The sequence below is a fragment of the Advenella mandrilli genome (assembly GCF_016595155.1).
In the GTDB taxonomy this organism is placed as follows: Bacteria; Pseudomonadota; Gammaproteobacteria; order Burkholderiales; family Burkholderiaceae_B; genus Advenella; species Advenella mandrilli.
Window position 1 is genome coordinate 1 of the sequence record NZ_JAENGP010000008.1, and the last position, 115343, is coordinate 115343.

Here is a 115343-nt window from a genome sequence, read left to right on the forward strand (position 1 = left end):
TGACGACCATAGCAAGGTGGACCCACTCCTTCCCTTCCCGAACAGGACAGTGAAACGCCTTCGCGCCGATGATAGTGGATGGACATCCGTGAAAGTAGGTCATCGTCAGGCTCTTTATTCAAAAAAACCCCTTCAGATATCTCTGAAGGGGTTTTTTATTGCCTGTCGCTTTTGGCGCTGTATCCATCAAGGCCATGCAACCATGATTGCCCACGTAATGGGTGGAATATCAAAAAAAGTAAAAAATAGCATGATCTTTTTTCGTATGCTTATCTATTGTTGTAAACTTCTTTGAATTTAAAGTTAATGGGAGATTATTATGGAAAGCATAGAGCTAGTATTTACCATACTCATTGCTATTCTTTTCAGTGGTTTAATTGGAAGGTTTTTGCCATGGGGACTCCCATTACCTCTGATACAAATTGCCTTGGGTTTTGTTATTTCAGGTGTTTTTGACGAAGGTATTCTATTAAATCCTGAAGTTTTCTTTTTGCTTTTAATTCCGCCCCTTTTGTTTCTTGATGGCTGGAGGATACCGAAGGATGAGTTAAGACGTGATAAGGCTGGTATTTTTCAACTTGCTTTTGGTTTGGTTATTATTACGGTATTCGGCTTGGGTTATATCATCCACTGGATGATTCCTTCGATGCCTTTAGCCGTTTCATTTGCGCTTGCGGCGATTGTTTCTCCTACCGATCCCGTTGCCGTTCAAGGTATTACCAGACGCTTACCTGTACCCAGGCGTTTAATGTCCATCCTTGAAGGTGAAGCTCTCTTTAATGATGCCAGTGGTTTAGTAGCTTTTCGAATGGCGGTTTTAGCTGCCATGACAGGCGTGTTTTCCCTTACGCAGGCGGTGACTTCATTTGTTTGGGTTGCTGTTGCCGGCATTACAGCCGGTGTTGCGACCACCTGGTTACTTTCATTGATACACCAACGCATCAATCGTTATTTGGGAGAGGAGCAGGGTTCAGAAATTCTTTTAAGTTTGTTAACGCCTTTTGCTGCCTATGTAGTTGCCGAAGCCATTGGCGGTTCGGGAATCCTGTCAGCGGTAGCTGCAGGCTTAATGATGAGCTCCCTTGAGTTATCTGGTCGTATTTCCCCTATGACGCGCATGCGGCGTACCGCCATGTGGGATCTTTTGCAGTTCACCTTGAATGGTTTTATGTTTATTTTATTGGGAGAGCAGCTTCCAACCATTTTCAATGAGGCGATTGATCTGGTTAACCAAACTGGACACCATAACCCATGGTGGTTGCTGATTTACGCTGCAGTGATTTCCCTGGCCTTAACGGCTTTCCGCTTTATTTGGGTAACTATTTGCGTATACATACCACGTCTTATTTCACGTAATGGACGCCAATCAGGCATCCCAGCGTGGCGTTATATTTTTATTTTGTCTTTTGCCGGTGTTCGTGGTGCCGTCACATTGGCAGGCGTAATGACCCTTCCGTTTCTTTTACCCGATCAATCCGAATTCCCTGGTCGTGATATAGCCATTTTCCTGGCTGCCGCTGTGATTATTATTTCCCTTATTGCAGCCAGTATTGTTTTACCTCTATTACTGAAAGGCGTTGCACCCAGCCAGGAATTTCATATTAGCTATACCAATCAACGGAAAATGGCCATCCAGACTGCCTATGAACAAGCAGCCGATCATTTAAAATCGCTCATTGATGAGCTTGATAAAAATGATCATTTGGATAAGCAGTTTTATGATGAAGTTAAAACCAGACTGCTTGCTGAGTTCGTAAATGGTTTTCGGCTTGAAGATGAAGAGAAAAATCTTGAATATGATAAATACCTGGCGGAACGTGCTTTACGTTTGGCATTGATTGATCAGGCCCGTAGCAGTATTTTTCAATTAGCCAGAAAAAAGATAATTTCTGATGAGTTAGCCAGAGAGTTGGTTGAAAGGCTTGATTTTGATCACATCCGTTTTACTTGATGAGTTGATGGATGAAAGGGGTGATTAACACCTGATAAAACAGGACAAAGAAATAAGGTTTTAATAAATAATTAACCGCAGCATGTGAATCAGGCTTTAATATTATCTGGTTTACATGCTGCGTTTTTTTCCTAATCCTGCCTGTTTGTTAACGGATGGATAAATGACGGTATTTTAATACAGTGTCTGGTTAGTGACATAACAAAAATGAAGACGCTTGAAAAAATATCAAAGCTCGCGTGAGCCAAGTGCATCTTTTATTTTTTGGTCAGTCTTGTATTGGCTGAGGGCATATACCGCCCAGATAGTGGCGGGTATCCAGCCAAGAATGGTAATTTGCAGGATTAGGCAGATAATGCCGGCAATAGGGCGACCGATGGTGAAAAAGGTCAACCAGGGCAAGAGTAAAGCAATAATTAAACGCATTTATTTCCTTCGGATAATCCTTGCCAGGCAAGTTGTTAGTACTGGGCATTCAACCTGAAAATCAGGAAGAATGTAATAATAACTAAGGGTGGAAATAAACGCAAACCTGTCTTGCTTCAAATCATTTCGTGGTGTTTCATGGTTAAAGCAGCTTATAGATTGTTTCATTGTTGGGTACTTTTGAAAATTAGAAAACTTCAGCTTGACGTAGGTTCTTGATATAGCTAAATTTGAAATTATTTCAAATTAAAACTCAATGTGGAGCAGTCATGAAATATCGGAATCTTGGCAAAAGTGGTTTAAAAGTATCCCCACTGGTATTGGGAACCATGATGTTTGGTGGACAAACCAGAGAAGCGGAATCACATCGGATTATTGCCGATGCCAAAGACCGGGGTATCAATTTCATTGATACGGCCGATGTTTATAATGATGGGGAATCTGAAGCCGTGGTTGGGCGGGCTATTGCCAGTAACCGCGATGACTGGGTTTTGGCTACCAAACTGGGAAATGCGTTTGGCGAAGGCATTAACCAGCGCGGCATTTCACGCAAATGGATTTTCCAGGCAGTTGAGGCCAGCCTGAAACGCTTGGGAACCGATTATCTAGATATTTTGTATTTGCACCGGGAAATACCCGATGCGCCATTGGATGAAGCCATCCGGGCCATTGCTGATCTGATCAGGCAAGGGAAAATTCGTTATTTTGGGGTGTCCAATTTCAGGGGATGGCGTATTGCCGAAACCGTCAGACTGGCCGATCAGGCAGGTATTGATCGGCCAGTGGCCAGTCAGCCTTTGTACAATCTAGTCTCCCGTGTAGCCGAAATTGAGCAGTTGCCTGCGGCTGCCCATTACGGTATTGGTGTTGTGTCATACAGTCCCTTGGCCCGTGGTGTTTTAACGGGTAAATATGACCCGGACATCGCTCCGCCGCCCGATTCCCGTGCAGGCCGCAATGATCGTCGTATCATGCAAACGGAATGGCGACGGGAATCATTGCTGGTTGCGCAGCGTATCAGGCAGCATGCTGAATCAAAAGGCATTTCAGCCGCTGATTTTTCCCTGGCATGGGTACTGAACAATCAACTGGTCAGTTCCGTTATTGTGGGGCCCCGTACGTTTGAGCAGTGGCAGGCGTATCAATGTGCTCTTGATTATCAACTGACCACCGACGATGAGGCGTTGGTCGATGAGTTGGTGGTAACGGGGCATTGCTCTACACCCGGGTATAATGATCCTGGTCACCCAGTTATAGGCAGGGTGCCTTATTCTGCTTGCCTGAAATAATCAATGACGTTTCCAATGACTTTTACTTATGAAAAACCCTTTGCCTTCGTGGATGTTGAAACAACGGGGGGAGTGATCGGGCAAGACCGGCTGACTGAAATTGCCATTATCCGTTTTGATGGCAATAAGGTCTCCACTTACCAGACCCTGATCAATCCGACCTGTCACATTTCCAGTTTTATTCAAAACCTGACAGGTATTAGTAACGGTATGGTGGCAAAAGCACCGCTTTTTTCTGACGTGGCTGGGCAAATTTGTGAGTTGCTTGAAGGTCATGTTTTTGTTGCACACAATGTGCGGTTTGATTACAGTTTCATCAAAAGTGAATTTAAGCGAGTCGGTATTGATTTCAAAACGCCCAAATTGTGCACGGTTAAGCTGTCCCGCAGGCTATATCCTGCTTATGAACGGCATGGGCTAGATTACCTGGTTCAGCGACACCAGCTTCAAATCACGCAGCGGCACAGGGCGTATGGCGATGCCCATGTATTATTACAATTCTGGCAATTGGTTAACCAACAGTTTGATGGTGCTTATTTGCAACAAGCTGTTCAAGAACTGATGACTATTCCTCATCTGCCTGAGCATATTGATCCGGAAGAAATTGAATCCATCCCTAATCGGCTTGGTGTTTACTTGCTTTATGGCGATAATGACAGGCTTCTTTTTGTTGGCAAAGGTAATAAGCTTCGCCAGCGAGTGCTGTCTTTTTTTGCCAAAGACCGGGCCTTGCCGGCTGGAAAGTCATTTTCTGATCGTGTGATGCGGGTGGACTATATTGAATGTGCCGGAGAGCTGGATGCTTTGCTGACTGAAGAAAGATTGATTGAGCAATATAAACCAGAGAAAAACAAATCACCAAGGCGCAGAAGAACAGGTGAACTTGAGCAATGGCCGTTCAGGGACTATGCCGTTTTACCTGAAAATAATCTGAAACATGTGTTTTGGCATTGGCAGTATCTGGGTACGGCCCATGACACAGAAGAGCTTGCTCAAACACTATCGCGGGAAAAACATGACTTTTCCCATGAAATATATAAGATTCTGGTGCGGAATATGTCCCGTTTGGTAGCGCTGTGAACAATCGGGATTCATATAAAATAATTGCCCATTTGCCCGGATGAAGGTCACAGGTCAATGGGCATGAGTGATTAAAACGCAGACTTTGGTGCTGATGAAATCTGGCTTGAGTGATCAGTATTGATAGAGCCCACGTGTTTTTGCCTGTAATCGGCTGATGCCTAGCAATGACTCAGTCCAGGGGATAGAGACTTCCAGCTGGTGAGCTATTTCGGCCACCGATGTTACCAAGGCATCCAGTTCAAGGGGTTTCCCCGCTTCAGCATCTTGCAACATGGAAGTCTTGAACGATCCAAGCTTATAGGTAACCTGGTGCCTTTGTTCAGGATAAGCTTCTATTGGCAAGCCAATTCTCGCTCCTACTGTGGCCGCTTCCTGCATGATCCGGGACATGAAATCGCGTACATAACGGTCTTCCAGGATGTGATCGCTTTTTGCACCCGTGATGGCCGAAACAGGATTCATGGTCATGTTTCCCCATAGCTTGAACCATATATCTTTTTGGATGCATGACGTGTTTTCCACTTCAAATCCGGCCTTTTCCAGTATTGCGCAAAGCTGCTTCAGTCTTGGGGTTTGTGTGCCGTTGGGCTCTCCGATGATCAAGTGGTTGCCTGCGATATGTTTAACCGATCCTGAGGCGGGCGTGGTGGCGGAAAGGTGTGTGACACAACCGATGACCTGATTGGCCGGGATGTGTTTGGAAATGGTTTCCTGTGGGTCAACCGAGTCCAGTTTCAGATGGCCGCTTTCATGTTCAAGCCCATGAAAGAACCACCACGGAATCCCGTTCATGGCAGACAGAATGGTGGTGTCAGGTCCTATTAGTGGTGCAATATTTGTGGCGATGTCCTGTAATCCGGTGGTTTTTACTGCGATAATGACGATGTCCTGTACACCCAGTTCTGCAGGAGACTGGCTTGCCTTAATCGGGTAGCTTTGCACCGTCTCGCTGCCCGCTGGATAGAACTGAAGTCCGTTTTTTTGTAATGATTCAAGTGTTGCGCCACGTGCTACAGCACTGACGTCATAACCGGCCTGTACTAGCCGTGCCGCCATTAAACCACCTATTGCACCGATTCCATAAATACAGATTTTCATAGATAAATTCCTTTAAGGTCGTTAGTTTTTATAGTTGGTGTCAATGGTATCGACTTGGCGTCTTAACGCTTCAAAAACATCGCGACCAGCACCATAGCGAGGATCAAATTGCAGGGCGTCAATACTGGATTGGATTTGTATTTCTTCAGGGATGGGGGTAGTTGGGCCAAGTGCCGCGCCAGCCACCTGGATTTCGCAGGCACGCTGTAAGGTCCACAGGTAGGCAAAGGCCTCGGGAATGGTGCTTCCCCATGACAGCAAGCCGTGATTTTTCAGGATCACGGCCTGCCGGTTGCCGATGGAACGCTGTACCCTTGGTTGCTCATCGGCATGGATGGTTATGCCTTCAAAATCATGGTAGGCAACGCGATTATGCAATTGGGCAGCATAAAAATTATCTCGCGACAATCCCGCAGCCGAGCAGGCAACGGCGCAGCCAGCTGTGGTGTGGGTATGCATGACACAGTGGGCGTTTTCAATACCGCTGTGAATGGCAGCGTGCAGGATGAAACCGGCTGGATTGGCTTTCCATTTGGAGGCGCCGATAACATTGCCATCAAGATCTATCTTGACCAGATTGCTTGCGGTCACTTCGGTGTAGTGCAGGCCAAACGGGTTGATCAGGAAATGCTTTTCCGGGCCTGGAATGCGAACGGTAATATGATTGTAGATCAGTTCTGTCCAGCCCAGCATCGCAAAAATCCGGTAGCAGGCAGCCAACTCGGCCCGCAGGGCCTGTTCGGTTTCAGTGATGTTTTCTTCAAGTGTAATGGAATCAGCCAGTGTATTCATTGTCGTCTCTTTTATCTGTGTTGTGGTGGTCAATGACATGGTTTTAGTTGCATCATATTGCCATTGCAGTGAAATGGTTGTTTAACTTTGCAATTAATGCCATTGTGCTTTCCCGTTCGGCCGGTTTGACACAGGACAGGATTTTAGCTTCCAATTGTGCCGGTGCAAGCGGAAAATGGGCATGACCCAATGCAAAACGGATCGGGCCACTTTCAAGGCGGGTGTTATCCTTGAGAGTAATGGTAACGTCATCGTGAAGGGCAAAGCTGGGTTCAAGCGGGCAGGCTTCATTATTGATTGAAACCTTAACTTTTTCTATCAATGTCCGGATGGCTGGGTTGGTAATGTCATCTTCAGTCATTTTTTGCAGGCTTACTTCACCATAAACCAGCGCCGAGGCACAGGCAAAAGGCATGCTGAATTTCGCCTGAAGAGGCGTGCCTGGGTGCTGGTATTTAAGCACTCTGGCATTGGTTTCACTGACGGTTGCCGTAATGGTTTGTATGTGTTCAATGGGAATATTATGCTGTTGCCTTAATTGCAATACACCGTCAATCACACGGTGTGAAGCATAGCAGACTGGATATTTTTTGATACTTGGTTTAACCGTGTTGATGCTTAATGCCTGCTGCTTTTCGAAAGGTCGTTCGCGATCCGGCGCATGCCGGTCTGAAAAAGCAGTCAGGAAACCGGTTGATCCTTCCAGAGCATCGGCTGAAGCCGTTACACCCATGGCGGCCATTTCAACAGCCCCGTAAGCATATTCGATCGCCCAACCCGCATGCAGGGGTTTGCACATCGAACCAAAATTGGCGACCAATCCAGAGGCGCGGCTGGCAGCTATGCCCAGTGCATGGGTGGTTTTTTCACTATCAATTTGACGCGCCGCGCAAAGAGCGGCGGTGGCACCCATCGTACCCAGCACTGCGGTGGGATGCCATCCTTTTTCATGCAAAGGGTCGGGTATCCGGTTAAGCAAATCCGCCCAAATCTCATAACCTTTCAAGTAGGCACTGACCAGTGCCTGCCCGGCTAAACCGTTGCGATCTGACTCGGCAAGCAGAACGGGAACCAGCACAACACTGGGGTGTCCGGCCAGGGCAACATCATCAAAATCCAATGCATGGCCTGAAACAGCGTTAAGCATGGCGGCAACCATCGCCGTATGTTTTTGCCCCGAAAAGAATACATCTGCTTCTTGCATATTCAAGTAACGCCTGTTTGCCCAGGTTGCAAACAGGCGGGTTACTTCCTCATCACGACCGGAAAGAATGCAGCCGGCCGTGTCAAGAAAGGCCAGTTGCACAGTTTGGCAAACCTCGGGGGTGATTTGCCCTGAAATATCACTGGTGATGAAGTCGGCCATTTGCCGTGACAGTGTTTTCATTAGGTCTCCTAGAATGAACGTGGCATGCCAAGAACGTGCTGTCCGATGAAGGAAAGAATCAGGTTGGAAGAAATGGGAGCAATTTGCATGACCCGGCATTCACGCCATTTACGCTCCACATCATATTCAGCGGCATAGCCAAATCCACCATGCGTTTGCATGCAGGCTTCGGCAGCATGCCAGGCCGCTTCGGACGCCAGCAGTTTGGCTATGTTGGCGGCCTCGCCACAATCCAGGCCGGCCGCAAAAATGGCCGTCGCTTTACGTACCATCATATCGGCTGCTTCCGTTTCGGCATAGGCACGGGCGATAGGGAATTGAATGCCCTGATTTTGACCAATCGGACGACCGAATACTACACGCTCATTACCATAGACGGCAGCTGTCTTGGTAAACCATTTCGCATCGCCAATCGCTTCCGATGCACACAGAATGCGTTCTGCATTCATGCCGTCAAGAATATAACGGAATCCCTTGCCTTCTTCACCAACCAGACTGGAGGCAGGAACCACCAGGTTTTCAATAAACACTTCGGTTGTATTATGGTTGATCATGGCGCGAATAGGCTGGATTTCCACCCCATTGCCACGGGCTTCACGCAAATCTACCAGGAACACAGAAATACCATCAGTTTTTTTCTTGACCTGGTCGGCAGGCGTGGTTCGGGCCAGTAATAGCATAAGGTCGGAATAACGGGCACGTGAGGTCCATACTTTCTGGCCGTTGATAATATAGTTGTCACCATCACGCACGGCCCGGGTCTTGATTTGGGTGGTGTCTGAGCCGGTGGTGGGTTCCGTAATACCAAAGGCCTGCAGGCGCAGTTTGCCACTGGCGATATCGGGCAGGTATTTTCTTTTTTGCTCTTCGCTGCCGTGACGCAAAAGCGTACCCATGATATACATTTGTGCGTGGCAGGCACCTGCATTGCAGCCGGCCGCATGAATTTCTTCCAGAATAACCGATGCTGCACGCAGGGGCAGGCCACTGCCACCATATTCTTCGGGAATCAGAGCGCCCAGATAACCGGCTTCGGTCAGGGCATTAACAAACTCGGAAGGGTAGCCTTGCTGTTCATCCAGGTTTCTCCAGTATGAGCCGGGGAAATTCTCGCAAATGCGGCGAACGCTTTCCCTGATGTCTTCATAGTCGTTACCCAATTCAATGGAAACGGGGAGGGTTTGTGTGCTTAATGTATCCATGGTTTTTTTCCTGATCTCAATAATTAATGTGTAATGATTGTTGGTAGTCCTGCACGTGACAAAGCACCTTGTAATGGCTCGTCAGGAAGCAGGGTGGCCAGCCAGCGCCGGGCCTCAAGCAGTTTTTCAAGGTTAATACCGGTTTGCAGGCCATACTCTTCCAGCAGGAAACAAAGATCTTCGGTAGCGATGTTACCGGTTGCGCCGGGGGCAAACGGGCAACCACCCAAGCCTCCCAAAGAGGCATCAAAGTGTCTGACACCAGCGTCCAGGGCAGCCAGTACGTTAGCCATACCCATGCCGCGCGTGTCATGAAAATGAGCGCCAACCGGCAGCTTGCCGAGTAGTTGACGCAGTTGGGTAAACAGGTTTCTGACTTGTCTGGGGCCCGCAAAACCAACCGTGTCTCCCAGTGCAATATGATCAACGCCGGCCTGTGCCATTTTGTCTGCAATATTCAGAACCGTCTTGCTTTCAATATGGCCCTCATAGGTACAGCCAAAAGAAGTGGCAATGGCACCGGTTATATGTGGCGGTTCCGGCTGTTGCTTGACCATTTCGATTAATCGTGCCACTGCAGCAAGCGCGTTTTCAAGCGTGGTACGGGCATTTTTTTGTGAATGCGTGGCACTGGCTGAAAGGACAAATACAATATTTTTAACTCCGGCCTCCAAGGCGCGCATGGCCCCTTTTTCATTCAGCACCAGTGCTGAAAGCAGCAACCTGGGGTTCAGTTGTCCCTGCTCGACCATTGTCTGTGCATCAAAAAATTGTGGAATCACATGCGCGGGAACAAACGAGGTGATTTCAAAGGCGCGAACACCTGCTTCAGACTCAACCTTGAGCCATTCTATTTTGTCTTGGGTGGTAATGGTATCCAGGCTCTGAATGCCATCACGCAAACCGACTTCCCGAACGAAGACCTGATTGCTATCAGTCATGACAAACTCGCTTCAGTCAAGGGTTGTAGGGTAGGGGGCGAAAGCCGGATGGCAGGCCTTTGTCCGTCAAGGCGAATGGGCAGACCCATGAATTTCATGGCGGAATCGGGGACTTCCTGCATAACACCCAAGGCCTGAGCCTGTTCGCAGCCAAAGGCTTCAGCCGTGTCCTGTACCGGAGCACAAGGCACGTTGGCTTCACGCAATTTGGCAGTCCAATATTCGCGTGTTTGCTGGCTTAATTCATTCTGGATCAATTCATCAAGGATGTTTCGGTGGATGACGCGTTGCGGGTTATTGGCAAAACGTTCATCTTCAGTCCATTCGCTGTGGGCCAGCACTTTGCACAGCCTGGCAAACAGGCCGTTATTGCCTGCGGCAACCACCAGGTGTCCGTCAGCCGTCTGGTAGGCGCGGTAAGGCACAATGGTTGCCGCCCCTGATCCATGTCTGCCTGGAACCTGGCCGCTGGACATATGCTGGGCGCTGGCAACCTGCATCCAGCTTAAGGAGGTTTCGAAAAGGGAAACCTCAACATGAGCACCTTCCTGCATTTTCTCGCGTTGTAACAGGGCAGACAGAATGCCAATGGCGGCCCACATGCCAGTACCACAGTCAATGACTGAATAGCCCGTCCTGACCGGAGGCTGCCCCGGCTCACCGGTCACGCTCATTAAACCACCGTAGGCTTGCATCAGCGGGTCGTAACCAGGCAGGTCAGATAACGGACCACCACTGCCAAAGGCACCCATATCACAGTAAATCAGCTCGGGTTTAGTGGCACGCAGGGTTTTTTCATCAAGGCCCAGGCCTTCCAGGACACCCGGTCTGAAGTTCTGGATAATGACATCCGCCTGCGCGATGAATTGTTTTCTGAGTTGTTCAACCTGTTGTTGATCCCTGAAATTGCAAATTTGGGATTGTTTGTTCCGGTTTAATGTCTGGAACATGGCCGAAGCACCTTCCCAGTCTGGCGGGCCCCAGTGACGGGCATCGTCACCCGCCGGTTTTTCAATCTTAATCACCGTGGCACCCAAATCAGCCAGGATTTGGGCAGCAAATGGGGCAGCAACATTCTGCCCAATTTCAAAAACGGTGTAGCCTTGCAATGGCAATGGTTTAATGGTGTTCATGGTGTTCATTTTCATTCTTACCAGCCCTTGAAGTTGGGTTTGCGCTTTTCATTGAAGGCCAGAATGCCTTCTTTGCGATCCTGGCTGTGAACCATGCGTTGATACGTTTCAAGCTCAAACATCATGCCGGAATTCAGATCCATTTGTAATCCGTAGTGGATTGAGTGCTTTGCCTGCCTGATTGAAAGCGGGGCATTGGCGGCAATTTTTTGTGCGGCTTCAAGCGTTCTTGCAAGGACTTCATCTGGTTCGAAAACACGATTGACAACTCCCCATTCGCAAGCTTCATCGGCACTGAAAGGGCTTGCTGTCAGAATGATTTCCTTGGCACGGCGTTCACCAACGGCTCGTGGCAAGGTTTGCGTACCGGCTCCGCCGGGCATGATGCCCAGGGAAACTTCAGTCAGAGCAAAACGAGCGTTGCGGGATGCATAGGCAAAATCACATTGCAACATCAATTCAAAGCCGCCACCAAAGGCGTGGCCATTGACGGCAGCCAGAATAGGCAGTGGACAGTTGAGAATTGAACGAAAAGTGCGTTCAAAAAGTTCATGTTGTAAAACCCATTGCTCTTCCGTCAGGGTTTTGCGTTCTTTTAAGTCTCCCCCGGCACAGAAGGCCTTGTCACCGGCGCCAGTGATAATGACACAGCGATATTTGCGGTGCTCAAGCTCCAGAGGATGAAATACATCATACAGTTCATGTCCGGTTTGGGTGTTGAATGCATTGGATACTTCCGGACGGTTTAGGGTGACCAGCAGAATCCCGGGAAACGGTTCTTCAACTTTTATGGTTTCGTAGGTTTTGTTCATGATTTATCCTTATTGATCGGGGCTGATACCCAGCATTTTTGCGGCCGATTTCCAGCGGTTGAGATCTTCTTTGACGAATTCATCAAATTTTTCAGGTGTTTCCGAACCAATCGCCTGTAATCCGGATGCATTAAAGCGTTCAATGACGGGTTGGGTTTTAAGCGCGATCTGCATTTTTTCGTGTAAAGATTTGATGACTTCCGGTGGTGTGTTTGCCGGTGCAAAGGCACCCATCCAGCCCTGGGAGGTAAAGTTTTTCAATCCCTCTACATTGGTTTCTGCAATGGAAGGTGTGTCAGGCATCAGGGGGGAGCGCTGCGGGATAGTGACGGCCAGGCCTTTTGCCGCACCGGCTTCAATTTGCCGGATAGCGGAGGCATTGCCATCAAAAAGAATTTGTATCCTGCCACCAATCAAGTCTTGAATAGCCTGGGTACTGCCTTTGTAAGGAATCTCCTTGATGTCAATGTCTGCGGCTTCCTTGAAAAGTTCAGTGGTTAATTGGCTGATCGTACCGGCACCCAATGAGCCGTAGTTCAGTTTTCCCGGATTGGCTTTTGCATAATCAATAAGCTCTTGCATGGTATTGAAAGGGGCATCCTTGTTGGCAAGGACGACCATGGGCCCCTGTGCCAGCAGGCTAATTGGCTCTAGATCTTTCAGAGGATCATAAGACAGTTTTTTGGTGACTGGAATAATACTGATTGGAGACAGTGACGTAATGGTTATGGTGTAACCGTCGGGTTTGCTTCGGGTAAGCTGTTCAACCCCAATCGTGCCGCCGGCACCACCTTTGTTTTCAACAATGAATGTTTGGCCAAATGCCTGTTCAAGCTGCTGGGCCATCGTGCGGCCCACCAGATCGGCAGAATTGCCGGGCGGGAAGGTCACAATCGTGCTGACCGGTTTTTCAGGGTAAGCGGCTATTGCCACACCTGTAAGGGAAATCAATCCTGCAACAGCAAAACAGTTTTTTATCTGTTTGGGAAAATTCATGTGTGTCTCCTCAGTGTTAGTTATTTGGCGCAATGTCTTGTTTTGGGTTGCGTGAATGTATTATTATGCTAAAAGATGAACTAGTAAACAAAAGGAATCCACAATATGGACTATAGCGATAATAAAAAAGAAGTAGGGGGTACACAAAGTATTGGCCGGGCAACCGAAATCCTGCGTGTTATTGCCGCCTCGGATGGGGTGGGGTTTGGATTGGGAGAAATAGCAGAAAGGTCTGGCATTGAAAGACCCACTGCTCATCGAATTTTGCGACGACTGACGGCAGAGTCCATGCTGGTGCAGAACCCATTGACTCGCAATTACCATCTTGGCCCGCTTTTGTATGAACTTGGTCTTGCTGCCAGTTCATCAGTACCAGCCCAGCAACTGTGTAAAGAAGCGCTGCAGGAGCTGTCGGAGATTACCGGTGATAGTGCTTTTTTAACGGTTAGAAGTGGTCATGACGTAGTTTGTTTGGACCGCGCTGAAGGGCATTTTCCTATTCGTGTGTTGAACCTAGGCGTAGGGCAGCGGCGTCCGTTGGGTTGCGGGGCTGGTAGCATCGCTTTGTTAAGCACTCTGACCGATGAGCAAGTGGAAAAAATCCTGTTGAAAAATTCCACTTTGTTAGCCGCGCGCGCAGAGCCGCCTATAAATGAGTTTATGAAGATTGTTGCACAGGCGAGAACGCAGGGGTATGCCATCAAGGATGCGCCCGATCTGCCAGTTCGCTCACTGTCAATGCCGCTCAGGGACGCTTATGGCAATGGAATTTGTGCCTTGAGTGTATCGACATTGACCGTACGCGAGGAACAGAACCACGACAAAATGGTAGGGGCTTTGAAGCGGATGACAGAAACGCTGGCCCTGAAAATCCGCGGTTCAATAATGTTTAAAGACGTTTAGTTGCAAGACGTCTTTATGGGTTATGAAAACTCCCCCTCATTCACTCAATCTGAAAACTGGCATTTTCCTGCCTTCTTTCATGCGTTGGAAGGCTACCGTTACGAGCGATCCAATTTTCAGCTGGTTAATATCCGCATCAATAATATTGCTCATGATGATGGGGCCTTCGTTTAACTGAACATAGGCCAGCGTGTAAGGAGGATTTGCTTTTTCAATATGGCTGAAAGCATACAAAGAGCCCTGTCCGCTTGCGTTTAGCCAAGCCGTATTTGCACTGCCGCACAAGGGGCAAACCATACGCGGATACCAATGTGGTTTGCCGCAATCGTGACAGGTTTTTAGCAAGAGTTCATCTTTTTCCGCCGCTTCCCAAAAGGGTTTGGTTTCCGGGTAAGCATTGGCATATGCATCGGAAAGAAAGTCCAGGGTTTTATTATCCAGATTATCCATATTTATTCTCTTCCTAAAATAAGGGTGGCATGGGCATGACCTTCACCAACCACAAGGCCTGGGCCGGCTGCCAGTGCGATATCACAATTTTTTACCTGTACGGCCGGGTGAGCTTCTTCACGCAGTTGGCGTACCGCTTCAATCACTTTGGTAATACCACCGCGATTGGAGGGGTGGTTGTTGCACAGGCCACCGCCATCCGTATTCCAGGGTAGTTTGCCGGTGCCGGATATTAAATTGCCTTCGGCCACAAACTGGCCTGCCTGGCCTTTTTTGCAGAAACCCAAGTCTTCAAGCTGCATAAGAACCATAATCGTAAAATTGTCGTAAATAGAGGCGTATTTAATATCATTGGGGGTAACGCCTGCCTCGGCAAAGGCTTCAGGGCCGGTTTTGATAGCGCCTGTTTCCGTGGGAGCAATATAGCCGCCATGGCTGGTTTTGATGGTTTGGCTGGCACCCATGACTTTTACTAAAGGTCGCTTAAGTGATTTGGCAATGTCAGGCGTAGTAACAATAAGCGCGCCACCGCCATCGGTAATGACGCAGCAGTCAAGCCGGTGCAAGGGGGGCGCAATAATGGGTGAGTTAATGACATCGTCAATCGTGACTACTTTTTTAAGCAGGGCATTTTCATTATATTGGGCATGATGCGAGGCGGCAACCTTGATGGCGGCCAGCTGTTCGGCGGTGGTGCCATACTCGTGCATATGCCGTTGGGTGATCATGCCATAAATGCCGGTAATGGTGGGTTTATAAGGCAAGTCCCACGGGGTTTCCGGCCGTTCGGGGCCTAGTATCCGGGGGGCAGTACCGGTTGCCACACCAGTGCTTTTGGGTTTGCCCGCCAGCGTAATCAGGGCAACCCGGCATTTTCCGGCAGCAATGGCTTGTGCCGCACGTTCTACATGCGCAATATAAGAGCATCCGCCAATTTCCGTGCCGTCCAGCCAGCTCAGGTTAAGGTTAAGATACTCAGCCATGGAAATCGGGCTGCCGCCAGGAACGTCACCGGCGCAAAAGTAGCCGTCTACATCCTTTAATTCCAGCCCGGCATCCTGCAAGGCACCCAGCGCGCTTTCTGCGTGAAGTTGGGCAACAGATTTATCGGGTGCAAACCGGGTGGGGTGCTCATAAGCGCCAACAATATAGGCCTTATTTTTGATAGTCATTACAAACTCCGAGTGAGTGGATTTTTACATTTTAGGAATCTTGGCTGCGCGAATGACATTGCCCCATTTTTCATATTCATTCTTTACAAAAGTTGCGGTTTCTTCCGGTGTATAAATAACAGGGATGACTGAGGCCGTATCTAATGTTTTACGCAAGTCGGTGTTTTCCTGAGAGGCATTGATCAGCGCGTTCAGTTTTTGTGTGGTGGCAGGTGGTGTGTTTTTAGGCGCAAAGGCTGCCAGCCAGCCAACCACCTCGAATCCGGGTACACCAGATTCCGCTATAGTGGGAACATTGGGTAATTCAGTGTTGCGTTTGGCTGTTGTGACGGCCAGGGCTTTTACCTTGCCCGATTTTGTCTGGCTGACTGCAGCACCAATATTGGTAAACATGAAATCAACGTGGCCACCGATTAAGGCCGACATGGCTTCAGAAGGACCACCGAACGGAATATGCGTGTATTGAATGTCCTTGACCTCAATTTTGAGTAATTCAGCGGCAAGATGCGCAGAACTGCCAATACTGCCCGATGCATAATTAAGTTCGTTTTTGCTGTTTCTGATGTAGTCAAGAAACTCCTCAAAGGTATTAGCCGGGAAATCCTGCTTCACAAGCAGTACATTTCCGTTCAGGCCAAACATGGCAATGGGCTGAAAATCTTCAAGTGGATTATAAGGCGATTTTTCCATCATTTGCGGTGTAATGGCATGGGTAACATTGGTGCCAAGCAATAGGGTGTAGCCATCTGGGCTTGATTTGGCTACATGATTGGCACCAATGGTGGCCCCGGCTCCTGGCCGATTTTCTACAATAACAGGTTGTTTAAGGGAACCGGAGAGTTGTTTGGCAAAAGTGCGGGCGGTCAGGTCAGTAACACCACCTGCTGCAAATGGAACGGTTAAATGGATTGATTTGTTGGGGTATTCAGAGGCCGCATGGGTGGTGGCGCTTAAGGCTCCCATGGAAATGCAACCGGCTACGATTAAAAGTTTTTTTAACATCATCATTGTCTCCTTGTGTTATGCATGTCGAATGACTGTCTGCATTTTTATCGTCTTACAGGCCTAGCTAACCATTCTGTCCTGCTGGTTCCAGAACTTGCTGCGAATGGTTTTTTTATCAATCTTTCCCAGTGACGTTAAGGGAAGCTGTTCTTCAAAGAAGATGGCTTTAGGAGTATTTACCGGTCCTTTTTCCTTCAGTACAAAATCAATCAGTTCTTTTTCACTTGGTGTGATGCCTGGTTTTAAAACAACGATTGCGGTGACTTCTTCCCCCCATTTTTCATGGGGTACGCCAATAACGGCAGACATGGCAATGGCAGGGTGTGTGGCAAGGCAATTTTCAATTTCACTGGGGTAAACATTAAAACCACCTGAAATAATCATATCTTTGGCGCGGTCAACGATGTACAGGTAACCTTGTTCGTCTTGTCGGGCCATGTCGCCGGTATGCAGCCATTGTCCTGCAAAGACTTTTTCATTTTCTTCAGGGCGATTCAGATAACCGTCCATAACCAGCGGTCCGCGAACACAAATTTCACCAATTTCTCCTGCTGGGACCTCATTCAAATCCGCGTCCAGCAATTTGACCGTATTGCCAGGAATTACGCGGCCGCAGGAACGAAGCAAATGGGGGCGGGACGGGTCATGATCTTCCTTGCGTAAGTAGCTGATCATCATAGGGGCTTCGGCCTGGCCATAGAGTTGGCCGAAAACCGGGCCAATTTTCTGCAAGGCTTCAAGCAAGCGTGCAGGTGCCATGGGTGAAGCACCATATAAGATGAACTCAAGGCTGGACAGGTCTGTCTGCGCCAGTTGTGGAGAGTCAAGCAGAGTATAAATTTGGGTGGGCACCATGAAGGTGGCATTGATTTGGTGCTGCGTCACATATTGCATGAAGGTATCTGCCGAGTATTTATCAAGCAGATGCATGGTGCCACCACGTAGGAAAATAGGCAGTACAAATGAACCGGCAGCATGCGAGATGGGCGTAGTCGCTAAAAAACGTATATTTTGTGGCCAATCATAATAGGCGAGCTGGTAATTCACCATGGTGACCGCGGTGCGGTGGGTTTGCAAAATTCCTTTTGAGCGACCGGTTGTGCCGCCTGAATATGAAATTTTTGTAAAGTCTTCAGGCTGTGCATCAATACTTATTGGTTCAGGGCTCATTGATAAGGCTTGTTGCAGTAGGCCAGCATCGATGGAAGAAGGCTCCAGGGTAAGTACTTGTTGAACTATTTTTTGTTGATGCAGGGCTTGTGTGCGTTCTGGAAATTTACCGGCATCAGCAATAAGCATACGTACCTGGGCGTCTTGTAAAACAAAACAATGATCGCTTTCCGAGGCCATGGGGTGCAGGGAAATATAACGTAACCCCATTAATTGAACGGCAATTAATGTTAGTAAAGAATCAATGCTGTTGCTTAGCAGCAAAGCGACAGTATCCTGGCGTTTCATGCCTTTATGCTGAAGAAGTCGGGCAATTTGAAATGATTTTGTGGCAACTTCCCGGTAGGTAAGCTGCTGTTTTGTATCTACCAGGGCAATGCGGTCCGGAAAAGCCTTGAACGCAGAAAGAAAAAGCTCGGGTACGGTGGTGGTGCTGTATAGGGTTTGATCGGTATGTTGCATGAATTGTCTCTATTTGTTATGGTACTAAATCTTTAGTTATGGTACCGTTAAGTGAATCTTATTGATTAATTGGTACCAAGTCAATAGGGAAAGTACCAAAAATATTCGGGCAGTTATAATTGGAATTTTCAGGAGGTATAAACTGTGGCACGGCGGACAGACGAAGAATTCAGGCAGCAATTAACAAAGCTATTAATGACGGAAGGTATTTCCACATTAACGATTGCCGATATTGCCGCCCGGTTAAAGTGTTCACGAAGACGTCTTTATCAGATGGCGACTGCCAAAGAGGAATTATTTATTGATATTTGTCGTGATGTTTTTACTGCGCAGCTTGATCAGGGTTTTGCCAAGGCCAATAAAGAAAGTGAACCCGTCAAGATTATCAAGGCTTATTTGACAGCAACACTGAATACATCAGGTATTAGCAAAGCGTGCCTGGTTGATCTGGAGGCAACAGAGCAGGGCAAGAAATTGTTTGATGATTATCAATTAGCCCGCATCAGAGGATTGGAAGAAATTATTGAGGAAGGGGTCAGGCAAGAGGTATTCACTTCATATAATTCAAGATTGGTGTCCGAGGCTATGCTGGGGGCCGCCCATCGTCTGAGGAATCCTGCTTTTCTTGAGGAAACCGGGATGCGCATTGGTGATGCCTTTGACCATTTTTATAGATTGGTACTTGAGGGGTTGCTGAAAAGAAACGATTGAGCGGAAAAAACATCTATTTTTTGCAAACTTACATTTTATGGAAGCCTCCTTTCCAAATTGACGAACGAGGAGATATACCAATATTTTTAAGCCAGATTTCAAGGTACGCTCTGGTCATTATATTATTATTGGATGGTAGGAGATCGCTTTGAAGTTATTACGTAAATTGACTGCTATTTCTGCATTGATACTAAGTCAAGGTCTGGTCTTGCAGGCTGCAAATGCACAAGCTAATGATTTTCCAAATAAATCGTTGAATTACATCGTTCCGTTCCCGCCTGGAGGACCCTCTGATGTTGCGGGTCGTGTACTGGCTGATGCCCTAGGTAAAAAACTGAACCAGACCATTGTGGTTGAGAATAAATCTGGCGCCTCCGGTACCATTGGAATTAACCAATTGATCAGAAGCAAGCCCGACGGCTACACGGTGGCCAGTCTGGCAGCCCCTAGCCTGACTGCACCATTTATCTTGTCCCAGGCACCTTATGACCTGGAAAAAGATATCAAGTCGGTGGGTACAGCGTATATTACGCCATTGGTAATCGTGGTAAATGCAAAAAAATATCCTGATATTACCAATATGAAATCGTTGGCGCAGGCAGCTAAAAACAATAAAGATGGCATTAACTATACGTCAGCGGCAGTTGGCAGTACGGCAAATCTTGCCATGGAACTGATCAAAAAGGATCTGGGTGTCAAAATGACACATATTCCTTACCGGGGTAGTGCACCAGCGGTAACAGCCGTGCTGGCAGGCGATGTAGCTGTTATGTATTCTGATTTGGTAGCTGTTCTTACCCAGATTAAGGCAGGTAATTTGCGTCCCATTGCGGTCAATACCGACCAGCGTCTGGATGAGTTGCCAGAAGTGCCAACATTGCAAGAACAGGATATCCAGGCAAGTAAAGCCGTCTCCTGGTCTGGCTTGCTGGTTCCCAAAGATACGCCAGACGAGACGGTAAAAATCTTGTCGGATGCTTTGGAAGAAGTGGTTAATGACCCGGAAACACAGACTCGTCTGAAAGCGGTGGGTGCGTATCCTTACTATACTGATTCGCAAACCATGCAGGAAACGATCGCCAGGGATTCCGCCATCTGGTCTGGGGTGATTGAAGAAAATAATTTAAGACAGAATTGATTGGACTGTGGGTCAGTTCATTTTTTTATGGGATATGAAAATATACTGAAAAGTGAGCGCAAGCCTGTTTTTTTGCTCGTTCTGAAGAATTGATCGACTGAAAAAAATTTTGGCAGATGCGTGATTTAATTGTTCAAAAATACAGGCAAAACATTTTCCTTGCCTGTATTTTTTATGGCACTACAATATATAAATATATTAAAATTATTGTGCTTGGGCACCGCTGTTTTCAATGAGTTTTTTGTAACTCAACAGTTCTGATTGCCAGAAAATACTAAATTCCTGTGGATTTGTGGTGCGCAATTCAGCCCCCATATCTATAAGTCGTTGTGCGAATGCGGATTCTTGTAATGATTTGTTCAGGGCGAGATTGACTTTTTGAATGATGTCGTCAGGCGTTTGGGTAGGGGCCGCCAGTCCAAACCAAGTGCTAAGTATCATATTTTGATAGCCAAGTTCCTCTAGAGTAGGCAAGTCTGAAAGTGCCTGGATTCGTGAGTTTGAAGCAATGCCCAATGCTTTGACACGTTTGCTTTTAATGTGTGGAATGGCGCCATTGTCAAACATGAAATCAAGTCGTCCGCCAATGAGGTCGGTCAGAGCTGGGTTATTTCCCTTATAGGGGATATGGTTGGCTTTAAAGTTTGCAATTGAAGCAAAAAGTTCACCGGAAAGATGTCCTGAATTTCCAATGCCACCAGAGCCAAAGGCTAGCGCTCCTGGTTTTTTTTGTGCAGCAGCCACGATATCTTCGGGTGACTTGAACGTAGAGTCGTTAGATACAATAAGAATACTGGGTATGAGTGCAACTAGACCAATAGGGGAAAAATCCTTAATGGGGTCAAAATTGATTTTTTTGTATAGATTAGGGGCTGAGGCATTGCCCGAGCTGCTGGCTAAAAGTAAGGTATAGCCATCAGGCTTGGCTTTGGCAACTTGTTGCGTGCCAATGGTGGCTGAAGCGCCTGCGATATTTTCAACAATAACGGTGGTGTCAAGTTGTTTACCAAGCTGCTCGCCTAAAAGCCGTCCGACTGCATCGGCAGAGCCACCCGCAGGCCATGGAACAATAAGCCTGATCGGGCTAGAGGGATAATTATTGGCCAGTGCTGCAGAGTTAAAGGCAAGTGCTGCAATACAATTGAATATAAAATGATTTTTTTTAAACTTCATGTATGTCTCCTGATAATTATTTATTTGATTGCTTCAGTAATTTTTTGGATCAATGTTTTTTCATGACCTTTAAAAAAGTGATCGGCACCGGGGAAAACGACAATAGGATGCTTGAATGAACCAGCCCAAATTAATACATTGCGTAAGGGCACCTGCAAGTCTGCTTCGCCATGAATAATGAGTGAGTTGGCGGGCACACTGCCGGTATCATAAGCTCTACCAGCGTCAACTGTTCCTGCTGGTAAACTTAGCAATATGGTTGTTTGCGCTGGAGCGCCTTGTTGTTGAAGGGTATGTGCAACCTTGGCAATAACATAAGCCCCAAAAGAAAAGCCAATGAGGATCAGTGCAGTAGCAGGGTTATGTGCCCGTAGGGTTGCAATAATTGCCAGCAGGTCTTGCGTTTCTCCCGTGCCATGATCGTAACGGCCTTCTGTGTTACCAACCCCTCTGAAATAGGGACGCAGACAGGTCCATCCCGATGCTTTAAGCGTTTGTGCCAATGTATGGGGAATTTTGTGCCTGGGGCTGCCGCCAAGCAACGGCTGTGGATGAGCAATTAACACAATACCTTTACTTGGGCTTGATGGATTGTCAAATAGCACTTCAATCCATCCGGCAGGCCCTTCAAATTCAATGCTTTGGGTTTTTGGAGATGCCGTTGAATTCAATGGCAGCCACGTATATGGATTGGTCATATTCATTTTTCAGTAAAAAACTTTATATCTTGGGTGTTATGGATATCTATTCTAAATTATTATTGAAGTTTATTTAAAATAGAATTTTGATATTAAAACAATCATATTCAGATATCACCTCAAGTCGGGAAGGATGATATATAGAAATGGTATCAATTGAATCACAAAATTCTATTGTATTAAAATTTCTATAGCGTGTTAGCATGGTTGCTAATAGATAGATAAGAAAATAAAACGTTGAAAAATCAGAAGTATTTTTCTGCTCAATGAATAAATATCAGGAGACATACATGAAAAAATCAAAATTGGCGATGGGTGCCATTATAGTCGTGGCAGGCATGGCTATTAGCAGTGGGGTTTGGGCTGCGTGGCCAAATGACAAACCCATTGAAATTGTGGTTGGATTTGCACCGGGTGGTGGTACCGATACCATGACCCGTACCTTATCTCGGTTTTTGGAAAAAAAACTGGGTAATGAGGCCCGGATTGTCGTGATTAATAAGCCGGGGGCAGGTGGAGAGCTGGCCGCGACGTATGTTGCCAGATCAAAACCGGATGGATATACGTTGGGCATGGTAAATGTGCCCGGTTTCATATTTATGCCCATGTATAGAGAGACGACTTATCAACCCGAAGATCTGTCATTAATTGCCAGATTGGTTGATGATCCTTCTCTTATTATTGCAAAGAAAGGAAGTTCGGTTCCAGCCGATTTATCCTCAATTATAAAGCGCTTGTCAGAAGCACCTGGCTCACTCTCATTTGGTCATGCCGGAGACGGGACGACTGGACATATTGCTTTATTGCAGCTTGAAAAACTTAAAAAGATTAAATCCACGCCGATACCTTTCAAAGGCGCAGGCGAAGGGAAAATGTCCTTAATGGGGCAGCATATAGATTATGCCATTATCACCCAATCAGAAGCACCGGATCTTGAGTCGCCTACATCGGAGTTTATCGGAATTGCCCTTGCCTCTAAAAAACGGAAACTGAAAAGCACTCCTACTACGCTTGATGAAGGTATCAATATTTTTACGTCTTCGGAAAGAGGGATTGGCGGACCTAAAGGATTGCCTGGGGATATTAATGCAAAGTTGCAAACAGCCATTGCTGAGGTGATGCAAGATCCCGAATATTTGCAAGCAGCTAAAAATGATGTACCTGTATTGTCATTTATGCCAGGCAAAGAGTGGGAGGATCATTTAAGCAAGAGTCGTAAGGAACTGGAACCTTTCATTCCCCTGATAAAGAAAAAATAATATGGATAATAAACGTCTGCTGATAACCAGATTGAATGTCTGGTACGATCCGGCGATGGAGCAGATTTTATCTGCCCAGCCAGGTTTTGAATTACGTACTTGTGTACAGGAAGGGGATGAGGAGCTGACCAGACAAAGCCTGAGGCAATCCCATGCGTATCAAATTCCCTCTGCGCGGGACGAGGTGCATGATGCATGGGTGGTTTCTAAAGCGTTCTTGCAGTATTGTCCGCAGTTGCTATGTGTCTCTGTCAATGGTGCGGGTTATGATACGGTGGATGTCACCGCTTGCACAGAGGCGGGTGTGATGGTACTGAATCAGTCTGGCGCAAACGCGCAATCAGTAGCAGAAGCAACTATTGCGCTAATGCTTGATGTATCCCGTCGAGTATCTGAGTCTGATCGGCTTATAAGGCATAAACGTGGTTTTAGTCGTGAATACTTGATGGGAAAAGAAATAAGTGGTAAAACCGTTGGGCTGATCGGTTTTGGGCATATTGGAAAAAAAGTGTCTGTGTTGGCACAGGCTTTTGGTATGCGAGTGTTGGTTTTTGATCCTTATGTTGATGCCGCAACTATTCATCAAATGAATGGTGAGTCTGTTAACTTTAATGAGTTATTGAAAAGTTCGGATTTTGTTTCTTTGCATTGCCCCAGAAACGCTTCTACTTTAAACATGTTTGATGAGGAGGTAATTTCCAAAATGAAACCGGGTGCTATTTTTATCAGCACTGCACGTGGCGGGATTCATAACGAGATAGCCTTGTTCAATGCGTTGGAGTCGGGTCATTTATCGGGTGCGGGCATAGATGTATGGAATCAGGAGCCACCGCCATTGGATCATCCTTTGTTATCACTTGAAAATGTAGTGGCTACTTTCCATACAGCCGGCGTGACGGTTGAGGCCAGAAGGAATATGGCTACCTGGGCGGCCGAGCAGATTATTGCCGTATTGCAGGGCGAAAAACCAGCGCGCTGTATAAACCCTGAGGTATGGCCAAAATTCAGAAAGCGATACGAAAAAATATTGGGAACAAGGGCCGTGCAGCAAGCTTGAAATTAACTGCTCGTTTAATCGGCTATCCATTTGGCAGCAGACCAATTGCCATTTTCAATACTGGTTTTTATGCATTGGAGCAATTCGTTTACCACACAACGAATCGAACTCGTGGTATTTCTGGCACTGGGCAGGGCTAATACAATGGTTCTGGATAATTCTGCATCGGAAAGTGGTGCGGCTTCCAGGACGCCTTGAGCTATATCATCAACAATGGCAATAGAAGGAAGGATGGTGTAGCCCAGTCCATCCAAGACCAGTTTTTTCTGAACGCCCATGGAGTTGGTTTCTACAATAACATCAAGCTGCAGGTTTTTGAGCTGACTCGCCTGGTTAACCAGATTGCGAATACCGTGTGGCGGACTCGGTAAAATAAGCGGTTTATCCACAATATTTTTGATTTCAATGGCCTGGTCTGCCCGTAATTGGCTGCCAGGAGGCCCAACAAACCATAAACCCTCTTCAACAAGAGGTTGCAGGCGCAAGGCCGGAGAGGTTCTGCTGGCATATAACAGGGCAATATCAATTTCACCGTTTTCCAGCCAATTTTGCATATGCCCGGCATAGCCTGTTGAGATTCTGATTTTGATACCCGGATAATTTTTTCTTAAATTTCTAACTAGCATACTGGATAACAAATCGCTGGTGCTGGGTAACAGACCTATATTAACGATACCACCCAGCGTGCCTGCCGAAGGACGGATTTCAGCCTTTGCTTTTTCAATTTCATTAAGTATGCGCCTGGCATATTCAACAAAAGTTTTTCCTTCATCATTCAAGATCATGCCTTGGCGGCCACGTTCAAAAAGAATGGCGCCCAGATCTTCTTCCAGAAGTCTTATCTGCCGGGAAATGGCCGGTTGCACAATATTCAGTATTTCTGCTGCCTTGGTCATGTTTTCTGTTTCAGCAATGGTGACCAAGGCTTTTAATTGTTTGAGATCCATAGGGTTTCATCTATCTAAAATTTGAATGGTTAGATCAAAAAATTCTATTTTAATTCGACATCAATCAAATGATAAGATAGAAAGCATAAATACACAATGAGGAATAACCATGGATACTTCTGTAGTAGACGTACAGCAAAAATGGCAGGAAGCCATTTTTAATGAATTGAAAAAAGCGAATGTCAGGCAAGTTTCATATGTGCCTGATGCAGGGCATGCATTGGTCATCAGGAAAGCCAGGGAAGACCCTGAAATACACGATATTGCCTTAACGACTGAAGAAGAAGGCGTTGCGGTTAATAGCGGGGCGTGGCTTGGCGGACAAAGATCAGTGCTGCTGATGCAAAGCAGTGGTGTGGGTAATTGCGTCAATATGTTTTCACTATTGCGTAGTTGCAATTTTCCGTTCCTGACACTGGTCACCATGCGGGGCGAATATGCCGAATTTAATCCTTGGCAGGGACCAATGGGTAAAGCAACCCAGCAGGCCTTGGAATTGATGGGTATTACTGTCATGCGGGTATCTGATCCAGATCAGGTGGGGGAAATAGTAAATGCTGGTTTGGCTTCCGCTTTTGACGCAGGCGAGCAGGTTGCCATTTTATTGTCGCAGAATTTAATTGGTCGTAAATCATGGGTGAAAAAATAATGGGTACTGTTCGTTCATCAAATAAAGTGGTGGAGCGCCGCGAATTTGTTGCTAAATTGATTAAAGAAATACCGGATGCATTGATCATCACGAGTTTGGGCTCGCCCAGTTATGATGTCTTTGCAGCCGGTGACCGCACTAAAAACTTTTATCTTTGGGGAGCAATGGGCGGATCAACATCAATGGGCTTGGGGCTGGCATTGGCGCAACCGGATAAGTCGGTAGTGGTGGTTACCGGAGATGGCGAGCAATTAATGGGTATTGGCAGTTTAGCGACCATTGGTGCCAAGCAGCCAGCTAATCTTACTATTGTTGTGCTGGATAACGGTCATTATGGTGAAACTGGCATGCAACGCAGCCACTTAAGCTTGGGTACCGATCTGGTTGCGGTGGCAAAAGGTTTTGGAATTCATGATGCCTATGTGGTTGACGATTTACATCATATAGATAAGGTGGCAGCCAAAGTGAATGCGCGCAACGGCGTTGCATTGGCTCAGGTTTATATTGATACCAATGAGCCGGTTCGTGCGTTACCATCACGTGATGGCGTGCATATTAAAAACAGGTTCCGTGCCGAACTGAATTTACAACCATTTTAAAGAGACAAAAAAGGGGGCAAAATGAAACGTTATGATTTGTTTATTAACGGAGAATACGTAAAACCGTCAACAGGAACCTGGTTTGAAAGCCAGAATCCTTTTACCGGTGAAGCATGGGCAGAAATTCCCCGATGTGATGAACGTGATGTTGAATTGGCGGTTCAGGCTGCCCATCAGGCATTGACGGTAGGGCCTTGGGCTGAGATGAGTGCCAGCCAGCGTGGGTTGCTCATTCATAGGCTTGGTGATTTGATTGCCCAAAATGCAGCACAACTGGCACAAACAGAAGTGAGGGATAACGGCAAGCTGTATACGGAAATGTTAGGGCAATTGAATTACATACCACAATGGTTTTATTACTATGGGGGGATGGCAGACAAGATTCAGGGCGCGACCTTGCCAATGGATAAGAAGGGTTATTTTACTTATACCCGTCATGAACCGATTGGGGTGGTGGCTGCCATTACCCCATGGAATTCTCCGCTTTTATTAACCGCCTGGAAAATTGCGCCGGCTTTGGCAGCGGGTTGTACCATTGTGGTGAAACCATCTGAATTTACTTCGGCCTCTACCCTAGAATTTGCCGCACTTTTTGAGCAGGCCGGGTTTCCTGCCGGGGTTTTTAATGTAGTGACCGGTTTTGGCAAAGAAGTAGGAGGGTCTTTGGTTGAGCACCCGCTGGTTAATAAAGTTAGTTTTACCGGATCAGATGCAACCGGTAAATTAATTAACCAGCAGGCAGCCGGTAATTTAAAGCATGCCTCTATGGAGCTAGGTGGTAAGTCGGCCAATATTATTTTTGAAGATGCTGATATTGAACAAGCAGTTTTTGGTGCTATTTCTGGTATTTTTGCGGCAACCGGGCAAACTTGCATAGCGGGTTCACGGCTGTTGGTGCAAGAAAATGTGTACGATACGGTAGTAGAAAAATTGCTGGAAATTGCCAAAACAGCCAAAATGGGTAACCCCATGGATGAGCAGACCCAGGTAGGTCCGGTAACAACCCCGGCACAATATCAGAAGATTCTGGATTATATTGATATTGCCAACAATGAAGGTGCCAAATTGTTATTGGGTGGTAAACCGGCAACCGGGCAGGAGTGCGGATCGGGGTGGTTTGTTGAGCCAACTATTTTTGGTGAGGTTCACAATGAAATGCGAATTGCCCAGGAAGAGGTGTTTGGTCCAGTATTGTCCATTATCCGCTTCAAGGATGAAGCAGATGCCCTGAGCATTGCCAATGGTGTGCGCTTTGGTTTGGCCTCTGCCGTATGGACGACAGACATCGGCAAGGCCATACGCATGTCCGAGAAACTCCAGGCGGGTACGGTATGGGTAAATACTTATCGGGCAGTTAGCTATTTAGCGCCTTTCGGTGGTTATAAAGACTCAGGTCTGGGAAGAGAAAACGGGCAGGATGCGGTTTTCGAGTTTCTTCAAACGAAAAGTGTCTGGATTAACAGTGGGGCGGTTGCCGGTAATCCTTTCGTCATGCGTTAATTCAATGTTCAAATAAGGGGAAACAGGTGTTTCTTATGTTAAGCAGCTTGTTTTGTCATAAATAACATCTATCATATAACCCTGTTTCCAATATTGAAAAAATAGCATGTCCAATTCACCTGTACCGGACCGTAGCCCATGGGTGGTATTCCTTGTTTTTTTGAAACTGGGCCTGACTTCATTTGGCGGACCCGTGGCGCATTTGGGGTATTTTCGGGAAGAGTTTGTGGTTAAGCAACGCTGGCTGGGTGATCGTACTTATGCTGATCTGGTATCACTATGCCAATTTTTGCCGGGTCCCACCAGTAGCCAGATTGGAATGGCATTGGGTTTGTCCCGGGCCGGGTATGCGGGCGCCTTCGCTGCCTGGGCCGGCTTTACCTTGCCATCGGCCATTGCCCTGATTCTGTTTGCCTTGGGCATAGCCAATTATGGGGATGTCATTGATCATGGTCTGCTGCAAGGGTTGAAGGTGGTTGCGGTTGCCATTGTGGCGCGGGCGGTGTGGGGCATGGCCCGTCATCTTTGTCCTGATGCCTTACGCATAACATTAATGATGATAGCAGCTTGCCTGGTATTGCTGGTCCCCTTGGTGTGGATGCCGGTAACCGTGATTGCAGCCGGTGGGGTAGCGGGAAGGCTGTTATTCACACCCCAAGCGGTTAAGGTGCATGAGGCCTTGCCTGTTATGGCGGTAACAAAAAAGGCCGGTGCGATATGGCTGGGTATTTTTGCAGGCTTGCTGCTGGCTTTGCCGTTACTGGTGAACGTATTTCCCAATCAGGCCATGGCTATGTTTGATGCCTTTTATCGTGCCGGTTCGCTGGTTTTTGGGGGCGGGCATGTGGTTTTGCCTTTGTTGCAGGCAGAAGTGGTGCCTTCTGGTTGGGTTGGCAATGATGCTTTTCTGGCCGGTTATGGGGCCACACAGGCAGTGCCTGGTCCCTTGTTTACCTTCGCGGCATTTTTAGGGGCGGCCATGAATCAGGCACCTAATGGCTGGATCGGAGGGATGTTGAGTCTGGTCGCCATTTTCCTGCCTTCTTTCCTGCTGATTGCGGGTGCTTTGCCATTTTGGGAACAACTGCGTCGTAATGGGGGTATGCAGGCGGCGCTTATGGGTATTAATGCGGCAGTGGTTGGCTTGTTGCTTGCCGCTTTGTATGATCCTATCTGGACCAGTGCCATTCTTGACTCACAAGATTTTTGTTTGGCTTTGCTGGGTTTTGTTGCACTGGTTTTCTGGAAACTACCCCCTTGGCTGGTGGTGGCCGGCAGCGGCTTGATAGGCTGGGTTTTGGGGGTTGTGTTATAGAGGGACTGATAAAAGAGGGCAGAGATTCATAGCCAGCTAGCGGTTTACAGAAATGATTGAGCATAAGAAAGCAGTGCTGGCGTTGTTAACTTACCCAGATAAACCGGTCTCGCAGCAATTCGGTTTCCCCCTGCCACCGATAGGCACATAACTTTCCCTTGGTGACAGATTTTGTATTTCTGGCTGCAATACTGTAGTCAAGACAGGCAATATAGGGGGTAAGCGGTTCAGGTTCTCCGGTCATCCAGTAATGACCTACAAACAGGGGTTTATCTTCCTGATAGCCAGGTACAACGTCATCAGGTACGGGAATATGGGGGATTTGCTCAATGGCACTGGGCGGAACCATAGCAAGGTCACGGTAGGTCAGTCCATTCAGTTCCCACCATTGGGCACGGATTTCATTGCGGAAATTGCCATCCTTGTCATCAAAGCCATAACCCGAAGGCAGTTCTATATTCAGGCCTTTCAGCACTGTTTCCAACGCCTCGAAGGTTTCTGTTCCTTTTGCACTAAGCATTGGCCAGGCCTGCGGTTGAATGCGGTTCTGGCTATCCAGAAAAGGGGCCAGTATTTTCAATGAGGGTTGATGCCAGCAGGCATGAATGACCCTAAAACCCGGAAACTCCAGAAAGAGTGGCAGGGTAGCAAACCAGGTGGTAATTTCGGTATGCAGGCAGGAGCCTTCAACAATCTGTTCCAAAAATGCCTGATGTTGTCGTAAATATCTTTCGGTATGGGGGCGAAGAAACTCGCCTGGTTTGTCGGGGTTGGGCATTGTCCAGGCAACCGCGTTAAATTCATGATTGCCCATAACTGCTAGTGCAGCATTATTCTCTACCATGGCTTTGGCTATCAGGACAGTTTCCACCTGTTCGGGACCCCGGTCGATAAAATCACCCAAAAAAATGACTTTACGTTTGGGGTGTTGCCAAAAGCCGTTTTTTTCGGTGTAGCCCAGCTTTGCAAGCAGTTGCTTTAGGGGTTGGGCATAGCCGTGAATATCACCAATCAGATCGTACATGTTAAGGTTTTTTTAGAAGCATTTTTGTAAGTTTTTGATGGAATCTGATTATATTTTTTATTAGTGGTACGAAAAAGAGTTACCAGAAATGTTATCAATTTTTTATGTGAGCAGCTTGTGTAGTGTGGGTTGACCATATTTATCGGTTTAAAAACAGCATGTTATTTTAATTACGTTACCGGTTTATGACCAGTAACGCATGAGTAATTTCTACGTTAGAGATTTCTTTAAATGTTTATTCATTGAAAACGGATGCACAGATCAGATGTAATGAAAGGTGTGGAATATATATACCGATCAGGCGGCCAGATCAAAAAGTTTTTCATCATCCCTGAACCAACCGGTTATGCTCCAGCGGGGCTTTTGGCAGGGCAAGACTTCGTGTTCAATCAGGTCGCTTCGGAAAATAACCGTCCTGCCGGCAATGGGCAGTATACGATTGATTTCTTGCTTGGGATTTTCCGGATCATACAATACTAATTCTCCACCGTCTGCCTCGGTCCATTCAGGGTTCAGGTAACTCACCAAGGTGATTTTTCTGAATGCGGTATTTTTGTGTTGGTCCAGATGACGGATATAACCGGTGCCAGAAGCATAGCGGGCATAGTGCAATTCCATGTGTTTCAGACCCAGAAAAAAATACCGGTTTAATGCTTGTTGCATCAAACCGGTTAATTGAAACATTTCCTGGCTGGCTGGATATTGGCTTTCTGGTTCAAGCCAAAGGATAGCATCACCACGAATGGATGTTATCCGTGTCAGTTGCTGTTCGCGTCCAATACGGGCATCATGGAACTGGCCTTGTTCCCAGCGCTGCTGTCCCTCTGTAAATAGACGGTGTGTCAGGTCAGTCGGGATAAGCCCGTCGCAAATAGCCCAGCCCTGGGTTTCCAGTGCTGATAAAATATTATTTATTGCATTCATCATGAAGCTTCTATAAAAACAAGATCGACTCGTATCGCAATCTCCCAAGGCGTTGTTGATTAACCGGTATGACCGTTATTTTGTTAGTGTTTTTTTTACTAAAAACAAGAATAAGCATAAATCCGGAAAGTGATTTTATATGGACTTGAACAGGCTGTACAGAAATTTTTTAAACAACAATACGCAGATGTAACGAAGCAAATTTTGGACCCAAAATAAATTTATTTTTGGTTTTAATTCAGATGGGCATGTTTACAGTTATATTGACCAAAAAGGAAGTGATGAAAATGAATGCGAAAAAATGGCTTGCCATATTGTTGCTATGGCCATGTCTAGGTAGTGCTCAAGCAGTATCAGAAAAAACCAAAGAGATGGTTTTTATGGCTTCTTTTGATTATTATTTTTTGCATGAGTTTTGTGCTGCCCTTGACTCAACGCTTTCAGCAAGTAATCTTGAACAAAAAATGCAGGATGACGTCCGGCAAATTTTACAGTTAAACAAACAAAAAGCAGACATTTTTGTGGGCGATTTTATTAGCAGTTATACTGAATTTGTTTCAGATAATGATGAATATGGGCAGGCAATTTCCCATCGGGTTGAGCAGTTCAATGCGATTAATCATACGGCTAAACAGGATAGTTGCCTTTCTATGAAGCAAGACAGAGGCATGCGGTTTCAGGAAGCACTTAAGCAATTAAGATCAGAGTTGTAGCTTGTGGAAATAACTAGTATTTTCACAAGGCCGGTTGTCCTTAGGGGCATAATTTAATCCAGGGGGGCGCTTAAGAATCGTCTCAAAATGCCGGCTGAATAAAATCGGGCAACTTGCTCCAGGAAAGCATTAAAGTCAATGTGTGCAGAGCCATCAGCCTGGTCGGATATAATCCGTGCGATGGCAAAGGGCACTGCATATTCATAACAAATCTGTGCAACCGATGCGCCTTCCATTTCCACGCACAAGGCAGCGGGCAAGTCCTGCTGTAATTGTATGGAATGGTTGGCATCACTCACAAAACAATCTCCGCTAATGATCATGCCGATATGGCATTGGGGCTGGTGAAGATTGAATGCATCCCGGGAAGTGGCATCAATGTCTATCTTCAGGTCTTGATAAATGTAATCTTGTGCGCATTGTTGCAGTTGTGCTGAAAGCTTGGTGTCAGCGTCAAAATGGCTCATGCCTAATAAAGGAATTTCATAGCGGGGGAAAAGAGGGCTGGCGTTAAAATCGTATTGTAGTAATTGAGTTGCCACCACTACATCACCCACCTTGACCTGTTGATTGATGCTGCCGGCAACCCCGGTAAAAAGTATAGAACTTGCCTTGAATTCCCGGATAAGCGTTACGGCTGTCGCTGCTGCGGCAACCTTGCCGATTCGGGACAGCACCACGATACAGGAGCGCCCCATTAGTGTGCCTTCGTGGTAGTCACGTTGGCCAATACGATGAGTTTTTATATTTGGCCCCATAGCCTGTAAAAGACTCGCGATTTCCTGGTGCAGGGCGGCAATAATTCCGAGAACAGACATGTTTTAACGTGGTGGAAATTTGAACAAGCTGATATTGTAATGCAATCCAGTCGGCCTGATTGGTAATCAGGCCGACTGTAAGTCAGGGTTATTCTGTGCCTTTCTCATGTTTGGGAACCCATTTGCCGTTTGCGTCTTGTACAACTTCAATCAGCCCCTCGATAGGGTTGCTAAGGGAACCCTCCCACATGGGTTTTGATGCGACCCAGTGTTGAAGTGAATGGACTTCGCCAGTGTCGGGGTCCATCAACATTAGTCTTTGCTCTTTTTCCTTTTCCATCTTTACCTCCGGTAGTGGTGCAATACGAAAACTGCCTGAGCTGAAATAAATTATTGTTATTAACGTTTATGTTTTACATAAAGCATAACGTATTGTTTATCACAATACAAATATCTGACATATGCTTGTTGTTATAACAGGATAAAAAAATCTCATTAACAAAAAAAGCCTGTTTTTAAACAGGCTTTTTTTGTTTACTTGATGAGCTAAATTATTTTTTCATCATGTCGAAAAACTGGTCATTGTTTTTCGTTGCGCGGATTTTATCCATAATGAATTCCATGGATTCAACTTCATCCATTTCATGAATAAATTTGCGTAGAACCCATACTTTTTGCAGGGTTTCGGGTTTCATGAGCAACTCTTCGCGGCGTGTGCCGGTTTTGTTCAGGTTGATGGCAGGGTACAGGCGTTTTTCGGCCAGGCGACGTTCAAGGTGAACCTCGGAGTTACCGGTACCTTTAAATTCTTCGTAAATCACTTCGTCCATGCGGCTGCCGGTTTCAATTAAGGCAGTACCAATAATGGTTAGTGAACCGCCTTCTTCAAGGTTGCGTGCGGCGCCAAAGAAACGTTTGGGGCGTTGCAGGGCATTGGCATCGACACCGCCGGTTAAAACTTTGCCAGAAGCCGGTACAACCGTATTGTAGGCACGGGCCAGACGGGTAATTGAGTCCAGTAAAATGACGACGTCTTTTTTCAGTTCAACCAGGCGCTTGGCCTTTTCAATGACCATTTCGGCAACCTGTACGTGACGGGTTGCAGGTTCATCGAATGTAGAGGCTACCACTTCTCCGCGAACAGTGCGTTGCATTTCGGTAACTTCTTCAGGGCGTTCATCAACCAGCAGCACAATTAAGACTGCATCTGGATAGTTAGCCGAGATGGAATGCGCAATGTGCTGCATCATGACGGTTTTACCGGATTTGGGGCTGGCTACAATTAAAGCGCGCTGGCCTTTGCCCATGGGGGAAAAAATATCCAGAATACGGCCGGTGTAATTTTCTTCGCTTTTGATGTCACGCTCGAAAAGCATTGGCTTGTTTGGATGCAAGGGCGTGAGGTTTTCGAACATAATGCGGTGTTTCATCAGTTCTGGGGCTACACCGTTTACTTTCTCTACTTTGACTAATGCAAAATAACGCTCTCCGTCTTTGGGAACGCGAACTTCACCTTCGATGGAATCGCCAGTATGCAGGTTGAAGCGGCGAATTTGCGAAGGGGAAATATAAATATCGTCTGTGCTGGCCAGATAGGAAGTTTCTGGGGAACGCAGGAAACCAAAACCATCAGGAAGAACCTCGAGGACACCATCACCGAAAATTTGTTCACCTTGTTTTGCCCGTCGTTTCATGATGGCAAACATGAGTTCTTGTTTGCGAAACCGGTTTGCGTTGTCTATTTCCAGGGTGGCTGCCATTTCAAGCAGCTGCGACACATGCAGTGCCTTGAGTTCATTAAGATGCATTATTTTTAATAAGAATAAATTAGAGAATGAGAAAATTGGCGGGCTACGGATGAGCCCGCGCGACGAATGTAATAAGCTGGGTGGTTTTAGAGGGCGCTATCGATAAAGCTGGTAAGCTGTGCCTTGTTAACGGCACCTACTTTGGTGGCAACGGCTTCACCGTTCTTGAAAACCATTAGGGTAGGAATGCCGCGGATGCCAAATTGCGCCGCAACTTCAGGATGATCCTGAACGTCTACCTTGACGACTTGCAAACGCCCTTCGTATTCTTTGGCAACCTCTTCAAGGACAGGTGCAATGGCTTTACAGGGACCACACCAAGGGGCCCAGTAGTCAACCAGTACGGGTTTGTCAGACTTGAGAACATCAGCGTTAAAGCTGGATTCAGTCGCGTGTTTGATAGTATCGCTCATACGAATTAAATTTTATATTGGTGAAATTGGAGTAGCCAAGTACACTGGAGCCGGAAGACTATCCGCTTGTTTCAGGAACACAATGTGTACTGCCATTAACGTAAGAATAACATTTATATCCAGAGATTGTATGAAAATGCCTGAAAGGCACGACAAAATCACCAATCAGACTTTAAAATGTCTGTTTTTTTGCACAGTATAGAGAATAACGTGGCGATCAAAACAAGTTATGACGAGGCTTCCATCAGGGTTCTGAAAGGGTTGGAGCCCGTTCGTGAGCGGCCTGGCATGTATACGCGGACTGAAAACCCGTTGCATATCATTCAGGAAGTCATTGATAATGCAGCCGATGAGGCGCTGGCCGGTTATGGAAAACATATTCAGGTTATTTTGCATGCCGATCACAGTGTTACAGTTGAGGACGACGGACGAGGCATTCCGATTGGATTGCATCCCGAAGAAAAGGTGCCCGTGGTTGAAATTGTATTTACCCGCCTGCACGCAGGGGGCAAGTTTGATAAAAAGGCCGGTGGCGCTTATGCGTTCTCAGGTGGCTTGCACGGCGTAGGGGTGTCAGTCACTAATGCACTATCCCATCGTCTTGAAGTGCAGGTGTTGCGTGACGGCAAAATAAACGAACTGGTTTTTGCCGATGGTGGCAATGTGCTTACGCCCTTGCATGTAGCGGCTGGTTCGGTCGCGCGTAAAAGAACGGGTACGCGTGTTCGCGTCTGGCCAGACAATAAATACTTTGATTCTCCCACCATTCCTGTGGCAGAGTTGGCGCATTTGCTGCGAAGCAAGGCTGTGCTGATGCCGGGTATCAAGGTTTCATTAACCCTTGAAAAAACAGGTGATTCACGTCAATGGTGTTATGAAGATGGCCTGCAGGGGTACCTGAAAGAAGCCCTGGCGGATGCCGAATTGCTGATTCCCATGTTTGCCGGCAAGGAATATGCCGGGAAAAATCATGAAACCTTTGCCCTGGGGGAAGGGGCCGAGTGGGTGGTTTGCTGGACAACCGAAGGTCCGGTGATTCGCGAGTCCTATGTCAACCTGATTCCCACTTCAGCAGGTGGTACGCATGAGTCTGGTTTGCGTGAAGGTCTTTTCAACGCCTTAAAGAATTTTGCCGATTTGCACAGTTTATTACCCAAGGGTATCAAGCTGTTGCCTGAAGACGTTTTTTCCAGGGCCAGTTTTGTCCTGTCAGCCAAAGTGCTGGACCCTCAATTCCAGGGGCAAATCAAAGAGCGGCTTAATAGCCGTGATGCCGTCAGGCTGGTGGGCGGTTTTTCTAAAAGCGCACTGGAACTGTGGTTGAACAGTAATGTGGAGTATGGCAAGAAACTGGCCGAGCTGGCTATTCGCCAGGCGCAGGCCCGTACCCGTTCAAACCAGAAAATAGAAAAACGCAAAAGCTCGGGGGTGGCGGTCTTGCCAGGCAAGCTGACTGATTGTGAGTCACACGACAATACGCGAACCGAAGTTTTCCTGGTAGAGGGCGACTCTGCTGGCGGTTCCGCCAAGATGGGCAGGGATAAAGGGTTTCAGGCGGTTTTGCCGTTGCGCGGTAAAGTGTTGAACGCCTGGGAAGTTGATCGTGACCGTTTGTTTGCCAATAATGAAATTCATGATATTTCGGTTGCTGTTGGCGTAGATCCCCATGGTCCCAAAGACCATCCCGATTTGTCCGGTTTGCGTTACCGGCGCATTTGCATTCTTTCTGATGCGGACGTAGATGGCTCCCACATTCAGGTTTTATTGCTGACCCTGTTTTACCGGCATTTTCCGCGTTTGGTTGAAAACGGTTTTGTATTTATTGCCAAGCCTCCCTTGTTCAGGGTAGATGTGCCGGCACAGGGCAAGCGCCCCGCAAGAAAAATTTATTGTCTTGACCAGGCGGAACTTGATTCAGTTCAGGACAAGCTGGTAAATGCCGAAGGGGTGAAACCGTCTGCCTTGTCAATCAGCCGCTTTAAAGGCTTGGGTGAAATGAGCCCGGAACAGTTGTGGGAAACTACCATGAACCCGGATACCCGTCGCTTGTTGCCGATCGGTTATGGTGAATTAAGCCCTGAAGACACGAATAAAATGTTTGACATGCTGATGGGTAAAGGCGAGTCGTCACAACGACGTGCCTGGATCGAAGAAAAAGGCAATCTGGCCGAATTGGATGTGTAATGAGTGAATTGGATACGATATTGAATAACGAGCCCGGTGAAGATGAAACCATCACACTGGGGCATTATGCTGAGCAGGCCTATCTTGATTATGCGGTTTCAGTGGTAAAAGGCAGGGCTTTGCCAGATGTGGGCGATGGGCAAAAGCCCGTTCAGCGCCGTATTTTGTATGCCATGAGCGAAATGGGCTTGCGTGCCGGTGCCAAGCCGGTTAAATCGGCTCGTGTGGTGGGTGATGTGTTGGGTAAATACCATCCACATGGTGACCAGGCCGCTTATGATGCCCTGGTGCGTATGGCACAAAATTTTTCCCTGCGCTATCCGCTGGTGGACGGGCAGGGTAATTTTGGCTCGCGCGATGGCGATGGCGCAGCCGCCATGCGCTATACCGAGGCCAGGCTTACGCCTATTGCCGCGTTGCTGCTGGATGAGCTGGATGAAGGCACGGTAGACTTTACGCCCAACTATGATGGCAGCCAGCAGGAGCCGCAAATGTTGCCGGCACGCCTGCCTGTGATGTTGCTCAATGGTGCGTCGGGTATTGCCGTAGGTATGGCGACTGAAATTCCTTCGCATAACTTGCGTGAGGTGGCCCAAGCCTGCGTCACCTTGCTTAAGCAACCTAAAATCAGCAATGAAGAACTCCACGCGATTATTCCCGGACCGGATTTTTCCGGCGGGGCGCAAATTATTTCTTCCCGCGAAGAAATTGCTGCTATTTATGCGGGCGGCAAGGGTTCCCTGAAAGCGCGTGCCCGTTGGGTATTTGAAGAAATGGCGCGTGGACAATGGCAATTGGTGGTTACCGAATTGCCCCCCAATACTTCCGGGCAAAAAGTGCTGGAAGAAATAGAAGAACTGACCAATCCGAAAGTCAAATCAGGCAAAAAATCCCTGACACCCGATCAGCAGAACAATAAAGCCAGTATGCTGGCCATGCTGGATGCGGTGCGCGATGAGTCGGGTAAGGATGCCGCCGTCAGATTGGTGTTTGAACCCAAATCCTCACGCATAAACCGCGATGAGTTTGTTAATTTGCTTTTGGCACATACCAGCATGGAAGGCAGTGTGCCCATTAACCTGGTGTGTATTGGTATTGATGGCCGTCCGCGCCAGCGTGATTTGCGTACCATTCTGGAAGAGTGGCTCGTATTCAGGACACAAACCGTCACGCGGCGCAGCCGCCATCGTCTTGACAAGGTGCTGGACCGGATTCATGTGCTTGAAGGTCGTATGCTGGTTTACCTCAATATCGAAGAAGTCATCCAGACCATTCGTGATTCTGACGAGCCAAGAGCCGCATTAATGAAGCGGTTTAACCTGACCGAGCGCCAGGCGGAAGACATTCTTGAAATGCGTTTGCGGCAACTGGCACGGCTTGAAGGCATCAAAATTGAGCAGGAACTGAAAGACAAGCAGCAGGAACAGCTCAAGTTGCAAGATTTGCTGGATAATCCTGGAACCCTGAAGCGACTGATCATTAAGGAAATTGAAGCGGATGCCAAGAAATATGGTGACGATCGAAGAACGGTGATAGAGGAAGCCGAGCGGGCCATTATTGAAACCAAAGTGGTTGATGAGCCGGTAACGGTGATTGTTTCTGAAAAGGGCTGGTTGCGTTCGCGTCAGGGGCATGGCCATGACATTAATCAATTCAATTTCAAATCGGGTGACAAGCTTTATGCCACCTATGAGTGTCGAAGCACTGACACGCTTATTGGTATTGGTGATAACGGACGTGCGTATTCGGTGGCGGTAGGCAGTTTGCCTTCTGCCCGTGGTGATGGTCAGCCCATTACCGCTATGGTAGACCTTGAAAGCGGCACGCATATTATCCACATAATTGCGGGTATGTCTGATAGCCGTTGGCTGTTGGCTCAGGCAGGTGGTCTGGGTTTTTGTGCCCGAATTTCTGATATGAGCAGCCGGCAAAAAGCGGGTAAGCAATTCATTACCCTTGAAAAAGGCGATATCCTGATGCGGCCGGTACCCCTGTTTGATGAAGCTAAATATCTGGCCATGCTAACCGTGGGGGGGCGTTTCCTGGTTATTGAATTAAAAGAGGTGAAGGCGTTATCCGGGGGCGGACGAGGCACTATTTTGATGTCGCTGGATAAAAACGACAAGCTGGATCAACTAATTCCGATCAGTGAGCAGGGATTGACGATTTCGGGCATTTACCGGAATAAGCAAGTGGATGAAATCCTGGCGCTGGGTGATTTGCAGGAATATATCGGCAAGCGTGCCCGCAAAGGAAAACAGCTTGACGTGCGTATGAAGCAGGCCGTTCTTTTTCCGGTAATTTGACGGGAAGCAATTTAGCCTATGTTGGATCGTGTCATAATTGCAAGAAGTTATGTCACGATTACTTTTATTTAAAAGATTTAAACGAGTTTTGAATTTATTATGAGTTTTACTATTACGGTTCACCCAAGTAACCATCAATTTATTGCCAAAGAAGGGCAAACTATTCTTGATGCGGCGCTTGATGCAGGCATTATTCTTCCCTACAGCTGCAAAAGCGGCTCTTGCGGTTCATGTAAAGGCAAGGTGCTTTCAGGCTCCATACAAGAGTCTTCTGCCGTTTCCCAGGTGGTGGGTGAAGAAGAAAAAGAACAGGGTCTTACCTTGTTCTGTCAGGCAAGCGCAACCAGTAATCTTGAGATCGAAAGTCATGAAATTCGTATGGCCAGCGACATTCAGGTAAGGAAAATGCCTGTGCGTGTGGTGGATATAGAAAAAATGGCCGATGATGTCATGGTCCTGAAATTGCAAATGCCTGCGGCCGAGCCATTTCGTTATTATGCCGGCCAATATGTAGAGTTCATTCTTAAAGATGGTCGCCGCCGCAGTTATTCCATGGCCAGTGCACCTAGCGGTAACGAGCCGGTAGAGCTGCATATTCGTCATATGCCAGGCGGGGTCTTTACCGATCACGTGTTCGGTGCTGGCGAAACTCAAATGAAAGTGCGGGAAATCCTGCGGGCAGAAGGCCCCTTGGGTTCATTTTTCCTGCGTGAAGACTCAGATAAACCCATTGTGTTTGTGGTGAGTGGAACCGGCTTTGCGCCGGTAAAAGCCATGATGGAAGTTATTATTGAAAAAGGCATTACCCGTCCGGTTACCTTATATTGGGGCGGTCGCAGGCCTAAAGACCTGTACATGAAAGACTTGGTCAAACAATGGGAAGCGCAGTTGCCATTTTTTACCTTTGTGCCGGTTATTTCAGATGCCTTGCCTGAAGACAGCTGGGGCGGTCGCACGGGTTTTGTGCACAAGGCAATTATTGAAGATTTTCCCGATTTGTCAGTGCATCAGGTTTATGCCTGCGGCGCACCTGTCATGGTTAGCAGCGCACGCAAGGAATTCGTCGCCAACTGCAGTCTTCCTGAAAACGAGTTTTATGCCGATTCCTTTACTTCCGAAGCGGATACGGCCAAGTTGGAAGCGGCCAAGGCCTGATTTTTCAATTTAATGCCGTCTTGGCTCGTCATGCTGCGTTTTTGTCCGTCCGTAAATTTCGCAGCTTGTCGCGGCCTGTTTCCCATTGCATGATGGCTGGGTTTTGTAATTTGAATCAGGCTAATCATGACAGGAATAATTCGGTTTTTTGCCAGCGTGCTACTGGTAGGCATGCTAATGGGCTGTGCAACGCAGCCAGAGTGGCTGGTCCGCAAACGACTTTACCCCGAATGGGAAGTATCAAACCGTAGCGTTAACCAATACTCTTTTGACTGGTCTTTGCATGGAGACCCGGACATTGCGCCTTTGCAGGTTTTTAGTACGGGTAATGAAATATGGTTGCAGTTTGAGCCCGATGCCAGTATTCCGGCCATTTTTGCCGTTCAGCAGGGGGCTGAAAAACCCTTGCCTTATTATCGCAATGACCCTTATGTTGTTATCAAGGGAAACTGGGCCGAACTATCGCTAAGGGCCGGAAATCGGCTGGTACGGGCGCGTCACTGGCAAGAAAACAACATCAGGTAAACTGGGCTTCAGGTCGGTGGGTAAGGTTTTTAGAGGGCGTCTGTCAGGGGCATTTAACGTAGTAAAGTGTCAAAAATGCACTTATTTGTTAAACACCCCTTATAATTGGCGGTTAAATAAATTTATTCAGCCACTTTTACACGATGAAATCAGCAGAAATAAGACAAAAGTTTCTACAGTTCTTTGAGTCTAAAGGCCACACCATTGTTCCTTCTTCGTCATTGGTGCCCGGAAATGATCCAACCCTGTTGTTTACCAACTCAGGTATGGTTCAATTCAAGGATGTCTTTACCGGTAAAGAAACCCGTCCCTACAAACGGGCAACCTCTTCGCAGCGTTGCCTGCGTGCCGGGGGCAAGCATAATGACCTCGAAAACGTGGGTTATACCGCTCGCCATCACACTTTCTTTGAGATGCTCGGAAACTTCAGCTTTGGTGACTACTTTAAGCACGAAGCCATCAAGAATGCCTGGGAACTGCTTACGCAGACTTACCAGTTGCCTGCTGAAAAGCTTTGGGTCACGGTTTATCAGGAAGATGACGAGGCTTATGATATCTGGAACAAAGAAGTAGGGGTTCCGGCAGAGCGAATTATTCGTATTGGTGACAATAAAGGCGCACGTTATGCGTCCGACAACTTCTGGCAAATGGCCGATACCGGTCCTTGTGGGCCTTGTTCAGAAATTTTCTATGATCACGGTCCCGATGTTTGGGGTGGCCCGCCCGGCTCCCCCGATGAAGATGGGGATCGTTATATTGAAATCTGGAATTTGGTGTTCATGCAGTTCGATCGCGATGCCGCTGGTGTCATGCATCCACTGCCTCATCCCTGTGTAGATACAGGCATGGGCCTAGAGCGGGTTTCCGCCGTCTTGCAACATGCGCATTCCAACTACGAAATTGATCTTTTTCAGCATCTGATCAAGGCGGCAGCACGTGAAACCGGCGTGACTGATCTGGCGCATAATTCCCTTAAAGTTATTGCAGATCACATTCGTGCCTGCAGTTTCATGATTGTGGATGGTGTCATACCCGGTAATGAGGGTCGCGGTTATGTGCTGCGCCGCATTATCCGCCGTGCTTTGCGGCATGGTTATCAGCTGGGGCAGGCTAAGCCATTCTTCCATAAACTGGTGGCTGATCTGGTCAAGGAAATGGGCGAGGCCTATCCAGAGCTGGTCCAGCATCAGGATCGTGTAACCCAGGTGCTTAAACAGGAAGAAGAGCGCTTCCAGGAAACCCTTGAAAAAGGCATGAAAATCCTGGATGCAGAACTGGATTCTACCGCCAAGGGCGGAGCCCTAAGCGGTGAAACAGCGTTTACGCTTTACGATACATTCGGCTTTCCCTTTGACTTGACTGCGGATATTTGCCGTGAGCGTGGCTACGAAGTAGATGAGGCTGGCTACGAAGAGGCCATGAATCGTCAGCGTGAAATGGCAAGGGCAAGTGGCAAGTTTAAAATGGCACAGGGTTTAAGTTATTCTGGCGAGCAAACCCGTTTTGAAGGGTATGAGCGTCTGCAAACCAATGCCAAAGTGTTGGCCGTCTATGTTGATGGTGTGCTGGTCGCGTCTGCTTCCGAGGGACAGGATGCCGTTATCGTTCTGGATAATACCCCGTTCTATGCAGAGTCGGGCGGTCAGGTGGGCGATACCGGTATTCTGGCCGGTTTTGGCAGCAACTTTAATGTTCATGACACCCAGAAAATCCAGTCCAATGTTTTTGGTCACCACGGTACCGTTACGTTGGGAGCCATCAACACAGGCGATACGCTTGATGCGCATGTCGATGTAGAGCGACGCCAGCACACCATTCGGAACCACTCGGCAACTCATATCATGCACAAGGCTTTGCGTCAGGTGCTGGGTGAGCATGTGCAGCAGCGTGGTTCATTGGTTGATCCTGATAAAACCCGGTTTGACTTTGCGCATGACGCAGCGGTCACTGCTGAAGAAATCAGTCAGGTCGAAGACATTGTTAATGCAGAGATTCTTAACAACACTGATGTCACTGCACAATTAATGTCCTATGATGACGCCGTAGCCGGTGGTGCGGTGGCCCTGTTTGGCGAGAAATACGAAGATGAAGTTCGTGTGCTGGATATCGGCTTTTCCCGCGAGTTATGTGGGGGTACTCACGTCCATCGCACTGGCGATATCGGTTTGTTCAAGATCGTATCCGAGGGTGGTGTGGCAGCAGGTATTCGCCGAATTGAAGCCATTACCGGTGGTAATGCGCTGGCTTGGGTGCGTAACCTGAATAAGTCGGTTCAAGAGGCGGCGGCTTCCCTGAAAGCCAATCCTGCCGAGTTGGTGGAAAAAGCCCGGCAGGCACAAGAGCATATCCGTTCGCTTGAAAAAGAGGTTGATCAGCTTAAGGCAAAAGTGGCTTCCGCAGCCAGTGCCGATTTGTCATCCCATGCGGTTGATGTTAATGGTATTAAGGTTTTGTCTGCCGTTATTAAAGGGGCAGACCCGAAATCATTGCGCGGTATGATCGATCAGCTTAAAGATAAGTTGAAGACGGCAGTGGTTGTGCTGGCCGCAGAGGTTGATGGAAAAATCAGTGTGGCGGCCGGCGTAACCGCCGATACCACCAGCAAGATCAAGGCCGGAGAACTGGTTTCTCATGTTTCTACCCAAATTGGTGGAAAGGGTGGTGGCCGCCCCGATATGGCGATGGGTGGTGGCACAGATCTTCAGGCGTTGGATGCGGCTATTGCCGGGGTTCGTGCCTGGGTTGAGGGCAAGGTATAAGTATGTCTGAAAAGCATTCTTATGTGCTGGAGGTGGACACCAGTGGTTTGAAGTGTCCGCTTCCTATCCTTAAAGCTAAAAAAGCACTGGCAACGATAGAAAGTGGCCAGGTCTTGAGGGTCATTACGACAGATAAAAATGCGGTCAAGGATTTTCAGGCTTTTTCGGCTCAAACCAAAAACGAGCTGGTGGCGCAAGATATTCTTGAGTCTGGTGCGGTGCATTACCTTAAGCGAAGGTAGTGCCTGTTGCCTATATGCCAAAAGTAGGTGTTGATACGCTACTTTTGGCAGACTTTAAAAATTAAGATTGCATTCTAGTTGTATATCTTGATATAATTGCTTGTTTAGTTTCATAGTTATTTAATTTTACCAGAAAGGACTACCTATGGTGGTGATTCGTCTAGCCCGTGGTGGCTCAAAAAAGCGCCCATTTTACAATTTAGTTGCTGCTGATTCACGCAATCGTCGTGACGGTCGCTTCATCGAGCGCGTTGGTTTTTACAATCCTGTAGCCAAAGAAGGCACAGAGGGCCTGCGTATCGCTCTTGATCGTGTAAACCACTGGATTGATAATGGTGCACAATTGTCACCTGTTGTTCAGCGTTTGGTTAAAGAGTTTTCTGCCAAAGTAGCTGCCTGATAGTTTTCCTGTCAGACAAAATGATTCGACCGTTTGCGATGGCTAGCGGTCGTTTTGTTTTTTGTGAGCGGGTTCTTGTTTTTGCATAAATGGGTGGTGTAGGTTAATGGTAATTCCAGATGATCTTGTAGAGCTGGGTCGTATTGTATCGGCCTATGGTGTGCGCGGTATGGTTAAAATCCAGCCGCACTCTGCCCAGGAAAGTATCCTGCTTAATGTAAAAGAGTGGTGGCTTGCCCGTCTTTCGCGTGCTGGTGTGCAGCAAGAGCCGCATCGCCTTGCCAAAGTCTCTCGCGCTCGCGAACATACGGGTTCCATTGTGGCCTTTCTTGAAGGCTGTGATGACAGGGATCAGGCTGAGGCCCTTAAAGGCACGTCCATATTTGTGTCGCGCGCCATTTTTCCCACTGCGTCCGATGATGAGTATTATTGGGTCGACTTGATCGGCTGTTCTGTTTATAGCACTGCCAGCGCATCGGGGCCTGTTTTGTTGGGCCTTGTGCAAGAGGTTTCCGATAATGGGGCGCATGCTGTCCTTCATATTGCCAGGCAAGAGCTTGATGAACAGGGTGACGTGGTTTTCCTGAAAGATGATAAAGGTAGGGTGCTGGAAGTCCTGGTGCCGTTTGTTCAGGCGCACGTGCCTTTTGTTGATATCCGTCAAAAACGTATCGAAACAGACTGGCCGGCAGACTTCTGATGCGAATAGATGTTATTACCCTGTTTCCCGAAATCTTTTCCGTAGTCCGGGATCTGGGGGTAACGGGCAGGGCGCACCGGCAGGCAATCTGGCAGCTCAAAACATGGAATCCCCGTATTTATACCTCTAATCCTCATCAAACGGTTGACGATCGTCCCTACGGTGGGGGGCCGGGTATGGTCATGATGGCAGAACCCTTAAGAATGGCGGTGCAGGATATCCGGCAGGATCGTCAAAAAGAAAATGCGCCACCGGCAAAAGTGGTTTTGCTAAGTCCGGTTGGACGGCCATTCAATCAGCAAAAAGCACAAGAGCTGGCAAATTCAGGGGGAGTTACCTTTGTTTGTGGGCGCTATGAAGGTATCGATCAGCGCTTCATCGATCGCTACGTCGATGAAGAAATTTCACTGGGTGATTTTGTCTTGTCTGGCGGAGAAATTGCGGCAGTAGCCATGATAGATGCAGCGATTCGATTATTGCCATCGGTACTGAATGATGCAGCATCGGCTTTGCAGGATTCTTTTCACGAGTCCCTGTCCGGTTTGCTGGATAGTCCGCACTATACGCGCCCCGAGGTTTTCGAGGGGGAAGCGGTTCCAGATGTCTTGTTATCAGGGCATCATAAAAATATTTCCACCTGGCGCCGGCAAGTGTCCTTAAGGCTAACTCAGGAGCGTCGCCCCGAGCTTATTTTACAGGCAAGAAGCCAGGGCCTGTTAAGCCCTGTTGATGAAAAGTTTTTAAAGACGCTTTCAGATAAATAGTGTAAGTTATTGCTTTGTTTATTTTGAAAATTAGGTATTGATTTGGTTCCCTTTTCTATTCTGGATTTATCGCCTGTAAACGAAAGCGAAACGGTGGGTGATGCGCTTGCCAACTCATTGTTGCTGGCAAAAAAAGCTGAGGCGTGCGGTTTTACGCGTTTTTGGATGGCTGAGCATCATAATATTCCAGGCATCGCGAGTTCCGCTACGGCAGTAGCCATTGGCTATATCGCAGCAGGAACCAGCCGGATTCGTGTTGGTTCGGGGGGTGTTATGCTGCCCAATCATTCGCCCTTGATCATTGCAGAGCAGTTTGGTACTTTGGCTTCTTTGTACCCGAACCGGATTGATTTGGGTTTGGGCAGGGCGCCTGGCACGGACATGAATACGGCAAGGGCTTTGCGACGGGATTTACATGCCAGCGCAGAGAATTTTCCGCAGGATGTACAGGAGTTGCAGTATTATTTTCGCCAGCCCGAAGAGGGGCAGAAAATTGTAGCAGTGCCTGCAGCAGGTGTTCAGGTGCCGGTTTGGTTATTGGGTTCGAGCCTGTACAGTGCGCAACTGGCGGCCTATCTTGGCTTGCCTTTTTCTTTTGCCTCGCATTTTGCGCCTGGTGATTTAATGAATGCCCTGTCGGTATACCGCTCTTCTTTCAGGCCTTCTGTTTATCTTGATAAACCCTATGCCAGTGCTTGTGTGAATGTAGTGGCTGCACAAACTGATGAGCTGGCCAAGTATCATTTTACTTCGCACCAGATGGCATCAGTGCAGCTTTTCAGGAATACGCCCGGAAAACTTCAGCCACCGGTTAATAATATTGATGAGCATATTTCTCCTGCCGAGCGTGCCAGTATCAATCACAAACTTATCTATTCCATGGTGGGAAGCGCTAAGACGGTTGCTGATGGAATTTCAGATTTTGTGGAAATGACAGGGGTGGATGAGCTAATGATGACGTCACGGGTTTATGATGTTGCCGCCAGGCTTGAGTCCATAAAATTGGTAAGTTCGGCCTTTTAAGGTGATCTTGCTTTTGGTGATATTAAATATTGTTTAATTTTGTCAGATATCTATTTTCACTTGATTTTAAAGTGTGTATGATTTAAGTAAATTAGTTCAAAATACGGTGTTCTTTTAACTTATTGTTTTTTAAGGCAAAAAAAATTTTAAATATGCACGTTTATTTAGCATATTTAAAAAAAGCTTGCCATAACTGGGGTTTTCCCTCAAACTATAGGGCTATGGTTACTAAAGTACTTTTCGTCTGTATGGGCAATATCTGCCGCTCGCCTAGTGCCGAGGGGGTATTGCGTCGTCTCGTCCAAGAGGCAGGCCTGCAAAATTCAATTCAGGTTGATTCGGCAGGTACCCAAAACTACCATATTGGTGATGCGCCCGATGGCCGGGCACAACTGGCAACCCGTAAACGCGGTTATGACATTTCCCAGCACCGTGCCCGTCAGGTCACTGCAGAAGATTTCACGGAATATGATCTTATTCTTGCCATGGACTGGGATAATCTTTCTTATATGCAACAAATCTGTCCAAAACCATTACGGCATAAACTAATGCTTTTAATGCGTTTTGCCAATGATTATGAAGAAGCAACCGTCCCGGACCCTTATTATGGTGGTCTCGATGGCTTTTTCAAAATGCTCGATTACCTCGAGGATGCCTGTCAGGGCGTGTTCGAAATAGTCAGCAAACGCGTTAAACAATATCAAGCTGCATAACTCTCTGCCAATCTGACTATTGCACAAATATGACAATATTTGTGCAAATTTCATTATATCAATAATAAATCCTAGTAAATTAGTCGACTATTTGATATACTTGAGTAAATTACTCGGCTATTGTGGCAAGGAATTTATTATGCGATTAACTACGAAAGGTCGATTTGCTGTCACGGCAATGATTGATCTGGCCTTACGCCAGAACAGCGGCCCCATAACTTTATCAACAGTCAGCGAAAGACAAAATATTTCTCTTTCTTATCTTGAACAGCTGTTCGGGAAGTTGCGTCGTCACGAGCTGGTGGAAAGTATTCGTGGGCCGGGTGGTGGCTATATTTTGGCCCGCTTCGCAAGAGAAATTACAATCGCCGATATTATTTTTGCTGTGGATGAGCCTTTGGATGCGACCAGTTGTGGTAGCAAGTCCGAGTGCACATCCGGTAAAGATGGAAGCTTATCAGGAAAGTGCATGACGCACGATCTCTGGACCAACCTGAACCGGAGAATGGTGGATTACCTCGATTCCGTCACGCTTCAGGACTTGGTTGATCAGCAACGCATGCGTCAATTGAATCAGGCTCCGCAAACAAACAGTATCCTGATGCAAAGAAAAACCGATTCCCTGACTTCCGTCATTGTATAAATTTTGGAGTTTGATGTTATGGCAAAGCGCCCGATATATTTAGATTATTCCGCCACAACCCCGGTAGATCCAATCGTTGTGGAAAAAATGATTCCCTGGTTGTACGAAGATTTTGGCAACCCGGCTTCACGCAGTCATGCATTTGGCTGGGAAGCAGAAGAGGCTGTTGAAGATGCGCGTAGACAAGTAGCCGAACTGGTCAATGCCGACCCAAGGGAGATCGTCTGGACATCGGGCGCCACTGAATCAAACAACCTGGCCATTAAAGGCGCCGCTCACTTTTATGCCGAGCGTGGCAAACATATTATCACGATTAAAACCGAGCATAAGGCGGTGCTTGATACGACCCGTGAGCTGGAGCGTCAGGGCTTTGAAGTGACTTATCTTGGTGTCCAGGAAAATGGCCTGGTTGACCTTGAAACGCTCAAAGCGGCTATCCGTCCCGACACCATCCTGATTTCTGTCATGTTTGTTAATAATGAAATCGGTGTTGTGCAAGATATTGCGTCAATCGGTGAGTTGTGTCGTGAAAAGGGCATTATATTTCACGTGGATGCCGCACAAGCAACGGGCAAAGTGGATATTGATCTGCAAACACTCAAGGTGGATCTGATGTCATTTTCGGCCCACAAGACCTATGGCCCCAAAGGTATTGGTGCCTTGTATATCCGTCGTAAACCACGTATTCGCATTGAAGCGCAAATGCATGGCGGTGGTCATGAACGCGGCTTCCGTTCGGGCACGCTGGCAACCCATCAAATCGTGGGCATGGGCGAGGCTTTTCATTTAGCCAAATTGCATATGCAGGCAGAAATCGAACGTATCCGTGCATTGCGTGATCGCTTATGGAATGGTTTGTCTGAAATTGAAGAGGTTTACCTGAATGGCGATATGGAACAGCGTGTTCCCCATAACCTGAATGTCAGCTTCAATTATGTAGAAGGTGAGTCCCTGATTATGGCCATTAAAGAATTGGCGGTATCCAGTGGGTCTGCCTGTACTTCTGCCAGTCTGGAGCCTTCTTATGTATTGCGGGCACTGGGCAGGAACGATGAGCTGGCACACAGTTCGATCCGTTTCACTATTGGCCGTTTTACCACCGAAGAAGAAATTGATTTCGCTGTTGAATTGATCAAATCACGTGTTGGCAAACTGCGCGACATGTCTCCTTTGTGGGAAATGGCCAAAGAGGGCATTGATCTTGATGCGGTTCAATGGGCCGCGCACTAATTTAAAGCAGGAGTATTATCATGGCTTACAGTAACAAAGTTTTAGACCACTATGAAAATCCGCGTAACGTCGGTTCTTTTGATAAAGACGACGAAGCAGTGGGTACCGGTATGGTAGGAGCACCTGCCTGTGGTGACGTAATGAAACTGCAAATCAGGGTTAATAAAGAAGGCGTTATTGAAGATGCCAAATTTAAAACCTATGGTTGTGGCTCTGCGATCGCTTCCAGCTCGCTGGTGACCGAATGGGTTAAAGGCAAAACGCTGGATCAGGCTTTGGATATCCGCAATACGCAAATAGCCGAAGAACTTGCCTTGCCACCGGTAAAAATTCACTGTTCAATTCTGGCTGAAGATGCGATTAAGGCAGCAGTACAGGATTACAAGGAAAAACATACGAGCTGATTATGGCAATTACATTAACTCAAAAAGCGGCAAATCACATTCAGGACTACCTCGACAGAAGAGGCAAGGGCTTAGGCTTGCGCCTAGGGGTAAGAACGACAGGTTGTTCAGGCATGGCATATAAGCTTGAATATGTTGATGCACCTGATGATAGCGACGTTCTGTTCGAGAGTTTTGGTGTAAAAATTTTTGTCGATCCAAAAAGCCTGGCTTATATTGATGGCACCGAACTGGACTACGCACGTGAGGGCTTGAATGAAGGATTCAAATTTTCAAACCCCAACGAGAAAGCCAGTTGTGGTTGTGGTGAATCATTCTCGGTATAGGTAGAACTTCTTTGGATAATCATTTCAGTTTATTGAATTTACCCAAGCGGTTTGACCTTTCCGGGGAGGCCTTGGAACAGTCCTGGAAACAGGCCTCTTCCCAGGTTCATCCTGATCGTTTTGCCACCGCTTCAGCGGCTGAAAAACGGGTTGCGGTTCAATGGGCCTCTCGTGTCAATGATGCTTACCAAACCTTAAAAAGCCCATTAAGCCGTGCTGCCTATATGTGTGAGCTTGAAGGTTTTCCGGTTCAGGCAGAAAGCAACACCGCAATGGGTGCAACATTCTTAATGACCCAAATGCAGTGGCGTGAGCAACTTGATGATGTTCGTGCCAACCCACAGCATAATGGGTTAAGTGAACTGTTGCAGGAAATTCAGGCAAAGCAGCTTGAGTTGTTTAATGAAATGAAAAGTTTAATTGATGCACAGCAAGACTATGCCAGCGCGACCCAACGGGTTCGCGAGTGGATGTTTGTTAATAAAATGCATCAGGAAGTTAAGGCACTGTAAACTTTAACTTATTATTTACGAAGTACAATATGGCCCTCTTACAAATTTCAGAACCTGGCGCATCACCGGCTCCACATCAACGCCGCCTGGCAGTTGGCATAGATTTGGGTACCACCCATTCCCTGGTTGCTTCGGTGCGCAACAGTATTGCCGAAATCCTGACCGATAAAAACGGAAAAAAACTATTGCCTTCTGTGGTGCGGTATTTGCAAAACGGTGATGTTGAAATTGGACACACTGCGGTCAGGAAACAGAATTCGGACCCTTTAAATACCATTGTTTCTGTCAAGCGTCTAATGGGCCGCTCATTTAATGAAGCCTCTACTTACGCACTTCCCTATGAACTTATTGACGAACCGGGTATGGTTCGCCTTGGTACGGTTCAAGGGCCAGTCAGTCCCGTCGAGGTATCGGCTCAAATTCTGGCCAAACTGCGTCAGCAGGCAGAAGATGTTTTGGGTGATGAATTAGTGGGGGCAGTTATTACCGTGCCTGCTTATTTTGATGATGCCCAGCGTCAGGCTACCCGTGATGCCGCCCGCCTGGCCGGTCTAAATGTATTGCGACTTATCAATGAACCAACGGCCGCTGCCATTGCTTATGGCCTGGACAATGCCGCTGAAGGTATTTATGCGGTTTACGATCTGGGTGGTGGCACCTTTGATATTTCCATTCTCAAGCTTAGCAAGGGCGTGTTTGAAGTTATTGCGACCAGTGGCGATACACAATTGGGCGGTGATGACTTTGATGACGTGATCATCAATGACATCATGAAACATCATGACAAAAGCAATTTAAGCGCAGGCGACAAGCGCTCCTTGCGTACATTGGCCAAACAGGTTCGTGAAAAACTAACCGAGCATCCCCGTGCCGTGTTCCAGATTACCTTGTCTGATGGCCTGCATATAGACCAGAATTTCCCCCGTAATCATTTTGAAAATATTGCCAAAGACCTGGTGAACCGTTCGCTTGAACGCGTGAAGCAAACATTGAAAGATGCTTCATTGGACGTGACGGATATCAAGGGAGTTGTCATGGTTGGGGGGGCTACCCGCATGCCGGTCATCCGTACGATGGTGGCCGATTTCTTCAAACAGGAACCTTTGATCAACCTGAATCCCGATGAGGTGGTAGCCCTGGGTGCTTCTTTGCAGGCCAATTTACTGGCGGGCAATCGCAGCGCCGATGATGACTGGTTGCTTCTTGATGTGACGCCGTTGTCATTAGGCCTTGAAACCATGGGTGGTCTGGTGGAAAAAGTGATTCCACGCAATAGCACCATTCCTGTTGCCCGGGCCCAGGAATTCACCACATTCAAAGACGGTCAAACCGCCATGAGTGTGCATGTTGTACAGGGTGAGCGTGAGTTGGTTAATCATTGCCGTTCATTGGCGCGTTTTGAATTGCGTGGCATTCCACCCATGGTGGCCGGTGCTGCACGTATTCGGGTAACCTTCCAGGTGGATGCCGATGGCTTGCTTAGTGTGACAGCTCGAGAGCAAAGTACGGGCATAGAAGCAGCGGTTACGGTTAAACCTTCGTATGGTTTGTCCGATGATGAAATTTCTTCAATGCTGCAAGATAGCTTTGAAAAGTCAGATGAAGATGCCAAAATGCGCATGCATCGTGAACAGCAGGTGGAAGCCCGTCAATTAGTTGAGTCTATTGACGCGGCCATCAAGAAAGATGGCGATTTGCTGGAAGCAGATGAACTGGCACGAATTCAGCAACTGTTGACTGAAACAGTCAAGTTGGCAGAAAGCGGTTCAACCGATGAAATTCATGATGCCGTGCAAGCTTTGTCTCAGGCAACCGATGATTTTGCAGCCCGCCGCATGGATCGCAGTATCCGCCAGGCGCTTTCAGGTAAAACCCTAGATCAAATAGCATAATTGGAATATAAATGCCAAAAATAACCATATTGCCACATGAGTCACTGTGCCCAGAGGGCGCTGTGATTGAAAATGCACCAGTTGGGGAGTCCATCTGTCGTGTCTTGTTGGACAATCATATTGAAATTGAACATGCCTGTGAATTATCATGTGCCTGTACGACTTGTCACGTTGTAGTCAAGGAAGGATTTTCTTCTCTTGAAGACGCTACCGATGATGAAGAAGATTTGCTGGACAGGGCATGGGGCTTGAAGTCCACTTCCCGTTTGTCTTGCCAGGCTAAAATCACGGGTGCAGATCTTGTGATCGAGATTCCAAAGTACACCATTAACCATGCCAAAGAGAATCACTAGAAATAAGCAGGAAAGCAGTATGAAAAGCATGACATCAACGATTGGAATAATTGTGGGGCTCATGCTTTTTTTCATGTCCGGCCTTTCTTTAGCCAACAATTACATCAAGGATAAGCTACATAAACCTGTTCCCGGGGGGATTGCGGTGGTCAGCCTTGGCGAACATAGCCAGGCGCCCGGGGTGCAGTACGGGAATAAACCGGTCATGGTGGTTGCCAATGGCAATACGTCCGACTATCTGGCGATTGTTGGTATTCCACTTAAAATTAAATCAGGCAAGCACCTGCTTCAGGTTAAAACGGCAAGTGGTTCACAACAGCTGCCGTTTCAGGTTCAGACTAAGAAATATAAAGAGCAGCATATTAAGCTGAAGTCCAATAAATATGTCACGCCTTCTGAAGAGCATTTGGCCCGCATCAGGCGGGAGTTGGCGGCTCAAACTAATGCATATGCCAATTTCAGGCCGGAAAATCCCAGTAATGTTGTTCTGGATCGCCCGGTAGACGGTGGCCGCTACTCCAGTCCATTTGGATTGCGCCGTTTTTTTAACGGCCAAGAGCGTAACCCACATTCAGGGCTGGACATTGCCGTGCCAACCGGTACACCGGTAAAAGCACCAGCAGATGGGGTGATTACCATTGTTGATGATTATTATTTTAATGGTAAAACGGTTTTTATCGATCATGGCCAGGGCATGGTCACCATGTATTGTCACTTGTCAGCTATTGAGGTTAAAAAAGGACAAACCATCAAAAGAGGTGAGGTCCTTGGGCGTGTAGGTACAACCGGACGCTCTACCGGTCCGCACTTGCACTGGAATGTCAGCCTGAACAATACCCGGGTGGATCCGGCCATTTTTGTTGGCGCTTTCCAGCCATGAGTGCCATTCAATGGCCCACACCTTGCATATCCTTCGGACAGAGCTGGAAATGGCCATGGTGCTAAGTGGTTGCAATACCCTGTCTGACATAGATCATTCTATTTTGTTCACATAAAGTTTGATATAAATTCACTAAAGACGACGGGTTATTCATGTTTTGCTTGTCATTGACAAAATAATAATAGATAATAATGAGAATAGTTCGTATTTATTTAATGTCATCACAGCACATGGTTTTAATTGAAGCATGCTGCCGATCTTCTTGTTGCACCTTGGTCTGATAAAGAAATCTTATGTGTTGTGGTTAAGATGATTATCACCGGTGAATCAATGAAACTCATATTTCTTAAGTCAATTGTTTGTCTAACAAGCGCTTTGTTTTCCATGGCGCATGCTGTTGAAGTGGAAACCGTCCGTGGTGCTGCCCAGGTTCCTGAGCAGGTCAATTCCCTGGCGGTTTATGATATTGCCGCGCTAGATAGCCTGAAAGCATTAGGCATACAACCTAAAGGTGTTATCAAGGATGTTTATGTCGATTACCTGGCCGACATGTCTAAAAAGGCTAAGGTGCATATTGGTACGATTAAAGACCCGGATCTTGAAGCGTTAAATGGCATGAGTCCTGATCTGGTTGTGATCGGTGGTCGTATGGCGCCCAATTATGACGTACTGTCAAAAGTAGCTCCAACACTGGATATGACAATGAATGGCAAAGCCGCTTTCAGACAAGGATTTGATCGTATTGCCACGTACGGAAAAATCTTCAAAAAAGAAGAAGAGGCCGCTATATTAATTGCTAATCTTGAAAATGCCTTGAAGCAGGCTCAGGAAGCAGTCAAAGGCAAGGGCAATGCCTTGATGATTATGGTTAATGGTCCAAAAATCGCTTCATTTGGTGCCGAGTCACGATTTGGATATTTGTTTAATGAAATTGGCATTGAACCGGCCGATTTGAATAAAAATGATGCCACCCACGGCCAACCTGTTTCTTTTGAGTTTATACAAAAACTTAACCCAGACTGGGTTATTGTGATGGATCGCACCTCTGCCATTAATGCCAAAGGTGAAAATGCCAAAGTGGTATTGGATAATGCGCTACTTAAAAATACGACCGCTTTTAGCAAGAACCAGGTCATCTATCTGGATTCTTCCTCATACCTTTCTTCAGGTGGTTACCAACAACTCATGACTGAACTTGAATTGCTAACCCAGGCATTCAAGGGTAGTTAATAAGTTCCTGATTTTCAGTATGAAATTAAAAATTCTTGTACTTGCCATTATTTGTTTTTTGATAGTGGCAAGTTTGTTCGTTGGGGTTAGTGACGTTAATCTGGGATCAATGTTGAATGATCCACAGGCCTTAAATGTATTTCTAACCAGTCGTTTTCCCCGCACCCTGGCCATTGTCCTTAGTGGGGCATCCATGTCGATTGCCGGCCTGATCATGCAAATGCTCATGAAAAACCGTTTTGTCGAACCGTCAATGGTGGGCACGACGCAAAGTGCCACACTTGGGCTTGTTGTGGTGACATTGCTGTATCCGGGTGCCTCGCTCATGTTCAAAATGTTGGTGTCCTGTATGGCCGCGCTGATTGGGCTGTATGTATTCATGCTGATCGCCCGTCGCCTGCCACCGACTGCGTATTTAATGGTGCCGCTGGTGGGTATTATTTATGGCGGCGTGATTGGTGCCGCAGCCACATTTATTGCCTTTGAAATGGATATGATGCAGTTTCTGGCCGCCTGGATTAATGGTGATTTTTCCAGTGTTTTGGCCGGGCGCTATGAGTTGCTTTGGTTAACCGGCCTATTGGGCGTGATTGCCTACCTGTTTGCCAACCAGTTTACGATTGCCGGTCTTGGCAAAGAAATGAGCACCAACCTGGGCCTTAATTACAGCACCATTGTTTCTATTGGATTGGGTATTGTGGCTATTATTACGGCCATCGTGGTAGTGACGGTGGGGGCCATTCCTTTTGTGGGTCTGGTGGTTCCAAATATTATCAGTCGCCTTATGGGTGATAATTTGCGCGTTACCTTGCCATGGATTGCGATTATGGGGGCAGGCCTTGTTCTGGCATGCGATTTAGTCGGACGGTTGGCTAATTATCCCTATGAAATTCCGGTAGGCACCGTTATTGGTATTCTAGGCACCGTGGTTTTCCTTTATCTGCTTTTTGTAAAGCCCGCTCATGTACGCTAAAAAACTAATAATAATGTTAGGTGGCCTGCTTGTGTCAATGGCCTTATTCATGACGGTAAACAGTTCAGGCAATTGGGATTTCGTACTGCCTTTTCGTGGCGGAAAATTACTTGCCCTGTTGCTGGTTGCCTATGCCATTTCCATTTCCACGGTGTTATTCCAGACCCTTACCGCCAACCGGATATTAACGCCCTATATCATGGGATTTGATTCCCTGTATTTGTTAATCCAAAGTGCGATGGTGCTGCTGCTGGGCGGGCTTGGCTATGCCATGCTGGACCCATCGTTTAAATTTTCCATTGAAATCGGCATTATGTTGATTGCGTCCGTGCTGATTTTTTCTTCATTGCTTTTTAGCAATGCAGGAGATTTATATCGCATGATTCTGGTTGGGGTTATTCTTGGTGTGCTGTTTCGCAGCCTGGCCAGTTTTATCCAGCGAATTATAGATCCCGATGATTTTGCCGTGGTGCAAAATGCCAGTTTTGCCCAATTCAATATAGTGAATACTTCATTGCTTCAGATTAGCCTATTGCTTATTGTGGGGGTCAGTATGGTGGTTTGGCGCTTGCGGCACGTTTTGGACGTTATGGCATTGGGGCGTGAGCATGCCATTAATCTGGGTGTTCCTTATCGACGGTTCAACGTACTTGTTTTGTTCCTGATTGCCATTCTGGTATCGGTTTCCACCGCCCTGGTAGGCCCGGTGAGTTTTTTTGGTCTGCTGGTGTCAGGGATTACTTATGTATTAATGAAAACGCATCGGCATGCGGTATTAATACCGGCTGCCTTCCTGGTAGGCGCCTTGTGCCTGGTGTCAGGACAAATGCTGTTTGAACATGTGCTGGGAATGAAAGCCGTGCTTAGCGTGGTGGTTGAGTTCCTGGGAGGAATTGTATTCCTGGTGTTCCTTTTGAAAAGAAAGACATTATGATCGTATTGGACCAAGTTAGTTATCAGGTGGGTAGTTTACCCATCCTTAAAAACATTAGTACAGCCATTGAAAAAGGGGGAATTACCGCTTTGGTCGGCCCTAATGGGGCTGGCAAATCTACCTTACTGTCACTGATGGCCCGTTTATTACCCCTTAAAACAGGCAATATTAGTTTTGATGGCATTGATTTATCTAAAACGCCAACCTGTGACATTGCCAAAAAGCTGGCTATTATGCGACAGGATAATAGCGTAACCAGCCGAATTACCGTACGTGAGCTATTAATGTTTGGGCGCTTTCCTTATCATAAAGGCAACCCGTGCCAGGAAGATTTCGAGATAGTGGAAAAAACCCTGCAGCAGTTTAACCTGCTAGAACTGGCTTCACGTTTTGTGGTTGATTTATCTGGCGGGCAACGTCAGCGTACGCTGGTCGCCATGGTTTTTTGCCAGTCTACCGACTATTTGTTACTGGATGAGCCTTTAAATAACCTGGATATGTTTCATGCCCGTAATTTAATGAGTTTGTTACGGCGGATTGCGGATGAACACAACCGGACCATTATTATTGTTTTGCACGATATTAACTATGCCTCGGCCTATGCAGACAACATCATGGGCATGAAAAATGGCGAATTGGTGCTGCATGGAAAGCCAAATGATGTTATAACACCCCAAAACTTGCAACGTCTGTTTGGTGTGGAAGCTGAAATTGTACCGGTTCAAAATCATAAGCTGGTTATGCATTATGTTTGACGGGCTGTGAATAATAATGGAAAACAAAGTAAATCATGAAAATCTGGGTTGATGCCGATGCCTGTCCCGTTGTTATCAAACAAATTCTATTCCGGGCGGCCAAGCGCTGGGAAATAAACACCACCCTGGTGGCCAATCAAATGTTAATGGTGCCGGCTTCTGTGTTTATTCAGGCCCGCCAGGTGCCGCGTGGTTTTGATGTGGCCGATGCCTATATCGTAGAACAGGCACAAGCGGGTGATTTGGTGATCACTGCCGATATTCCACTGGCCGCCGAAGTTATAGAAAAAAAGGCTATCGCCCTGAACCCGCGTGGTGAATTGTATTCACCCGAAAATATTCGCGAACGGCTGGCCATTCGCGACATGATGGAAGAGTTGCGCAGTAGCGGCATTGAAACCGGTGGCCCAAAAGCGTTTAACCAGGCTGACCAGAAAGCATTTGCCAATCAGCTGGATAAATTGCTGGCCCGTTATGTGGCACAAAGAAAATAAATTCGGATCAACGCCGGCGAGTGGTGCAAACCTGCAGTGGGTTTGTACGAAGAATTGACCGTTGAGCAAGCCCGTTCATTGGCACAGAGTTGGCTGGCTGAGGTTCGCCAAGGCGGAGATCAGGGTGGTAAGAGAGCAATGACCACGACCTGAAGTAGGGACAATGAAATCTTGAAAAAAGAAGATTGTTAGCTGACAGTCACACCTTCTTGAGGCAATCGTTGGTGGGCTGTCTTTAACCTTTTCATTTCTTGTATAACAAAGCGTGGCATCCAGTTACATAACAACTCGAAATCAAACCGTTCGTTGTTGGCATTTCCTTCAGACGTGACGAGGTGATTGAGGATCAACTCATTATAAAGCCACTCATCCAATTGCAGTTTGATACTGTAGACATCAAGTAGCTTGCAGCGCAGCAGATGGACAATTTTCAAACCCGCCACATCCAGGTCACCAAAATAGAGTAGTTGCTTTACTTGTTCTGTATCAAGAAGTTGTGAAACGCACTCTGCCTGGCCTGACACCTTGTTACCCGCACCGTAAATCACCAGTGACCAGCGTGTCTGGTCGTGATTGATTTGGCATAATCGGTAATACACATCGGAGTTTTCAACGATGATGGCAGGGAGGTCGGGGCGGCCTGATGATTCATATGGTAGCGGTGGAGCCCGCCGAATGGCACCCATGTCAGCCAGCGTCAGGGAAACGTGCGTCCAGCCGTTAGGTGGCATGGAATCCAGTGCTTTTTCATCCCCAAAGATCAGCAGTGCCCGCTCGCGGTGTCCAAGCGTACCGGGAAACAGCGGTTTGCCGCTCCTGGTACGTCGAAACAGATAGGCGTTGAGCAGATGCAAACGTTTCTTGACCGGCGCTGTGAGTTGCCCTGTAATGCGTGCTGCCAACCATGGATGCCAAGCGATTTCTGGCGTAATTTTCGCTGGGGCGGTGGCACTTTCGTAAACAAAGGCGTTTGGCAGGCTCAGGCCGCGCCAATGGACCTGCCAGCTGGTTTCGCGCTTGGGCTGAGCGCGCCAGTCACCCTCAAGCAGTTGTGTAATTGCCTGACGCAACAAATCAGGGGCGTTATGGTTCAAGGCTTCCTGACGGTGTGCCTGCAGCACCTCATCCAGTACCGCCTTGGCCTTAACCGTGCGGGCTCCTTTACTGGCAGCAAGACGGTGTTTGTTGGCGCTTAACTCCAGTCTGGCTAGCCATCTCATTACATCACTCATAGTATGTCAGCTTTATAAAACCGTCACGGGTTGTGGTTTAGAGACCAGGGAAGCTGCCCACAGCGTTTGACGCTCGTTATCAACAGTTACCAGATCACGTCGCTTCAGTTTCTGAACCTTGTTCAGGAATAGGTGGTTATCAAACATAGACTGGGCATTTTCGTCTGAAATACCGGTCAAGTAGATAAGTTGAATATTATAGGCCTTGGCCATTTGCGTTTGAATTCGCATTAGATCATCGGCATTTGATTTACCCAGAGGGTTGTCGGACAGTAAGAAACCTGCACTCGAAATACCCGTATCGTATTCTCGAACCTTACCAACCGTCACAAACAGCAGGAAAGCGGAGGTGAGTCTTTGCCCTCCTGATCCTTCTAATTGGGTGATATCGGTCCATTGCGGTCGACTGGCATTGGTCTTTAATAGGCGTACTTCAAGTGCGCCCTCATTGAAAACTGCCTGAACCAGATCGGCCGTTAATGCGTCCCGGTTAGGCGCGCGGGGTACTTGTCCATTGGCAATCCATTGCTGCAGCCGGGCGCTGGCAAAACCCTTGAGTTCAACGGGGAGGTCATTCAGTCGATCCGCCATCTTCAGAATGGGGCGACCGGGTAGCACGGGGCAATCGTCCGGAATTTTGACGGATGTAGCGCGCTTGAGTAACTTGAGGGCCCGCTCCAGGTGAGCTGCCAGGTGAGTGACTGTCAGTTCAATTGAGCGCTGGAACTGCTCCAGACTGTCACGCACTGCTTCAAATACTTCTGTAATCCCTGTACTGATGCGATCCAGATCGCCCAGCACCTCTCGCCATGTTGCGATGGTTTCCAGTTGCCTCAGGTATTCGGGATTGGCACGATTCTCAGGATCCTTGGCAGACTCTTCCACAACTCGGCTACGAAAGTGGGCCCAGGCAATTTCTACATCCTCTTTTTCTTTTTTCAGCGTTTCTGTCAGCTGTGCGTACCGTTGACTTTGGGTACGTAGTGTATTGACGTACTCGGTGATATTTAAAATCTTGAGGGGCAGACCAGCGGCCAAGGTCGTGGTGTAAGGCTGAATCATGGCCCGAGCGGTTTCAGCCTTCCGGAGATTTTCCTTCACAGCTTCAGTCTCTTTCGTGAGAAGCTTTTGTTGTTCTGACAAATTGTCAAGTTGGCTCAAGGCCTCTTTTAGAGTTATGTTGATATCGCTAAGGGTAGCTTTTATCGTCTCAATTTCGGTGGGTTTATCCTCCCATACAAAGCCGTCGACAAGTGCGTCGCGTGCCTCTATGTATTTCTGCTCCAGGTTTTGCAAAGTGGCCCGTGCATCAATTTCACGTTCCATACAGGCTTTTTTCTGTGCTTCGAGCAGGGCGATGCGATTGTTAATCAGCACGAGATCGCGGAAGGCCTCTGTTTCAACGTCGTTCGGGTACTTCTGGTAGGCAGAGTGAGTAGAAAGTTGGTTGTAAGCATCGTTCTGTGTCCGTTCTGCCTTTTCTCGCTGCTGCTTAAGTTCTTTGACCTGATCTCCTTGAGCTGCTTCAAGTAGCTGTCTGTGGGCCTGGACGGCCGCCTCATGAGCGTCTTGCGGGCTTCGGACATCAGAGCTTTCGATTTCCGATATCCCTGAATAAAATGTTTGTTTGCGTAGACTGGTCCACTGCTCAATCTGTATCTTAAGATGGGTGGCCTCGGTGCGTTTGTCCACTTCCGCATGCTCCATTTGCATCAACGTTTCACCCTGGCATTCAAGCGTCTCTTTGCACTGCGCTGTCTGTTCAAGCAATTTGGCCAGCTCGCTTATCGCAGTGTCCCGGGCCGCCCACTCTGTTTCAATAAAACGAGTTAGGGTGTCATGCGCTTGCTGGGCCTGTAAATGTAGTTGTTGGGCGTGTTCAACGCGTTCTTTGGCTTGTGTTTTGTCGTTTCGCAGTTTCTGTTCATGCTGCTGGGCCTGCTCCAGTTTGGCTTGCTTGTGCATCAGCTCTGTGCCCGCCTGTTCCCGCTCGTTAATCAGGCCCAACCAGTGCTTGCCGTATTGGTTATTATGCTGGCACCAGTTAGTCTGGAAGGCAACCAGCGCTGTCAGGTCGTGTTCTGCTGCTTTTACGCAGGCCGCTTGCGAGGCGACAGTTTGCTCCAACTCTTGCAACTTTGCCGCGTAGGCAGCCTGGCTGTAACCGTATTTATCGGGGGTGGAAAGCACCACCTGTTCCAAATCGGGTGACACTCCCTGAAGATCCTGGGCTTCATCGAAACGATAGATTGCAACGGGCATCCCTTTCCATGATATTGTGTCTCTAAGCTCATTAACTTGTGCAAGCGTTGCGTCATCCAGGGCAACGAGGCTCAGATAACGACCTGGATGTTTATCGATCACCTCTGCGATACGCGTCGCATCATCATTGAAAGCGTTGGCGAAGTAACGCGGGAAAGCCCAAAGCTTATCGCGCGCTACGCCTGCTGCGTAAAATGCCTCAAGCGCTTTGTTGATTTGTTTGGAGACCAGTTCGTGTCCAGTAAGCTTTAGCTCATTCAGTTCATGCCGGACGATCAACAAGCGTTGCTTCAAACCAGACAGCGCTTGAGTATCTGCTGTCAACACATTGTCAATCCGCAATCCGCATTGGGCGCTGTGCCAATTGGTATCCTCAAGATCAAGAGCACGCTGGGTCGGTGCGGGGAGTGATTGGTAGGTTTCGGACATCGATCGCGCACTGTCCACTGCTTCTTGGTGCTTTTGCTTGACTTGGGTAAATGCGTACAGGGCCTGGTTTTGTGCCACCGAGGCCCGATTGATCACCTGATGATGTTCCTCTAGGGCCTCCTCGGCCTTGCCCGCATTGATTTTTGCTTGTGTCTCACTTTGCAGCGCGTCCTGCAAGACTAATGCCAGTCGGTGTTGTGCTGACATTGGGGTTTCATCCCCTTGGATCAGGCCTTCATCGTGCAACGCATCCCGACGTGATTCGCCCGTGATCTTGTCCTTTCGGAATTTTTTGCTTTCAGAGTCCAGCCTGCCCAGCTTGGTTTGTAAGCTGCCACAGTTTTGCTTAAGGGACTGAATATTCAGTTTGAGCTTTGTCAGCTCGTCTGTGATCAAGGTCTCCTGTTGACGATAATCGCTGATCGCTCGCGATAGCGCACTTAATGCCTCACCCGCCATACGGTCGAAGATTGCCTGCAGCGGTTTTTCCGTCTCGCCCTGGAACACCTTAAGCGCTTCATCCGACTGCCGGTAGGCGTTTTTTGCTGTTGCATAGGTTTTATAGTCGATAGCGGCACGAGCAATCTGCAACTGCTGCTGATAAGTGTCCGCTTCATTTTTAAGTGCGGCAACATTGCGTTGTTGCTCGTTAAATTTATACAGTACCAGATCATATTCGAGCAGGATCTTGCGTTTGCCAAGCAGAACGCGGTCAACGTTTACTTGGTTAATCTTTTTTTGCAGGTTTTCAGACTGCTCCATTAGATGGTCCTGTTCTATCCGGGATTTCTCGGAAAGAGCGATGAGATCGCGCATCGAATCGCGAAATCCCTCAGCCATCTGCTGTTGTTGCGTTTCGACAACCTCCAGTTTCCGGGCCGGTTCAAGAAATGTTCGCCAGTTAGAGAGAACATCCCCCAGGAAGGATTCGTTGCGTCGAATTGCCTCCAGCTCTCCTTGGCGATCAACTTCGTTCGTCACTAGATCCCGCAGCTGTTCGGTGGTGTCCTTGGACATGGTGCAGGCAAAAAAGGCACCGAGAAAATCCTGCTCGGTCTTGTAGTCGATGAATTTAGTTAGCCCGCCTTCTTCGGAGTTGAAGGTCACCATTGTCTTGATTAGATCAATGTTGACCCGTTGTTCCAATAGAAACGAGCGCCATTCTTTGTTTGCCCCGGTTTTGCGCCAGTGCACACCAGCGTCGCCACCTGCCTTGAAGTTAAGCCAGCCCTCAAAGCTGTGCAGGGTGTTGGCGTAGGGGCGCAACTCGCGATCACGCTCGGCGCGAGAATACGAGGGCACCTCATCAAATGGCGTATCAAGCAGGTTATCGGATGCGTCACAGATAAAGAAGATGCGATCTACTTCATCCCCTTTGCGCTGATGGGCGTGTCCCAGTAGCAGGGTTTGGTCGCTTTCATTGACCATTTCCACCAGGATAACAGACAGTTCCTTGTGGAAGTAATTGCGGTAGTGGAATTTGCTCTGGCGACGGTTGGCAAGGTACTGGGTGAAGTCGTTGACGGAGGGTTCGAAAATCGATAGCAGCAGAGCAATGTAGGTGGACTTGCCACCCCCGTTCACCAGTTGTTGATAGGTGCTGAGCACTTTTTTTGCATTCTTGCCCTGGGTGTTGCGTGCCGTATCAGTAGCGTGCCCGGCAGTTTTGGCAAAGCCAATGTAATCGAGCGTGAGGTCCTTGTAGAAGGCCTCTTCGTAGCCAGCGCCATCTATATAAACTCGTTTGATCAACCACATGATCAGATCTCCAGTGTGTGTTGTGTTTCAGCTGCTTCGACCGGAGTGGGTGGCGGTTGGTCGGCCAATACCGTCGGCTTATCGTTGGTCGGGGTGGTTGACGGTTTTTTTGTTGCGGGATCGATATCCATCACAAAGCGCACCGTCTCTTCAATACCGGTATGACGCAGATAGTGTTTGAGTTTCTGGGTCGGGTACCAGTCAGACTCTCCTGACAGGCTGCTGTCCTCGGCCAGAAAGCCTTCCTCTTGCAGCAGCTGTATCCAGCGCATCGCCATCTCTGTTTGCGAGCGAATACTGGAGACGCGTCCCACCTTTTCATCGTGGATGCGGGGAATACGCTCTTCCTGCACAAACCGGGCAGCGAAGAGCAAACCATCCACCGTCTCGTCGCCCGCAGCTTTGTTCTGTGCGATGACCTGGTCGGCTACATCGTTGAGCTTGGCCACTACTGAAGCAGCGTTGGTGCTACTGGTTTGACCTGATTCGATCCGAACCGCATCGGGGTTGGGGAACATGTCCGCAAGCAGCGCGATCAGGGTCAGGCCTGCGAAGAGGCGCTGTTCCTTGCGTTCTGTATTCATCTGCTCGGCCGTTAGTTCTGGTAGCAGACGCTTGTTCAGCCAACCCAAGGTGGGTGCATATGGGCCGCGCCCTTCGGCCGTTAGCAACACCCCATAGCTCTCGTGGATACCAAGATAGCGCAGTTTCATACCGGCTGCGATCCCACGGATAATTTCCACAAACAGGATGTTGCCCTGGAGTTCCAGTGCCTGTTGAATCGCCTCATTTCCCATTTTATACCCCAGTGCGTTCATGATTGCTTGCGTGGCAATCTCGGCATAGCGTTTGGCGTATTGATTTGCATCGTACATAACTACTCCTCAAAAGGTAGTTCGGGGGTTCTCAGTAAGGTGATGTTATCGGCTCGCCATAATGCTGATTCGATAGGCGAGTTGCTGACATCAACCTTAAGGGCGGGATCGCTGTTGGTCGCCAGGCTGCCTATGTGGAGCAGGCAGACTTGTTGCTCCAGTTCGGATAGTTCGCCATCCGCATAGGCATTGAATACGTCCGCAAAGCTGATGTGACCATGCTGTTTCAGGTGGTTGTTCACCCAGTCGCTACAGTGCCGGATTACAAACTCCGGAATGCAGTGCAGGGTGGATTCAATCGTTACAGGCTGTTCGGTGGGGTCCTGGATTTCGTGCGGCAATACCTCGTTAAATTGATCAAGATAGAGGTTCAGCATCGCCTTCAAATCAAGCAGAGGGTGTTGGTCAGCATCCTGGTTTCGCGGGGCAAGCAGGTGTGTAACCAGATCATCCATACATTGTTCAGCAATTGTTGGGGTGTGAGATAGTAATGGTTTGAGGGCGCCTTTTTCTAGCGTCTCCCGGAACAGCTTATTGTCCCTGGGAATAATCAATTTCAGGCGAGCCTTTTCAAAATCCTTATTCACATTGAGCAGGCAATCCTGGTAGCCTAGAGTGAAGGTAATAACCTCGGTGAAGATTTCCTGCGCCTTGCGCAGTTTATTCAGCTTGTCAGGGTGTAGTGTTGAGCGTCCTTCGGCCAGCATTTCAGTGATGGTTGCAAGGGTATTCTGAATATGTTCCAACACCTCTCCGGTCTTATCAAAAGAGTCACTGAGTATCGGCCGGATATCCTGTGCGTAGGATGCGCTCAAATCTCCCGCCTGTGCCGCACGAACTTTCATCCGCATGCCAATAAGGTATTGTTCTAACTGGCGCTGCGTTGCCTGGATCTGATGTACAGCTTTATCGATTTCACCGCGACGGATGGTTTTGAGAGTACGCCAGGCCAAAATGGCAGCACGTTCGATTGGCGTTTCGTCCAGGCGAAGGGTATAGAACAACATGCCCTCATCGGTCAGCGACCAGAGGATATCGTCGGAGCCGGGTACTTGATCGTGGCGTATCAGGCGAACCACTTGCTCATCGGAGTGCGTTCGTTCGGTGAAGTCGTAGTATCGGAGCCGGAAAGGATCTTTGATTGTTGAGAAAATCTTGCTGGCTACCTGGGTATAACCCAAAGGTTCTTGTCCCGGGTACGCTTCCTGCAGGTGTTCTACCAGGCAGCGTTCCGCTTCTTTGCGAGTCATGCCCGGTTGGTGTTCGCGGTCGGCGTAGTAGAGCATGGCATCGAAGAGGTTCATGAGGGCAGCGAGTGCGTCAAAATCGACGCCTTCGAACGGCTTGCGCTGTAGGGCACTATAGATTGACTCCAGAGCCCGTACAACCAGCAGCGCGTGAGACTGAATAGTCAGTTCACGGCGTGCCATGGTTTCATTGCGAGCCTGCTCCAGAAACGCCAGTAACATAGTGTCCCCCCAGCTTAGAAAGGACAACTATAGCAAATCACGCCGAATAAAGGAATGTAACTTTATTTAAAATGCTGTAACAATCAACCTTCTTTACGCAAATGCGGAAAGAGCAATACGTCGCGAATGCTGTGGCTGTCTGTGAGCAGCATAACCAGGCGGTCTATGCCAATACCGCAACCACCTGCCGGTGGCATGCCGTATTCAAGTGCACGAATGTAGTCGGCATCATAGAACATGGCTTCTTCATCTCCGGCGTCTTTGGCTTCCACCTGGGCCAGGAAGCGGGCAGCCTGGTCTTCAGGATCATTCAATTCAGAAAAGCCATTGGCAATTTCACGGCCGGTAATGAACAATTCAAAGCGTTCGGTAATGCCAGGAACACTATCAGATGCGCGTGCCAAAGGTGATACCTCGACAGGATAATCGATAATGAAAGTCGGATCCCACAATTTGGCTTCGGCAGTTTCTTCAAACAGGGCTAGCTGCAGGGCACCAATACCCGCCCGTGACATCACTGAATCATAAGCATTAATGCCAAATTTTTTCAGTTCGTTACGCAAAAATGCTTCATCGGCCAGTTGTTCTTCGGTGTACTCGGGGGCGTATTTGGTAATAGCCTGAACAATAGTAAGGCGCTCAAAGGGCTTGCTTAAATCAAGTTCGCGACCCTGATGGGTAAGGACGGCACTGCCGGCTGCCTGAATAGCGACATCTCGTAGCAGTTTTTCGGTAAAGTTCATGAGCCACTGGTAATTGGTGTAAGCGGCATAGAACTCTATCATGGTGAATTCCGGGTTGTGGCGTGGGCTCACCCCTTCGTTGCGAAAGTTGCGGTTAATTTCAAAGACACGCTCAAAGCCACCCACGACCAGGCGTTTGAGGTAAAGCTCGGGGGCAATACGCAAGTACATTTCCATGTCCAGGGCATTGTGATGCGTTACAAACGGCTTGGCCGCGGCACCGCCCGGAATGGGGTGCAACATGGGAGTTTCAACTTCAAGGAAGTTGGCGTCAAGCATGTATGAGCGAATGGCATTGATTGCCTTGCTGCGCGTTTTGAAGGTATTGCGCGTTTCTTCGGTCATAATCAGGTCTACATAACGCTGGCGGTAACGCAGTTCCTGATCGGCAATGCCGTGGAATTTATCGGGTAGCGGACGCAGTGATTTGGCAAGCAGGCGAATGCTTTCCGCATGAATGGAAAGCTCGCCCTTGTTGGTTTTGAATACACGGCCTTCGATGGCAATAATGTCACCAATATCCCATTGCTTGAACTGATTATAGGTTTCTTCACCCACCGAATTCCTGTCCAGATAAATCTGAATGCGGCCCGTATCGTCCTGGATGGTGGCAAAGCTGGCCTTGCCCATAACTCGCTTGAGCATCATGCGGCCGGCTACTTTGGCAGGCACTTTTTGCGGGTCCAGGGTTTCTTTGTCGAAACCATCAAACTGTTCGTGCAATTTCAGTGCCTTGTGTTCGGGTACAAAGTCGTTAGGAAAGGCAATGCCTTCTTCACGGATCTTGTCCAGTTTGGCACGGCGTTCGGCAATCAGGCGGTTTTCATCTTGTTCGGGGGCGGTAGGATTATGTTGTTCTGTCATGGTTATGGTTTATGAATAGTGACGAATATCATCAATTTCGGTTTGGCCGAAATCATCACGATGTAAATAATTCAGAATTTGGTGGGCCAGTTGTTCGGGATTGGACAGCTCGCCTTTTTCATGCAACTGGGTAAAACGTGAACGATTGGGGAAATGGTTAAGATCCAGTTCACGAATTTGTTTTTGCATGCCGGTATCGATAACGCCGGGCGCCAATGATACCAGTCTGGCATGTGGCGCTTCCTGTTTTACCACGCGGGTGTACATGTCAAGGGCTGCCTTGGTGGCGCAATAAACACCCCAGCCAGGGGTAGGCGCGCGCCCGGCACCAGACGAAATGTTAATGACCCGGATATCGGCCCCGGTATGGCGGGTGGCCGTTAAAAAAGCCGAGGTAAGCATAATGATGCTATTGACGTTCAGATTGAAGGCGCTGGCAATGTCCAGGGCTTTTTCATGACCCAGGACGTTATATTGCCCAACAGGCCCCAGGGTGCCCGCGTTGTTGATCAGAATGTATTGGCTGGCTGATAGGTCCAGCTGGGAAAAAATATCCTGGGCAACTGCGTTGATTTGTACCGGATCGGCAAGGTCAGCACGGTAATGGACATGCTGGCAATTTTGTTGCCGGGCCAGTTCCTGCAATTGCGCGTTATCGGTTCGGGCTACCGTAATGAGCTGGTTAACCTGCGTGGCCAGCTGGCTGGCCAGCGCGTCCCCCAGTCCCCTGGACGAACCGGTAACGATAGCAATGGTTTGGCTCATTTACACACCTTTTTTCAGGCTGGCTTCAATGAACATGTCCAGATCGCCATCCAGCACTTTTTGTGTATTGGAGACTTCAACGTTGGTACGCAGGTCTTTAATACGGCTTTGGTCCAGTACGTAAGAGCGAATCTGGTGACCCCAACCCACTTCGGCCTTGGATTCTTCCAGCTTCTGCTGATCGGCCATACGGTTGCGCATTTCCAGTTCATAGAGTTTTGAACGTAGCATGGACATGGCTTCAGCGCGGTTCCGGTGCTGTGAACGGTCGTTTTGGCACTGCACCACAATACCGGTAGGGCCGTGGGTAATACGAACGGCTGAGTCGGTTTTGTTAATGTGCTGGCCACCGGCACCACTGGCACGATAGGTGTCTACCCGCAAATCAGCCGGATTGATATCGATTTCGAAAGAGTCGTCGATTTCAGGGTAAACATAAACGCTGGCAAAAGAGGTGTGTCGACCATTGGATGAATCGAACGGACTTTTGCGAACCAGGCGATGCACGCCACTTTCGGTACGCAGAAAGCCGAAAGCGTAATCGCCTTCGACTTTGATGGTGGCGGATTTGATACCGGCCACATCGCCATCGGAGATTTCAAGCACCTCGGTTTTGAAGTCTTTATTTTCGCAATAGCGAAGGTATTGGCGCAACAGAATGGAGGCCCAGTCCTGGGCTTCGGTGCCGCCAGCGCCTGCCTGGATATCCACGAAGCAGTTCATGGGGTCAGCCGGATTGGAGAACATGCGGCGGAATTCCAGGCCTTGCAGCACGTCGGCATATTTTTGGGCGTCTTCTTCGATGGCCATTAAGGTGGCATCGTCGTCGTCCATGTCGGCCAGTTCGTACAGATCTATTGAATCTTTGATGTTTTGCTGTAGTTCGCTTAACACCAATACGATTTTTTCAAGGCTTTTCTTTTCTTTGCCCAACTCTTGGGCGTGTTCTGGATTGTTCCAGATATCCGGGTTTTCCAGTTCTAGATTGACGACTTGCAGGCGTTCTGATTTTTCTTCGTAGTCAAAGATACCCCCGAAGGTCTGATTCGCGTTCAGTGTAATCTTCAAGGTTTGCTAAGATTTGATTCCGGCGCTCGGCTTCCATTATATTTCCTAAGATCAAATTTTATTTTTTGCTAACCTTACATTTTAACGCATGACAACAAAAAAGCCCTGAAAAGGGCTTTTGACAGTGAAAAGATTTTATGGTCTGCCTGATTTTTGGCCGGATATATTACCAAAAGCATCACCAACAGTATTGATGACATTGTCGATGGGCGCGCTGGGGCTTTGCATGTTTGCGCAACCTGCCATGATAAAGGCAAAGGCAAGTAAGCCTGACAGGCAGGAAAGTTTTTTCATCACTGATTAGTTCCTCTAAATCCAAGCGCCAAAGTATAAAGCGTTTTCAACGCTTGCGCACCCGTTGGTGTCGGCAATGCCTGAAGTGCCACAGGCTCCCTTATGCGGCATCCCGGGCATGCTTGACAAGTAGTTGAGCAGACACCACACCATTCCATTGGTTAGGTACCAGCTCATAAACCAGTTCGGCATACTCGGGCAGGGCTTCCTGCTGGTTGAACCAGATGGCATCATACAGAATCTGGTTGCGTTCAACCTTTAATTTAAGGTGCTTGTCTTTGAGCAGGCGCTGGTTGCGAATGCGGTAAACATCCCTGAACAGCGGGGCGGGAAAACCGGCACCCCAGACCTGGTTTTGCAGCAGCAGGGCAGTTTCAGCCGTGGCATACATGGGCTCTAATGAGCCGTCTGTTTCAAGCAGGGGTTCAAAACTGCTGCTGCCGGTCATTTCCTGTACCGCTTCATTAAAGGCACTTGCAAAGGTTTCAAAATGCGCTGTTTTAAGAGAAAGTCCGGCTGCCATGGCGTGGCCGCCAAACTTGAGGATCATGCCGGGGTGACGCTTGGACACCAGATCAAGTGCGTCACGCAGGTGCAGTTCGGGGACAGAACGGCCCGATCCGCGTAATTCATCATTATCGGCAGGCGCAAAGGCCAGGGTGGGTTTCCAGAATTTTTCTTTCAGGCGGGAAGCCACAATGCCAACCACCCCCTGGTGCCATCCTTCGTTGAAGACACAGATACTGGCGGATTGGCTGTTTTCAGGGGACGCTAGCGTGGCCAGGGCCTGCTCACTCATTTCATGCTCTATAGAGCGGCGTTGCTGATTGATCTCATCAAGTTGCCGGGCCAAATGCAGGGCTTCGGTTTCATCATCGGTCACCAGGCAGCGTATGCCCAGGCTCATGTCCGCCAGACGACCAGCAGCATTGATGCGAGGGCCAATTTTGAAACCCAGGTCAGTGGCACTGGCTTCCTGGAAATTGCCACCGGCAACCATGAAAAGCGCCTTGATGCCGGGTTGCAAGTGGCCCTTGCGGATTTTGTTCAGCCCCTGGGTAACCAGCAAGCGGTTATTGCTGTCTAAGCGGACGACGTCGGCCACGGTGCCCAGGGCCAGCAGGTCGGCAAGGTTATCAATCCTTGGCCCGCCGTTGGGGTCAAAGTGCCCGCGTTTGCGCATTTGCGCACGCAGGGCCAGCATGACATAGAAAATAACCCCTACACCGGCCAGGTTCTTGGAGGGGAACGTGCAGCCGGGCTTGTTGGGATTGACGATACACAGGGCATCAGGCAGGGTGTCACCGGGCAAGTGGTGGTCGGTCACAATAACATCAATGCCTTCCTCCCGGGCCGCCTGTACACCGTCAACACTGGCAATGCCGTTATCAACGGTAATCAGGATGTCGGGTTTACCATTGGGGTGCTGGCAGGCCAGGCTAACCACGGCCGGCGATAAGCCATAGCCGGTTTCAAAGCGGTTGGGTACCAGGAAATCAATATCGGCCCCCATTTGGCGCAGGGCACGAATGCCTACTGCACAGGCCGTGGCGCCATCACAATCATAGTCGGCAATAATCAGGAGTTTTTTTCTTTGCTCGATGGCATCGGCCAGCAGGCTGGCGGCCTGGTTAACTTCGGAAAGCAGGGAAGGGGCCAGCATGTTTTGCCATTGTGGCTGTGTTTGTGCAGGATCATTCACCCCGCGTGAAGCCCAAAGACGGGCCAGAAGGGCGTGAATGCCCGCGTTTTCCAATTCTTGCTGAAAACCGGGGTTTTGCTCCCGATCACTTATTTTTATTGACACCACCAGTCCTTCCATTTGTGATTGCGATTTAACAGTTTGCACAGCCAGGCGGGCATGGCGTCCGCCGATACAACAACCAGCCGATCATAACCGGTCAAAATAAGATTGCCGTTTTTATTGGCCGGCAAGGCGCTAAAAACATCCTGTTCAAGATTGGCCAGAATGGCCAGCCATTGCCCCCAATCCTGCTTGCGGTGAGCCACTTCAAGTTGCTGAAGGATGCGTGGCGGGTTGGCGGTGGGCGCTGGCTGCAATTGTGCAGGCGTGGCACCGCCAAAGACCCAGGCGCCATTAATAAGGGGCAGGTTTGCTTGCCGGCGTGCCAGGTTGACCGGATGTTCATGCCATTCTACCTGTAGTGCATTAATTAGTTTGCGCAGTGGGCGGCTGGCGGTATCTTGCGGCCACCAGTCGTAAACAAACCGGCTGGCGATAAGATTGGGACTTAATGAGGGCAATACCATGTCGGGGGGAATTTCAATGTGCCAGCGCTGCGTATCAAATTGCAGTAATTTGAAAGGGCTCTCGGAAAAAACAACCTGTGCACTTTCAAATAATGCTAAGCTTTCCGATTCTGATATGACCAGATCATCGGCCGTGAGTAAAGTGGCATTGGCTGCGCCTAGTGCGATATGTGCCAGTTCCAGCAACCAGACAGGTTGATCCCGGTTGTACTGACGGGGGGCATAAAGCGGACCAAGGCCAGCGGCATAATTTTGCTGTCCAGCCGGTGTAAATTGTCGATGTGCCAATTGCCAGTATTCAAAAGGGGTGCAGCCGGTTTCACCAGGATCCAGCAAATGCACGGTTCCCTTGCTGTTTTCCAGCTTTTGGAACAGGCTTGGCGCGGCTTTGGCCGCCTGGCTGGCCAGTTCGGCAGCAATCGATGAGTGGGGAAGTATCCCTGAAATAACAATATCCATGTTGGAATTGTAATCTTTGTGAATCATTTACGCTTGTGAAAATACCTTACGAACTATGGATTGGTTCCCGCTATGCGGGATTGACAAGAGCAAAAGGGCGAGGAAAAAATCGCGACCGCTTTGTTTCTTTCATTGCGGGCAGCTCGATGGCAGGTATTGCGCTGGGGGTTGCCGCTCTTATTATTGTCATGTCCGTGATGAACGGCTTCCAGGTGGATGTACGCGATCGCATGCTGTCGGTGCTGCCACATATTCAATTATTCAACCCGCAGGTTGATGCGCTTAGCGCCCTGGAAGACTGGCAAAGCCTGGCTACCGAGGCTGAAAAAAATCCTGATGTTGTGGGCGCTTCCGCTTTTGTGGCCTCTTCAGGCATGCTGGCGCGTGGCAATGTGCTGAAAGGGGTGGAAATTCGCGGTCTTGATCCGGCCAATGAAGGCAAGGTGTCTGAGTTGCCCGATCAAATCATCCGGGGTTCCCTGGATTCGCTGCAACCCGGTACTTTCAATATGGTGATTGGCCAGACGCTGGCCAATCATATGGGGGTGAATGTGGGTGATACCCTGTTAGTGATGTCTCCGCAGGGGTCCATCAACCCGGCCGGTTTTACACCTCGCATGCGGCAATTCACCATTTCCGGCATTTTTTCTTCCGGCCATTATGAATATGATTCCAGCCTGGCCTTTATTGCCGCCCGCGATGGTGCGGTGCTGTTTCGTAATATGGGGCTGGCAGGTGTCAGGCTAAAAGTCAAGGATATGCTAGAGGCCCCGGAAGTGGCCAATCAATTAATGTTCAGCTTGCCTCAAGGTATTGTGGCCCGTGACTGGACGCAAGATAACCGGACCTGGTTTGCCGCGGTTAAGACAGAAAAGAAAATGATGTTCCTGATTCTGGCGCTAATTATTGCCGTGGCCGCCTTTAACCTGCTGTCTTCGCTGGTCATGGCGGTTAAAGACAAACAATCGGATATTGCCATCCTCAGGACACTGGGTGCGAGTCCGGCAGAAGTGGCCCGAATATTCCTGGTACAGGGCTCTTTAATTGGTATTGTCGGTACTTTTATGGGCGTGTTCCTGGGGTGCCTGGTTGCCTACAATATTGATGTCATCATTCCGTTTATAGAAAACCTTTTCGGGATTCATTTCCTTGACCCCAGTATTTATTTTGTCAGCCAGTTGCCGTCCCATCCGGAAGTTAGCGATATTACCGCAGTGGGCTTGACGTCCCTGGTGCTTTCCGTACTGGCTACCCTGTATCCCAGCTGGCGGGCCTCCCGTTTGCAACCTGCCGAGGTATTGCGCCATGACTAATGAAAAAAAATATGCCTTGCAGGCAAAGTCTATTGTTAAATATTATGAAGACGGCAATACTCGGCTGGATATCCTGAAGGGCATAGACCTGGATGTAGAGCAAGGTGAAATGGTCGCTATTATTGGGGCTTCCGGTTCTGGTAAAAGCACCTTGTTGCATACCCTGGGCCTGCTTGATGAACCCACTTCCGGAGAAGTGCTGGTGAACGGAGCCCGTACAGCCGGATTGTCCGAAAAGCAACGCAGCCATATTCGTAATGAAAGCCTGGGGTTTGTGTACCAGTTTCACCATTTGTTGCCCGAATTCAGTGCGCTGGATAACGTAGCCATGCCCTTGATTGTCAGGCGGATGGATCGCGCCAAGGCACGTAAAATGGCAGAGCAGGTGTTGGCCAAAGTAGGCCTGGCACAAAGGGTTACGCATAAACCCAGCCAGCTTTCTGGTGGTGAACGCCAGCGTGTAGCCCTGGCCCGTGCCTTGGTGGCCAACCCGGTATGTGTGCTGGCCGATGAACCCACCGGCAACCTTGACCGGGAAACAGCACAGAACATGTTTTCTTTATTAAAATCAGTGAATAAGGAATTCAATACGGCATTTGTGATTGTGACCCATGACCCTAAACTGGCCGAACTGGCCGATCGTCAGCTGGTGATGGAAAAAGGCCTGCTGGATAGTAAAACCGATGTTCCCGTTTAATCATTCATTTGCCCGACATTTGTCTAACGTTTAATGCAGGGTGTGCATACAGGGATTCATTGTTTACCCTGGGTATAAACAGGAGTAGTCATGCTCATTGATACACATTGCCACCTGGATGCGGCTGAGTTTGATCATGACCGCGACGAAGTGATTGCTGATGCCCATGCGCAAGGGGTCAACATCATGGTGATTCCGGCCGTGGAACAAAGCAATTTTGCCACTGTAAAGAAGCTGGCTCATCGCATCGAGGGTGGCTTTTATGCATTGGGCATTCATCCCATGTATGTGCATAAAGCGCAAGATAAAGACCTGGGCTTGCTGGAGCAGGAAATCGCCCGTTCCATCAATGACCCGCGCTTTGTCGGGGTGGGTGAAATCGGACTGGATTTTTTTGTGACCGACATTGCCAGCGGCAAGCCCCGTGAACGGCAGGAGTATTTTTATTCGGCCCAGTTAAGCCTGGCGAAACAATTCAATTTGCCGGTGATTTTGCATGTGCGCAAATCACAGGACACACTGCTTAAGTATTTGCGCCGGTTTTCTTTGTCTGGCGGTATCGCCCATGCCTTTAATGGCAGTTTCCAACAGGCCCAGGCATTTATTGATTTGGGCTTTGCCTTGGGGCTAGGGGGCGCCATGACCTATACCCGTTCTTTGCAAATACGTCGCCTGGCCAGTGAACTGGATCTTTCTAATCTGGTGCTTGAAACCGATTCTCCAGATATCCCGCCCGCTTGGTTGCACGAACCCAACCGGCGTAACACCCCCGGCCAAATTTTCCGTATTGCTCAAGAACTGGCTGTATTAAGGCAGGAAAGCCTTGAAACCATCAGCCAAAGTACGGCCAACAATGCCAAACGGGTTTTGCCACGGATGATATTGTCCTGAAAAGGATTTTTAGCTTGCCCACTTGATTAGAATCTGCTTTTCAGCAGCAGAAAGAAGATCATGCGGGTTTACTGGATTTGTCTGGCTGGCGCTTGCCTGGGTATTGCCTGTATTCAGTTATTGCCAGACCTGCCCTCATTAACAATTATTGGTTTATGGGCAGGTTTGATGCTGGCCGGGTGGCTGTGTTTATGGTCCGTCAAATTGCCGGCGCTTAAAACCATTATTATTGGGCTGTTATGCGTTTTGCTGGGCATGGCTTACGCTACCTATAGGGCGCAGCTGCGGCTGGATGACAGCCTTTCAACCATTCACGAAAATAAAACAAGCCGGGTAATTTTGCAGGTTGCCGAAATTGCCCTATACGGGCCAGACTATGTGCAGTTCAAGGCCGAGGTGCAGGACAGTTTTTCTTTACAGGGCATTCCAAAACACATACAGGTACGGTGGCAGCTTGGGAAATGGCCGGGTCTTTATGGCAAACCCATAGACATCAAAAATAAACTGCCGCTGATCAGACCAGGCCAGCTGTGGGAGATGTCTTTAAAGCTTAAACGCGTGCATGGCGCCATGAACCCCAATGGTTTTGATTTTGAAACCCATGCCTTTGCCAATAACATTAGAGCCATAGGGGCGGTAAAGGGGCAGCCCAGGCTGTTGGCTGATGAACCGTTCAGCAGTTTCCGTATGGCGGTTGAACGGGGGCGGGACCAGGTCCGTACTGCCATGTTGCCTTACTTGAAAGATAAACGTTATGGCCCCGTCATGATGGCCCTTGTCATGGGAGACCAGAACGGGATTGCCCAGGATGACTGGAAACTGTTCAACCTTTCGGGCATTACGCATCTGGTTTCCATTAGCGGGTCTCACATTACGATGCTGGCCGTATTAGGCAATTTCCTGGTTTTATGGTTGGGTAAAAAATTCAGGTTTAAAGGAAAGTTGCTGTCAGACCATCGTTCTGTTCATGTACTGGCCGCTTTTGCCGGCTTGCTGATTGCCTGGGCTTATTGCCTGCTGGCGGGCTGGGGCGTGCCGGCGCAAAGAACATTGCTTATGCTGGCCATTGGTTATGGCCTGATCCTGTTCCGCCTGCGAATGCCTATTTTTTTTATCCTCTTGCTGGCCTGTTTGGGGGTTTTGTTGCTGGACCCTTGGGCCATGCTGTCCAGCGGTTTTTGGTTGTCTTTCTCTGCCGTGGCCGTGTTAGTCTGGCTGGGACGGCATCATGCGCAGCAGGGGCAGGGTAATGCGCAAAACAAGGGCAGAAAAACATTATCGGTCTTTGCATTGGCGGCAAAATTTCAATTAATGATTACACTGGCACTGGCACCATTTTTAATCTTGCTTTTCAGCCAGTTTTCACTGGTATCACCCTTAGTGAACGCCTATGCTATCCCCTTGGTCGGCTGGGTCATTACACCGCTTTCCTTGCTGTTTGCCTTGCTGGCCCTGTTAAATTTACATATGCCATCCATACAGGGTCTGGGTAATCTTGCGCATGGCATATTGCAATGGGTGCTTGATCTAACCCAGTGGTTTGCCCAACTGCCATGGGCCAGTGTCTATATTGCCACCCCCGGTTTATGGGGGTTGTTGCTGGCCCTGGCGGGCGTTTTTATTGTGTGCCAGGCCAAAGGGCTGCCTTATAAAAACCTGGCCTGGTGTTTCATGGTGCCGGTTTTCCTGGGGAAAACCGATCGACCCTTGCCCGGTTACTGGAACTTGATTGCTTTGGACGTGGGGCAGGGCACTGCGGTGGTGGTGTTAACGCAAAAGCATGCCGTGCTGTTTGATGCCGGACCCAGAACAAGCCATGCCAATGAGGCAGGAAGCCGGGTCATATTGCCTTATTTGCGATCGGTGGGGGTAAAGCGGCTTGATGCCCTGGTGGTATCCCATTCTGACGTGGATCATGCCGGTGGTTTTGCCGAAGTGATTGCCGGCATCCATACCGGTATGGCGTATGGGTCATTCGGGCTTGACCGGTTTCTGGCTGAAGAAGAAAAACGGCTGGATCGTGAATATGCCTTGCTTAACAGGGACTTGGCTTATCTGCCTTGTGGGCAGGGGCAGGCGTTTAGCTTTGATGGGGTTAGTTTTACCTTCCTGAATAGTGGGCAACTGCCTTTACCAGACAAAAGCGGCAATGAACAAAGTTGTGTATTGCATGTACAGGGCAGTCAGCACAGCGCATTGCTAAGTGGTGATATTCATGTTGAGCAGGAAATTGACCTGGTTCAACAGGGGCTGGAAAAGGTCAATGTGGCAGTGGCACCGCATCACGGTGCCAATACCTCCTCTTCACTGGCGCTGGTTCAGGCCCTGAAAGCCGATCATGCGATTGTCCAGAACGGCTACCTGAACCGTTACGGCCATCCACACAGGCAGGTACAGCAACGTTGGGAAAACGCTGGCAGTGTTTTCTGGCGTACCGACAGGCATGGCGCCATTACCGTGCGTTCTTCAATACAGGGATTAATCCTGCTGGCCGCACGCCCTGCAACAAAACGCTATTGGCATGCCCGCTAAGCTCGGCATATACTAGTGATAAGCATTATCTTGTAAACTTCGGAGGAAAATCATGCAATCACCACGTTTGAATTATGTCAATTGCGTTAGTACGGCAGGCGTGCATCGCATGGCTTACTGGGAATGGGGTGATCCTGACAACGACCGGATATTGCTGTGTGTTCATGGTTTAACCCGAACCGGACGAGACTTTGATGACATTGCCCTTGCCATGTCGGGTGAATATCGGGTGGTTTGTCCCGATATTGTTGGCAGGGGAGCGTCTGACTTTTTGCTGAATCCGTCCCTGTATGCAGTGCCGCAGTATATGTCCGACATTTTTACCTTGCTGGCACGCATTAACGGCAAAACCCTGGACTGGATCGGGACCTCTATGGGCGGCTTAATTGGTATGGTGTTTGCCGGACTGGTGCATAATGCAGACCTTTATATTGGCAATCAGGAACCCCGTCATGAAGATATGCCGGGAAAAACCGGCTTGGCCCTGAACAAGCTGGTACTTAATGACGTAGGCCCCAAAATAGAGCTGGAATCCATTCGTCGCATTGGTACCTATGTAGGCCAGGCTTTAGTGTTTGAAAGCCTTGAAAACGCGGTAGAACATATGAAGATAAACGCGGCTTCTTTTGGTCCACTTAATGATCAGCAATGGCTTGCGTTTACAAAAAGTGTGATTAAATTCCAGGACAATGCCTGGAAAAGTCATTACGATGTAGGGATAGCCAAAACATTTAAAGAGCAGGAAAATGAAGGCGCACTTGCTGCGGCCGAAGCTTATTTATGGCGATCTTATAAAACTATTGATTGCCCCATTTTAATTTTGCGGGGCGAAAACTCCGATTTATTAAGTCGTGAAGCAGTTACCCAAATGCTGGAACAAAATAAAAACAGCCAAATGGTGGAAATTCCCCAGGTAGGCCATGCGCCTACGCTGATGCCCGATACGCAAATCCAGACGGTCCGTGAGTTTTTGCTTTCATAAAACATTTTTGCAGGTAGGAAAATATAATGGATGGTTTGGTCAGATTAAACGTAGACCTGCATTGTCACTCAACCGTTTCAGATGGTGTGTTAAGCCCCACCGAAGTGGCCACGCGAGCAGCAGGCAATGGCGTAAATGTCTGGAGCCTGACTGATCACGATGAGGTGGGTGGTCAGCAAGAGGCCGCACAGGCAGCCAAAGAGCTTGGCATGACTTATATTCCGGGTATTGAAATTTCAGTAACCTGGGCAGCGCATACCTTGCATATTGTGGGCCTTGGCATAGACCCGGAAAACGAAGTCATGAATGCCGGCTTGAACCGGATTCGTGACGATCGAGAAGTGCGCGCACGGGAAATGGCAGACAAGCTGGCGCAATTTGGCATTATGGATGCCTACGAAGGGGCCTTGAAATATGCGGATAACCCCAACTTGCTTAGCCGGACGCACTTTGCCCGTTATATTGTAGAAACCGGTCATTGCAAAAGTATGCAAGAGGTTTTTGACAAGTACCTGGGCGATGGCAAGCCGGGTTATGTAGCGGGTGATTGGGCAGGGCTTGAAGAAGCCATTAACTGGATTAAGCATTCGGGCGGGATTGCCGTCATTGCCCATCCGGGCAGGTATAAATATTCCCGCAATGAATTCAGCACCCTGTTTAAAACGTTTAAACTAATGGGGGGCAGAGGCATAGAAGTGGTGACGGGCTCCCATACGGTTGACCAATACCACCAGTACGCCCATATTGCCCGGCAATACGGTTTTTTAGCGTCGTGTGGCTCTGATTTTCACAGCCCCTCTGAAAGCAAGATGGACCTTGGTAAGCTTCCCCCTTTGCCAAGTGGCCTTACCCCCATCTGGGAGGAATTAATTTAAATCATGAATAAGGCTTTTGTTAAAGAATCCGATCAGGACGATGAAGATGATGGCATTGAAGGCACGGAAGTAGCCTTGCCATCGGGCACCAAAAATTATATTACCAAGTATGGTTATGCCGCCTTGCGCGAAGAACTGGTGCATCTGGTTAATACCGAGAGGCCCGATGTGGTGCAAATCGTTTCGTGGGCGGCCGCCAATGGCGATCGTTCTGAAAACGGAGACTACCTGTACGGTAAAAAAAGATTGCGCGAGATAGACCGGCGCATTCGTTTCCTGACTAAAAGACTTGAAATTGCCGAAGTGGTTGACCCTTCCACCCAGCCTAATAAAGATCAGGTGTTTTTAGGCGCGACAGCGGTGTATATCGACAAGGCAGGTGAAGAACATACGGTAACGATTGTTGGCGTTGATGAGGCAGAGCCCTTGCAGGGGAAGATCAGCTGGATTTCTCCGGTGGCAAGAGCTCTTATCAAGGGTAGGGAAGGCGATACGGTTAGTTTGCGGACGCCTTCGGGTATGGACGAGCTGGAAATTCTTGAAATTAATTACCCTGACGAGTAAGGCTGAAGCTTGCCGAACTGTCCTGGGCCAGATGTTTTGCCAGATAGGGCAGGCTTTTTTCCAATGCTGCATGCAGGGTATAAGGCGGGTTAATAATAAACATGCCGCTTCCGTGTAGCCCGTGACCATCGGCAGCCGGTTTTCTAACCGCCAAAGAAGCGTTTAGCCATTGGGTATCGGGCAATTTTTCAAGTTGCCTGACCATGTCATGTGCTTCTTTGCGGTTAATGAGCGGGTACCAAACCGCATAACAGCCCGTGGAAAAGCGTTTCAGGCCGTCTTTAATAGCCATTAAAGTGTGCCGGTAATCCATTTTGTCTTCATAAGAAGGGTCAATCAAAACAATACCTCTTCGGGGTACCGGGGGCAACTGTGATTTCAGGCCCGAAAAACCGTCTTTTTCAAAAATGCTTACCTGGCGTGAAATTTCGCTGCCCTGTTGATCAATGTTGTCCCTGATAACGTCAATTTCGGTTGGATGCAACTCAAACAAATGCAGACGGTCTTTGGGACGCATCAGTTCCAGGGAGATCCAGGGAGATCCCGGGTAATACGATAGATCCCCGCCATCGTTCAGGTTGCGGATATGATCAATATATACCTGCAGGTCTTGGGGCAGGTTGGTATTGTCCCAGATTCGGGTAATGCCTTCCCGGAACTCAGCTGTTTTTTCTGCCCAGGCATCTTCCAGATCGTAAATGCCGGCACCGGCATGGGTGTCGATAATCCAGTAAGGGGTTTCCTTTTTGTTGAAGTATTGCAAAATATGCAACAAAATGGAATGCTTTAAAACATCAGCATGATTGCCTGCATGAAAGGCGTGGCGGTAACTGAACAAAATATATCCTTGAGGTTATTGCAGGCTATTAAGCCATCTCGGGTGTTACCCGAAGCAGTTCGTCGGTAAACAGGGCATCGCAACCCCATTGTAATAATTGTCTGGCGCGTTGATAGTCATTGACAGTCCAGGCACAAACCTTGTAACCGGCTTGATGAATACGCGCTATTTTTTCCTGGTCAAGCAGGCTTTGTTTTATATTGATGGCGACACAATCCAGCCTTTCCAGCACCTCGATAAAATTATCAGCCAGGTCTTCGGTTAACAAGGCGCGAGGCAATTCGGGGGCGGTTTTTTGTGCCGCAGCCAGTGCTTCAATAGAAAAAGAAGAGATTAAGGGGAGCAGATGGGAATGATGCCACCATTGGCGTGCCGCATTGGCGACCAGGATCCCGGTTTCTTCTTCACGGTTTGGGCAGGGCTTGATTTCTATATTGCAGAAAAGATTGTTTTCCTGGGTAAAACGGGCCACCGATAGAAACGTGGCAATGGGTTCGCCGGTATAGAAGGCGGAATGCCAGGCGCCAAAATCCAGCTCAGACAATTCCCTGAAGGTTTTGCTGGCGGCAAGTCCAATCCCGTTTGACGTGCGGTCGACCGTATCATCGTGCATCAGGACAAGTACATTGTCTTGGCTGAGCTTGACATCGAACTCAAGCATGGAAAAACCGTACTCGTGGCCACAACGCATGGCGGCCAGGGTGTTTTCAGGGGCCATGAAGCCGCCACCACGATGGGCGATCAGGCGCGGATAGCGCCATTCAAAAGTATTTTTGGCTGACATAGGGTTTAAAGGTGGATTTGAAGAGTTATATTATTGTATTGTAGGAAGATATAAGCCGCTTTGAAAGCGACTTTTTATAAAACAAGGCTGAATTGTCTATTTTAAAAGTGAAAAAGACTAAAATGGGAAATCCCTTTTTCCAACAGCGATATTTATAATGTATATTCTGATTTTCGCAGTCTAAGTTGAGAGCTTAATGTTTGAATTTATCCGTAAACACCAACGTATTGTATTGGCATTGTTGATTCTTTTGGTGGTCCCGTCATTTGTTTTTTTTGGCGTGGCCGATTACCAAAGTTTCGTATCCAACGATGTTAAATTGGTAGCCGTTAAAGATGCCAATATTACCCAAGAGCAGTTTAACCAATCCTGGCGCACCCGTTTGGATCAAATGAGAATGGAAGCCGGTGCGAATTTTGATGTTTCCAAAGTAGATACGCCGGCTAACCGGCAAGCCTGGCTGAATCAGCTTATTGATTCTCAGGTGGTGCAACAGGAAATGATTGATGGTCACTTCAACGCTACCGACAATATGGTTCGTTTTGCCATTGGCTCCAATCCCCAGTTTCATGAAAGCGGGGTTTATTCCCCCCAGAAATACAACGAATTTCTTAGCGCTAATGGCATTCGGGATATAGACTACGAGGCTTATGTGCGTCAGAACCTGGCTTATGCCCATGTGCTGGAGCCCGTTGTACAATCCGTTTCGCTGCCAGAAAAAACACTCGACTTATTGCAATCGGCCATGGTTCAGGAGCGTACGGTTCGACTGAAAGAATTTGAGCTTTCTTCATACCAGCAAGAGGCCACGGTTTCTGAAGACGATATCAAACAGTGGTACGATAAAAACAGCAAATTGCTTGAAGTTCCCCGTTACGTGGATGTTCAATATATTATCCTTAACCAGGATACGGCATTAAAATCGGTACCCGAGGTTTCAGAAGCGGATATTGAAGCCTATTACCAAACCAACATTGGCAAATACACCAAGCAAGAGCGCCGTGAGGTTAACCATATCCAGATCATGGTGCCTGCCAGTGCCGATGCAGCTGCCCAGGAAGAAATCCTGAAAAAAGCCCAGGATATAGCGGCACAGGCCAAGGCAAATCCAGCCCAGTTTTCGGCGCTGGCAAAACAGTATTCCGATGATGTAGGTACTAAAAACCTGGATGGTAGCCTGGGCCTGTTGTCCAGGGGCGACATCCCCGTTCTTGATGAGGCCATTTTCTCACTGACTCAACCTGGTGTTACCGATCCTGTTAAAGTGGGCAATTCTTATCACATTATCCAGGTTGCCAAGATAGACGAAGGGGCCGTTCAGCCGCTGTCTGCCATTAAAAATGATGTTTTGGAAGAAATTCGCCTGCAACTGGCATCAGAAAAATTTGCTGATCTGGCCACAGGCCTGACACAGCAGGTTAATGATGATCGTTCATCTTTGCAAGGCGTGGCCGATAATCTTCAGCTTGAGCTTAAAACCGTTAATGGTGTGGCCCGTGACCGTTTACTAAGTGGTCAGCAGGTGGGTGAAAAAGCGGCTTCTGCCAGCCCTGCTGCCAAATATTTCGAGACGCCACGGGTTCGCGAGGTTTTGTTCTCAGATGAAGTCCTGAATCAGAAGCTCAACTCGGGTGTGATTGAAATTTCACCTTCGGAATTGTTGGTGGTTCGTGTAGAACAAGATGTGCCTGCCGCCATTCCTGCGCTTGATACGGTCAAAGCCGAGGTTGAAACCAGTATCAGGAATGAAAAAGCCCTGGAACTGGCCAAACTGGCCGGAGAGGAAGAGCTGAAAATGTTGCAGGAAAGCGGCGAGCTCACTTCTACCGGATTTGGCCAGGAAGCGGTGATTAGCCGTTTGATGACCCAGCAATTGCCTGAAGCAATGCTCAATACAATCATGGCTGCACCCGCAGATAAACTACCTTCTTTTGTAGGTACCGAAACGCCTAATGGTTATGTTATTGCGCAGGTTGAAAAGGTTTCCGAAGGTAATCCAGAAATGAAAACGCTTTTCACGCAGTTTCTGCAACCAGGCTTAGAGTCGGGTGTTGCGCTTGAAGTCGCCCAGGGTGTTACCCAGATCTTGCGTGCAGATCATAAGGTTGAGATATTCCCCGAAGCAGAAAAAGTGATTCTGGGTGATTAAACAAGGCAAGCGCTTTAACGCGTAAACCTTATTGCATAGCATTACATGCATAAACCCCAAAAACCGGTGCTGAATTTTCCGGTTTTTGGGGTTTTTCTATGGGTAAAGCCGGCCATTAAGCAGGCATGCAAACCTGGGGGAACTTGTTAATTAATGGCTTGTTCCAATACAGACCAGACATTTTCCGCCATGGTTTTTTGTGCGGACTCATTGGGATGAATGCCATCGTCCTGATACATGCTTTTATCCAGCGCAAAATTCTCAAACAGGAAGGGTACCAGCAGGGCTTTTTGTTTTTGTGCCACCTGGGCAAACATATCCTTGAATTGCTGCGAATACACTGGCCCAAAGTTGGGTGGAATTTGCATGCCCACAATGACCACTTTGGCCTGTGCCTGTTTGCTTAATTCGCTCATTTTTTCAAGATTGTTTGTAGAGTCGGCTAGGGACAGGCCACGCAAAGCGTCATTCGCGCCCAGTTCCACAATGACCACAGCAGGGTTGTGCCGGGTTAATAAGGCTGGTAAGCGGCTAAGGCCGCCACTGGTAGTATCGCCGCTAATACTGGCATTGACTATTTCATAATTGTCATAATCACCCAGAAATTCGGATTTAATTATTTCTACCCAACCCTTGCCCCTTTCAATGCCATATTCTGCTGATAAACTGTCTCCTATAACCAGTATTGTCTTGTTATTGGTGCTTTGCGCATGAGCGAACTGAAAGGTGGCGCTAGATATAAACAGCGTCAGACATAATTTGAGTAGTTGATTTATGAAAAACATATTAGCCCTGGAAGTAAATGGTCTGAATAAAATGGTGGAAGATGCCAATGGCCCGCTTCGTATTTTAGAGGATATTTCCTTTTTACTTGAAAAAGGTAAGACACTGGCCATTACCGGAAGTTCTGGATCTGGTAAATCTACTTTGCTGGGTATTCTGGCCGGTCTTGATGTGCCTAGTCAAGGTAGTGTGCACTTGATGGGGCAGGACCTGTTTGTGCTGGATGAAGACCAGCGTGCCCAGTTACGGGCCTATCATGTGGGATTTGTGTTCCAGTCTTTTCAGTTGCTGCCTAATCTAACCGCCCTGGAAAATGTCATGTTGCCACTGGAATTACAGGGCAAGCTCGCCAAAGAGGCTGCCTGGGCCATGTTAGAGCGCGTGGGTCTTGCCGAGCGATCCCATCATTACCCTAAAACCTTATCTGGTGGAGAGCGTCAGCGTGTTGCCCTGGCGCGGGCTTTTGTGGTTGAACCCGCCATATTATTTGCCGATGAACCGACCGGAAGCCTGGATGCAACAACCGGTGCCCATATTATGGACTTAATGTTTGCGTTGCATCAGGAAAAAAGAAGTACCCTGGTACTGGTTACCCACGATACGGTCCTTGCCAGCCGTTGCCAGCAACAGCTGGTATTACAGGCGGGCAGGGTGCAAAATACCAGCCTTAACCTTTGATCCTGATAATCCTGGTTACCTGTGGTACGTGCCGCATTAGCCGGATAACCCGGGCTAAATGCTTGCGGTCATCTACCTGAATGGTAATTTGGATGGTGGCGGTTTCAAGGGCTTCTTCATTCATGGACATTTGAATGATATTGGAGTCGGCCGTGGCAATTTGTGCGGCGATGCGTCCCAAAACCCCTTTTTCACTCTTGATGGTAATTTCAAGGCGGGTAGGCAGGTGCTTGGTGGTTTCCTGGTCCCAGCTAACTGAAGATACCCAGCGTTCCGGTTCACGTGTGCGCTGGCGATGTGCGACGGGGCAGTCTTCGGTGTGAACGACCAGGCCATGGCCAGGACGGATACAGGCAATTAGTGTGTCACCGGGAATTGGGCGGCAGCAACTGGCTAGCTGCGCAGCCTGACCTTCGTTGCCCTGAATGAAAATAGTACCTGTTTTGGCCACTGATATTTCATCAATCACTGCGGCACTGGTTGCTACAATTTCGTTGTCGATAAGGAAGCGGCGGGCAACGACAGCGGCCAGACGACGTCCCAGGCCAATATCGGCCAAAATTTCATCAACCGAATGGGCGCCGGTGCTTTTGGCCAGTTTTTCCCATTGCGGATCATCTTTGGGCGGCATTGGGATTTTTAGTTCTTGCAGGGCATGCAAGAGCTGCTTCTCGCCAAACTGAATGGATTCGCTGTATTTGACTGTTTTCAGGTAATGCCGGATTTCAGAGCGTGCCTTGCCAGTGCGGACATAGTTAAGCCATTGGGCACTGGGTACGGATGCCGGAGAAGTAATGATTTCGATCCGGTCGCCACTGTTGAGTTCTGTTTTGAGGGGAACAAACTCACCATTGATTTTGGCGGAAACAGCATGGTTGCCGATATCTGTGTGGATGAGATAAGCAAAATCAATGGGTGTTGCACCGCGTGGCAAAGAGATAATCTTGCCTTTGGGTGTAAGTACATAAACCGCATCGGGGAACAGGTCTACCTTGACGTGTTCAAGAAACTCGCCCGAGTCGCCAGTTTGGCTTTGGATATCCAGCAACGATTGCAACCAGCGATGGGTTTGTTTTTGCAGGTCGTTTAACGAAACATCGTCATTTTTGTACATCCAGTGAGAGGCCACGCCTTTTTCGGCAATGTGGTCCATGTCACGGGTACGTATCTGGAATTCGATGGGGGTACCATAAGGGCCCACCAGGGTGGTATGCAAAGACTGGTAGCCGTTAAGCTTGGGAATGGCAATATAGTCTTTGAACTTGCCCGGTACCGGGCGATACAGCTGATGAATGACGCCCAGGGCCAGATAGCATTCGGCCAGGGTGTGTACGATAATCCGGAAGCCGTAGATATCCAGCACATCGGAAAAGGATTTTTTTTGTTCACGCATTTTTTTATAAATGCTGAACAGGGATTTCTCACGACCGGAAATCTCGGCTTCGATACCTTGTGCAGGTAAGGCGGCCGTGATGTTGTCGGTGATTTTGGTAAGGACTTCACGACGATTGCCGCGTGCAGCCATGACCGCTTTGTGCAGGACCGAATAACGGTTGGGCGAGCTGGCCACAAAACATAAATCCTGGAGTTCGCGGACCAGGGAGTTAAGCCCCAGCCGGTGCGCGATAGGGGTGTAAATTTCAAGTGTTTCGTTAGCAACGCGCCGGCGTTTGGCGGGGTCTACCGCATCCAGGGTGCGCATATTGTGCAGGCGGTCGGCCAGCTTGATTAAAATAACGCGAACGTCTTTGGCCATGGCCAACAGCATTTTACGGAAGCTTTCCGCCTGCTGTTCGGCCTTGGTGGCAAAATTGAGCTTTTCTAGCTTGGTAAGGCCATCAACCAGATTGGCAACATCGGGGTTGAATTTTTCAGCCAGTTCGGCCTTTAGAACGCCCTGGTCTTCGATCACGTCGTGCAACAGGGCTGCCATTAGGGCATTGACGTCAAGCTTCCAGCCAGCACATATTTCGGTAACCGCAATGGGGTGGGTAATATAGGGCGCGCCACTGGAACGAAATTGCCCTAAATGGGCCTGGTCCGCAAAGCGGTAGGCTTCACGTACCTTTTCGATATCTTTGTTGTCCATGTAGCTGGACAGCATTTCGGTAAGCGTGGCTAATGTGGCAATGGGAGGATCATTAACCGGTGCGGTTTTACCTGAAGCAAGTTGCACCGATTCAAGCGGTTTGGCGGATTTTTTCTGTTTTCTTTTAAAGGGCGAGCCTGCACGCAGTGCATGCAAAATCGTGGATGATGCGCCTTTAATCCCTTTAAAAGTCATAGTGTATTAATCCTTGCTGATAAGTGCTTCAGGTGGGTACTTTACGCAACATTTCAAGACCCGTTACACCGCTGGCGATTTCGCGCAAGGCAATAACGGTTGGTTTGTCTTTGTCGCTTTCAATGCGTGGCTCGTGACCCTGGGCCAGTTCGCGTGCGCGGTAAGTGGCCGCCAGCGTCAGGCTAAAGCGGTTTGGAATCTGTTTTAAGCAGTCTTCAACGGTAATACGTGCCATTTGATAACCTGAAAAATATTGGAAAAAATGATAGTGGGCCTACTGGGAAGAGGCTTTTGAAATACCCAGATCGGCGAATAGCTTTTCGTGTCTTGCAGCTTGCGCTGTATAGCGTAAACGAGCCGTAGCAATAATTTGCTTCAGCTCATGAAGGGCGACCTCGAAATCATTGTTAATGATAACATATTCACACTCTGGCGCGTGCGCAATTTCGCTGCCGGCCGCTAATAAGCGACGGGCAATTACGTCTGGTTCATCTTGACCGCGACGGGTTAACCTGACTCTCAGTTCTTCAATCGAGGGGGGCAAAATAAAGATGTCGGTGACATCGGAAAACTGCTGTCTTACCTGACGGGCGCCTTGCCAGTCGATTTCCAGCAAAATATCCTTGCCATCTGCTATGGCCTTCTTGATCAGGGTTTTGGGTGTGCCGTAAAAGTTGCCGTGCACCTCTGCCCATTCCAACAAGTCATCGTTTTTTTTAAGTGCCTGGAATTCTTCCACACTGATGAAATGATATTCACGCCCGTTTTCCTCACCCGGTCTGGGGGGACGGGTTGTGCAGGAAACAGATAGTTCAATACCGGTATCTTCTTTCAGAAGGGCATTGACCAGGCTGGATTTTCCGGCACCGCTGGGAGCGATAATCATAAATACATTACCGGGATATTTCTTCATGGTGACGAGTCCATTTTTTTAGAAGTAGCAAGGATAACAAAAAATTAAGTGCTATTAATAAATAAACAGAAAAAAGTCCGCGTTAAATACCCTCAAGTGGTGCCAGCCCGCTTCATTCTTGGTAGCATATGCCAAATAAAACACATTGGAGAATATAACAATGAGCATTTCAAACCATAAAGTGGCGGTGGTAACGGGAGCGGGCTCCGGTATTGGCAGGGCGGTTGCTCTGGAATTGCTAAGTGCGGGTTATCGGGTGGTGTTGGCAGGAAGACGGCAGGACGTGCTGGAAGAAACTCGCACCGCAGCCGGACTGGATGCGGTCAGGGCTCTGGTGATTCCTACGGACGTCACCAGGGAAAACGAGGTGAAAGCCTTGTTTGAACAAACCCAGCGCGAATATGGCCGGGTGGATGTGTTATTCAATAACGCTGGAAAAAGTGGTGCAGCGGTACCCATTGACGAGTTTTCGGCCCAGGAATGGCGTGAGATTGTGGATGTGAACCTGACCGGCATGTTCCTGTGTGCCCAGGCCGCTTTTCATGTGATGCGCTACCAGGAGCCGCAAGGGGGCCGGATCATTAATAACGGTTCTATCTCAGCCACGGCACCACGCCCCATGTCGATTGCCTATACCGCCACCAAGCATGCCGTTACCGGCCTGACCAAAAGCATTTCGCTGGACGGCCGTGCCTATAATATTGCCTGCGGCCAGATAGATATTGGCAATGCCGGCACCGATATGACGGAAAGAATGAAGAAAGGCATTTTGCAGGCCAATGGTGAAATCATGCCCGAGCCGATTATGGACGTGGCGCATGTGGCCCAAACCGTTCGTACCATGGCTGATTTCCCGCTGGAAACCAACGTGCAGTTTGTGACGATTATGGCCACGAAGATGCCGTTTGTGGGGCGTGGGTGATTGTGCGTATTTCTCATAATAATATTCTTAGAGCATCATGAATTAATTTTTTATAAATGTTCAACTAAATTCCAAATATATGACAAATTAACGTATTAATTGAAAGGATAAAAATGGGCTTGAAAGAAAAGCTAGAAAAATTTATGAAGGCGTGGGTTCAAGCTACAAAAGAACCATTTGCAGGGCATGCTTTAGCTAGTTTTTTTAGACAAGATTTTAAAGAAGATATTGAAACTTTAGTTAATAATTTTGGATCTGGTTTTCAGCTTAAAGCAAGTGTTGGTGCAGGAAACTGGGCAAATATTCCTTGGTTATCTATTTTGAATCCAAATATGACTTCTACTACTCAAGAAGGTATTTACCCCGTTTTTTTGTTTAGGGCTGATGGTTCTGGTTTTTATTTATCCTTGAATCAAGGAACGACGAATCCAATTAAAAAATTGGGACATAAGGCAGCTGAAGAAAAGTCTCAAAAAATTATTTCAATTGTTTTGGAAAATAACCCAAGATTAAAAAATTGGGGAGTGCAAGATATTGATTTAAGAGCTAGTACTGATTTGGGTAAATCCTATGAAAAATCAAATATATCTGCAAAATTATATGAGGTGGATAGTTTGCCTAATGATGAGGTATTGCAACATGATCTTGAAGAACTATTGTCTTTTTACAATCAAATCGAATCGATTGATATTGAGTCAAAGTTAAGAAAAGAAAAAATGTATATATCTACTAAAAATAAAGAAAATATTAATAGGATGTTTTTTTTATCAAAACCCTTTCTTCTTTTAGCAGGTATCTCAGGAACAGGTAAAACTCGCTTTGTACGCGAACAGGCTAAATCAACGGGATCATTGAATGAAACCTATTGTTTGATTCCTGTGCGCCCAGATTGGCATGAGCCCAGTGATTTACTCGGTTATATTTCGCGTTTAAATGGTAAAGAGAAATATATTACAACTGATGTTTTAAAATTTATTGTAAAAGCATGGAAGGCATTAGTCGATGCAGGTTTTGAACTTGGTGAACAGATCTCAGGTAAAAATGGAAAATGCCTTGTAGTATCAGGCAAGCGAGATGCTTTAAGTGGTGTTTTGCCTTATTGGCTGTGTTTGGATGAAATGAATTTGGCTCCTGTAGAACAGTATTTTTCTGATTATTTGTCTATTTTGGAAACCAGGGAGTGGAATTGGGAAGGTGATTCTTTTACTTATTTAAGTGATTCTTTGTTAAAGGCTACTACAATAGAGCAGGTAGCAGACCAGAATCAATTGAGGCAAGAGCTTAAGATTGATGATGGTAAATATGACTCAATCTGGGAACTGTTTCTGAAGTACGGTATAGGTATTCCCTTTAACCTGATTGTTGCTGGCACGGTAAATATGGATGAAACCACGCATGGATTTTCACGTAAGGTGATCGATCGGGCTCTGAGCTTTGATTTTGGCGAGTTTTTTCCTAATAATTTTGATGATTTTTTTGAGCCGACTACTCAGAATAAAACTCTTTACTATCCTGTAATATCACATGCTAATTTGGATGCTTTGGCCACTACACACGATAGTGACGGTCAGAAATCCATTCGTTTTTTGAAAGCGGTAAATGAAGTATTAGATAACACACCCTTTAAACTGGCTTATCGGGCACTGAATGAGTTGTTGTTAGCTGTTGTTTCTTATAACCCCCAAAATGAACTTGAGTTAGGGGCGGTATGGGATGATTTCCTGATGTGTAAAGTGCTTCCACGGATTGAAGGTGATTTCGATAAATTGGGTGGTGAGAGTTCGATTTTGGATTGTCTGATCGAAAAACTTGGCAACGAATTTCGTCAATTCTGGGAGCTATCAGAGGCAGATCCAGGTGCTCGCCCAGATTTGTATCGTGAAAAAAATGATGGATCTGGAGACGTTATTCGCATTGCATGTCGTAGCAAAAAAAAGCTTGAGTGGATGAAAAAGCGTTTGGATGGTTCTGGCTTTACAAGTTTTTGGCCGTAATTGGAGCATTAGCGGAGAAGGCGAGTACTATGCTGGAATTATTACGCTTGGGAACAGAACGATTTGAATTTTCCGTTTGGTGCAATGATATTACTAAACGCCAACAAGTTTATCAAACTATGCTTGCTAATCGTAGGAAGGCAGCTCATTCGATTCAAACCCTAACTGGTCAATCCTCGTTTAACTTTACAGAAGTAACTACTACAGAAAGCGGTCTGGAAAGAAAATCAATCATCCGTTTTGATCCGGTTCTTATGCTAAGAGAGCCTGTACTGATAAAAGGCAAAAAGGTTTCAGATGCTGGCAGTCAACTGCTAGATTTATTGTTGGATGAACCTTTGTTTTTTGAAAATATACAGTATCAGTTTGAATGGATATTTTTTGATGCTGTTGAGGATGCCTATTTAACGCATCGAAGTGCATTGTTAAATGATGGATTTCGGTTTGCCAAGGAAAAAAAAGGATTAATTCCTGCCCGTCTTACGGGAACTATCAATACTGGTAATGACGTGGGTTGGATGAAGTTACCTCTTGAATATATCGTGGATGGAAAAGTTGTTAAATCCAGCATTGCATTTGAGGTTTTGCCAACTAAAATGGATTTACATCATGATTTGCCCGCTATGTATCGTGTTATTGATAAAAATTTTCCGCTTTGGCGTTTTGGTTTGGCAGGTAAAACGGGCCAAGATGCCTCAAAAGGTAAGCACCGTGGAAATTTTCCTCTGATGTGGCTGGCAAATTTTTCTCAGATGAGAGTGCGCTTTGAAAAGGGGCTTAAAGTAATTGCACAAGCACCACATAGCCGTTTGCAAACTCATGAAATGTATACCCGTGCAGACAGGCTTAAAGGACGTATTTTGCATAAGCTGGGTGTTAAGGTTTTGGAGGATATTGCTAATGGTCGATATGATAGGCGTTATAAAGTAAGCAAGAAAAGGCTTGATGTAAATACACCGGAAAACAGGTTTATTAAGAATGTGATCCTGGAATGTAAAAAAAAACTGAGCAAGTTTGAAAAGAAAATCCGCAACCACAATCAAAAAACAGAAAATAAGCAACGTGTTTCTGAAGCGTTTATTTCTGAGTTAGGCCAATGGCAGCAACCCTTGCAAAAAATGCTTGAACAAGGTTTTTTAAAAGATGTTGGTAGGTTTGCAGGGCTTAATGGTGAATCATTAGTTTTACAACAAAAAACCGGTTATAGCGAAGTTTATAAAGTTTGGAATGAACTGAGGTTTTATTTAGATGCATTTGCAAACCAAACTGAAATATCAATGAAGTCGGTGGCTGAAATTTATGAGATATGGTGTTTCCTTACTCTTAAACAGATTCTTGAGGAACAGCTTGGTTTTAAAATAAGCTGTTCAAAAAAACAGGTTTTAAAACTTAATAATTTTTTTGAGTACCAGTTTAAAGACGGCTTAGCCGGTGCATTTGAATTTGAGCGTGGTGATGGGTTGCGGGCAAGGTTGGCGCATGAACCGAAATTCACTAAAAATAGTGGCGATATTCGTACCTTTGTTGTTAATCAAGAACCGGATATCGTCTTGGAAGTTACTTTTCCATGGCCAAGCAAAAAAAGTTTTGTATGGCTGTTTGATGCCAAATACCGTATTAAATCTGATCAAAGTGAGACAGAAGATGTTGAAAAAACGGATTTTGTGCCTGATGACGCAATTAACCAAATGCATAGGTACCGTGATGCTTTAATTCGTATTTCTAAAAGCTATAAGAGTCGTCCAGTATTCGGGGCTTTTGCCCTTTACCCCGGTTACTTTGATCAAGAAAGCACACAAAACCCTTATCAAGAGGCTATTACGGAAATTGGTATTGGAGCTTTTGCTTTGTTACCAAACATGGCAGGAGGTAGTGATGGCAACATTTGGCTTCTGGAGTTTTTGAAAGACCAGATTGGAGGAAATCCCGCAAAAGGCGTTAATAATCTTGAGGCTTTGTCTGACCAATTATATATGCAGGAGGCTGCCAGGATACCTTATTCTGGAATGCAGCAGTCGCTTTATCAGGACCTGATCATGACGGCTGCATTGGGCGCGGAGGAAGGTAGAGCAAAAGAGTATTTTGAGGCTTTTGAAAAAGGTACTGCGAAATGGTTTCATCTTCCTGAAAAGACATTTTTGAGTGAGTATAAACAACATATTATTAATGAAATTTTGTATTTGGCGTTGGCGGATACACCTGAAGAAAATCCTGGTTTTAAAAAAATTAACAAGCTTTGGCCTATAAAAAAAGTGAGTCTTGTTGCCCGCTCAGATATTAATGTGGAACAAGCCGGAAAGCTGGTATTCAAAAATGAATTGTATTATTTGTTTGAATTAGGAAAACCGTTATATTTAAAATTTTCTGTCAATGGAATCAAAAATAGTCCGTATCGAGCGACCATGAAATTGACAACATTGGGTAAGTTGGAAAAGACTAGGATATTCAGTGAACTAGGGACGGTTTATCCTGAAGCTGTAGTTGGTTGATGTTGCATGATGCGGGTAAGCGGAAAATGTAGCAATTGTGGCCATGCCAGAAGCACCCGTGGATAAATATCAAGGCTTTGTAACGAGGCAATACTATATCAGGTTTGCCTGGAAGATCTTTCACATGAAGTCGGTAACGGAAGCCACGGGCAAACAACGCTTTTCTAATCAGGATTTCGATCTTGGTGTTTTTGCTATGAATGCCGGACATTAAGCGGCTCCGGCTGGCCTTGTCCATGATATCTGTCATGATGGATTCGTATGTGATCGTCCCTTGTTTTTTTCGGCAGGTTTTAAAATCCCTGACGTTTGTAAATAACAGTTATTTAGGGAAGGAGGCAGTCATATCGTTATAAAGTCATGATTTTTATACCATGGTTTTCTCATAATGACCATTAACAAATAAACCAAAGATGAATACAATCGAACGATGGGATTCGTGAATTTTGGTGAGGTTGAGTATATTTCACACACAGGGTCCCAACCCATGAATATCACCTGGCGTTTAAAAACACCAATGCCACCATTTATGTGGCACCAAGCTGCTAAGCTGGCAGTGGGTTAGATGGATGTGAAAATGATTAATGTGAACAGCTGCAAAAATCAAACAGTACAAAGCAACTTAAAATGAAAATTGGACGAAATGACCCATGCCCGTGCGGCAGTGGAAAAAAATATAAACATTGTTGTATTGATAATGCCCCAAAGCCTCATGCGCAACTGGTTGACAGTCTTGAGCAGGCGCTGGCCATGAATCCAAACTTGAGTCTGGATGAATTAAATGCCCTGATCCAGCACAAAACAATGCAACAAAACAATCAGCCCAGGGCCGAGTTTTGTGGTCTTTCATCTAACCAACTGGCTAACTGGATGAATGCGCCGTTTAATGAGCTGGAATTGCTCACCATTCGTACGCCAGACGATTTATCGGGCAGTCCTGTGATGCGTTATCTGGAATTGATTTTAGATGAAGCCATGGAGCAGGATGGATCTTTTAAAGCAACTGCTAAAGGAAACTTGCCGGCGAAATTGGTAAAAAAAGCTAGCGAATTGTTGCCTGAGTTTGCCATTGCCGAATTTGAAACGGAACCCAGTATTAGTGATTACGTGGGCAGTAACGAAGATAAATTTGATGCCCTGCATTACACACGCATATTGGCCGATCTTGCCGGCATTATTTATTTAAGAAAAGGGCGTTATCACATTAAAAAAACGGTACAAAAACAGCATCAAACGCAGGGTATCAACGCTTTTTTCCTGCCTATGCTGGAAGTCGCTGCCACCAAATTCAACTGGAACTACATGGATGGGTTTGATGATAATGTTGACCTGCGGCCATTTTGGTTATTTATGTTATGGCGGCTGCAAAGTCGTGGTGCTATTAACCAAATGATTAAAGAGGTGTGCACCGCCTTTCCTATGTTGGTGAGTCAGTTTCCACCCAATGAGTTTGGTACGCCTGAAGCGTACTTGGGCATTTGCATTAAATCACGCTTTATTAAGCGTTTTTTGGAATTTTGGGGATTTATTACCAGAAATCCAGGACGCTTTTCCGGAAAGGAACGTTTGCCAGGAAAGGGCGGCATACAGCCTTTATTGATGCAAACGTTTCATTTCGAGGTGAAGTAGTTGGCTTATCAATCCAGACTGATATTCGCTTTCTGAATCAATCCCTTATAAGTCTCCTCTTTCTGATCCAGGCGTTGTCCCAATTCGCTTAATGGCCAGGTTAGCGGGTCAAAAGCGAAAGAGTCAAAGCGTTTAACCACTTCAGGATTAGACAGCACCTTGGCTACATCGGCCTGGATTTTGTCACGTACGGCTTCTGGAATGCCTTTGGGGGCTAGCAGGGAGACGATAGAGTTGACATCCAGTTCGGCTGGGCCGCCGGCCTCAGCAACCGTAGGCACATCAGGGAACAGGGGGTGGCGTTTGGGGGCGGCAATGGCAAGGTAACGCAGTTTGCCGCTGTCATAGACCGGACGGGTGGAAGGAATCGTGCCATAGGCCCAGTCTACTTCGCTGTTGGCAACGGCCGTATATAGCTGGCTGACTTCCTTGTAGGGAATATGCAGCATTTTTGTGTTAGTGAGCGAGTCTATCCATTCACCTCCCAGGTGGCCGGGGCTGCCTACAAACCAGGAACCGTAGGTGACGTTATCGGGTTTGGTTTTGGCAGCGTCAATAAGGTCTGTCATGTTTTTCCAGGGGGATTTATCGCTCACGGCAATCATGAAAGGCGTGTAAAACAAAGAGGCTACCAGTTCAAACTTTTCACGTGGGTAGTAGTTGCGCGATTTGTACAGGTGTGGCAGGGCAGAAACATGCTCGCTATCCAGTTGCAGTAAAGAATAACCATCGGCAGGGCGCTTGCTAACGGCTTCCAGCGCAATGAAGCCACCACCACCGGGACGGTTTTCTACAATCACCGGTTGGCCCCAGATTTTGCCCAGCTCCTGGCTTAGTATGCGCAAGACGACATCCGGGCCACTCCCTACTGAAAATGCGCTGTACAGGGTAACTGTTTTTTGTGGAAAGTCGGTGTTGGCCTGGGCGGCATTGCCAATGCAGGCAAAAGATAAAGCAGCGACAATTAGCGTGGTTTTCTTGAAAAATAACATGGGGTCTCCTGAGGCCAAAATTTATAAATACTTGTCATTAAAGTGGATTTTTGTAATGTGGTGACATGTTTCTTTTTTTATGGGCCGCTTTATAACAATATGGGATTGCTTGGGCGGTTATCTTGATAGGGAATATGTCTGCCTGCTGTTTTAAGCTGATTTTTATAAAACACTATTATGGATGAATGGCGATACAATTTGAAATGAAATTTAATTGTCTGCCATAGCAAAAAGTATATGGCTGAAAAGAATTGCTTTGCTATTTACCGCAGTTCCATGTAAATCGGGTTTGCACAACTGGCGCTCATCAGGCAGGTTTTAGGTTGGAAAATTTGATTTTTTGAGTTAGCGCTCAATCCAGCGGCTGGCCAAATCCAACAAGCCAGTCGCCAGTGTGTGGCAGCCCTTAAATTAATTATTTATTCTAATTATTTATTCAATATTCTGCGCCTGTTCGCGCAATTGCTCTATATACAGCTTCAGGTTTATCACGGCCTGGGTAATTTCCAAAGAGCTGGATTTTGAACCTAGCGTATTCACCTCCCGGTTCATTTCCTGAAACAGGAAGTCAAACCGTTTGCCAGTGCTTTGTTTGCTGTTGGTGTTGCCATTCAGCAGCAACTGCAGTTCTTTAATATGGGAACGCAGGCGGGTAATCTCTTCTTCTACATCAATGCGCAATGAAAACAGGGCCGATTCACTGGCGATGCGGGCCGACAGTTCTTCGCCGCTTAAGTGCTGCAAACCATTGGGGCAGGCAGCGTCAAGGGCTTCCTGCAGTTTTGTGGCCAGTTTCGTGCGGTATTCGGCATGTACGTCGGGCAGAAGGGTTTCAACGGTATTAACAATGTCCGTCATAGCGACGGCGTAAGATCGCATGGCACTGGCAAGCCGTTCGCCTTCGCGTTGGCGGGCGATAATAAACTCTTCAATGGCCAGTCGGGCGGTTTCCAGGCATTGTTTGTGCCAGTCGGTCGCCAAGTCAGGTTTGGCTTTCTGGCTGGGCCAATTAAGCAGGTCTGTCAATAGGGGGGCTTCGGTGTCGGGAATGACAACACGAACGTCTGCCAGCAGGGTGGCAATGTTTTGCAATAATGCCGGGTCAACAGAAAGGGCACTTGCGCCCTGGTTTTTAATAAAGGAAACCCGCGCTTCCAGTTTTCCGCGATTGATTTTGCCGGTTAACAATTCACGCAAGCCGTTTTCGGTTTGTCGCAGTTCATCGGGAATGCGGAAGTTCAAATCCAGATAACGGCTGTTTACGCTTTTCAGTTCTACGGTAATGGTACCCAATTCCGACTCGGTTTGTGCGCTGCCAAAAGCAGTCATGCTTTGAATCATAAATATTTCCAAAGGATAGGTTGGTGAATTTTTTGCTGTGCTATGTTAATGCACATTGGATAATAAAGAAACGCTAAAGAAATGCCCATTTTCCAATGCCCACATACTACAATGTTACCAACGTAAATTATATAGGTGAAAGCATGCCAGGCAATGATCTGACAATAGACTTCAAACGACCTTCGGACAGGGAACCCAATGGCTTGCGAAATGTGCAGGTTGAGCGTTCCTATACGCCTTATGCCGAAGGTTCTGTTTTGATTAAAATGGGTAACACGCATGTGCTGTGCAATGCCAGTGTGCTGGACAAGGTTCCCCCTTTTTTGAAAGGGCAGGGAAAAGGTTGGGTCACGGCCGAGTACGGTATGCTGCCCAGGTCTACCCATACCCGTAGCGACCGCGAAGCGGCACGCGGCAAGCAAAGTGGCCGTACCCAGGAAATTCAGCGTCTTATTGGCCGTAGCCTGCGTGCCATTATCGATCTTGAAAAGCTGGGCGAGCGTACTATTCATCTTGATTGTGATGTGATTCAGGCCGATGGCGGCACCCGTTGTGCCAGTATTACCGGTGCCTGGATTGCCCTGGCTGATGCGGTTTCACACCTGCTTAAAACCGGGCAAATACCGGAAAACCCGCTTAAAGACCGGGTGGCCGCCATTTCTGTGGGCATGTACAAGGGCTATCCTGTGCTGGATCTTGATTATGAAGAAGATTCCAGTTGCGATGCCGACATGAATATCGTTATGACAGGTAGTGGCCAGTTTGTCGAGGTGCAGGGCACGGCCGAAGGGCTGGCTTTCAGCCGTCAGGAACTGGATAGCCTGCTTATGCTGGCCGAGAAAGGCATTGCCAGTTTGTTGCGGGTTCAGCAAGATGCCTGGCCGGTTGAATAAGTAGGTTGAATAAGTATTTAGTGAATTAAAAACGGGAATTGTTGTGGTAAGTTTCAAGGGAAAAGTGGTACTGGCCTCTAATAACCAGGGTAAGCTGAAAGAGTTCAAAGCATTGTTTGAACCATTGGGAATAACGCTGGTTCCCCAAGGAGAGCTGGGCGTGCCCGAGGCCGAAGAGCCTTTTGATACGTTTGTTGAAAATGCCCTGGCCAAGGCACGCCACGCCAGCAAGTGTACCGGCCTGCCTGCTATTGCCGATGATTCCGGTTTAACGGTTAACGCCCTGGGTGGTGCGCCGGGTGTGCTGTCAGCCCGTTACGCCACCTTGTTTGGGGAAGAGAAATCAGACCAGAACAATAACCTGCGTTTGCTTAAAGAGCTGGCCAATCAAAGCGATCGTTCTGCTGCTTATATTGCCTTGCTGGTTTTTGTGCGGTCTGAGGCCGACCCATGCCCCATTATTGCCCAAGGGGTCTGGAAAGGTGAAATAGCCACCCAGGCGGCCGGCAGTAACGGTTTTGGCTATGACCCGTATTTTTATCTGCCCGAACTGGGTTGTACAGCGGCCGAGTTGGCACCCGAAGTAAAGAACCGGCAAAGTCATCGGGCAATTGCCTTGAAAAAACTGCTTGCCGAACTGCAGGCTTAAATTAGCACATCATGAAAGAAATTATTCCTGTTTTTCCCGAGCTTTCCCGCACCAGGAAACAGGTGGGTGGGATGGCCAATCGGGCCATTTCATTTACCCAGGGCTTGCCGCCGCTGTCTTTGTACATTCATGTGCCCTGGTGTGTAAAAAAATGCCCTTATTGCGATTTCAATTCGCATGCGCAAAAGGGCGAGTTGCCCGAAGATCGCTACTTAAATGCCCTGGCGGCTGATCTTGAACAAACCCTGCCTCTTATATGGGGGCGGCAAATTCATACGGTGTTTATCGGTGGCGGTACGCCCAGCCTGCTTTCCGCACAAGCGGTGGAACGCATGATGTCCATGCTGCGTAATTATTTAAATATCTGGCCCGATACCGAAGTAACCCTGGAAGCCAATCCGGGCACGGCCGAGGCCTTGCGCTTTAAGCAATATGCCGAAGCAGGTATTAATCGCATTTCACTGGGCATACAAAGCTTTGATGATACGGCCTTGGGTATATTGGGACGGATTCATGACAGCCGCCAGGCTATTGAAGCGATTGAAATCGCCCAAAAGGCGGTAAACCGCGTCAATCTTGACCTGATGTATGCCTTGCCCGGCCAAACGCTGGCGTCCTGTAGAAAAGATCTTGAGATGGCCTTGTCTTTTGGTACAGAGCACCTGTCTTTGTATCACTTAACCATGGAGCCCAATACGATTTTTGCCAAGTATCCGCCGGCGGGCCTGCCCGATGACGATACCAGTGCCGCTTTGCAAGACATGCTTATAGAGCTAACCGCTGCAAAGGGGTTTGAACAATATGAAGTATCCGCTTATGCGCGCCCCGGGGCAATGGCAAAACATAATGTGAATTACTGGGAGTTTGGTGATTACATTGGTATTGGTCCCGGCGCACATGGAAAGCTTAGTTTTCATGACCGGATAGTGCGCACGGCAAAAGTACGCAACCCCGATTCCTGGATGGAAAAGGCGCTGTTGCAAGATGGCTCTCATCTGGCTGAAGAGCGCGAATTGGATAGCACTGAATTGCCGTTTGAATTCATGCTTAACGCGCTGCGCCTGAAAAATGGCGTGCCGGTATCCTGTTATGAAGAACGCACCAGCCTGTCGCTGGCAGGCATAAGCCGGCAACTTGAACAGGCGCTTAATAAGGGTTTGTTAGATGCCGATCCCATGCGTATCAAGGCCTCACCGCTTGGCTGGCGTTTTCTGAATGATTTGCAGGGTATATTCCTGTAACGCACCAATATGACGCATTCCGTTTCATTTGCACCAATCTGGTGCTAAAAATTTCTGTATTGATACCTTAAGATGCTGCGATAATAATGTAATTGGCAAATAATCGTGCACAAACAATTGGCACGATTATTGCTTTACTTATATCGAATGGCCTGAAAGGCTTGCTATTACGATTTCCCTGGAGAAAACATGACAACCCCACAAGATATCCTGAGATTGATGAGTGAACGTGAAGTCACATTTGTTGATTTCCGCTTTACTGATACGCTTGGTAAAGAGCATCACATGACTGTTCCTTCCAAAATGGTTGATGAAGAAAAGTTTGAGTCTGGACAGGCCTTTGACGGTTCTTCAATTGCCGGCTGGAAAGGCATTGAAGCCTCGGATATGCTGCTGATTCCCGATGCCAATACGGCCCGTCTTGATCCGTTTCGTGAAGAGCCAACCCTTATTCTGACCTGCGATGTGGTTGAACCTTCCGATCTCAAGGGCTATGAGCGTGACCCCCGTTCTTTGGCCAAACGGGCCGAGGCTTATCTGAAAGCCAGTGGTCTGGGAGACACCGCTTATTTTGGTCCCGAGCCCGAGTTTTTTGTATTTGACGGGGTTACCTGGACAGATGATATGTCCGGCTGCTCATATAAAATAAAATCTGATGAGGCCTACTGGTCACGCAGTGAAGAGTCAGAGCATGGCAATCATGGCCATCGTCCCCGCGTTAAAGGGGGTTATGTCCCTGTTTCACCGGTAGACTCTTTTGCCGATATGCGCTCTGAAATGTGTGTCTTGCTAGAGCAGCAAGGTGTGCCGGTAGAAATCCATCACCACGAAGTGGCCGGTGCCGGGCAGCTTGAAATTGGGACCAAATTCAGTACCTTGGTAGAGCGTGCCGACTGGAACCAGATTATGAAATATACCATTCATAACGTTGCCCATGTTTATGGTAAAACCGCCACTTTCATGCCCAAACCAGTGGTGGGTGATAACGGCTCAGGCATGCATGTCCACCAGTCTATCTGGAAAGATGGCCAAAACCTGTTTGCCGGTAACGGTTACGCGGGCTTGTCTGAGTTTGCCCTGTACTACATTGGCGGTATTATCAAACATGCCCGCGCGCTAAATGCCATTACCAATCCGGGTACAAACTCGTACAAGCGTCTGGTCCCTCATTACGAGGCACCGGTAAAGCTGGCTTATTCTGCACGTAACCGTTCTGCCTCTATCCGTATTCCTTATGTGGGCAATCCCAAGGCACGTCGTGTAGAAGCCCGTTTCCCTGATCCATTGGCTAACCCGTACCTGGCGTTTTCTGCCTTGATGATGGCAGGCCTGGACGGTGTTCAGAACAAGACTCATCCAGGCGATCCGGCCGATAAAAACCTGTACGATTTGCCACCTGAAGAGGATAAAAAAATCCCAACCGTGGCAGCGTCGCTGGAAGAAGCCCTGGCTGCCCTGGATACCGATCGTGAGTTCCTGACACGCGGTGGGGTGTTCAGCAATGAAATGCTGGATGCCTATCTGGAATTGAAAATGCAGGAAGTGACCCGTTTACGTATGACCACTCACCCGGCTGAGTTCGATATGTATTATTCGCTGTAAGCACACAAATAGCTAACAGAGTATGACAGGAGAGGAAATACACATGAACGGGTTTTCTCCTGTCACGTTTCAAGACTGCAAGGCATTTGATCTGCTTGCCACGGCTGTTTTCATGTTAGACCAGGATGGCATGATCCGGTGGGTGAACAATGCAGGCCAACATTTGCTGGAACGCTCAAGTCGGTCTTTGGAAGGTTTGGCTGCCTGGCGGCTGTTTGAAGATGAACATGCGTTTGAGCATGCTTTTGAGGCCATTTTGAATGGGGAATTCAGTTCATTTGGTTTGATGGGTGGTCTGCTTAAAAATCAGGGGCAAGAAAAATTGCTGGTTAGCGCCACTTTGCAAAGGCTTTACCAGCAGGCCTGGTGCGTGATTCTTGAGGTGCGTGAAATTGAACAGCACACGCTGGCCGAGCGCAATGAACGCTTGATCAAAGAGCTGGAAATTCATCAGGAAACCTTTCGTAATCTGGGTCACGAGGTTAAAAACCCCCTGGGAGGACTAAGAGGGGCCGCGCAGTTACTAGAGATGGAGCTGTCTGATCCTGCCTTGCAGGAATACACACAGGTCATTATTGCCGAGGCCGACCGCCTGCAGGAGCTGGTTGATCGACTGATCAGGCCGGGGCAGGATAATCTGTTTTTGTCTGTTATTAATATCCACGAGGTGTGTGAGCGTGTGTATGCCTTGCTGAAAGCAGAGTATCGCGATGATATTACGATTGTGCGTGATTACGATGCCTCGGTACCTAATATGAAAGCGGATATGGCCAAGCTGCTTCAGGCCTATCTTAATATCGGCAGAAATGCTGCCCAGTCATTACTGTCCGTAAAAAACAAGGACAAGCTTTCCATTACCTTAAGAACCCGCATCCTTAACCGGCACTTACTATTGAATAAAATGCACCGCCTGGTGTTGGTGGCGTCGGTGATTGATAATGGTGCCGGTGTGCCAGAAGCGCTACACGATCGCATTTTTCATCCGTTGGTTACGGGACGGGCTGATGGAACCGGACTGGGGCTAAGCCTGGCACAGGAGTATGTTCGCCAGCATGGCGGGCTGATCGAATTTGATTCGGTGCCGGGCAAAACAGAATTCAGGATATTGCTACCATTGGAAGCCGCATGAAAAAAGTATGGGTTATTGATGATGACCAGGCCATTCGCTGGGTACTGGACAAGGCTTTGCAAAAGGCGGACGTGCAAGCCCGTTGCTTCGAGCGGGTAGACGACTTGTTGCTAGCCCTGCAAACCGAGCGCCCGAATGTTCTGCTTACCGATATCCGGATGCCGGATATGTCGGGTCTTGAGTTGCTTCAGCGGGTCAAGCAACAATATCCCGATCTTAATGTGATCGTCATGACGGCATTCACTGATCTGGATAGCACCGTCAGTGCGTTTCAAGGGGGCGCTTTTGACTATTTGGTCAAGCCTTTTGATATCAATGAAGCGCTGGCCCTGATTGCGCGCGCGGTTGAGCAGGGGGGGCAGCACCCAGCCGATGTCGATGCCAATGCTCCAATCGTTGAGAGTGACTCTGTTGATAAGATGATGAGCAAGTCGTCTTCCCGGTCAATGCAGGATATTTTTCGGGCTATTGGCAGGCTGGCACCATCCAAAGTAACCGTGTTAATTACTGGGGAGTCGGGCACCGGCAAAGAGTTGATTGCCCGAGCCTTGCATAAGCATGGCGTACGTGCACACAAACCATTTGTGGCGCTAAATGCGGCTGCGATCCCGAAGGATTTACTGGAAGCGGAATTGTTTGGTCATGAGCGGGGGGCGTTTACGGGGGCCAGCCATTTGCGACGGGGGCGTTTTGAAGAAGCTAACGGGGGTACCCTGTTTTTAGATGAAATTGGCGATATGCCACTGGATTTGCAAACCCGTCTGTTGCGGGTATTGGCCGAAGGCAGTTTTTACCGGATCGGGGGTACCCAGCCGGTTAATGTGGATGTACGTATTATTGCCGCTACCCACCAGCCACTGGAAACCCGGGTGGCGCAGGGTAGTTTCCGCGAAGATCTTTTTCATCGTCTTAATGTTATTCGCCTGCGTGTGCCGCCTTTGCGAGAGCGAAAAGAAGATATTCCCCCATTGGTGAAACATTTTCTTCGGCTTGCTGCGGCCAGTTTGGGGGTCAGTGCCAAACGCTTAAGTCCGCAAGCCATGCGGGTGCTGCAAGATTTTGATTTTCCGGGTAATGTCAGGCAACTGGAAAATTTCTGTCACTGGCTAACGGTCATGTCGCCTGCCAATGTCATTGAACAATCAGATTTGCCTCCCGAGCTGTTAAACGGCCTGGTGTTTGATTCATCTACCGGTCACGCTTCGGGGTATGCCGTTCAGGCAGAACCTTTCAGTGAGGCTTGCATGCCTTCCCCTGAAGTTGCTGCACATCCTTTAGTGGATAAGGCCAACACGATGACCGCTTCCTTGCCAGAGCAGGCGGCAGCAAACTGGCAGCAGCTTTTAGAAAAAGAGGTGCAGGCACAACTGGCGCAGGATGCTTCGGACATTATGGATAAGCTGACTGCCGAGTTTGAAAAAATCGCTTTAAGCACTACGCTGGCTTATTGTCACGGGCATCGTACCGAGGCAGCTACTCGTTTGGGCATTGGCCGTAATACGATTACCCGCAAGCTGAAGGCGCTGGGGCTTGATGACGACTAACGGTGTGTATTAGCGCATAAAAGCCTGCTCACGCAAGCTGGCCAGGCTGTCGCGACGCACGAAGTCACTTACTTCTTTGCTGTTGGGATTATTGATCAGCTCGTTGGGGGTAGACCATTGCAAGAGCTTGCCATTACTCATAATGCCGATTTTATCGGCAATCGCAAAGGCTTCGGCTTGATTATGGGTTACTAAAATAGCACTAAGCTTGTTTTCTTTCAGGATTTCCCGCACCTCGAAGGCCAGTCTTTCACGGCTGTCGGTGTCCAGGTTGGAAAATGGCTCATCCAGCAACAGGATTTTTGGAGAAGGGGCAATGGCACGAGCCAGTGCAACCCGCTGTTGTTGCCCACCCGACAGTTCATGCGGGTAACGTTTGCGGGTGTCAGACAGGTTGATTAAGCTAAGCATTTCGGCTGTCCGGCTTTTAATATAAGCCTTGTCTTTGTTTTTCAGGCCAAAAGCAATGTTTTGTTCAATGGTTAAATGCGGAAATAAGGCATAGTCCTGAAACATCATGCCAATATGACGATTTTCTGGTTCTACCATTTTGCCTGGGGCGGACAACACCATATTGGCCAGTTTTATTTCACCTTCATAAACTGGTTCAAAGCCGGCAATAGACCTTAGGACGGTTGTTTTCCCACACCCAGAAGGGCCCAGCAAACAGCCAATCTCACCTTCTTGCAAGGAAAGGGAAAAATTCTCAACCACGACCTTCAGTTGTTTTTGTTGCGGGTAGGCCAGTTTGATTTTATCCAGAACGAGAAGCTGATTCATAGGTTTTAATAGTTGGATTTTAGTTGTGATTTGGCCAGTATGATAACCGGCAACAGCCCTGCCAGAACGATGATAAGCGCTGCAATGGCACCTTCTTCATAAGTACCTCGGGCTGCTTCGGCATAAAGCCAGGTCGACAGGGTTTCAAAATTCAGGGGGCGCAGCAATAAGGTGGCAGAAAGTTCTTTCATGGCATCTACAAATATAAGCAGAGATGCGGCACCAATGGCTGGCTTAAGCAAGGGAAGGTGAATCTTGAAAAAGGTTTTTCGTGACGTGTGGCCCAGGATACGGGAGGCATTTTCAAGGGAAGGGGGAATACGTGAAAGCCCGGCTTCTATGCCACCCACGGAAATGGCCAGGAAGCGGATGACATACGCAATGATAATGCCGCTCATGCTACCCATGATATAGAGCTGTGGTGGCAGTTGGAACAGGAAGGACAAGCTATCGGAAATGAAGGTATCTATGATGGCATAGGGCGTTAACAGGCCAATGGCCAGTACCGTGCCGGGAATGGCATAACCCAGGCTGCTGGCTCGCACAATAAATTTTCCCATTCTAAAAAAACGCGGATTTCGCACGACCCATGCAATTAACAGGCCACATGCCACCGTAATGAAGGTAGCGATGGCCGCAACCGTGATCGTGTTGAAGGTGCCTCTGATCAGGTCATCGGAAACCGTCCCCACCGCTTCCAGGCGTTTTATGCTTTCTGCAATGAGATAAATGGCCGGTATGATAAAACCGCAAATAACCGGAAACCAGCCTAAAGCCATAGCGATAAGTGCTTGCATGCCACGCAGTTTTTGTGGCTGGATAGGATGCATGCGTTGTGTGTTCGCATAGCGCTGATGGCGCCGTCCGTGGCGCTCAAGCCAGATTAAGGTGGTAACCACAATGAGCATGAAAATAGCAATTTGCGCGGCACCTGCCAGGTTGGAGCGCGATATCCAGGTGGTGTAAACCGAAACAGTAAGCGTCTGGATACCCAGAAACTCGGAAGCCCCGATGTCATTCAGGGTTTCTAGCAGGGCCAGGCTAATGCCCACTGCAATAGCAGGGCGGGCCATGGGAATGACCACCCGGAAGAATGCTTCGCGACGGGTACAGCCCAGTGTGCGGGCGGCTTCCATCAGGTTGGCAGCCTGTGTCATAAACATGACGCGGGTACTTAAATAGACATAGGGGTACAGGACAAAGCCAAGCAAAACAATGGCACCGCCCATAGAACGGATATCTGGCAGGCGGAACTGGCGTGGCGAGGTGTAGCCAAGCAGGTCGCGAATAATAGACTGTACGGGCCCCAGGGGATGCATGACATCAAGATAGGCAAAAGCCATGATGTAGGTAGGCACGGCCAGCGGTAGCAGCAAGGCCCACATGAGTATGGAACGGGTTGGAAACTGGTATGCGGTGGTTAACCAGGCACTACCCGTGCCCAGGCAGGCAACAACAATGGCAACACCAACCAGCAGCACCAGTGTATTGCCCAGAGAATTTGGAATGACGTTTTGCAGCAATCCGTTCCAGTGTTCGAAGTTACCGGAAAAGGCGTGCCATAACAACGTTAACACGGGGGCCAGCACACAGAGGGCAACACCAAGAACAAGATAGGTCGAAGCATTGAACGATTGTGTTTTTTTTAATGGTGGTTGTTGCAGGGTGTTTTCTGACATGCTTTTAGTAATAGTAAAGGGCGATACGTATGTAACGCATCGCCCTTATTGTAAATCAGTTATGGGCTTAGTTGTCAAAACCCACTTTATCCACCAATTCGCTGGCCTGTTTACGGAATTTTGCAATTTCAGTGACCGGAAGGCTGTCCACCTTCAGTTCACCAATCGCGGTCATGACCGGGTCCATTTCAACCCCTTTACGAATCGGGTATTCGTAATTGGTTTTTGAATAAAGCTGTTGGGCCTGATCAGAGACCAGATACTCTAGAAACTTGACCGCATTTTCATGGTTGGGCGAGTATTTGGCAATAGCTGCACCAGTAATGTTAACGTGCGTACCGCTGTCTTCAGGGGTGGCAAAGGTGGGGCGAATGACCTTGATGGCTTCTCCCCATTGGTATTGTTCACTGCCGGGCTCGGCGTTTTTCATGCGTCCTACATAATAGGCATTGCCAATACCAATATCGCAAATGCCGCCCAGGATGTCACGGGCCACTTCACGGTCGCCACCAGCTGCCTTGCGGGCCAGGTTGTTTTTTACCCCTTTAAGCCATTCTTCGGTTTTCTCGGGGCCGTTGTGGGCAATCATGGCCGCGATCAGGCTGGTGTTGTAAGGATGCTGGCCAGAGCGAATGCAGATTTTGTTTTTCCATTTGGGGTCGGCCAGGTCTTCGTAGGTGAAGGTTTCCAGGTTTAGTTCTTTGGCCGCATAAAGAACCCGGTCGCGTAGTGAAAAAGCAAACCATGTATTGTCGGCAGCGCGCAGGTTTTCCGGGATAATTTCTTTTAATGTTTTTGAGTCAACCGGTTGTACCAAATCCTGGTCTACAACATCCAGCAGCCTGCCAATATCGACGGTCATTAAAACGTCAGCCGGAGAACGCTCGCCTTCAGACTTGATACGCTCAGGTAAACCGTCCTTAATAAAAACCGTATTGGTTTTGATGCCGGTATCTTTTTCAAAGGCTTCCAGAATAGGTTGAATGAGCCGGGGTTCACGGGTGGTGTAAAGATTGACTTCACCAGCAGCAAGGGCAGACATACTGATTGTCATGGCACTCATTGTGAATAAGCTTTTTTTCAATATTGTGTTTCTGGAAATCATACGAGATAATCCTTGATTGTTGAATGAGAATGATTATTAAATAGATTGCTAAGAATTAAAGCATATAATCTATTTTTTTTAAAGTAAATAATAGCTATCCTTGCTGATATATTTACAGTATTATTTATTGGTACCTGTTTCAGTAACAAATATGCCATTGGTCTACAAAGGGGATCTCATGAACAAACAAATCATTCAAACAGATAAAGCACCTGCAGCAATTGGTCCATATTCACAGGCTGTTGTTGTTCCGGTTGGCAGCACGGTGTATTTGTCAGGCCAAATCGGTCTTGACCCTACTACGGGTGATCTGGTTTCTGAAAATTGCGAAGAACAAGTCAGGCAGGCATTTGCCAACATGACCGCGATTATTCATGCAGCAGGCGGTTCCTTGAACAGCATCGTCAAGCTTACCCTTTTTGTGACCGATATCCGTAATTTTGGTATTGTAAATACGGTCATGTCCGAGCTTATTCCACAACCTTTTCCGGCCCGTTCAACGGTAGAAGTCAGTGCGTTGCCTAAAAATGCCCAATTTGAAGTTGAAGCTATTATTGTTGTGTAAACCAGTTTTTTAATGGGTCAATTTTCAAGGTGTCAGCCAGCGTAGTTCCCCAATCATCCAGGTCCGGGCTGTTGGATAAAAAATTCAAGTCATTGGGTCTGGAATACGATTTTGATTTTGTCCTTCATTTGCCATTACGCTATGAAGATGAAACCGCCATCCATAAAATAAGCCAGATATATCCTGGCCAGAGCGTACAGCTTGAAGGGGTGGTAACCCATTCAGAAGTGGTTTTCAAGCCCAGGAAGCAACTGCTTGCCACGTTTAAGGATGATACCGGGCAAATTTCCCTGCGCTGGATTCATTTTTATCCAAGCCAGCAAAAAATGCTTGAAAAAGGCGGGCTTGTTCGTATTCGCGGAGAAGTGCGTGGCAGCAGCATGTGGGGGTTTGAATTAATCCACCCCAAAATGAGTAAGGCCGGAGAAGCCTTGCCCAAAACTCTGACACCGGTTTATCCCACCACCGAAGGGTTAGCCCAGCCCAGCATCAGGAAGGCGGTTTTGGAGGCCTTGTCACGAACCGTTCTTGCCGACACCTTACCCGAAGCTATCCAACAAAAATACTTACTGCCCAATTTTGCACAGTCCATTCAAGCCTTGCATCATCCGGCAGTTGGCACAGACCCTGATGAATTAACCCAAAAATTGCATCCTGCCTGGTTAAGAATCAAGTTTGATGAACTGTTAGCCCAACAGTTGGCGTTGGCAGCGGCAAGAGCGGCCCGACAGCAAAAAAAATCATTTCCCATGCAGATTCAGCCAGGAGAACTGGCTGCCGGTTTGTTAAAGGGGCTAGAGTTTTCATTAACCGCCGCCCAGCAAAAAGTCATTGCTGAAATCAACCATGATTTACAGCGGGAATACCCCATGCACCGTTTACTGCAAGGGGATGTGGGTAGCGGTAAAACCATTGTGGCCGGCATGGCGGCGGCAACCGTCCTGGAAAATGGTTTTCAGGTTGCCATTATGGCACCTACCGAAATCCTGGCCGAGCAGCATTTCATCAAAATGAAAAAATGGTTTGAACCATTGGGTATTGAAGTGGCCTGGTTAAGTGGCAGCCTGCGGACCAAAGCCAAACAGGAAGCGACCAATGCCATTGCCAGTGGCCAGGCACAACTTATTATTGGTACCCAGGCCTTAATTCAAAAAAATATTAATTTCCATCGTTTGGGCTTGATGATTGTTGATGAACAGCATCGCTTTGGGGTGGGGCAACGCTTAAGCTTAAGCCGCAAAGGAGAGCATCTGCTGCAAAACCAGTATATGGTGCCTCATCAGCTTAATATGAGTGCGACACCTATTCCACGTTCATTGGCAATGACTTTTCTGGCCGATCTTGAAGTTTCGGTGATTGACGAACTGCCGCCAGGGCGCACCCCTGTTGTGACTAAACTGTTCTCTGATAACCGGCGGGATGAGTTGCTGGAACATGTCCGGCAAGAAGTTAAAAACGGTCGTCAGGTGTACTGGGTCTGTCCTTTAGTGGAAGAAAGTGAGGCCTTGCAACTGCAAACCGCTGTAGATACCCATGCCCGTTTGCAAGAAGAGCTGGATGATGTACGCAGTGGTTTATTGCACGGAAGGCTTAATACACAGGAAAAAGCCAACGTCATGGCGGCTTTTGTACAGCATGAGCTTGATCTGCTGGTGGCCACAACAGTTATTGAAGTTGGGGTTGATGTACCTAATGCGTCGTTAATGATTATTGAACATGCCGAACGTTTTGGTTTGGCCCAGTTGCATCAGTTGCGCGGCAGGGTAGGAAGAGGGCAAGTCAATTCCGTTTGTGTCCTGCTTTACCAGCAGCCGCTTTCCAAAGTGGCTTCGCAACGACTTAAAGCTATGTACGAAACGACTGACGGGTTTGAAATTGCCCGGCGTGATCTTGAACAAAGAGGCCCGGGAGAATTTCTGGGCGTTCGTCAGTCGGGGCTGGCCTTGTTACGATTTGCTGACATAGAGGCGGATTACCAAATTGTGGAGCAGGCCAGGGAAGCCGCTAAAGAATTGCGTGAAAATTATCCCGAAGCGGTGGAAAAACACCTTCATCGCTGGATGCGAGGAAAAGAAGATTATATTCGCACCTGATATTTGGTCATATTTCGTGTTGATTTAACGTAATTTAGTACTTATATTGACAAGATTACAGTTTTGTGTCCATCTCGATAGTTTAAATTTGTTAAAATAATAGAGAAAATCTATTACTAGGGAAAGATTGTGACACTTACTGAACTGAAATACATTATTGCCGTTGCACGGGAACGCCATTTTGGCCGTGCCGCAGAAGCATGCTTTGTGAGTCAGCCTACGCTTTCAGTCGCCATTAAAAAATTGGAAGAGGAACTGGGCGTTACTATTTTCGAGCGTGGGGGCAGTGAAGTGGGCGTTACACCAATTGGCATGCGCATCATATCCCAGGCACAAAAAGTCCTTGAAGAAAGTGCCAACTTAAAAGAAATTGCCAGACAGGGTCATGATCCTTTGGCAGGGCCGCTAAAAGTAGGCATTATTCATACCATTGGCCCTTATCTTTTACCCAAGCTTATTCCGGTACAAATCCAGCAAACCCCGCAAATGCCCCTTATCCTGCAGGAAAATTTTACGGTTCGTCTGCTGGAACTGTTACGTCAAGGAGAACTTGACTGTGCCATTATGGCATTGCCTTTGCCAGATGCCGGGCTTGAAATGATGACTTTGTACGACGAAGATTTTATTGTAGCGGTACCCGCCAATCATAAGTGGGCCACTGAACAATCACTTAGTGCTGAAGACCTTAAACAGGAAACCATGCTTTTGCTGGGTTCTGGCCATTGCTTCCGTGACCAGGTTCTGGAGGTTTGTCCTGAAATGTCCCGTTTTTCGGCTGCTGATGATGGTATCCAGCGTTCTTTCGAAGGCTCCTCGCTTGAAACCATCCGGCACATGGTTGCAGCAGGTCTGGGTATTACCTTATTGCCCGTTAGCGCGGTCGCAGAGAAACCGGTGTCAGAAAATGATCTGGTTAAATATATTCCCATTACAAAACCGGTTCCCAATCGTCGTATTGTATTGGCATGGCGTCGCAGCTTTACCAGAAGTGCAGCTATCGATGCCCTGGCACAAGCGGTTTTTTCTTGTGAGTTGCCGGGTGTAAAAATGCTACCTAATGAAAAATACCAGGCTTTATCGGTAGTTTTAGCCTAAATCATACAGTTTTGCTAACGATTGCGGGGGTTGTCAAACGCCTGACATAGTCCTTTATTACGCTAAGACATGTTTTTATGTAACCTGTCAATAAAGGATTTACCCCATGAGCGATCTTGATCGTGACGATATTCCAAGTAACAGCAGCAAAGCTGAGTCATTGAATGAGTTGTTGGGAAAGCAGCAGGCCCGTCGTGGCTTTTTAAAAGCAGGTGCGGGTGCCAGCACCATGGCGTTTTTTGGTCTTTCCCTTAATACAGCTGCCGCCAGTGCGCAGTCTGCCGCGGCCGGTTCTGCCGCTCCTGTTTCCGCCATGAGCTTCAAGGCCGTAGCGGCAAGCACAGATGATAAAATCGTGGTTCCCGAAGGTTACCGTTATGCGGTCATCAACCGTTGGGGAGATCCTTTATTTACCGACTCTCCCAAATGGAAAGGCGATGCCACTGATGACGCCGCTGCTCAGGCCAGGCAAATGGGTGACAACCATGACGGCATGCACTATTTTCCCATTAATGGCAGCAGCACCGAAGGCCTGATGGTTACCAATCATGAATACATTAATCCAGCCTATTTCTTTCCGGCCAATGTGCGTGTTGCCGGTGAAAACTGGAATGAAGACTGGGTTAAAAAATCACAACGGGCACAAGGCGTTAGCGTAAAACATATTCGGCATGATGGCAAAGACTGGAAAACGGTTCTTGATTCCAACTATAACCGCAGCATTAATGCCCTTGATGCAGAAATGGTTCTTACCGGGCCCGCAGCGGGCCATGCACTATTGAAAACCAATGCGGACCCAAGCGGTACCGTCGTATTTGGGACATTTGGCAACTGCGGCAACGGTTATACCTTGTGGGATACCTACCTTACCTGTGAGGAAAACGTTACCGATTATTTTGGTACCGAAAAAGAAGGGGTTCAAAGCAGTACCCTGATGCAGCGCTACGGCGTGGCCACCAAAGCGTCTAATGATAGCTACCGATGGGAAACCCATGACAAGCGGTTTGATGTGGCCGAAGAGCCCAACGAATGGATGCGTCACGGCTGGATTGTTGAAATTGATCCTTTCGATCCTGAATCAAAACCTCGGAAACTGACTGCCCTGGGTCACTTCAAGCATGAAAATGCCGCCATGACCCTGGCTGCCGATAAGCGTGTTGTGGTTTATATGGGCGATGACCAACGCAGCGAATATATTTATAAATTCGTCTCGGATGACAAGTTTGATCCGGCCAACAAAGCGGCTAACCGCACCTTGCTGGACAAGGGAACATTGTATGTTGCCCGGTTTACTGATGGCGAACAGGCAGGAGACCTGAAAGGAAAAGGGGAATGGATTGCCCTAACCCTTGATACGGTTGGCCTGAATGGTAAAAAACTGGGTGAGTTGTTCACGGATCAGGGTGAATTGTTGGTTAAAACCCGTCTGGCTGCAGATGCCGTGGGCGCAACCCCCATGGACCGTCCCGAATGGATTGCCGTTCATCCTCATACCCAGGAAGTGTATGTTACCTTAACCAATAACTCGGATCGCGGTAGTGATAAGGAACGTAAAGGTACAAACGGCTTGAAGCATCCTGGCATTGATGATGCTAACCCACGCGCCAAAAACCCCTATGGCCAGATCGTTCGCTGGAATGAGTCAGGCAAGGATGCCGCTGCCAGTGAGTTTGACTGGGATGTGTTTGTGCTGGCAGGAAACCCTGACGTTCATAAAGAGCCCGCTAACTTGATGGCAGGCACACCAAACATCTCTGCCCAGAACCTGTTCAATAGCCCGGATGGCCTTGCATTTGATAAAGACGGCCGTTTGTGGATCCAGACAGACGGCAATTTTTCTGACGCAGGCAATTTTGCCGGTAATGGAAACAACCAGATGCTGGTTGCCATTCCAGAAACAGAAGCAGGTAAGGGTGAAATCCGCCGTTTCCTGGTTGGTCCTTCCGGATGTGAAATTACCGGTATTACCTGGACACCCGATTACAAAGCTGTTTTTGTTAACGTCCAGCACCCTGGTGAATATGGCAAACACCCACGAGCACCAAAGGTGACGCCTCAGGAAGCACCAATGGCATTTTCCAAATGGCCCATGGATGATAACGAAGACAAGGAAGGCAGTGGCGGACGTCCTCGTTCTGCTACGGTTGTTGTCTGGCGTGAAGATGGTGGCGTAGTGGGTGCTTAACGCTTACACTTAAGTTGCCGTTTATAACGACGTTTGTGAAATCACCCCCCTCTTTTTTGTGCAGGGGGGTGATTTTTTTGCTTGTTTTTACCGGGGGTTTTGCGGGTTAATGCCATATACAAAACGGCCTGCTTCAGTGTATGCTTACAAAGTGATTGTTATACTAATTGGAGATTGAATAAATGAGTAAATCATTCCGCTTTTCTTTGTTGGCATCCGCCTTGGGTCTTTCAATGTCAATGGGCATGGCCCAGGCAGAAAATGTCAAGATTGCTGTGGTGGGCCCGTT

General features: G+C 47.9%; 105 protein-coding genes, 1 rRNA gene and 2 pseudogenes (1 of these 108 running past the window's edge). 64 read left to right on the top strand and 44 right to left on the bottom strand.

All coding sequences use genetic code 11. The features are described 5' to 3' along the window. Both rrf and JHL22_RS07615 read left to right on the top strand, forming a co-directional pair. Positions 1–111 (top strand): 5S ribosomal RNA (gene rrf / locus JHL22_RS07610); the annotation flags it as partial. Positions 112–319: 208 nt separating this feature from the next. After that, positions 320–1951: a Na+/H+ antiporter gene (locus JHL22_RS07615; RefSeq protein WP_200235618.1), complete on the top strand. Its 1632-nt coding sequence runs from the start codon at positions 320–322 to the stop codon at positions 1949–1951. Between the two features lie 228 nt (positions 1952–2179). On the opposite strand, the gene JHL22_RS07620 is transcribed toward JHL22_RS07615, so the two are convergent. Then, entirely contained in the window at positions 2180–2377 is a 198-nt protein-coding gene (locus tag JHL22_RS07620) for a YqaE/Pmp3 family membrane protein (protein WP_200235620.1), read from the bottom strand. A 269-nt stretch (positions 2378–2646) separates the two neighbouring features. On the opposite strand from JHL22_RS07620, the gene JHL22_RS07625 reads away from it, so the two are divergent. Further along, on the top strand, positions 2647–3666 hold the full coding sequence (locus JHL22_RS07625; protein WP_200235622.1) for an aldo/keto reductase: 1020 nt from the start codon (positions 2647–2649) through the stop codon (positions 3664–3666). A 15-nt stretch (positions 3667–3681) separates the two neighbouring features. After that, entirely contained in the window at positions 3682–4746 is a 1065-nt protein-coding gene (locus JHL22_RS07630; protein ID WP_200235624.1) for an exonuclease domain-containing protein, read from the top strand. 114 nt (positions 4747–4860) lie between these two features. Here JHL22_RS07630 and JHL22_RS07635 read toward each other — a convergent pair whose 3' ends face one another. The 8 genes from JHL22_RS07635 to JHL22_RS07670 are packed head-to-tail and all read right to left on the bottom strand — an operon-like array spanning position 4861 to position 13110. Further along, positions 4861–5847 (bottom strand): 2-dehydropantoate 2-reductase, encoded by a 987-nt coding sequence (locus tag JHL22_RS07635; protein WP_200235626.1) that lies wholly within the window; start codon positions 5845–5847, stop codon positions 4861–4863. Between the two features lie 21 nt (positions 5848–5868). Beyond that, entirely contained in the window at positions 5869–6639 is a 771-nt protein-coding gene (locus JHL22_RS07640) for a class II aldolase/adducin family protein (protein ID WP_200235629.1), read from the bottom strand. A gap of 52 nt (positions 6640–6691) precedes the next feature. Further along, on the bottom strand, positions 6692–8026 hold the full coding sequence (locus tag JHL22_RS07645; protein WP_200235631.1) for an MmgE/PrpD family protein: 1335 nt from the start codon (positions 8024–8026) through the stop codon (positions 6692–6694). 8 nt (positions 8027–8034) lie between these two features. Next, a complete protein-coding gene (locus JHL22_RS07650; protein WP_200235633.1) occupies positions 8035–9228 on the bottom strand; it encodes an acyl-CoA dehydrogenase family protein in 1194 nt (397 codons plus the stop codon). A gap of 23 nt (positions 9229–9251) precedes the next feature. Next, a complete protein-coding gene (locus JHL22_RS07655; protein ID WP_200235635.1) occupies positions 9252–10169 on the bottom strand; it encodes a hydroxymethylglutaryl-CoA lyase in 918 nt (305 codons plus the stop codon). Beyond that, a complete protein-coding gene (locus tag JHL22_RS07660) occupies positions 10166–11311 on the bottom strand; it encodes a CaiB/BaiF CoA transferase family protein (protein WP_200235637.1) in 1146 nt (381 codons plus the stop codon). Before JHL22_RS07660 ends, JHL22_RS07655 begins: the two co-directional genes overlap by 4 nt. Before the next feature lie 8 nt (positions 11312–11319). Beyond that, positions 11320–12114 (bottom strand): enoyl-CoA hydratase/isomerase family protein, encoded by a 795-nt coding sequence (locus JHL22_RS07665; RefSeq protein WP_200235640.1) that lies wholly within the window; start codon positions 12112–12114, stop codon positions 11320–11322. A gap of 9 nt (positions 12115–12123) precedes the next feature. Beyond that, entirely contained in the window at positions 12124–13110 is a 987-nt protein-coding gene (locus JHL22_RS07670; protein ID WP_200235642.1) for a Bug family tripartite tricarboxylate transporter substrate binding protein, read from the bottom strand. A gap of 105 nt (positions 13111–13215) precedes the next feature. On the opposite strand from JHL22_RS07670, the gene JHL22_RS07675 reads away from it, so the two are divergent. Then, positions 13216–14013, top strand: coding sequence for an IclR family transcriptional regulator (locus tag JHL22_RS07675; protein WP_200235644.1), 798 nt, complete (start codon positions 13216–13218; stop codon positions 14011–14013). A gap of 36 nt (positions 14014–14049) precedes the next feature. Here JHL22_RS07675 and JHL22_RS07680 read toward each other — a convergent pair whose 3' ends face one another. The 4 genes from JHL22_RS07680 to JHL22_RS07695 are packed head-to-tail and all read right to left on the bottom strand — an operon-like array spanning position 14050 to position 18272. After that, positions 14050–14463 (bottom strand): Zn-ribbon domain-containing OB-fold protein, encoded by a 414-nt coding sequence (locus JHL22_RS07680; RefSeq protein WP_200235646.1) that lies wholly within the window; start codon positions 14461–14463, stop codon positions 14050–14052. A 2-nt stretch (positions 14464–14465) separates the two neighbouring features. Beyond that, positions 14466–15635, bottom strand: a complete 1170-nt coding sequence (locus JHL22_RS07685) for a thiolase family protein (protein ID WP_200235649.1) — start codon at positions 15633–15635, stop codon at positions 14466–14468. A gap of 24 nt (positions 15636–15659) precedes the next feature. Further along, a complete protein-coding gene (locus JHL22_RS07690) occupies positions 15660–16640 on the bottom strand; it encodes a Bug family tripartite tricarboxylate transporter substrate binding protein (protein ID WP_200235651.1) in 981 nt (326 codons plus the stop codon). Between the two features lie 60 nt (positions 16641–16700). Next, on the bottom strand, positions 16701–18272 hold the full coding sequence (locus JHL22_RS07695) for an AMP-binding protein (protein WP_200235653.1): 1572 nt from the start codon (positions 18270–18272) through the stop codon (positions 16701–16703). 144 nt (positions 18273–18416) lie between these two features. Here JHL22_RS07695 and JHL22_RS07700 point away from each other — a divergent pair, with 144 nt between their 5' ends. Together JHL22_RS07700 and JHL22_RS07705 are read left to right on the top strand one after the other, a co-directional pair. Continuing rightward, positions 18417–18983: a TetR/AcrR family transcriptional regulator gene (locus tag JHL22_RS07700; protein WP_329610654.1), complete on the top strand. Its 567-nt coding sequence runs from the start codon at positions 18417–18419 to the stop codon at positions 18981–18983. A gap of 148 nt (positions 18984–19131) precedes the next feature. Continuing rightward, positions 19132–20121, top strand: coding sequence for a Bug family tripartite tricarboxylate transporter substrate binding protein (locus JHL22_RS07705; RefSeq protein ID WP_200235655.1), 990 nt, complete (start codon positions 19132–19134; stop codon positions 20119–20121). A 204-nt stretch (positions 20122–20325) separates the two neighbouring features. Here the strand turns inward: JHL22_RS07705 and JHL22_RS07710 are convergent, their stop codons facing one another. Then, positions 20326–21294 (bottom strand): Bug family tripartite tricarboxylate transporter substrate binding protein, encoded by a 969-nt coding sequence (locus JHL22_RS07710; RefSeq protein WP_200235657.1) that lies wholly within the window; start codon positions 21292–21294, stop codon positions 20326–20328. Between the two features lie 20 nt (positions 21295–21314). Next, on the bottom strand, positions 21315–21998 hold the full coding sequence (locus JHL22_RS07715) for an alpha/beta hydrolase (protein ID WP_234041190.1): 684 nt from the start codon (positions 21996–21998) through the stop codon (positions 21315–21317). Between the two features lie 284 nt (positions 21999–22282). Here JHL22_RS07715 and JHL22_RS07720 point away from each other — a divergent pair, with 284 nt between their 5' ends. Together JHL22_RS07720 and JHL22_RS07725 are read left to right on the top strand one after the other, a co-directional pair. Next, on the top strand, positions 22283–23251 hold the full coding sequence (locus JHL22_RS07720) for a tripartite tricarboxylate transporter substrate binding protein (RefSeq protein ID WP_200235659.1): 969 nt from the start codon (positions 22283–22285) through the stop codon (positions 23249–23251). Between the two features lies 1 nt (position 23252). Further along, positions 23253–24308, top strand: coding sequence for a hydroxyacid dehydrogenase (locus tag JHL22_RS07725; protein ID WP_200235661.1), 1056 nt, complete (start codon positions 23253–23255; stop codon positions 24306–24308). A gap of 14 nt (positions 24309–24322) precedes the next feature. Here the strand turns inward: JHL22_RS07725 and JHL22_RS07730 are convergent, their stop codons facing one another. Further along, positions 24323–25255: a LysR family transcriptional regulator gene (locus JHL22_RS07730; protein WP_200235663.1), complete on the bottom strand. Its 933-nt coding sequence runs from the start codon at positions 25253–25255 to the stop codon at positions 24323–24325. 109 nt (positions 25256–25364) lie between these two features. On the opposite strand from JHL22_RS07730, the gene JHL22_RS07735 reads away from it, so the two are divergent. From JHL22_RS07735 to chrA, 4 genes are all read left to right on the top strand, one after another. Continuing rightward, positions 25365–25904 carry a thiamine pyrophosphate-binding protein gene (locus tag JHL22_RS07735; protein ID WP_200235665.1) on the top strand — a complete coding sequence of 180 codons (540 nt, stop codon included), beginning with the start codon at positions 25365–25367 and terminating at the stop codon, positions 25902–25904. Then, positions 25889–26503 (top strand): thiamine pyrophosphate-dependent enzyme, encoded by a 615-nt coding sequence (locus JHL22_RS07740; protein WP_234041191.1) that lies wholly within the window; start codon positions 25889–25891, stop codon positions 26501–26503. The genes JHL22_RS07735 and JHL22_RS07740 overlap by 16 nt, the downstream gene beginning before the upstream one ends. A gap of 21 nt (positions 26504–26524) precedes the next feature. Then, a complete protein-coding gene (locus tag JHL22_RS07745; protein ID WP_200235667.1) occupies positions 26525–28003 on the top strand; it encodes an aldehyde dehydrogenase in 1479 nt (492 codons plus the stop codon). Positions 28004–28109: 106 nt separating this feature from the next. Further along, positions 28110–29318 carry a chromate efflux transporter gene (gene chrA / locus JHL22_RS07750; RefSeq protein ID WP_200235669.1) on the top strand — a complete coding sequence of 403 codons (1209 nt, stop codon included), beginning with the start codon at positions 28110–28112 and terminating at the stop codon, positions 29316–29318. 85 nt (positions 29319–29403) lie between these two features. On the opposite strand, the gene JHL22_RS07755 is transcribed toward chrA, so the two are convergent. Both JHL22_RS07755 and JHL22_RS07760 read right to left on the bottom strand, forming a co-directional pair. Continuing rightward, positions 29404–30342: a metallophosphoesterase gene (locus tag JHL22_RS07755; RefSeq protein WP_200235671.1), complete on the bottom strand. Its 939-nt coding sequence runs from the start codon at positions 30340–30342 to the stop codon at positions 29404–29406. Positions 30343–30639: 297 nt separating this feature from the next. Then, complete coding sequence (locus tag JHL22_RS07760; protein WP_200235673.1) at positions 30640–31269, bottom strand: 2OG-Fe(II) oxygenase; 630 nt, start codon at positions 31267–31269, stop codon at positions 30640–30642. Positions 31270–31553: 284 nt separating this feature from the next. Between JHL22_RS07760 and JHL22_RS07765 the strand changes: the two genes are divergently transcribed. Beyond that, the gene (locus JHL22_RS07765) at positions 31554–31979 is read left to right on the top strand and encodes a hypothetical protein (protein WP_200235675.1); all 426 of its coding nucleotides are present in this window, start codon (positions 31554–31556) and stop codon (positions 31977–31979) included. Between the two features lie 53 nt (positions 31980–32032). Here the strand turns inward: JHL22_RS07765 and JHL22_RS07770 are convergent, their stop codons facing one another. The 4 genes from JHL22_RS07770 to trxA all read right to left on the bottom strand — a co-directional run bounded on the left by JHL22_RS07770 (position 32033) and on the right by trxA (position 34958). Further along, positions 32033–32797 (bottom strand): 5'-methylthioadenosine/adenosylhomocysteine nucleosidase, encoded by a 765-nt coding sequence (locus JHL22_RS07770; RefSeq protein WP_200235677.1) that lies wholly within the window; start codon positions 32795–32797, stop codon positions 32033–32035. A gap of 88 nt (positions 32798–32885) precedes the next feature. Then, positions 32886–33077 carry a hypothetical protein gene (locus JHL22_RS07775; RefSeq protein WP_200235679.1) on the bottom strand — a complete coding sequence of 64 codons (192 nt, stop codon included), beginning with the start codon at positions 33075–33077 and terminating at the stop codon, positions 32886–32888. 211 nt (positions 33078–33288) lie between these two features. Continuing rightward, positions 33289–34545 (bottom strand): transcription termination factor Rho, encoded by a 1257-nt coding sequence (gene rho / locus JHL22_RS07780; protein WP_200235681.1) that lies wholly within the window; start codon positions 34543–34545, stop codon positions 33289–33291. An 86-nt stretch (positions 34546–34631) separates the two neighbouring features. Then, the gene (gene trxA / locus JHL22_RS07785) at positions 34632–34958 is read right to left on the bottom strand and encodes a thioredoxin TrxA (RefSeq protein ID WP_200235683.1); all 327 of its coding nucleotides are present in this window, start codon (positions 34956–34958) and stop codon (positions 34632–34634) included. A gap of 177 nt (positions 34959–35135) precedes the next feature. On the opposite strand from trxA, the gene parE reads away from it, so the two are divergent. The 26 genes and pseudogenes from parE to JHL22_RS16190 form a co-directional block, all read left to right on the top strand. Next, complete coding sequence (parE, locus tag JHL22_RS07790) at positions 35136–37142, top strand: DNA topoisomerase IV subunit B (protein ID WP_200235685.1); 2007 nt, start codon at positions 35136–35138, stop codon at positions 37140–37142. Continuing rightward, positions 37142–39448, top strand: a complete 2307-nt coding sequence (parC, locus tag JHL22_RS07795) for a DNA topoisomerase IV subunit A (protein ID WP_200235687.1) — start codon at positions 37142–37144, stop codon at positions 39446–39448. Before parE ends, parC begins: the two co-directional genes overlap by 1 nt. A 99-nt stretch (positions 39449–39547) precedes the next feature. Continuing rightward, positions 39548–40603 carry a CDP-6-deoxy-delta-3,4-glucoseen reductase gene (locus JHL22_RS07800; RefSeq protein WP_200235689.1) on the top strand — a complete coding sequence of 352 codons (1056 nt, stop codon included), beginning with the start codon at positions 39548–39550 and terminating at the stop codon, positions 40601–40603. A gap of 126 nt (positions 40604–40729) precedes the next feature. Continuing rightward, positions 40730–41128 carry a TrbG/VirB9 family P-type conjugative transfer protein gene (locus JHL22_RS07805; protein WP_200235691.1) on the top strand — a complete coding sequence of 133 codons (399 nt, stop codon included), beginning with the start codon at positions 40730–40732 and terminating at the stop codon, positions 41126–41128. A gap of 143 nt (positions 41129–41271) precedes the next feature. After that, positions 41272–43887, top strand: a complete 2616-nt coding sequence (alaS, locus tag JHL22_RS07810; protein WP_200235693.1) for an alanine--tRNA ligase — start codon at positions 41272–41274, stop codon at positions 43885–43887. A gap of 2 nt (positions 43888–43889) precedes the next feature. Next, positions 43890–44129: a sulfurtransferase TusA family protein gene (locus tag JHL22_RS07815; protein ID WP_200235695.1), complete on the top strand. Its 240-nt coding sequence runs from the start codon at positions 43890–43892 to the stop codon at positions 44127–44129. 145 nt (positions 44130–44274) lie between these two features. Continuing rightward, positions 44275–44529: a 30S ribosomal protein S16 gene (rpsP, locus tag JHL22_RS07820; RefSeq protein WP_200235697.1), complete on the top strand. Its 255-nt coding sequence runs from the start codon at positions 44275–44277 to the stop codon at positions 44527–44529. 106 nt (positions 44530–44635) lie between these two features. Further along, positions 44636–45229, top strand: a complete 594-nt coding sequence (rimM, locus tag JHL22_RS07825) for a ribosome maturation factor RimM (protein ID WP_200235699.1) — start codon at positions 44636–44638, stop codon at positions 45227–45229. Next, positions 45229–45993 carry a tRNA (guanosine(37)-N1)-methyltransferase TrmD gene (gene trmD / locus JHL22_RS07830; RefSeq protein WP_200235701.1) on the top strand — a complete coding sequence of 255 codons (765 nt, stop codon included), beginning with the start codon at positions 45229–45231 and terminating at the stop codon, positions 45991–45993. The genes rimM and trmD overlap by 1 nt, the downstream gene beginning before the upstream one ends. A 42-nt stretch (positions 45994–46035) precedes the next feature. Continuing rightward, on the top strand, positions 46036–47016 hold the full coding sequence (locus JHL22_RS07835) for an LLM class flavin-dependent oxidoreductase (protein ID WP_200235703.1): 981 nt from the start codon (positions 46036–46038) through the stop codon (positions 47014–47016). A gap of 221 nt (positions 47017–47237) precedes the next feature. Next, positions 47238–47729 (top strand): low molecular weight protein-tyrosine-phosphatase, encoded by a 492-nt coding sequence (locus JHL22_RS07840; RefSeq protein ID WP_200235705.1) that lies wholly within the window; start codon positions 47238–47240, stop codon positions 47727–47729. Between the two features lie 139 nt (positions 47730–47868). Next, entirely contained in the window at positions 47869–48372 is a 504-nt protein-coding gene (locus JHL22_RS07845; protein WP_200235707.1) for a Fe-S cluster assembly transcription factor, read from the top strand. Between the two features lie 18 nt (positions 48373–48390). Continuing rightward, positions 48391–49602, top strand: a complete 1212-nt coding sequence (locus tag JHL22_RS07850) for an IscS subfamily cysteine desulfurase (protein WP_200235710.1) — start codon at positions 48391–48393, stop codon at positions 49600–49602. Between the two features lie 20 nt (positions 49603–49622). Further along, on the top strand, positions 49623–50006 hold the full coding sequence (gene iscU, locus JHL22_RS07855; RefSeq protein WP_200235712.1) for a Fe-S cluster assembly scaffold IscU: 384 nt from the start codon (positions 49623–49625) through the stop codon (positions 50004–50006). A gap of 2 nt (positions 50007–50008) precedes the next feature. Then, positions 50009–50332, top strand: coding sequence for an iron-sulfur cluster assembly protein IscA (iscA, locus tag JHL22_RS07860; RefSeq protein ID WP_200235714.1), 324 nt, complete (start codon positions 50009–50011; stop codon positions 50330–50332). Between the two features lie 11 nt (positions 50333–50343). Continuing rightward, positions 50344–50844, top strand: coding sequence for a Fe-S protein assembly co-chaperone HscB (gene hscB / locus JHL22_RS07865; RefSeq protein ID WP_234041192.1), 501 nt, complete (start codon positions 50344–50346; stop codon positions 50842–50844). A gap of 29 nt (positions 50845–50873) precedes the next feature. Next, the gene (gene hscA, locus JHL22_RS07870) at positions 50874–52736 is read left to right on the top strand and encodes a Fe-S protein assembly chaperone HscA (RefSeq protein ID WP_200235716.1); all 1863 of its coding nucleotides are present in this window, start codon (positions 50874–50876) and stop codon (positions 52734–52736) included. 11 nt (positions 52737–52747) lie between these two features. Further along, positions 52748–53089: an ISC system 2Fe-2S type ferredoxin gene (gene fdx / locus JHL22_RS07875; RefSeq protein ID WP_200235718.1), complete on the top strand. Its 342-nt coding sequence runs from the start codon at positions 52748–52750 to the stop codon at positions 53087–53089. Positions 53090–53108: 19 nt separating this feature from the next. Further along, positions 53109–53969 (top strand): peptidoglycan DD-metalloendopeptidase family protein, encoded by an 861-nt coding sequence (locus JHL22_RS07880; RefSeq protein ID WP_200235720.1) that lies wholly within the window; start codon positions 53109–53111, stop codon positions 53967–53969. A 10-nt stretch (positions 53970–53979) separates the two neighbouring features. Further along, a complete protein-coding gene (locus JHL22_RS07885) occupies positions 53980–54084 on the top strand; it encodes a hypothetical protein (protein WP_200235722.1) in 105 nt (34 codons plus the stop codon). Positions 54085–54299: 215 nt separating this feature from the next. Next, positions 54300–55199 carry a siderophore ABC transporter substrate-binding protein gene (locus tag JHL22_RS07890; protein ID WP_200235724.1) on the top strand — a complete coding sequence of 300 codons (900 nt, stop codon included), beginning with the start codon at positions 54300–54302 and terminating at the stop codon, positions 55197–55199. Positions 55200–55218: 19 nt separating this feature from the next. Further along, entirely contained in the window at positions 55219–56172 is a 954-nt protein-coding gene (locus JHL22_RS07895; RefSeq protein WP_200235726.1) for an ABC transporter permease, read from the top strand. Positions 56173–56209: 37 nt separating this feature from the next. Further along, on the top strand, positions 56210–57106 hold the full coding sequence (locus JHL22_RS07900; protein WP_234041200.1) for an iron chelate uptake ABC transporter family permease subunit: 897 nt from the start codon (positions 56210–56212) through the stop codon (positions 57104–57106). Further along, positions 57103–57861, top strand: a complete 759-nt coding sequence (locus tag JHL22_RS07905) for an iron ABC transporter ATP-binding protein (RefSeq protein ID WP_200235730.1) — start codon at positions 57103–57105, stop codon at positions 57859–57861. The genes JHL22_RS07900 and JHL22_RS07905 overlap by 4 nt, the downstream gene beginning before the upstream one ends. A 35-nt stretch (positions 57862–57896) precedes the next feature. Next, positions 57897–58355, top strand: a complete 459-nt coding sequence (locus tag JHL22_RS07910) for a YaiI/YqxD family protein (protein WP_200235732.1) — start codon at positions 57897–57899, stop codon at positions 58353–58355. Between the two features lie 3 nt (positions 58356–58358). Next, a pseudogene (locus JHL22_RS16190) lies at positions 58359–58493 on the top strand (integrase); the annotation flags it as partial. 50 nt (positions 58494–58543) lie between these two features. Here JHL22_RS16190 and JHL22_RS07915 read toward each other — a convergent pair. From JHL22_RS07915 to JHL22_RS07960, 10 genes are all read right to left on the bottom strand, one after another. Then, positions 58544–59587, bottom strand: a complete 1044-nt coding sequence (locus JHL22_RS07915) for a Wadjet anti-phage system protein JetD domain-containing protein (RefSeq protein WP_200235734.1) — start codon at positions 59585–59587, stop codon at positions 58544–58546. A gap of 12 nt (positions 59588–59599) precedes the next feature. Further along, positions 59600–64036: a coiled-coil domain-containing protein gene (locus JHL22_RS07920; RefSeq protein ID WP_200235736.1), complete on the bottom strand. Its 4437-nt coding sequence runs from the start codon at positions 64034–64036 to the stop codon at positions 59600–59602. Between the two features lie 2 nt (positions 64037–64038). Continuing rightward, positions 64039–64911: a hypothetical protein gene (locus tag JHL22_RS07925; protein ID WP_200235738.1), complete on the bottom strand. Its 873-nt coding sequence runs from the start codon at positions 64909–64911 to the stop codon at positions 64039–64041. A gap of 2 nt (positions 64912–64913) precedes the next feature. Further along, positions 64914–66380, bottom strand: a complete 1467-nt coding sequence (locus JHL22_RS07930) for a hypothetical protein (RefSeq protein ID WP_200235740.1) — start codon at positions 66378–66380, stop codon at positions 64914–64916. Between the two features lie 83 nt (positions 66381–66463). Then, a complete protein-coding gene (lysS, locus tag JHL22_RS07935; protein ID WP_200235742.1) occupies positions 66464–67987 on the bottom strand; it encodes a lysine--tRNA ligase in 1524 nt (507 codons plus the stop codon). 9 nt (positions 67988–67996) lie between these two features. Continuing rightward, entirely contained in the window at positions 67997–68752 is a 756-nt protein-coding gene (locus JHL22_RS07940) for an SDR family NAD(P)-dependent oxidoreductase (protein ID WP_200235744.1), read from the bottom strand. Next, a protein-coding gene (gene prfB, locus JHL22_RS07945) for a peptide chain release factor 2 (RefSeq protein ID WP_200235746.1) occupies positions 68753–69857 on the bottom strand; the annotation gives its coding sequence in 2 pieces (ribosomal slippage) (positions 68753–69775 and positions 69777–69857; 1104 coding nt in all). A gap of 98 nt (positions 69858–69955) precedes the next feature. After that, entirely contained in the window at positions 69956–70114 is a 159-nt protein-coding gene (locus JHL22_RS07950; protein ID WP_234041193.1) for a hypothetical protein, read from the bottom strand. Positions 70115–70214: 100 nt separating this feature from the next. Next, positions 70215–71936 carry a single-stranded-DNA-specific exonuclease RecJ gene (recJ, locus tag JHL22_RS07955; RefSeq protein WP_200235750.1) on the bottom strand — a complete coding sequence of 574 codons (1722 nt, stop codon included), beginning with the start codon at positions 71934–71936 and terminating at the stop codon, positions 70215–70217. Continuing rightward, positions 71912–72871 carry a hypothetical protein gene (locus JHL22_RS07960; protein WP_200235752.1) on the bottom strand — a complete coding sequence of 320 codons (960 nt, stop codon included), beginning with the start codon at positions 72869–72871 and terminating at the stop codon, positions 71912–71914. The genes recJ and JHL22_RS07960 overlap by 25 nt, the downstream gene beginning before the upstream one ends. Positions 72872–72924: 53 nt before the next feature. Between JHL22_RS07960 and JHL22_RS07965 the strand changes: the two genes are divergently transcribed. The 7 genes from JHL22_RS07965 (at position 72925) to greB (ending at position 80698) form a co-directional block, all read left to right on the top strand. After that, the gene (locus tag JHL22_RS07965; protein WP_234041201.1) at positions 72925–74157 is read left to right on the top strand and encodes a lipoprotein-releasing ABC transporter permease subunit; all 1233 of its coding nucleotides are present in this window, start codon (positions 72925–72927) and stop codon (positions 74155–74157) included. Further along, a complete protein-coding gene (gene lolD / locus JHL22_RS07970; RefSeq protein ID WP_200235754.1) occupies positions 74150–74854 on the top strand; it encodes a lipoprotein-releasing ABC transporter ATP-binding protein LolD in 705 nt (234 codons plus the stop codon). Before JHL22_RS07965 ends, lolD begins: the two co-directional genes overlap by 8 nt. Positions 74855–74944: 90 nt before the next feature. Then, positions 74945–75745 (top strand): TatD family hydrolase, encoded by an 801-nt coding sequence (locus JHL22_RS07975; protein WP_200235756.1) that lies wholly within the window; start codon positions 74945–74947, stop codon positions 75743–75745. A 60-nt stretch (positions 75746–75805) separates the two neighbouring features. Next, a complete protein-coding gene (locus tag JHL22_RS07980; RefSeq protein WP_200235758.1) occupies positions 75806–78277 on the top strand; it encodes a DNA internalization-related competence protein ComEC/Rec2 in 2472 nt (823 codons plus the stop codon). Between the two features lie 52 nt (positions 78278–78329). After that, positions 78330–79259, top strand: coding sequence for an alpha/beta fold hydrolase (locus tag JHL22_RS07985; RefSeq protein WP_200235760.1), 930 nt, complete (start codon positions 78330–78332; stop codon positions 79257–79259). Between the two features lie 26 nt (positions 79260–79285). Then, the gene (locus JHL22_RS07990) at positions 79286–80134 is read left to right on the top strand and encodes a 3',5'-nucleoside bisphosphate phosphatase (RefSeq protein ID WP_200235762.1); all 849 of its coding nucleotides are present in this window, start codon (positions 79286–79288) and stop codon (positions 80132–80134) included. A gap of 3 nt (positions 80135–80137) precedes the next feature. Next, entirely contained in the window at positions 80138–80698 is a 561-nt protein-coding gene (gene greB / locus JHL22_RS07995; protein ID WP_200235764.1) for a transcription elongation factor GreB, read from the top strand. On the opposite strand, the gene JHL22_RS08000 is transcribed toward greB, so the two are convergent. Further along, positions 80679–81536, bottom strand: a complete 858-nt coding sequence (locus JHL22_RS08000; RefSeq protein WP_200235766.1) for a 23S rRNA (adenine(2030)-N(6))-methyltransferase RlmJ — start codon at positions 81534–81536, stop codon at positions 80679–80681. The genes greB and JHL22_RS08000 overlap by 20 nt on opposite strands. A 28-nt stretch (positions 81537–81564) precedes the next feature. Further along, positions 81565–82320: a glycerophosphodiester phosphodiesterase gene (ugpQ, locus tag JHL22_RS08005; protein WP_200235768.1), complete on the bottom strand. Its 756-nt coding sequence runs from the start codon at positions 82318–82320 to the stop codon at positions 81565–81567. 196 nt (positions 82321–82516) lie between these two features. Between ugpQ and JHL22_RS08010 the strand changes: the two genes are divergently transcribed. After that, positions 82517–84469 (top strand): SurA N-terminal domain-containing protein, encoded by a 1953-nt coding sequence (locus tag JHL22_RS08010; RefSeq protein ID WP_200235770.1) that lies wholly within the window; start codon positions 82517–82519, stop codon positions 84467–84469. Positions 84470–84615: 146 nt separating this feature from the next. On the opposite strand, the gene JHL22_RS08015 is transcribed toward JHL22_RS08010, so the two are convergent. Then, on the bottom strand, positions 84616–85254 hold the full coding sequence (locus JHL22_RS08015; RefSeq protein ID WP_200235773.1) for an arylesterase: 639 nt from the start codon (positions 85252–85254) through the stop codon (positions 84616–84618). On the opposite strand from JHL22_RS08015, the gene JHL22_RS08020 reads away from it, so the two are divergent. Further along, complete coding sequence (locus JHL22_RS08020) at positions 85244–85930, top strand: ABC transporter ATP-binding protein (protein ID WP_200235775.1); 687 nt, start codon at positions 85244–85246, stop codon at positions 85928–85930. The two genes, JHL22_RS08015 and JHL22_RS08020, sit on opposite strands and share 11 nt — an antisense overlap. Here the strand turns inward: JHL22_RS08020 and JHL22_RS08025 are convergent. From JHL22_RS08025 to gmk, 3 genes are all read right to left on the bottom strand, one after another. Further along, entirely contained in the window at positions 85920–88034 is a 2115-nt protein-coding gene (locus tag JHL22_RS08025; protein WP_407926768.1) for a RelA/SpoT family protein, read from the bottom strand. The two genes, JHL22_RS08020 and JHL22_RS08025, sit on opposite strands and share 11 nt — an antisense overlap. A gap of 208 nt (positions 88035–88242) precedes the next feature. After that, on the bottom strand, positions 88243–88449 hold the full coding sequence (gene rpoZ, locus JHL22_RS08030; RefSeq protein WP_200235779.1) for a DNA-directed RNA polymerase subunit omega: 207 nt from the start codon (positions 88447–88449) through the stop codon (positions 88243–88245). A 39-nt stretch (positions 88450–88488) separates the two neighbouring features. Continuing rightward, a complete protein-coding gene (gmk, locus tag JHL22_RS08035; RefSeq protein WP_200235781.1) occupies positions 88489–89127 on the bottom strand; it encodes a guanylate kinase in 639 nt (212 codons plus the stop codon). Positions 89128–89287: 160 nt separating this feature from the next. On the opposite strand from gmk, the gene JHL22_RS08040 reads away from it, so the two are divergent. From JHL22_RS08040 to JHL22_RS08050, 3 genes are all read left to right on the top strand, one after another. Further along, the gene (locus JHL22_RS08040; protein WP_200235783.1) at positions 89288–90049 is read left to right on the top strand and encodes an SDR family oxidoreductase; all 762 of its coding nucleotides are present in this window, start codon (positions 89288–89290) and stop codon (positions 90047–90049) included. A 113-nt stretch (positions 90050–90162) separates the two neighbouring features. After that, positions 90163–92043 carry an MrcB family domain-containing protein gene (locus JHL22_RS08045; RefSeq protein ID WP_200235785.1) on the top strand — a complete coding sequence of 627 codons (1881 nt, stop codon included), beginning with the start codon at positions 90163–90165 and terminating at the stop codon, positions 92041–92043. Next, complete coding sequence (locus JHL22_RS08050) at positions 91992–94532, top strand: DUF2357 domain-containing protein (protein WP_200235787.1); 2541 nt, start codon at positions 91992–91994, stop codon at positions 94530–94532. Before JHL22_RS08045 ends, JHL22_RS08050 begins: the two co-directional genes overlap by 52 nt. A 13-nt stretch (positions 94533–94545) precedes the next feature. On the opposite strand, the pseudogene JHL22_RS08055 reads toward JHL22_RS08050, so the two are convergent. Next, a pseudogene (locus tag JHL22_RS08055) lies at positions 94546–94782 on the bottom strand (very short patch repair endonuclease); the annotation flags it as partial. 377 nt (positions 94783–95159) lie between these two features. On the opposite strand from JHL22_RS08055, the gene JHL22_RS15945 reads away from it, so the two are divergent. Further along, positions 95160–96161, top strand: coding sequence for a YecA family protein (locus JHL22_RS15945; RefSeq protein ID WP_234041194.1), 1002 nt, complete (start codon positions 95160–95162; stop codon positions 96159–96161). Positions 96162–96169: 8 nt separating this feature from the next. On the opposite strand, the gene JHL22_RS08065 is transcribed toward JHL22_RS15945, so the two are convergent. Further along, positions 96170–97153, bottom strand: a complete 984-nt coding sequence (locus JHL22_RS08065) for a Bug family tripartite tricarboxylate transporter substrate binding protein (RefSeq protein WP_200235792.1) — start codon at positions 97151–97153, stop codon at positions 96170–96172. A gap of 432 nt (positions 97154–97585) precedes the next feature. Next, positions 97586–98494: a YicC/YloC family endoribonuclease gene (locus tag JHL22_RS08070; protein ID WP_200235793.1), complete on the bottom strand. Its 909-nt coding sequence runs from the start codon at positions 98492–98494 to the stop codon at positions 97586–97588. A gap of 143 nt (positions 98495–98637) precedes the next feature. Between JHL22_RS08070 and rph the strand changes: the two genes are divergently transcribed. The 6 genes from rph (at position 98638) to ntrC (ending at position 105552) form a co-directional block, all read left to right on the top strand. Then, positions 98638–99387, top strand: coding sequence for a ribonuclease PH (rph, locus tag JHL22_RS08075; RefSeq protein WP_200235795.1), 750 nt, complete (start codon positions 98638–98640; stop codon positions 99385–99387). Between the two features lie 43 nt (positions 99388–99430). Beyond that, entirely contained in the window at positions 99431–100036 is a 606-nt protein-coding gene (rdgB, locus tag JHL22_RS08080) for an RdgB/HAM1 family non-canonical purine NTP pyrophosphatase (RefSeq protein WP_407926767.1), read from the top strand. Between the two features lie 71 nt (positions 100037–100107). Next, positions 100108–101277, top strand: a complete 1170-nt coding sequence (hemW, locus tag JHL22_RS08085) for a radical SAM family heme chaperone HemW (protein ID WP_234041204.1) — start codon at positions 100108–100110, stop codon at positions 101275–101277. A gap of 189 nt (positions 101278–101466) precedes the next feature. Beyond that, positions 101467–102879, top strand: a complete 1413-nt coding sequence (glnA, locus tag JHL22_RS08090) for a type I glutamate--ammonia ligase (RefSeq protein ID WP_200235799.1) — start codon at positions 101467–101469, stop codon at positions 102877–102879. 43 nt (positions 102880–102922) lie between these two features. Next, positions 102923–104008 (top strand): nitrogen regulation protein NR(II), encoded by a 1086-nt coding sequence (gene glnL / locus JHL22_RS08095; protein ID WP_200235801.1) that lies wholly within the window; start codon positions 102923–102925, stop codon positions 104006–104008. Further along, positions 104005–105552, top strand: coding sequence for a nitrogen regulation protein NR(I) (gene ntrC, locus JHL22_RS08100; RefSeq protein WP_200235803.1), 1548 nt, complete (start codon positions 104005–104007; stop codon positions 105550–105552). The genes glnL and ntrC overlap by 4 nt, the downstream gene beginning before the upstream one ends. A gap of 9 nt (positions 105553–105561) precedes the next feature. Here ntrC and JHL22_RS08105 read toward each other — a convergent pair whose 3' ends face one another. The 3 genes from JHL22_RS08105 to JHL22_RS08115 all read right to left on the bottom strand — a co-directional run bounded on the left by JHL22_RS08105 (position 105562) and on the right by JHL22_RS08115 (position 109074). Next, positions 105562–106332: an ABC transporter ATP-binding protein gene (locus JHL22_RS08105; RefSeq protein ID WP_200235805.1), complete on the bottom strand. Its 771-nt coding sequence runs from the start codon at positions 106330–106332 to the stop codon at positions 105562–105564. A gap of 5 nt (positions 106333–106337) precedes the next feature. Beyond that, positions 106338–108011 carry an ABC transporter permease gene (locus JHL22_RS08110; RefSeq protein ID WP_200235807.1) on the bottom strand — a complete coding sequence of 558 codons (1674 nt, stop codon included), beginning with the start codon at positions 108009–108011 and terminating at the stop codon, positions 106338–106340. Between the two features lie 67 nt (positions 108012–108078). After that, on the bottom strand, positions 108079–109074 hold the full coding sequence (locus JHL22_RS08115) for a Fe(3+) ABC transporter substrate-binding protein (protein ID WP_234041195.1): 996 nt from the start codon (positions 109072–109074) through the stop codon (positions 108079–108081). 220 nt (positions 109075–109294) lie between these two features. On the opposite strand from JHL22_RS08115, the gene JHL22_RS08120 reads away from it, so the two are divergent. From JHL22_RS08120 to JHL22_RS08140, 5 genes are all read left to right on the top strand, one after another. After that, positions 109295–109681: a Rid family detoxifying hydrolase gene (locus JHL22_RS08120; RefSeq protein ID WP_200235811.1), complete on the top strand. Its 387-nt coding sequence runs from the start codon at positions 109295–109297 to the stop codon at positions 109679–109681. Between the two features lie 29 nt (positions 109682–109710). Next, complete coding sequence (gene recG / locus JHL22_RS08125; RefSeq protein WP_200235813.1) at positions 109711–111774, top strand: ATP-dependent DNA helicase RecG; 2064 nt, start codon at positions 109711–109713, stop codon at positions 111772–111774. Between the two features lie 129 nt (positions 111775–111903). Then, on the top strand, positions 111904–112869 hold the full coding sequence (locus JHL22_RS08130; protein WP_200235815.1) for a LysR substrate-binding domain-containing protein: 966 nt from the start codon (positions 111904–111906) through the stop codon (positions 112867–112869). 106 nt (positions 112870–112975) lie between these two features. Beyond that, the gene (locus JHL22_RS08135; RefSeq protein ID WP_200235817.1) at positions 112976–115054 is read left to right on the top strand and encodes a PhoX family protein; all 2079 of its coding nucleotides are present in this window, start codon (positions 112976–112978) and stop codon (positions 115052–115054) included. Between the two features lie 182 nt (positions 115055–115236). Then, positions 115237–115343: the start of a high-affinity branched-chain amino acid ABC transporter substrate-binding protein gene (locus tag JHL22_RS08140; protein WP_200235819.1), read on the top strand. The gene runs 1012 nt beyond the window's last position; only the first 107 of its 1119 coding nucleotides appear in the window; its start codon is at positions 115237–115239; its stop codon lies beyond the right edge, outside the window.

Coding starts and splice junctions, on each gene's coding strand:
- JHL22_RS07615 (WP_200235618.1), top strand. CDS start 320: ATGGAAAGCATAGAGCTAGTATTTACCATACTCATTGCTATTCTTTTC.
- JHL22_RS07620 (WP_200235620.1), bottom strand. CDS start 2,377: ATGCGTTTAATTATTGCTTTACTCTTGCCCTGGTTGACCTTTTTCACC.
- JHL22_RS07625 (WP_200235622.1), top strand. CDS start 2,647: ATGAAATATCGGAATCTTGGCAAAAGTGGTTTAAAAGTATCCCCACTG.
- JHL22_RS07630 (WP_200235624.1), top strand. CDS start 3,682: ATGACTTTTACTTATGAAAAACCCTTTGCCTTCGTGGATGTTGAAACA.
- JHL22_RS07635 (WP_200235626.1), bottom strand. CDS start 5,847: ATGAAAATCTGTATTTATGGAATCGGTGCAATAGGTGGTTTAATGGCG.
- JHL22_RS07640 (WP_200235629.1), bottom strand. CDS start 6,639: ATGAATACACTGGCTGATTCCATTACACTTGAAGAAAACATCACTGAA.
- JHL22_RS07645 (WP_200235631.1), bottom strand. CDS start 8,026: ATGAAAACACTGTCACGGCAAATGGCCGACTTCATCACCAGTGATATT.
- JHL22_RS07650 (WP_200235633.1), bottom strand. CDS start 9,228: ATGGATACATTAAGCACACAAACCCTCCCCGTTTCCATTGAATTGGGT.
- JHL22_RS07655 (WP_200235635.1), bottom strand. CDS start 10,169: ATGACTGATAGCAATCAGGTCTTCGTTCGGGAAGTCGGTTTGCGTGAT.
- JHL22_RS07660 (WP_200235637.1), bottom strand. CDS start 11,311: ATGAACACCATGAACACCATTAAACCATTGCCATTGCAAGGCTACACC.
- JHL22_RS07665 (WP_200235640.1), bottom strand. CDS start 12,114: ATGAACAAAACCTACGAAACCATAAAAGTTGAAGAACCGTTTCCCGGG.
- JHL22_RS07670 (WP_200235642.1), bottom strand. CDS start 13,110: ATGAATTTTCCCAAACAGATAAAAAACTGTTTTGCTGTTGCAGGATTG.
- JHL22_RS07675 (WP_200235644.1), top strand. CDS start 13,216: ATGGACTATAGCGATAATAAAAAAGAAGTAGGGGGTACACAAAGTATT.
- JHL22_RS07680 (WP_200235646.1), bottom strand. CDS start 14,463: ATGGATAATCTGGATAATAAAACCCTGGACTTTCTTTCCGATGCATAT.
- JHL22_RS07685 (WP_200235649.1), bottom strand. CDS start 15,635: ATGACTATCAAAAATAAGGCCTATATTGTTGGCGCTTATGAGCACCCC.
- JHL22_RS07690 (WP_200235651.1), bottom strand. CDS start 16,640: ATGATGTTAAAAAAACTTTTAATCGTAGCCGGTTGCATTTCCATGGGA.
- JHL22_RS07695 (WP_200235653.1), bottom strand. CDS start 18,272: ATGCAACATACCGATCAAACCCTATACAGCACCACCACCGTACCCGAG.
- JHL22_RS07710 (WP_200235657.1), bottom strand. CDS start 21,294: ATGAAGTTTAAAAAAAATCATTTTATATTCAATTGTATTGCAGCACTT.
- JHL22_RS07715 (WP_234041190.1), bottom strand. CDS start 21,998: ATGAATATGACCAATCCATATACGTGGCTGCCATTGAATTCAACGGCA.
- JHL22_RS07720 (WP_200235659.1), top strand. CDS start 22,283: ATGAAAAAATCAAAATTGGCGATGGGTGCCATTATAGTCGTGGCAGGC.
- JHL22_RS07725 (WP_200235661.1), top strand. CDS start 23,253: ATGGATAATAAACGTCTGCTGATAACCAGATTGAATGTCTGGTACGAT.
- JHL22_RS07730 (WP_200235663.1), bottom strand. CDS start 25,255: ATGGATCTCAAACAATTAAAAGCCTTGGTCACCATTGCTGAAACAGAA.
- JHL22_RS07735 (WP_200235665.1), top strand. CDS start 25,365: ATGGATACTTCTGTAGTAGACGTACAGCAAAAATGGCAGGAAGCCATT.
- JHL22_RS07740 (WP_234041191.1), top strand. CDS start 25,889: ATGGGTGAAAAAATAATGGGTACTGTTCGTTCATCAAATAAAGTGGTG.
- JHL22_RS07745 (WP_200235667.1), top strand. CDS start 26,525: ATGAAACGTTATGATTTGTTTATTAACGGAGAATACGTAAAACCGTCA.
- chrA (WP_200235669.1), top strand. CDS start 28,110: ATGTCCAATTCACCTGTACCGGACCGTAGCCCATGGGTGGTATTCCTT.
- JHL22_RS07755 (WP_200235671.1), bottom strand. CDS start 30,342: ATGTACGATCTGATTGGTGATATTCACGGCTATGCCCAACCCCTAAAG.
- JHL22_RS07760 (WP_200235673.1), bottom strand. CDS start 31,269: ATGATGAATGCAATAAATAATATTTTATCAGCACTGGAAACCCAGGGC.
- JHL22_RS07765 (WP_200235675.1), top strand. CDS start 31,554: ATGAATGCGAAAAAATGGCTTGCCATATTGTTGCTATGGCCATGTCTA.
- JHL22_RS07770 (WP_200235677.1), bottom strand. CDS start 32,797: ATGTCTGTTCTCGGAATTATTGCCGCCCTGCACCAGGAAATCGCGAGT.
- JHL22_RS07775 (WP_200235679.1), bottom strand. CDS start 33,077: ATGGAAAAGGAAAAAGAGCAAAGACTAATGTTGATGGACCCCGACACT.
- rho (WP_200235681.1), bottom strand. CDS start 34,545: ATGCATCTTAATGAACTCAAGGCACTGCATGTGTCGCAGCTGCTTGAA.
- trxA (WP_200235683.1), bottom strand. CDS start 34,958: ATGAGCGATACTATCAAACACGCGACTGAATCCAGCTTTAACGCTGAT.
- parE (WP_200235685.1), top strand. CDS start 35,136: ATGTCTGTTTTTTTGCACAGTATAGAGAATAACGTGGCGATCAAAACA.
- parC (WP_200235687.1), top strand. CDS start 37,142: ATGAGTGAATTGGATACGATATTGAATAACGAGCCCGGTGAAGATGAA.
- JHL22_RS07800 (WP_200235689.1), top strand. CDS start 39,548: ATGAGTTTTACTATTACGGTTCACCCAAGTAACCATCAATTTATTGCC.
- JHL22_RS07805 (WP_200235691.1), top strand. CDS start 40,730: ATGACAGGAATAATTCGGTTTTTTGCCAGCGTGCTACTGGTAGGCATG.
- alaS (WP_200235693.1), top strand. CDS start 41,272: ATGAAATCAGCAGAAATAAGACAAAAGTTTCTACAGTTCTTTGAGTCT.
- JHL22_RS07815 (WP_200235695.1), top strand. CDS start 43,890: ATGTCTGAAAAGCATTCTTATGTGCTGGAGGTGGACACCAGTGGTTTG.
- rpsP (WP_200235697.1), top strand. CDS start 44,275: ATGGTGGTGATTCGTCTAGCCCGTGGTGGCTCAAAAAAGCGCCCATTT.
- rimM (WP_200235699.1), top strand. CDS start 44,636: ATGGTAATTCCAGATGATCTTGTAGAGCTGGGTCGTATTGTATCGGCC.
- trmD (WP_200235701.1), top strand. CDS start 45,229: ATGCGAATAGATGTTATTACCCTGTTTCCCGAAATCTTTTCCGTAGTC.
- JHL22_RS07840 (WP_200235705.1), top strand. CDS start 47,238: ATGGTTACTAAAGTACTTTTCGTCTGTATGGGCAATATCTGCCGCTCG.
- JHL22_RS07845 (WP_200235707.1), top strand. CDS start 47,869: ATGCGATTAACTACGAAAGGTCGATTTGCTGTCACGGCAATGATTGAT.
- JHL22_RS07850 (WP_200235710.1), top strand. CDS start 48,391: ATGGCAAAGCGCCCGATATATTTAGATTATTCCGCCACAACCCCGGTA.
- iscU (WP_200235712.1), top strand. CDS start 49,623: ATGGCTTACAGTAACAAAGTTTTAGACCACTATGAAAATCCGCGTAAC.
- iscA (WP_200235714.1), top strand. CDS start 50,009: ATGGCAATTACATTAACTCAAAAAGCGGCAAATCACATTCAGGACTAC.
- hscA (WP_200235716.1), top strand. CDS start 50,874: ATGGCCCTCTTACAAATTTCAGAACCTGGCGCATCACCGGCTCCACAT.
- fdx (WP_200235718.1), top strand. CDS start 52,748: ATGCCAAAAATAACCATATTGCCACATGAGTCACTGTGCCCAGAGGGC.
- JHL22_RS07880 (WP_200235720.1), top strand. CDS start 53,109: ATGAAAAGCATGACATCAACGATTGGAATAATTGTGGGGCTCATGCTT.
- JHL22_RS07885 (WP_200235722.1), top strand. CDS start 53,980: ATGGCCCACACCTTGCATATCCTTCGGACAGAGCTGGAAATGGCCATG.
- JHL22_RS07890 (WP_200235724.1), top strand. CDS start 54,300: ATGAAACTCATATTTCTTAAGTCAATTGTTTGTCTAACAAGCGCTTTG.
- JHL22_RS07895 (WP_200235726.1), top strand. CDS start 55,219: ATGAAATTAAAAATTCTTGTACTTGCCATTATTTGTTTTTTGATAGTG.
- JHL22_RS07900 (WP_234041200.1), top strand. CDS start 56,210: ATGGCCTTATTCATGACGGTAAACAGTTCAGGCAATTGGGATTTCGTA.
- JHL22_RS07905 (WP_200235730.1), top strand. CDS start 57,103: ATGATCGTATTGGACCAAGTTAGTTATCAGGTGGGTAGTTTACCCATC.
- JHL22_RS07910 (WP_200235732.1), top strand. CDS start 57,897: ATGAAAATCTGGGTTGATGCCGATGCCTGTCCCGTTGTTATCAAACAA.
- JHL22_RS07915 (WP_200235734.1), bottom strand. CDS start 59,587: ATGAGTGATGTAATGAGATGGCTAGCCAGACTGGAGTTAAGCGCCAAC.
- JHL22_RS07920 (WP_200235736.1), bottom strand. CDS start 64,036: ATGTGGTTGATCAAACGAGTTTATATAGATGGCGCTGGCTACGAAGAG.
- JHL22_RS07925 (WP_200235738.1), bottom strand. CDS start 64,911: ATGTACGATGCAAATCAATACGCCAAACGCTATGCCGAGATTGCCACG.
- JHL22_RS07930 (WP_200235740.1), bottom strand. CDS start 66,380: ATGTTACTGGCGTTTCTGGAGCAGGCTCGCAATGAAACCATGGCACGC.
- lysS (WP_200235742.1), bottom strand. CDS start 67,987: ATGACAGAACAACATAATCCTACCGCCCCCGAACAAGATGAAAACCGC.
- JHL22_RS07940 (WP_200235744.1), bottom strand. CDS start 68,752: ATGAGCCAAACCATTGCTATCGTTACCGGTTCGTCCAGGGGACTGGGG.
- JHL22_RS07950 (WP_234041193.1), bottom strand. CDS start 70,114: ATGAAAAAACTTTCCTGCCTGTCAGGCTTACTTGCCTTTGCCTTTATC.
- recJ (WP_200235750.1), bottom strand. CDS start 71,936: ATGGAAGGACTGGTGGTGTCAATAAAAATAAGTGATCGGGAGCAAAAC.
- JHL22_RS07960 (WP_200235752.1), bottom strand. CDS start 72,871: ATGATTCACAAAGATTACAATTCCAACATGGATATTGTTATTTCAGGG.
- lolD (WP_200235754.1), top strand. CDS start 74,150: ATGACTAATGAAAAAAAATATGCCTTGCAGGCAAAGTCTATTGTTAAA.
- JHL22_RS07975 (WP_200235756.1), top strand. CDS start 74,945: ATGCTCATTGATACACATTGCCACCTGGATGCGGCTGAGTTTGATCAT.
- JHL22_RS07980 (WP_200235758.1), top strand. CDS start 75,806: ATGCGGGTTTACTGGATTTGTCTGGCTGGCGCTTGCCTGGGTATTGCC.
- JHL22_RS07985 (WP_200235760.1), top strand. CDS start 78,330: ATGCAATCACCACGTTTGAATTATGTCAATTGCGTTAGTACGGCAGGC.
- JHL22_RS07990 (WP_200235762.1), top strand. CDS start 79,286: ATGGATGGTTTGGTCAGATTAAACGTAGACCTGCATTGTCACTCAACC.
- greB (WP_200235764.1), top strand. CDS start 80,138: ATGAATAAGGCTTTTGTTAAAGAATCCGATCAGGACGATGAAGATGAT.
- ugpQ (WP_200235768.1), bottom strand. CDS start 82,320: ATGTCAGCCAAAAATACTTTTGAATGGCGCTATCCGCGCCTGATCGCC.
- JHL22_RS08010 (WP_200235770.1), top strand. CDS start 82,517: ATGTTTGAATTTATCCGTAAACACCAACGTATTGTATTGGCATTGTTG.
- JHL22_RS08020 (WP_200235775.1), top strand. CDS start 85,244: ATGAAAAACATATTAGCCCTGGAAGTAAATGGTCTGAATAAAATGGTG.
- JHL22_RS08015 (WP_200235773.1), bottom strand. CDS start 85,254: ATGTTTTTCATAAATCAACTACTCAAATTATGTCTGACGCTGTTTATA.
- JHL22_RS08025 (WP_407926768.1), bottom strand. CDS start 88,034: ATGCTGTCCAGCTACATGGACAACAAAGATATCGAAAAGGTACGTGAA.
- rpoZ (WP_200235779.1), bottom strand. CDS start 88,449: ATGGCACGTATTACCGTTGAAGACTGCTTAAAACAGATTCCAAACCGC.
- gmk (WP_200235781.1), bottom strand. CDS start 89,127: ATGAAGAAATATCCCGGTAATGTATTTATGATTATCGCTCCCAGCGGT.
- JHL22_RS08040 (WP_200235783.1), top strand. CDS start 89,288: ATGAGCATTTCAAACCATAAAGTGGCGGTGGTAACGGGAGCGGGCTCC.
- JHL22_RS08045 (WP_200235785.1), top strand. CDS start 90,163: ATGGGCTTGAAAGAAAAGCTAGAAAAATTTATGAAGGCGTGGGTTCAA.
- JHL22_RS15945 (WP_234041194.1), top strand. CDS start 95,160: ATGAAAATTGGACGAAATGACCCATGCCCGTGCGGCAGTGGAAAAAAA.
- JHL22_RS08065 (WP_200235792.1), bottom strand. CDS start 97,153: ATGTTATTTTTCAAGAAAACCACGCTAATTGTCGCTGCTTTATCTTTT.
- JHL22_RS08070 (WP_200235793.1), bottom strand. CDS start 98,494: ATGATTCAAAGCATGACTGCTTTTGGCAGCGCACAAACCGAGTCGGAA.
- rph (WP_200235795.1), top strand. CDS start 98,638: ATGCCAGGCAATGATCTGACAATAGACTTCAAACGACCTTCGGACAGG.
- hemW (WP_234041204.1), top strand. CDS start 100,108: ATGGCCAATCGGGCCATTTCATTTACCCAGGGCTTGCCGCCGCTGTCT.
- glnA (WP_200235799.1), top strand. CDS start 101,467: ATGACAACCCCACAAGATATCCTGAGATTGATGAGTGAACGTGAAGTC.
- glnL (WP_200235801.1), top strand. CDS start 102,923: ATGAACGGGTTTTCTCCTGTCACGTTTCAAGACTGCAAGGCATTTGAT.
- ntrC (WP_200235803.1), top strand. CDS start 104,005: ATGAAAAAAGTATGGGTTATTGATGATGACCAGGCCATTCGCTGGGTA.
- JHL22_RS08105 (WP_200235805.1), bottom strand. CDS start 106,332: ATGAATCAGCTTCTCGTTCTGGATAAAATCAAACTGGCCTACCCGCAA.
- JHL22_RS08110 (WP_200235807.1), bottom strand. CDS start 108,011: ATGTCAGAAAACACCCTGCAACAACCACCATTAAAAAAAACACAATCG.
- JHL22_RS08115 (WP_234041195.1), bottom strand. CDS start 109,074: ATGAGTGCCATGACAATCAGTATGTCTGCCCTTGCTGCTGGTGAAGTC.
- JHL22_RS08120 (WP_200235811.1), top strand. CDS start 109,295: ATGAACAAACAAATCATTCAAACAGATAAAGCACCTGCAGCAATTGGT.
- JHL22_RS08135 (WP_200235817.1), top strand. CDS start 112,976: ATGAGCGATCTTGATCGTGACGATATTCCAAGTAACAGCAGCAAAGCT.